This window comes from Pseudomonas rosaeacicularis (assembly GCF_057128745.1).
On sequence record NZ_JBSKHT010000001.1, the window covers coordinates 430,995 to 546,337 of the forward strand.

A 115,343-nucleotide genomic window follows, 5' to 3' on the forward strand; every position below is an offset into this window, starting at 1 on the left:
TGCGAAATTTAATACTTGTGGGGCCGATGGGTGCTGGCAAAAGCACCATCGGTCGCTTGCTGGCCAAAGAGCTTCGACTGCCATTCAAGGATTCCGATAAGGAAATCGAATTGCGCACGGGTGCCAATATTCCGTGGATATTCGATAAAGAAGGGGAAGCCGGCTTTCGTGAACGCGAACAATCGATGATTGCCGAGCTGTGCGCCTGCGACGGCGTGGTATTGGCAACTGGCGGCGGCGCGGTCATGCGTGAAGAAAATCGCCGGGCTCTGCATGCCGGCGGTCGGGTGGTTTACCTGCACGCTTCGGTGGAGCAGCAAGTGGGACGTACTGCCAGAGATCGCAATCGTCCGTTGTTGCGAACTGCTGATCCGGCTCGCGTGCTGCGCGAACTCCTGGCCATCCGGGATCCGCTCTATCGAGAAATCGCCGACGTCATTATCGAAACCGACGAACGACCGCCGCGAATGGTGGTTCTTGACATCCTCGCCCTGTTGGCCGAGCTTCCTCCCCGTTAAAGCGCCGACGGAAATGCGCTATCCTCGGCGACCATAAAAAGCAGGGTCGCCATATGGCCTTGCGCCAATGGCCGAAGGGCACATCTATCGTGCGCACAGACGCCCAAATGAACAGTGTGGGGACACATGCAGACACTTAAAGTCGAGCTTGGCGAGCGCAGCTACCCGATTCATATTGGCGAAGGCCTGCTGGACCAGCCTGAATTGCTCAAGCCGTACATTGCCGGACGGCAGGTTGCCATCGTTTCCAATGCGACAGTCGCGCCGCTGTACATGGAGCGTCTGACGAAGACGCTCGACGGCTACAACATCCTCCCGATCGTGCTTCCCGACGGCGAAGCGTTCAAGAATTGGGAAACCCTGCAACTCATTTTCGACGCCCTGTTGACCGCACGACACGACCGCCGTACCACGATCATCGCGCTTGGTGGTGGTGTGATCGGCGACATGGCCGGTTTCGCTGCAGCTTGTTATCAGCGCGGCGTGGACTTCATCCAGATCCCCACCACCTTGTTGTCCCAAGTCGATTCGTCAGTGGGCGGCAAAACCGGCATCAATCATCCGCTGGGCAAGAACATGGTCGGCGCCTTTTACCAGCCACAGGCCGTGCTGATCGACACCCAGTCGCTCAATACGCTGCCCCCGCGTGAACTGTCCGCCGGGCTTGCCGAGGTCATCAAATACGGGCTGATCTGTGATGAGCCGTTTCTGACCTGGCTGGAAGAGAACGTCGACAAGCTACGCGCTCTTGATCAAGCCACGCTGACCACTGCCATCGAGCGCTCCTGCGCGGCGAAAGCGGCGGTGGTCGGTGCCGATGAGCGCGAGTCCGGGGTGCGTGCCACACTCAATCTGGGTCACACCTTCGGCCACGCCATCGAAACCCACATGGGTTATGGCGTGTGGCTGCATGGCGAGGCGGTTGCTGCGGGTACAGTCATGGCGCTGGAGATGTCCGCGCGTCTGGGCTGGATCACCGAGCAGGAGCGTGATCGCGGAATTCGTCTGTTTCAGCGCGCCGGTTTACCCGTGGTGCCGCCTGAAGAAATGACGCCCGAGCATTTCATCGAACACATGGCGATCGACAAGAAAGTGATCGACGGTCGTTTGCGTCTGGTTCTGCTACGCGGGATGGGCGAAGCGGTGATCACCGACGAATATCCAAAAGAAGTACTACAGGCCACACTGGCTGCGGACTACCGCAGTCTGGTGGATCAGCTCAGAGGTTAATGAAAAATCCATGACTAGTTTGCACGCCGATGAGGCCTTCCTCGGTCATTACCAGTTGAGTCATGACCCCTTTGCTACGCGGGTCCCGGGCTTCAAGTTTTTCCCGGCCCAGCGCAAACCGGTGCTGGGTCAGCTTCACCATCTGGCTCGCTACAGCGAGTTGTTGTTGGTCGTGACCGGGCCCCACGGCAGCGGTAAGACCCTGCTGCGTCAGGCATTGGTCGCCAGCACCAACAAGCAGTCAGTGCAAAGCGTGGTGGTTTCAGCCCGTGGTGCCGGTGATGCGTCGGGCGTATTGCGTCAGGTTGCGCAGGCATTGAACGTCGCCCAGCCCGAGATGCGCGCGATCCTCTCGCAGGTCGTGCAGCTGGCGCTGACCGGGCAAGAAGTCTACATACTTGTGGATGATGCCGAACAACTCGGCGAATCCGCACTCGAAGCGTTGTTGGGATTGGCGGCGGGCACTCCAGAAGGGCGTCCGCATGTCTTCCTGTTCGGCGAGGCCTCGATTATTGATCGCCTGGATCAGCTGTGTGCTGAAACGGGCACCGAAGAAGAACGCTTCCACGTTATCGAGCTTGCTCCATATGCCGAAGACGAAACCCGTGAGTATCTTGCTCAGCGCCTGGACGGTGCCGGGCGGGGTATAGAAGTGTTCAGTGCCACGCAGATTGCCGATATTCACGAGCAATCCGGCGGATGGCCGGGTGCGATTAACCAGGTCGCTCGCGATTCGATGATCGAAGCCATGATCGCCAGCCGCTCAGCGGTCAAGCGTCCAAGTATGGGGTTCAAAATGCCTAAGAAACACGTGTTGGCTTTGGGTGGGGTTGTAGTGGCGGCATTGCTCGCTGCCTGGCTGATTCCCGGCCGTAACAGTGCGCCAACGACAGCACCTGCCAATTCCCAGGCACAACTGCCGTTGGGTCAGGGCCAGGTGCCTGCCCAGCAGTCCAACAACGGCGGACCTGCAATCGAGTTCGCCGGCAACTCCCAGCCCATGCCATTGCCGATGAACGGCTCGCAGCCGGCCACTCGCGCGCCTCTGGCTGAAGCTGCAGGTGCTGGCGAAGGCGATGGAGAAGACGGCGGTGCGATGTCCAATCAGCCGCTGCAACCACCGACCGTAACGACCACTGCGCCACCAACAGGTGTTGCGGCTGGCCCGGCACCAACACCGGCGCCGCGTCCGACTGTTGCCACCAAGCCTGCCGTTGCTCCGGCTGCTCCGGCTGCCAAGCCTGCACCGGCGCCAGCTCAGGTTGCGACTGCCAAGCCAGCACCAAAGCCGGTTGAAAAACCTGCGGCTGCTCCTGCCGCGGGTGGCGCAGGCAGCGGCTGGTACTCCGGTCAGGCTGCGACTCACTACGTCGTTCAGATTCTGGGCACCAGTTCAGAATCCGCAGCGCAGGCCTACGTGAAAGAGCAGGGCGGCGAATACCGTTACTTCAAAAAGACTCTGCAGGGCAAACCGTTGTATGTCGTGACCTACGGCAGTTTCGCAGACCGCAATGCAGCGCTCTCCGCTATCAAGGCCTTGCCAGAGAAGGTTCAGGCTGGTAAACCTTGGCCTCGTACTGTCGGCAGTATCCAACAGGAACTCGCCACAGCTCGCTAATGACGCAGTGACCCTATCCGGGTCGCTCGCTTGGCCCCCTGATTTTCGATTCTACGCAACGGCGTGCTGCTTAATGAGCAGCGCGCCTTGTGGTGTCTGCGTTCCAGACGCCCATTGAACTTCGGGTTCGCTCCAGTCAGACTCGCAAAAAAGCTCTGGCTAGCACGAGATTCGCAATAAAACCTTTCACAAATGCGACATAAATTTGCGGCGTTTCGTCGCCAAATTTGTGAGGTTTTGTGTCGGTGTGTACAATGACCTCCCTTTTGCTCCCGCGAAGCTGGCGTCCGTTCAGCGTGGAAGGTAACTGGTTGAATTGAAAAGAAATTTGCCTCTATAAGGGGCAGCCTGGTGAGAATGTGTCTATGAAAGCAGGTCTGTACCATCCAGAAGAGTTCAAGGATAACTGTGGTTTCGGCCTGATCGCCCACATGCAAGGCGAGCCCAGTCATCACCTGTTGCAGACGGCTATCGAAGCCCTGACCTGCATGACCCACCGTGGTGGGATCAACGCTGACGGCAAGACCGGTGACGGTTGCGGGCTGTTGATGCAAAAACCTGACACCTTCCTGCGCGCCATTGCCCAAGAGCATTTCGGCAGCGAACTGCCGCGTCAGTATTGCGTGGGCATGGTCTTCCTGAACCAGGACGACGCCCGCGCTGAAGCTGCGCGCGAGAACATGAACCGCGAAATCCTCGCTGCTGGCCTGACTTTGATTGGCTGGCGTGAAGTCCCGATCGACACCAGTGTGCTGGGCCGCCTGGCGCTCGAGCGTCTGCCGAAGATCGAGCAAGTGTTCATTGGTGGCGAAGGCCTGAGCGATCAGGAGTTCGCGATCAAACTGTTCAGCGCCCGTCGCCGCTCGTCGGTGTCCAACGCGGCCGACAGTGATCACTACATCTGCAGCTTTTCGCACAAGACCATCATCTATAAAGGCCTGATGATGCCGCGTGATCTCACGGCATTCTTCCCGGACCTGAGCGACGAGCGCCTGCAAACCGCGATCTGCGTGTTCCACCAGCGCTTCTCCACCAATACTTTGCCGAAATGGCCGCTGGCTCAGCCATTCCGCTTCCTCGCCCACAACGGCGAGATCAACACCATCACCGGTAACCGCAACTGGGCTCAGGCCCGTCGCACCAAGTTCGCGAACGAGCTGATTCCTGATCTGGAAGAACTGGGCCCGCTGGTCAACCGCGTGGGTTCGGACTCCTCGAGCATGGACAACATGCTAGAGCTGATGGTCACCGGCGGCATCGACCTGTTCCGTGGCGTGCGCATGCTCGTGCCACCTGCATGGCAAAACGTTGAAACCATGGACCCCGATTTGCGGGCGTTCTATGAATTCAACTCCATGCACATGGAACCGTGGGACGGTCCGGCCGGTATCGTGATGACCGAAGGTCGGCACGCGGTCTGCCTGCTCGACCGTAACGGTTTGCGCCCGGCACGCTGGGTCACCACCAAAAACGGCTACATCACCCTGGCGTCGGAAATCGGCGTATGGAACTACAAGCCCGAAGACGTCATCGCCAAGGGCCGCGTCGGGCCGGGTCAGATCTTCGCTGTGGACACCGAAACCGGCCAGATCCTCGACACCGACGCCATCGACAGCCGCTTGAAGTCGCGCCACCCCTATAAGCAATGGCTGCGCAAGAATGCCCTGCGTATCCAGGCCACTTTGGAAGACAGCGACCACGGTTCGGCGTTTTACAACGTTGAGCAGCTCAAGCAATACATGAAGATGTACCAGGTCACGTTCGAAGAGCGTGATCAGGTGCTGCGTCCATTGGGCGAGCAAGGTCAGGAAGCCGTTGGCTCCATGGGTGACGACACGCCGATGGCCGTGTTGTCGCGCCGTGTGCGCACGCCGTATGACTATTTCCGCCAGCAGTTCGCGCAGGTCACTAACCCGCCGATCGACCCGCTGCGTGAAGCCATCGTCATGTCGCTGGAAATCTGCCTCGGTGCCGAGCGCAATATTTTCCAGGAATCCCCTGAGCACGCTTCCCGCGTGATACTCAGTTCGCCAGTGATTTCGCCTGCCAAGTGGCGCTCGCTGATGACTCTGGATCGTCCGGGCTTTGATCGTCAGATCATCGACCTGAACTACGACGAAGGCATCGGTCTGGAAGCGGCGGTGCGCAACATCGCCGATCAGGCGGAAGAAGCCGTGCGTTCGGGCAAAACCCAGATCGTGCTGACCGACCGCCACATCGCGCCGGGCAAATTGCCGGTGCACGCTTCGCTGGCAACCGGCGCGGTACACCACCGCCTGACCGAGAAAGGCCTGCGTTGCGACAGCAACATCCTGGTCGAGACTGCGACCGCTCGCGATCCGCACCACTTTGCCGTACTGATCGGTTTCGGCGCCTCGGCGGTCTATCCGTTCCTGGCCTACGAAGTGCTGGGCGATCTGATCCGCACCGGCGAAGTGCTGGGCGATCTGTACGAAGTCTTCAAGAACTACCGCAAGGGCATAACCAAAGGCCTGCTCAAGATCCTGTCGAAGATGGGTATCTCCACCATCGCGTCCTATCGCGGTGCACAGCTGTTCGAGGCCATCGGCCTGTCCGAAGAAGTCTGCGACCTGAGCTTCCGTGGCGTGCCGAGCCGCATCAAGGGTGCGCGCTTCGTCGACATCGAAGCCGAGCAGAAAGCCCTGGCGGCCGAAGCCTGGAGCGCGCGCAAGCCGATCCAGCAAGGCGGTCTGCTGAAGTTCGTCTACGGCGGCGAATACCACGCCTACAACCCTGACGTGGTGGCGACGCTGCAAGCCGCCGTACAACAGGGTGACTACAGCAAATTCAAGGAATACACCGCGCTGGTGGACAACCGTCCGGTGTCGATGATTCGTGACCTGTTCAAGGTCAAGGAGCTCGACACGGCACTGTCTATCGACGAGATCGAGCCGCTGGAGATGATCCTCAAGCGCTTTGACTCGGCGGGCATCTCGCTGGGCGCACTGTCACCGGAAGCTCACGAAGCCTTGGCCGAAGCGATGAACCGCCTTGGTGCGCGTTCCAACTCCGGCGAAGGCGGCGAAGACCCTGCGCGCTACGGCACCATCCGCAGCTCCAAGATCAAGCAAATCGCAACCGGTCGTTTTGGCGTAACGCCTGAGTACCTGGTCAACGCCGACGTGCTGCAGATCAAGGTCGCTCAGGGCGCCAAGCCGGGCGAGGGCGGTCAACTGCCAGGCGGCAAGGTCAACGGCCTGATCGCCAAGCTGCGTTATGCAGTGCCGGGCGTGACGCTGATTTCGCCACCGCCGCACCACGACATTTATTCGATCGAAGACTTGTCGCAGCTGATTTTCGACCTCAAACAGGTCAACCCTGAAGCGCTGGTGTCGGTGAAGCTGGTGGCAGAAGCAGGTGTCGGCACGATTGCCGCCGGTGTGGCCAAGGCTTACGCCGACCTGATCACCATTTCCGGCTACGACGGCGGCACCGGTGCATCGCCATTGTCGTCGATCAAGTACGCAGGTTCGCCATGGGAAATCGGCCTGGCCGAAACTCACCAAACCCTGCGTGGCAACGACTTGCGCGGCAAGGTCCGGGTGCAGACCGACGGCGGTCTGAAAACGGGTCTGGACGTGATCAAGGCAGCCATTCTCGGCGCTGAAAGCTTCGGCTTCGGCACCGCGCCAATGATCGCGCTAGGCTGCAAATACCTGCGCATCTGCCACCTGAACAACTGCGCCACCGGCGTTGCGACTCAGAACGAGAAGCTGCGCAAAGACCACTACATCGGCACTGTCGACATGGTGATCAACTTCTTCACCTACGTGGCTGAAGAAACCCGCGAGTGGTTGGCGCGGTTGGGCGTGCGTTCGCTGGAGCAATTGATCGGCCGCACCGACCTGCTGGAAATCCTGCCGGGCGAAACCGCCAAGCAGCAGCATCTAGACCTGACGCCGTTGTTGGGCAGCGACCACATCCCGGCCGACAAACCACAGTTCAGCCAGGTTGACCGCAACCCGCCATTCGACAAAGGTCTGCTCGCCGAGAAGATGGTCGTACTGGCCAAGGCCGCAATCGTCGCCAAAAGCGGCGGCGATTACTCGATGGACATCTGCAACTGCGACCGCTCCATCGGTGCGCGTATTTCCGGTGAGATCGCCAAGCTGCACGGCAACCAGGGCATGAATGACGCCCCAGTGACGTTCCGCTTCACCGGGACCGCAGGTCAGAGCTTCGGCGTGTGGAACGCCGGCGGTCTGAACATGTACCTGGAAGGCGACGCCAACGACTACGTCGGCAAGGGCATGACCGCAGGCAAGCTGGTGATCGTGCCGCCAAAAGGCAGCCCGTTCAAAACCCAGGACACCGCGATCATCGGTAACACCTGTCTGTACGGCGCAACCGGCGGCAAGCTGTTTGCTGCGGGCACGGCCGGCGAGCGTTTCGCGGTGCGTAACTCCGGTGCTCACACCGTTGTGGAAGGCACGGGCGATCACTGCTGCGAATACATGACGGGTGGCTTTGTCTGCGTGCTGGGTAAGACCGGCTACAACTTCGGTTCCGGCATGACCGGTGGTTTCGCCTATGTGCTTGATCAGGACAACACTTTCGTTGACCGGGTCAACCACGAACTGGTTGAAATCCAGCGCATCAGCGGCGAAGCGATGGAGTCGTATCGCAACCACCTGGAACACGTGCTGGCCGAATACGTTGAAGAAACCGATAGCGAATGGGGCCGCAATCTCTGGGAAAACCTGGACGACTACCTGCGCCGCTTCTGGCTGGTCAAGCCGAAGGCCGCAAGCCTCAAATCTTTGCTATCGAGTACCCGCGCTAACCCGCAATAACGGCTTGGCGGCAGCTTCAAGCGGCAAGCTTCAAGCTGCAAGCCACAGCGGTACGCGGTGTCAGGGATAAATATGATTGCTTCAAGCTTGAAGCTTGGGGCTTGCAGCTTAAAGCTGTGTGGTTAGAGGTTCTAGAGAATGGCCGAACGTCTCAGTAACGACTTTCAATTCCTCGATGTCGGGCGCAAAGACCCGAAGAAGAAGCTGTTGCGCCAGCGCAAGAAGGAGTTCGTGGAGATCTACGAACCCTTCAAGCCCCAGCACTCGGCTGATCAGGCCCATCGCTGCCTGGGTTGCGGTAACCCGTATTGCGAATGGAAGTGCCCTGTGCACAACTTCATTCCCAACTGGCTCAAGCTGGTGGCCGAAGGCAACATCCTCGCTGCCGCCGAGCTGTCGCATCAGACCAACACTTTGCCGGAAGTGTGCGGCCGCGTGTGTCCGCAAGACCGTCTGTGTGAAGGCGCTTGCACGCTGAACGATGGTTTCGGCGCCGTGACCATCGGATCGGTCGAGAAGTACATCACCGACACCGCGTTCGCCATGGGCTGGCGTCCGGACATGTCGCGCGTGGTGCCGAACGGCAAGCGCGTGGCAATCATCGGCGCCGGGCCTGCGGGCCTGGGTTGTGCTGACGTGCTGGTGCGTGGCGGCGTCAAGCCGGTGGTATTCGACAAGAACCCGGAAATCGGCGGTCTGCTGACCTTCGGCATCCCTGAGTTCAAGCTCGAAAAGAGCGTGTTGAGCCATCGTCGCGAGGTGTTCACCGACATGGGTATCGAGTTCCGCCTCAATACCGAAATCGGCAAGGACATCAGCGTCGATCAGTTGCTGGAAGAGTTCGATGCCGTGTTCATGGGCATGGGCACTTACACCTACATGAAGGGCGGCTTCCCGGGCGAAGACCTGCCGGGTGTGCACGATGCGCTGGATTTCCTGATCGCCAACGTCAACCGCAACCTGGGCTTTGAAAAGGCACCGGAAGACTTCGTCGACATGAAGGGCAAGAAGGTCGTCGTGCTCGGCGGCGGCGATACGGCGATGGACTGCAACCGCACCTCCATCCGCCAAGGCGCCCGTACCGTGACGTGTGCGTATCGCCGCGACGAAGAAAACATGCCGGGTTCGCGCAAGGAAGTGAAGAACGCCAAGGAAGAGGGCGTGCGCTTCCTCTACAACCGCCAACCGATTGCCATCGTCGGCGAGGACAAGGTCGAAGGCGTGAAAGTGGTCGAGACCCGTCTCGGCGAGCCTGACGCGCGCGGCCGTCGCAGCCCTGAGCCGATTCCGGGCTCCGAAGAGATCATCCCGGCTGATTCGGTGGTTATCGCCTTCGGTTTCCGTCCAAGCCCAGCTTCGTGGTTTGAACAGGTCAGCATCCAGACCGACAGCCAGGGCCGCGTTGTTGCGCCTGAGCAAGGCCAGTTCAAACACCAGACCAGCAACCCGAAAATCTTCGCCGGTGGCGACATGGTTCGCGGTTCTGACCTTGTAGTGACAGCGATCTTCGAAGGCCGCAATGCGGCTGAAGGGATTCTGGATTATCTGGAGGTCTGATCTTGTTGATCGTTCCCACGCAGGAGCGTGGGAACGATTAACAGACCCCCGCCGATCTGCGACAAATCGACCTGATAGATAAAAGGCACGGTACTTACCGTGCCTTTTGCGTTGGTGTCTGAGAAAATGCCCGCACTTTTTTTCCGGATGCTGCCATGACTGCCCTGAAGAACGACCGTTTCCTGCGTGCCCTGCAAAAGCAACCCGTCGACGTTACGCCTGTCTGGATGATGCGTCAGGCCGGGCGCTACTTGCCGGAGTACCGCGCCAGCCGCGCGAAGGCGGGAGACTTCATGAGCCTGTGCATGAACCCGGAATTCGCCTGCGAAGTCACGCTGCAGCCACTTGAGCGCTACCCGCTGGATGCCGCGATCTTGTTTTCCGACATCCTCACTATCCCCGATGCCATGGGCCTGGGCCTGTACTTCGAGACCGGCGAAGGTCCGCGCTTCAAAAAGACCGTCACCACTCTGGCTGAAATTGAAGCCTTACCGATCCCGGACGCTCGTAAGGATCTCGGCTACGTCATGGATGCCGTGAGCACCATTCGCCGTGAGCTCAACGGCCGTGTGCCCCTGATCGGTTTTTCCGGGAGCCCGTGGACGCTGGCTACTTACATGGTCGAAGGCGGTTCGTCCAAGGACCATCGCAAGTCCAAAGCCATGCTCTATGAAAACCCTCAGGCCATGCACTTGTTGCTGGACAAGCTGGCGCAGTCGGTCACTGGCTACCTCAACGGCCAGATCCTGGCGGGCGCTCAGGCCGTGCAGATTTTCGATAGCTGGGGCGGCAGTCTCTCTGACGCGGCGTATCAGGAGTTCTCGCTGGCCTACATGCAGAAGATCGTCAACGGTCTGATCCGCGAGAACGACGGGCGCAAAGTGCCGGTCATCCTGTTCACCAAGGGCGGTGGTCAATGGCTGGAAAGCATGGCCGACACCGGTGCCGACGCGCTGGGCCTGGACTGGACCACCCCAATTGGCGAAGCCCGTCGTCGCGTGGGCAACAAAGTCGCGCTACAAGGCAACATGGACCCTTCCGTCCTCTACGCCAGCCCGCAAGCGATTCGGGCTGAGGTGGCGCGTATCCTCAAGAGCTACGGCAGCGGCACCGGCCACGTCTTCAACCTCGGCCACGGCATCACCCCTGAAGTCGATCCGGCCCACGCCGGCGCCTTCATCGAAGCCGTACACGAACTGTCGGCGCAGTATCACCAGTAAGCGCTGAACTGCAGATGCGAAAACGCCCGGTTATGCCGGGCGTTTTTGTTTGTGCTGGTGGATTTCGAGCACGTTCGGTTCTGCCTGCAGGGCGTAGGAGTCCAGCTTGCTGACGATCAGCCGGGAACCGGTCGTGAATTCAGGCGGCCTTGGCTGTGTCAGGCGTACGGCATTCTCAGTATTGCTGTTGGTTCCCGACAGATCGTCGGCAAACCAGACTCCTACGCCCTTCGGGCAGAATCACAAACGCTATATCAAACCTGCACATTCACCGCCAACGGCGGCACTTTCGCCAGTTTCAGCGCAGCGGCCAGTGCGATAAGCAGCAGCACGCCGATGAAGATGCCGATGCCGTTCCAGCCTGCGTAATGCCAGAACACGCCGCCACCGGTCCCGGCAATGCTTGAGCCGACGTAGTAGCTGAACAGATAAAGCGACGAAGCCTGGCCCTTGGCTTTGATCGCTCGACGGCCAATCCAGCTGCTCGCGACGGAGTGGGCGCCGAAGAAGCCGAACGTGAACATCAGCACGCCAAGGATGACCACTGCCAGCGGCGTGAACATAGTCAGCGCCAGACCCGCCAGCATCAGCACGATCACGGCCCACAGTACGTTACGACGCCCCAGTTGGTCCGCCAGGGCGCCAATCTTCGCCGAACTGTAGATGCCAGACAGGTAAACCACAGAAAACAGGCCTACCACTGCCTGGCTCAGATTGTAGGGATCGGCCAGCAAGCGATAACCGATGTAGTTGAACATCGTCACGAACGCGCCCATCAGCAGGAACCCTTCGAGGAACAACCACGGCAGGCCGGCGTCGCGAAACTGCAGCACGAAGCCTTCCAGCAGGCTGCGACCGTTCAAGGGCCTTGCCTGGAAATTGCGCGAGGGCGGCAGAATCTTCCAGAACACCGTCGCCGCACCCATCGCGATCAACCCCATGATCAACAGCGCTGTGTGCCAACTGACGTAATCGCTCAGCACTCCGGTAATCACCCGTCCGCTCATGCCGCCAATGGCATTGCCACCGATGTACAAGCCCATCGCCAGACCAATGTGCTGCGGATGAATCTCCTCACTCAAGTAGGTCATCGCCACGGCGGCCAAACCGCTAAGGGACAGCCCTATGAACGCGCGAGTCACCAGCACGCCTTCCCAGGTCGGCATCAGGGCGCTGGCGATGGTGAAGATCGCAGCGGAAAACAGCGAGAACACCATCACCGATTTACGGCCAAGACGATCAGAAATTGGGCCAGTAATCAGCAGGCCGATGGCGAGCATGGCGGTTGAAACCGAGAGAATCATGCTGCTTTGCGCGGCATTGATGGAGAACTCACGCGAGAGCACCGGCATCATCGGTTGTACGCAGTAGAGCAATGCAAACGTCGCAAAACCGCCTGAGAACAGCGCCAGTACGGTGCGCATGAAGGCGGGGGTGTCTTTTTCAATGTAGGTGTCGCCCAGCGGGATGGCAGCGCTAACCATGGCAGAAGCCGAGTCTTGTGAAGCGAGGGGTACAGCAGTTTTCACGATGAAACCTCAGGAATGACTGAGCAGCATGGGAAAAGAATATAGCTGGCTAATGATTCTTTCCAATATATTGTTCGACCTGTTTGATAGGTTTCACGACCTAATGGGATCGTCATGGAATTACGTCACTTGCGCTACTTCATCGCGGTTGCCGAGGAGCTGCATTTCGGCCGGGCTGCCGAGTCGCTCGGCATATCCCAACCACCGCTCAGCCAGCAGATCCAGGCGTTGGAGCATGAACTTGGCGCGCGATTATTCGAGCGTACTAACCGCCGGGTTGAATTGAGCCAGGCGGGCAGGTTGTTTCTCGATGAGGCGCGATTGGTTTTGGCGCAAGTGGACAAGGCGGCCGATGTGGCGCGTCGTGCGCAATTGGGCGAGATAGGCGAGTTAAAAATCGGATTCACAGCGTCGGCGCCATTCACCTCCAGCATTCCTCAGGCAATCTTCGCGTTCCGGCAGGCATTCCCGTCGGTCCATTTGGCGTTGCAGGAAATGAGCAGCAAGGAAGTCGCCGAGCGGCTGGAAGAGCAATCGATGCAAGTGGGGATCATGCGCCCGCTGCCGTTGCCCGACTCATTGGTAGCGGTGGAATTGTTGCGCGAGCCGCTGGTAGCGATCATTCGGTCTGATCATCCGCTGGCGGTGGGTAGCGAAAAAGGCCTGTATCTGAAAGCGCTGGCGGCCGAGCCGTTTGTGTTCTTCCCGCGCTCCTACGGCAGCGGGTTGTACGCGCAGCTGCTGGATCTGGCGAGAGAGGCGGGATTCAGTCCGTTGATCACGCAGGAGGCGGGGGAGGCGATGACCATCATCGGTTTGGTCGCCGCAGGCCTGGGCGTGACCGTGTTGCCGGCGTCATACCAGCGCATGCGCATCGACGGCGTGGTGTATCGCACGCTGCTTGATCCTGAGGCCACCTCCGCGGTGTGGCTGGTGCAGCGCAAGGACCAGAAATCGCCGATGGCCAAAGCGTTTATCGACCTGGTGACGCGCAAGGCTGGCTGAGTGCGGCCCTGTAGGAGCGAACTTGTTCGCGAGGCGGCGTGCCAGACAAGCCGCATGTTCCGCCTCGCCAACGAGTGGGCTCCTACAGAGAAGGCTTACTGCACTTTGCTCAGATCACCCTTGAGCGCAACACCGGCCATGATTGCACCCGCGTGGCATTCATACGTGGCTGGGTCCTTACGTTCGACTTTCTTGTAGAAACTGACGATGTTGGTCACCGCATTGGCGCCTGCATTCTTTGCCGCTTCGTTCATCTGCAAAATGGCCGACTGCAACACCCATTCACAGGCGTCAGTGTCGGACTTGTTGAAGGCATTGGTCTTCTTGTTAGTTACAGCGCCCGGCGAGAGCACGGTCACTTTACCTTTGGGCTGAACGCCCGCCAGGTAAAACTTCACGGTCCCGTCGAGCTTTTTTGCAGCGGTCATATCGGCGATGACCTTATCGAACGGCAGGTAAAGCGCGGTATCGCGGGCCTGACTGACAGCCGGCAATACGCTCAAGACGACAGCAGCCGCAGCGGCCCAGGATTTCAATGTCATGCTTTCTCTCCTTGAGAAGTGTGATGGCAATAAAGCGGTAAATAATCAGGACCAGCGACGGAAGATCAACGATGTATTGACGCCGCCGAACGCGAAATTGTTGTTCATGACGAACTCATGGCTCATGCGTCGAGGCTCGCCCCGCAGGTAATCCAGTTCGCCGCAGCGCCCATCGACTTCGTCCAGATTCAACGTATGGATATAGCGATCGCGATTCATCATCTCGATGCTGAACCAGGATTCCAGCGCGCCACAGGCGCCCAGCGTGTGGCCCAGAAAACTCTTCTGCGAACTGATCGGCATCCGCGAGCCGAACAGGCTGTGAGTGGCGAGGGTTTCGGCGATATCGCCTTGTTCGGTGGCGGTGCCGTGACCGTTGACGTAACCGATGGCATCCGGGAGCAGATTCGCATCTTCCAGGGCCAGCTCCATCGCCCGGCGCATCGTCAGTTGTTCGGGCCGTGTCGTATGCACGCCATCGGCGTTGCTGCCGAACCCAACGATCTCCGCATGAATGTGCGCGCCCCGGGCCAGTGCGTGTTCCAGCTCCTCAAGCACCAGCATGCCACCGCCTTCACCAATGACTAGGCCGTCGCGACCGCTGTCGTACGGGCGCGGGCTGGTGTGCGGTGCATCGTTTTTCAGGCTGGTGGCGTACAGCGCGTCGAACACCATCGCTTCGGTTGGGCACAACTCTTCGGCGCCGCCTGCCAGCATCAACGGCAAGCGCCCGAACTTGATTGCTTCATAGGCGTAACCCACGCCTTGGCTGCCGCTGGTGCAAGCGCTGGAAGTGGGAATCAAACGGCCGGTCAGGTTGAAGAAGATGCTGATATTCGCGGCGGTAGTGTGCGGCATCATCCGCACGTAGGAGTTGGCGTTCAGGCCTTCTGCCACTGAGTTGAGCAGCATATTGCCGAAGGCTTTGATTTCATCGGTGCTGCCAGTGGATGAACCGCAGGCCACGCCCATGCGCCCGTCGCGGATGATCGGATCGTTGAGCAGGCCCGCGTCCAGCAACGCCTGTTCGGCGGCGCCCACCGCCAGACGCGAGACGCGCCCCATGCTGCGCAATTGCTTGCGGGTCCAGTGCGATGGCACCACAAAGTCGTCGATGGGCCCGGCCAGACGGGTATTCAACTCGGTGAAGCGGTCCCACTCGTCCATGCGCCGAATGCCGCTGCGGTTGGCATTGAAGCGGCTTTCGATACTGGCCCAGTCGCAGCCCAGCGAGGTAATGCCGGCCATGCCGGTGACGACAACGCGCTTCATCAGCACAGGCCTCCGTTGACCGCCAGCACCTGGCGGGTGATGTACGAAGCTTCCGCCGACATCAGAAAATTCACGGCGCCCGCGACTTCTTCCGGGGTGCCCATGCGTTGCGCGGGAATCATCTTCATCAGTTCCTCCACCGGCACATTCTCGTCCAGCATTGCGGTGTCGATCAGCCCTGGCGCGACGCAGTTGACAGTGATCTTTCGCTTGCCCAGCTCAATGGCCAGTGCCTTGGCTGCGCCAATCACGCCGGCTTTGGAAGCGCTGTAATTGACCTGCCCGCGATTGCCGATCATCCCCGAAACGGAGGTGATGCAGACGATGCGCCCGGCCGCACGACGACGAATCATCGGCATCATCACCGGGTGCAATACGTTGTAGAAGCCATCGAGGTTGGTGCGCATCACGATGTCCCAGTCGTCATCGGTCAGCGCTGGAAAGGCGCCGTCGCGAGTCAGACCGGCGTTGCACACCACGCCGTAATAGGCGCCGTGGGTCTCCACGTCCTCTTCGAGAATCGCCTTGCACGCGGCGCGGTCCGCGACGTCGAATTGCAGCACGCGGGCTTGTCGTCCGAGCGCATGAATCTGGGCCTTCACCGCTTCGGCCTCAGTGCGACCACTGCGGCAATGCAGCACCAGGTCGAACCCGGCTTGCGCGAGACGTAGCGCTATGGCGCGGCCAATGCCACGGCTGGAGCCGGTGACCAGTATTGAGTCAGTCATCTTGGGCTCCTTCGGCCAGATAATGTGCCGATTTCGGCGGGCAATACACGTTCAGACGAGCAATGGCGGTGATGCCCGGGCCGGTAAGTCGGCATTCGAAAACCCCCATCCCGTTGTCGTCCTGCAACGAACGTTCGGCGCGGATGATCAGTTCGCTGCCGACCGGGAAGTGCTCGACATTGCATTCGAATTTTCGCGTGCCGAGCAAGAACCCCAGTCTCACCGGTTCGTCTTTGAGTCGCGCCTGACAGCCCGCAAACGCAGCAACGCTTTGCGCCATCAGCTCAATACCGACCCAGGCGGGCAAACTGCCGTCAGCGCGATTGAACAGACCTCCGGGGCGCACGATCACCCGGGTGCGAACGTGCTCGTCGCCAAATTCGAGAACATCGTTGATGAGGATCATGTCGCCGGCATGGGGCAGCAGATCGGCGGGCGGCCATGGATGTTGCGCGGTAAAAGTCATGGACCGTCTCCGATAATCAGGCTGACGTTATTGCCGCCGAACGCAAACGAGTTGCTCATCATTCGGCGTGGCTTGTCTTGTCGCAATGGGGCGTCGAGACCGGTCCAGTTCAAGGCGGGCAAGTCTGTATCGGCTTGGCCATCCCACACATGAGGCGGCAGCGTCTGGTTAGGATTTTCCGAAGACAACGTCAGCCAGCAGAACGCCGCCTCAAGCGCGCCAGCCGCGCCCAGCGTGTGGCCGCTCATGGGTTTGGTCGATGAGCAGGGTACGCCTTCTGGAAAGATGCCTTGCACGGCCAGGCTTTCCATCGCGTCGTTGTGCTGGGTGGCCGTGCCGTGAAGGTTGAGATAGCCGATGTCTGCGGCCTGCAGCTTTGCTGTGTCGAGCGCCTGCTGCATGGCCTGTTTCGCCCCCCGCCCGGTCGGCTCGGGAGCGGAAATGTGGTGCGCGTCCGAACTTGCTCCGGCGCCGAGCAGGGCAATCGAGTGTTCCTCGCTGGCTTCGCGGGTCATCAGAAACAGCACGGCGGCTTCGCCGATGTTGATGCCGTTGCGGTTGCGCGAAAACGGGTTGCAGCGCTGCGCCGAAACGGCTTCAAGCGAGGTGAATCCATTGAGCGTCAGCTTGCACAGACTGTCCACGCCGCCGCACAACACCGCGTCGCACAAGCCCATGTCGAGCAGGCGACGTGCGCTGATCAACGCCCGGGCGCTGGAGGTGCACGCAGTGGATATCACGTAGGCCGGACCGCTCAGGTTCAGCAGCGCCGCGAGAAAGTTGGCTGGCGCGCTGAGCTCTTGCTGTTGATAGTCATACTCACCGGGGAACTGGTTATCGCGCAAATACGCCGCAATACCTCGACTCGCCTCGTCGATACCCGAGGTACTGGTCCCCAGAATCACCGCGATGCGGTCACGGCCGTAACGCTGGATCGCGCGCTGAATGTCCTCGTCTATCTGCAACTCGGCGGCGAGCAACAGCTGGTTGTTCCGGCTGCTTTGTTGTTCAAGCTCGCGCGGAATCTCCGGCAGCGAGACCTTGACCGAGGCCACCGGCAGACTGCGCTCAGGCACCCAGCCGCTCTCGATGACCATCCCCGAGGTATCGCCTGCCAGCAGCGAGCGCGCCACGCTTGCCCGGTCGTTACCCAGCGAGCAGATCACGCCAAGGGCGTTGAGGTACGCAGTCATTTAGACGCTTTGCCTTCAAGCGGGCTGACCGTGTATTTCACACCGTCCGGCATCGTGATCCGAAAGAAACCTTCGGTTGCGTAATCCACGATCCAGCGATCCTCCAGAGTGCGGCCATTGGCGCGGACCTCAGTGCCTGGATAATCGAAACGCACCTCTTGCTCTGTCGTCAGGGCAAACATCAGCGCCGCGAACAACTCACGGGCCTCTGGATTGGGCGGCAACAGGCCATCGGCTTTCCACGTCTGGTGCGCCAGTTTCTGCCGGGCCAGCGGAATGCCGAGCGGGTCCATCAGCGACCAGCGCAGGTCGTGGTGTTCCTTCTGCACCACCAGCAGCCAGTCCTGTCGTTGCCCGGCCTCTTCACGCAGGACGTGCAACTGTTGCGGCAGCTTGAAGTGTGGGGTTTGCGGTGGCAGTGGCGCATGGTTGACGCAGGCGCTCAGCAGCAGCGAACAGGCCAGCAGCAGGGGACGGATCATGAGGTTTTACCTTCGGCAGGGGCGTGAAGCGGCTTGCGCGCCACGACGTTGATCAGGGTTTCTTCACGGTGCCCGAACGGTTTGGGCTTGATCAGGTTCAAGCGTTCCAGCAGGCCGAAATCCTTGGCACGGCTCCACCAGAGGTAAGGGTAGGAAACGTTCTGCGAACTGAATTCGAAGCCTTCCCTGCGCAACATTTCAAGGTACTGCCCGGCGCTTTTCTGGACGTGCATGGGGTGGCGGAAAAACCAGCGGATGACCCAGGTGTCGATGTACGCCTCGGTCGATTCGGCAAACAGCAGATACCCGCCAGGCTTGAGCACCCGGTCAAACTCGGCCAGTGCCTGTTCCTGTTCCACCAGGTGGTGAAACGTCTGGTGGCAGAACACCATGTCTACGCTGGCGTCCGGCACAGGCAGCGCGGCGCAGTCACCGCCGATCAGTTCGACGTTCAGCCCCCGCCGCTGAGCCTCTTCACCGCTGAGCCTGAGGCTGTGAGGGTCGGCATCAACGCCGAGAATCCGGCTGGGTGCGAAGACGCTGTGCAGGTACTGAAACGACTTGCCCTGACCGCACCCGGCATCCAGCAGCACAGGCTTGGCAGGCAGCGGATCCTGAAACAGTGCGCGCAGATCGTTGATCGCCACCCGCAAAACGTGGTGCTGCCAAGTGTGGCTGCGCAGGAACAGAAAGCCCAGCCGGGTTTCCTCGACATAGCTTTGGCTGAAAAAAGGTTCGCTCATGGGGCTGTACTCGCGCAGATTTGCGACAGCATCCGCAAGCGCCGCTTGGGTTCAGCCACGAACGGATTGCGCTCGTCCCACGCGTATCCGGCAAGGATGGAACTGATCATTCGGCGGATGTCCGGTGTACTGCCCGGATAGAAAATCACCTCCTGGAAACTGCCGTCATACCAGCCTTCGACATACGCGCGGAAGGTATCGACGCCGCGTTTGAGCGGGACTGCAAAATCGGCTTCCCAGTCGACGCGTTCACCTTGCAACTGACGATTCAACACGCCGGCGGCCATGCTCGCCGAGCGCATTGCAATGGTCACGCCGGACGAAAACACCGGGTCTAGAAATTCGGCCGCATTGCCCAGCAGCGCAAATCCCTTGCCGTGCAGGGTTTTGACGTTGGCCGAGTACCCGCCGATGGTCCGCGCGGGGGTGTCCCACTGAGCGTTTTTCAGCACGCGTTTCAGGCTCGGGGTTTGGTCGATGAACGCTTTCAGACAAGCGTCAAGGTCCTGAGGTTTATCGTCGAAGCGCTCAGCAGACGCCACCACGCCGATGGATGTGCGGCCGTTGCTGAACGGGATCGACCAGAACCAGACGTCGCGCATCTCAGGGTGAATCGTGACCAGAATCTTTTCCCGGTCAAACCCCTGATCGTCGATACGGTCTTCGACGTGGGTAAACACCGCTCGCCGAATCGGGAAGTTGGACGGCGCTTCCAGGTCCAGCAAACGCGGGAGTACGCGGCCATAACCGCTGGCGTCCAGCACGAAGCCGGCCTGAATGCTGTATTCGCTGCCGTCCAGTCTGTGCACCTGCAGAACAGGCTGCGGTGCATTGAAGTCAACTGTCGTGATCTCTTCCTGATAGCGGATTTCCACGCCTTGGCGCTCGGCGTCGTCGGCCAGCACTTTGTCGAAATGCGCGCGCTGCACCTGAAATGTGGTGGGTTTGCCGGCGCTGAACGTGTCGCCAAAGTCGAAGGCGCTGTAGTGCTCGCCCCAGGCAAACGCAGCACCATTTTTCAATTGGAAACCCGCCGCCTCAACGGCCTCAAGCATCCCTGCCTCTTCGACGAAATCCAGACAATGGGACAGCAGGCTTTCGCCAATCGAAAACCGCGGGAAAAGTTGGCGCTCGATGATCAGCACATCGTGCCCTTGACGCTTGAGCAGTGCGGCGGCGATGGCCCCGGCAGGACCGGCACCGATCACGATGACCTGCCGACATTCCATTTCAGCTATTGGCACGAGGTTTCCTTGTCTGCGGGTTTCGCGAGTTGTGCGAGTGGTTTGGGCAAAGGACGATGCATGCCCGCCAAGGCAGGCAACAGGGTAGCGATCAGGCTCATGGACATCAGCGCGAAGTACAGCGCAGGCGTGATGATCTGCTGTTGCAGCAGCAGGTTGAGAAAGACGATTTCACTCAGGCCGCGAATGTTCAGCAGCAGGCTTTCCCGCCAGCGGCTGGCGCCTGCAAAGGACGGCGTCGCCCAGCGTAGGCCAAGCCAGTTGCCAAGTACTTTGCTGATGATGGGCAGCGCAATCAGCGTCAGCAGATTCAGCCAGCCCAGGTCTCCCATAGCGCTGTGAACATTGATCTGCACGATGCCGAACGTGAGGATCAGCGGGATTGCCAGGTAATGCTGCAGCGCTTTGAACAGTTGTGGTTTGAATGGCAATGCGAACGGCTGCTTGAGGGCGTTCATGCACAGCAAATAGCCGATGCCGAAGATCAGCGCATTAAGCCTGTAATGCTCGGCGACCATCAGCAGCGTGAAAAACAATGCCCCGTAGAGTCTTGGCCGGCGAATCTTCAGTGCGCGCAGTAGCAGAGGCACGCAGGCGCCCAGCAGTGGCAGCGCCAGACTGCTCACGTTCAGGCTGCCTTGAGCAAGGCCGAAAACGCTCCAGCACGCGAGGTCGATCATGATCGCCGTTTGCACCAGCCGGCGCGTGGCGTCGAGGGGATAGCCGATGTGGTTCAGGTACAGATAGAGCACGGGGATCGCCGTGATCGCGAACACCAGTCCGATCGCCAGCGCACTCAGCCATGATTGTTCGTTGAGGATCCAGACCGCGCAGGCCACGCCGCACAACAGCGGTACGCAAAAGCTCGGGATCGCCACTTTCAGGCTTTGTCGATCCAGACGTACATCGATCACGTCGCTGAGGATGTGCCCGAGCACCACGGAGAAGCTCATGCCGTAAAGGGTTTTCAGCCAGATTGGCGCCACCAGTTGCGCGCCGGTCAGTTGCCAGCTCGGCTCGACCCACAGCAGCATCAGCAGCGGCACGCCGAAGGTTGCCAGCAGCAATTGGCTGACGATGGGGATCAGGTTCACGTACCGGCCCAGTCGTGTGGCCAGGGCGAACAGCATCAGGGCCAGAATCCAGAACGCGAAAATCATCATGCTGCCGGCTCAGCTTTAGCTATACGGCTGGCGCTGGCATGTTTGCCCGCCCACGGCGCCAGGATGAAGCTAAAAGCCAGTCCCAGACTGACCGACAAGCCAAAATTGCTCACCGCTGGCGTGCTGGATACCGCCAACAGCCCGAATGACAACCACGTCGTAGCGGCTGCCAGCAGGGTCCCTAACAGGCTGACTGCCGCGCCGCCGATTTGCTCGCGCATGAGGATGGCGTAATCGACGCTGATGGCCGTCACCAGCAGCAGGCCGAACAGGCTGAACAGTGTCAGCGGTTGGCCCAGCCAGCCGAGACTTGCCAGGCTGCACAGCGCCGCCAGCAAGGGCAGGGCGATGACTTTCAAGGCGCCGCCGAGCCCGAAGGGGAGGATCAGCATGGCCACGATTAACACGCAAGACAGCAGCTTCAGTTCGGCGGCGCTGATTTGCGTGGCAGCGAAGACTTTATTCAGGTCGCCCAGTCGATCCACCAACTGAACACCTTCCAGGCCTTGCGCTTGAACGCGCAGTAGTGCGGCGTCATTCAGGCCCTGCAAGCTGACAATACCGGCCACGCCGTCGGCGGTCGTGCCAAGCCACAAAGGGCGCCAGGGTTCAGCCATGGGACCGGCCAGCGCGCTGTTGATGTCCTGAGTCGGAAGGCTTCGCAGCGTGTCGAGCTCTGCGTTCAGCGCCTCGACCGGCACGCCGAGGTTGATCAACGGTTGCCAGAGTGATGGCAGCGCATCAAGCGCGTTGCGGGTTTCGATTTGGTCTGCAGGGGAGGCCACCAGTTGGTTCAGCGCCAGATAGCCTTGCAGCTTGCCCCGGTTTACCAGTTGATCAAGACGCTGACCGAGCGCGGCCTGGCGTTCCAGCAACTGCTGCTGATCCTTGCCGCGCACCAGGAAAAATTGGCTGGTGGGCTGGTAACCGGTAATGCGCGCGATGGCGCGGGCTTCATCGGTCAGCGACTGTGGCGCGGCGATCCACTGGCGGATATCGTTCTTGCTGGTCAGCTGCCACAAACCCGCCGCACAAAAGACCATCAGCAGCGCCAGCAGTGCGGGGGTCGGCACTTTGCTCACCAGCGCTTCACGCCAGTTCAACAAGCGTTCGGCGATGCGCAGCGGCCATTGCGCCGGGCGTAATTCAACGCCATTGAGCAGCGCAGGCAACAGGCACACGGCAGTGAGGTAAGCACCGAGCAAACCTGCCGCCGAAAACACAGCAATTTGGGTCAGGGCCGGAAACGGCGTCCAGGCCAGCGCGAGATAGCCGATGCAGCTGGTGGCCAGGCTCAGCGTCAAACCGGATAACGTCAGACGCAGCGCCGACCAACTGCGCCAGGGTTTCAGGGTCCAGCTCTTGGACAGGTAGTGCAGCGGGTAATCGACGGCCACGCCGATCAGGCTCGAACCCAGCACCAGCGTCATCACATGCATCTTGCCAAACAGCGCCACGCACGCCACGGCGCCAAACAGCATGCCGACGATGACCGGAACAAAGGCCAGCAAAACTCGCCAGCGCCGGAATGCCAACAGCAGCAACGCCAGAATCCCCAGCGTTGCGCCACCGCCCACCCAAGTGATCTCCCGCGCGGCTTGCTGCTGACCATGGGCTGCGTACAGCAAGCCGCTGGCGGCCAGCAGATGGCCCTCGGCCTTGCCCGCTTCGCCGCGGGCGGCTTCTAGCAGGTCGGCGACCTTGATCGGCAGGTGCATGTCGAAAGCATCGGCCTTGGTGCGGGCCCGCAGCAACACCCAGTTTTTACCGTCCGCATTGGCGATCAACGCGCCACTGCCGATGTCCAGTTGCACTGACCCTCGAGCGGGCTGGCTGTTTTGAATGCGTCCGGTCAGCCCCAGCCAGTCATCTTGGCTCGGCACCAGACTGAACCCGCCGAATGGGTCGAACAGGCTTTTGATGCGTTGCTCGATGAACGCCTGAGGGCGACTGATCAGTTGTTCCCGATCCTCTTTTGCCAGCATCGATAACCGGCCCTGCAACAGTTGCTGGCGCAGCGCGGGCAGATCGGTTTGCAGATTCCACTGGACCTTTTCGAACAGTCCGCTCGCTTGCCATTGGTCACTCAACTGCTGCGCCAGGTCGATCGCCTGTTGCCGATCGACGTGGCCCACCAGCACCAGCATTTCCCGGTTCAGCGGTTCCTGCATGCGTTGTTCTGCGCGCAGCTCCAGAGCATCCGGACTGTTGCCGGGGACCAGATCCATGAGATTGGCTGACAGCGGCGCGCCATTACGCCACTGCCATCCCGCCAGCGCCAATACGGCCAGCAGCAGGATCAGAAACAGGCGCGGCAGCAGGCGTTCACTGCGCAAAGTCGGTGCGCTCCGCGTCGGTCAGCGGTTTCTCAGCGGTGCTGTCGAGCATCTTCAATATCGTGCTGTCGCCTTGGGTTTCGAGCAGTTCGATGCGTTGCACCAAGGCGCCGCCGTCAATGTTGATCTGAGTGAAGACCTGTTTGAGCATCAGCGAACGGGGCACTAGCGTCAGCTTCCAGGCCTGCGCGTCGCCGCTCAAATGCAGCTCGAAATCCCGTTGCAGGCCGCTACTGTCGCCCTGCAAAACGGCGAGAAACAAACGGTTTTGTTCCGCGCCTGCGCTCTTGTTCGGAATCATTTGCCAGCCACCGTTTTCGTCGTTCTCACGGCGTGCGATACCGGCGGCAGTGATGCGGTAATCCTGCTTGAGCGGTGTGTCGAGCAACCACAGCAGCCCGAAATCCTTGGCCAGCACGAAGTTGCCTTTGCTGGTCAGGGGCTGAGGCAAGGCCCGCAGGTGTTTTTCCTGGATGAAGCTGCCGTGAATGATCGTGGGCTTGGCCAGTTGCTCGCTCAGTTGCTGAAGGTCGAAGGCGTGGGCGAATGGCGACAAGGCAATCAGCAGCATCGCGGACAGGGCATTAAACAGCCGGTTCATGACAGCGCCTTCTGCACGATATCGATGAAGACCTTGGGCGACGCCAGCTGCATTTCACGGCTGGCGATTTCCACGGCCACTTGTGTGGTGCTGGCGCGGGTCATGCGCTCGCCGGTGGTGACGTCAGTGATGAGGTAGTCGATCTTCAAGCGGTTTTCCCATTCGACGAGGCTGGCACGCACGTTTAGGCGCTGGCCAAACACTGCGCCGCGTACGTAGCGCAATTGCAGGTCGATGACTGGCCAGGCATAGCCTGAATCACGCATCTGGTTGTAGTCGTGGCCGAGTTTGTCGAGCAGCGCGCAGCGCGCCACTTCGAGGTATTTCACGTAATGACCGTGCCAGACGATGTTCAGCGAATCGACGTCGAAAAACGGCACCAGCACCTCGGTGTCGGCGTGGATGACTCCTTTGCTACGCATGCAGCCTCCAGTGTTGGTCAGCAATGCGTTGCAGACACAGGCGCAGTTCACCTTCCAGCGCGCGGTCTTCGATCACCGGCGGGAAATCCTCACGCAATTGCTCATGCATGGCGGCCAGCGCGGGGGGCAGAGGGCGCGCATCGCAGGCCTGGCTGCGTAGCCAGACGCCCTGGTTGGCGGCGATCAGCGTGGCGGCAGCGACTTGCTCGGTCAGCTCCAGTACCCGAATCGCGTCACGGGCGGCGATGGTGCCCATGCTGACTTTGTCCTGGTTATGGCATTCGGTTGAGCGCGAAAAGACGCTGGCTGGCATGGTGTTTTTCAAGGCTTCGGCGGTCCAGGCACTGGTGCCAATCTGCACAGCCTTGAAGCCGTGATTGATCATCGCGCGGTCAGCGGGCGCGCCGGACAAGTTGCTTGGCAGGCCGTGGTTATAGCGTTCGTCTACCAATAGTGCGAGTTGCCGATCCAGCAGGTCGGCGACGTTGGCCACCAGATTTTTCAGGCTATCCATGGCGAATGCGATGTGGCCGCCGTAGAAGTGCCCACCATGCAAAACCCGCTCGGCTTCAGCGTCGATGATCGGGTTGTCATTGGCGCTGTTCAGCTCGATCTCGATGAAGCTGCGCAGCCAGTTAAGGCTGTCTGCCAGCACGCCCAATACGTGGGGTGCACAACGCAGCGAATAACGATCCTGCAAACGGTGCAGCGGGGCAGTAGGCGCGTTGATCGCCAGATCCTTGCGCAGCCACGCGGCCACTTGCATCTGTCCGGGATGCGGCTTGGCGGCGAACAGGCGCTCGTCGAAGTGTTCCGGATTGCCTTGCAGCGCCACCACGTTCAGCGCGGTGATTCGCGTCGCCAGTTGCAGCAGATAGTGGGCGCGGGAGAACGCGAGACACGCCAGGCCGGTCATCACCGCGGTGCCGTTCATCAAGGCCAAGGCTTCTTTCGGACGCAGCACCAGCGGGTCCCAGCCCAATTGACGGTGCACGTCTGCCGACGGACGGCGTTCGCCGTTGAACATCACTTCGCGTTCGCCGGAAAGGGTCGCTGCCACGTACGACAGCGGGGTCAGATCGCCGCTGGCGCCCACTGAGCCTTCTTCGGGGATCAGCGGCAGAATGTCGTGATCGAGGAAGGCCTGAAGCCGCTCCAGCAGTTCGAAGCGCACCCCGGAAACGCCGTGGCATAACGAGCGCAGACGCGCAGCCAGTACCGCGCGAGTGGCTTGTGCGTCAAGCAGTTTGCCCAGGCCACAGCCGTGGAACGTATACAGATGACGCGGCAGTGCTTCGACGTGCTGCAAGGGCACGGCTACCACACAAGAATCGCCATAGCCGGTGGTCACGCCGTAGATCACGCCTTCCTTGTCCAGCAACGAGTCGAGGAACTGCGCGCCTTTGCTGATGCGCTGGCGATAGGCGTTGTCGCTTTGCAGCGCTGTGGGCCGCTGGCGATTGGATAGCGCCAGCACTTCTTCAATGCTCAACGGATGCTCGCCGAAGATGATCGGCTCAGCGGTTGGGTTCGTCATCGGATTTCCAGAACGGGTAGAAGTTGAACCACTGCTGCGGCGCTTGCAGGCAGTAGTGCGCGAGACGGTCGGCGTAGCGCTGGGTCCATTGCGTAATCACTTGTTGGCGATCGCTGCGGCGCCATTCGATGGCATCGGCGAAGGGCTCGAGAATCACTTGATAGCCCTCGGCGCCTTTCAGGCAAAAAATAAGATTGATCGGGCATTTCAGCAGGCCGGCCAGCAGCCACGGCCCTTGCGGGAAGGCAGCTGAGTGGCCAAGGAAATCGACGCGTGCGTTACGGCCACCATGCAGCGGGATGCGGTCGCCGGCAATCGCCAGCCATTCGCCGCGATCAAGCCGCTGACTCAGTTGCAGCATGATGGCCGGGTCCAGCTCACTGACTTGGATCAGGCGCAGGTTGGTCGCCCCCGCTTCACCCAGTAGACGATTGAAACGCTCAGCGTGTTTCGTGTGGACCAGCACGTTCATGGTCACTTTTTCGCCGAGCTCAGCGAGGGCGCGGCACACTTCGAGGTTGCCCAGGTGCGCGCCGACCAGCATCTGCCCGCGCTCGCCGCGCAACTGGCTGCGCAATTGAGCGGTATCGACGATCTCGATTTGCTCAAGCCCGAGCTTGCCGTTCCACACGTCGAGCTTGTCTAGCAGCGCGTCGGCGAAGGCCATGAATTGCTTGAACACGCGCCAGCGGGTGGGGCGCAAGTCCGGGCGGTTGCTCCAGTCGGCCAGGCGTTGTTGATATTGCCAGGCGCTGCGGCGAGCACTGCCGCCGAACATGAAGAAGTAAAAAACGATGCCGTGCAGCACCGGGCTCAATACTCGCCGCCCCAGCAGCTTGACTGCCCAGGCGGTGAGCTTCATCAGCAGGAAACTGCCGCGTTCTTCATGCTCGGCCCAATGCTGTTTTTGCTCTGCGTCCCTCATGGCAACCACCGCCGCCACAGGATCAGTGGGAAGCGCCCCAACATGCCGAAGAACAGCTTGGTGTGCATTTTGGAAATCAGCGCGTTGTCGTGGAGCAGGCGAAAGTGCGACAGGCCATCCTGAGGGTAGTGAACCTTGGTCGGCAGCCATTGCATCGGCTGGTTGCGCCACGACAGACGCACGAGGATTTCCGGATCGAAATCCATGCGCTTGCCCAAGCTCACGGTGTTGATCAGGTGCAGCACCGGTGTGAGCGGATAAATACGGAAACCGCACATCGAGTCGGGAATCTGCAGCGACAAGCTGTTGATCCAGACCCAGACGTGGGTCAGGTAGCGCGCATACAGACGACCTTTCGGCACGCTGGCGTCGTATTGCGGGTAGCCGCAGATCAGTGATTGCGGATGCTCGCGGGAGGTGTCGAGAAACAGCGCAATGTCGTTCAGGTCGTGCTGGCCATCGGCATCCACTTGCAGCGCGTGGCTAAAACCGAGGCTGGCGGCTTCCCGCAGGCCCGCCATGACCGCGCCGCCTTTGCCCTGGTTGACCGGGAGTTGCACCAGAAACACGTTTTTTTGCTCGGCAAGCGTGTTCAGCACGGCAGCGCAGGCCGGGCTGCTGGCATCGTCGACCAGCACGCACGGCAAGCCTGCGTCCAGCAACTCGCGCACCACGGCAGGCACGGCGAGTTCGTGGTCATAGACCGGGATCACGGCGCAGGGGTTATGCATACGAACGCAATTCCAGTGGAAGCGGACTTGTCCGCGAAGACAGGGGGGCAAACGATAAAAATGTGTTGCGTGTACCGGCCTCTTCGCGGACAGGTCCGCTCCCACGGAGATGGTGGTCAATCATTAGCCGCCTCCAGTAAAATCCGTCCGCTGGAGCAGGGCGAGTCGCCGTTGCGGTATGCGAAATGCAGTTTGCGGCGCTCGTTGTCAAAACGCAGGGTCAGGGTGATGTGATCGCCGGGGCGGACCAGTTGCTGGAATTTCAAAACTTCCATCCCGGCGAATCTTGGCGGCACCGGCAGTAAGCGTTGTGCCAGATGGATGGCCCAATCCACTTGTACGACGCCTGGAAGAATAGGCGTCTTCGGGAAGTGGCCGGTAAAGTGCGCAAGGTCCAGCGGCACTATCAGCTCAATGCGTAATTCATCTTCAACCTGCTGCTGACTCACCCACTCTGGCTCGCGAACACGTGGCGCCATGAGCAACGCATCCACTTGTACCTGAGGCAGTTTGCCTTGTGGGTTCAGCGGCAATTGGCTCAACAAACGCCAGCGGCGGGGCAGGGCCAGCGCTTCGCAGTGGGGAATCAAATGCTCGCGCAGCGCCTGAGTCACGGCGCGGCGACCTAGATTGCGCAACGCATGCACGCCGCTGGCGCTGAGCACCACCAGCGCCCCAAGCGAAGCGCGATTTTCCTGGACCACGCCCATTCGCGCTTCGTTGACCCAGTCATGCAGCGTCAATGCTTGCTCCAGCAGTGGCAGGGAAATGCGCTTCTCTTCCAGCTTGACGATCCTGTCCAGACGCCCCAGCAGTTCAAAGCGGCCATCTGCAGTGAAGCAAGCGGCGTCGGCTGTTTGCTCGATATGACCTGCTGGCAAATAGGGTGATTCGATGCGCAGTGCGCCTTCGCTGTCCTGACTGAGCTTCACGTCTTCGAACGCGCGCCACAGTGGATCGCCGCGACGCCAGGCAATGCCACCGGTTTCCGAACTGCCGAGGATTTCGGTCGGCCATTGACCCAGTCGTGCGTGCAGGGTTTCAGCGGCCTGCGCCGGCAGTGCGCCGCCGGATGAGAATACCCGGCGGACCGCGCGCAGTCCTGGCCAGTCGAGGTTGTCGCCCATACGTTTGAGCAGGGCCGGGCTCGCGACCCAGGCAAACGTGGCATGGTCATGGCTGGCGCGTTGCAGGTCTTCGGGGAACGGCAGCTGTTTGCGGACAAAAGTACGTCCGGCGCACAGCGGCCACAAAACCCGAAAAAGCAGGCCGTAAATATGTTGTGTGGCGACGCTGCCAATGATGCAGGCGCTACCCAGTTCAGCGCCCCACAGCCGCTCCAGCGCGGTGACTTCATTGGCCAGCTGGCGCAGGCGCTTTTCGATCAGTTTGGGCTCGCCGCTGGAGCCGGAGGTGCACAGGCTCAAGACGCAGCGATCAAGGTCCAGCGCGGCGGGCAGTAATGGTTCGCCGTTCAACGTGCCCAGCGGCACGTCTTCAGGTAGGTCGGTCAACCACACATCAACATGGCTTGCCCAACGCTTGCGGGTCTGCCCTTGAAGATCGGCCGGCAGCAGCACGTCAACGCCTGCCCGCCACGCACCAAAGATGGCCACGGCCAGTTCGCCTGCGTCTTCAAGGTGGATGGCCACGCGCTGGACCTTGCGCTCGACCAGACCGGCCGCGACGCTCAGAACCGCTGCGCGAAACTGCGCATGATCCATCGCGGGCAGATGCGTCAGACCGCGTCCGCTGTGGGCTTCGAGCAGCAGGTGCTCAGGATCGATCCAGCTCATGCGTGTCCCCGCACTCGTTGACGAAGCAGCCACTCGCCGGCGAACAGAATGCCCATCAAGCCATAGGCGATGAGGCCGGTGTAGAGCGTCCACCATGTCAGCGGTGCCCAAAGGGTCAACGCGGCAGCGATCAGGCCGTTGAGCAGAAAGAAGCAGCACCAGACCTGCGTGACGTGACGCGTGTAGCGGATCGCACGTTCGGGCAGTTCAGGGTCGGTCAGGCGCGCCAGTCGCTCGACCAGCGGCATGCCGCGCACCAGACTCAAGCCGAACAGACTCAACATGAAGCCGCTGATTAACACCGGATACCAGCGCAGCAGGCGCGGGCTATCGAGCACGCCAAGCAGCAGGCAAAAGCCGATTGCCACCACGGCCATGCCAAGGCTGCCCGGGCGACGCTCACTGGTCAGCACCCGAGCCGTCCACAACGCACCCAGCAACAACGCGAATTGCCACGGCGAGAAATGCTCAAGGCCCAAGTACACGGCAAACGGATACAGCACCCCTGCCAGCACCAGTGCCACGTCAATCAGGCGATTCATGCGGGCGTATTGACCAGCCGGTATACGGCCTCGACCACGTCATTGACGGTGCGCACGGCCTTGAACTCGTCGGCGGCGATTTTCTTGCCGGTCTTGCGTTTGATGTGGTCGATCAGGTCCACAGCATCGATGCTGTCAATCTCCAGATCCTGATATAGATTGGCCTGAAGAGTGACTCGCTCAGGTTCAAGTTCGAACAACTCAACCAGCGCATTGCGCAAGGTTTCGAAGATGTCGTCACGGGTTTGCATGTTCAGTCCTCAGGCCACTTGGCGAGCGCTGACGAACGCCGCAAGGGTGTTCACGCTGGTGAAATGGTTGCGTGTGTCTTTGGCATCGGCATCGATCTTGATGCCGTAGCGTTTTTGAATCGCCAGGCCCAGTTCCAGGGCGTCCACGGAATCCAGGCCCAACCCTTCGCCGAACAGCGTCTGGTCATTGCCGATATCGTGGGTGCTGATGTCTTCGAGGCCCAGGGCGTCGATGATCAACTGCTTAATTTCCAGGTGCAGATCGCTCATCTGAGGCGAGTTCCTTGATGTAGTAGTGATGCAGGTAATCGTTGAGCTTGCGCGATGCCACTGGGGCCGGGCCCAGGGCTGCAAAGGCGCCGGGATCGATATCGGCGCCCACGCGCAGGTGGAAGTGCACACGACGCAAGGGGATGCGGTACCAGGGCTCGGCTTTGGTCAGCGTGGTTGGCGAGACGCGAATAGTGACCGGCGTGATGATTGTCGCGCCGCGCAGTGCGATGGCCGCGCCGCCACGATGGAACGCTGGCGCTTTGCCGGGTTGCGTGCGAGTGCCTTCGGGGAAAATGATCAGCGTCTCCCCCGACTTCAGCGCATGGGCGGCTGTGTCGAGCATGTCCATGCTGCCGTCGTTGCTGATATAGCCGGTGGAGCGCACAGGCCCCCGCGTGAACGGGTTCTGCCAAAGGCTTTGCTTGACCACGCAGTTGGCGTCACGCACCAGACCGATCAGAAACACCACGTCGATCAGTGAAGGGTGATTGGCAATGATCATCTGCCCCGGTCGGCCAAGCTGTTCGGCGCCTTCAACCTTGTAAGTCAGCACGCCGGTACGTGCCATGAACCGGATGAACATCCAGAACAGGCGACTGATGGTGGATCGAGCCCGGCGCTGATGGCTTTGTGCGCTGCCCGGTAACATTGAGAGCAGTGGGAAGATGAAGACGCGCAGGCACAGGCCGCCGAGCCCGAAGAGAGCAAAACTTACCGCAGTGGCCAGCAGACGCCAGTAATAGCCGTCGCGGGTTCTGCTCAATAATTGCGTTGCCAGTTCCATAGCCGACTCTTCCAGGGATGTTGCAATGCGCTCTGCTGTGTCGACAGCGCGCGTAAAAGGTTGAGCGCGTGTGGCCATGCGCTACGCAAGGGCGCTACCGTTTGCTGATCCAGCGAACGCAATGACAACTGCCATTCATCGCCAGGGGTCAACAGCAACCCAAGTGCATAAGGGAACGGGACGTCGTCAATCCAGGGCGCATAGGCGCCGGGAGGATTTTCTTCTGTAATGACCAGCAGCACAGCCGAGGCGCCATCGGCCAGCATCGCCGCCGCTTCAATAACGCCATGCTCCAGCCCGTCGCCTGCGGCTGCCAGCGCTGTCATCTCACTGGTTTCCCCGCGCAGGATCGACCATAAGCCGATGACAGCGTTGTGCACCGACAGACTGAATTGCGTGGGCGACAACGGCTGGTTGGCGGCCAGATCACTGAGGATCTCGAAAGTACGGGGTGTTTCGCCGTGCCGGGACACGAATACCAGCGGCAGCTGCTCGCGCCCATCAGCCAGTGGCCAGCCTACGCTGAACGCCATTCTGGCCAGACGGCTGAGGCGCCGCCGTTGCATGGCGGGCAGAAACGACACGTCAGGTGCCTGATCTGCACTGTCGACCTGCGTCGGATGCTGGCTCCACTGTTGCCAGTCTTCGGCAGTTGCCAGGCCAGGGGCCCATGCTCGCCATTGTGCGATGTTGAACGTGATCACGAGTTATCTTCCCGCCCACTTGGGCATACTTCCAGCTTCGGTATTGAGCCGAAGTGACACCAACCCTGGCGCGGCGCTATCGCCGAGTGGCGCGCATTATCCCGGTAGGGGTACACACTGGCAAACGCAGTTACAAAGAGTGTGTTTACTAACGATATTTCTTACTGACGGGCGCGAAGGTTCAGGCGGACTCATGTAGGGTCGTTCGATGTATAAACGGCGCAAGTGCTGGCCCGGTTGTCAGAATTGTTTCTCAGACTCGCCGTCGTCATGCGCATTGCATAGACTCGATACCATTCATCGGACCGTTCAGCGGTCTATACAGCACACAGCATCAGGGAGGTCGTCCATGCGGCGCGTGGTTTTCAATCAAAAGGGTGGTGTTGGTAAGTCGAGCATCGCCTGCAACCTGGCAGCCGTCAGCGCATATGAAGGTTATCGGACGCTCTTGATCGATCTTGATGCGCAGGCCAACTCTACGCAGTACCTGACCGGATTGACCGGGGACGATATCCCCATGGGAATTGCCGATTTCTTCAAGCAAACCTTGTCTTCCGGACCGTTTGCCAAGAAAAACAAAGTCGATATCTACGAAACCCCGTTCGACAACCTGCACGTTGTGACCGCGACTGCTGAGCTGGCGGACCTGCAGCCCAAGCTTGAGGCCAAGCACAAGATCAACAAGCTGCGTAAATTGCTGGATGAGTTGGACGAAGATTACGAGCGCATCTACATCGATACGCCGCCTGCGCTGAATTTCTATGCGGTTTCGGCATTGATCGCCGCCGACAAAGTGCTAATCCCGTTCGACTGCGACAGTTTTTCGCGTCAGGCGCTGTACGGTCTGCTCAAGGAAATCGAAGAACTGAAAGAAGATCACAATGAGGATTTGGAGGTGGAAGGCATTATCGTCAACCAATTCCAGTCCCGGGCCAGCCTGCCGCAGCAGATTCTGGATGAGTTGATTGCCGAGGGGTTGCCCGTGTTGCCGGTTTATCTCAACAGCTCAGTCAAAATGCGCGAGTCCCACCAGGCGAACACGCCGCTGATTCATCTTGAGCCTCGTCACAAGCTGACGCAGCAATTTATGGAGCTGCATCAGTATCTGGAGAACAACGCTTGAGGCGTCAACGATTGCGGAGCGTCAAACGCGTTCAGGAAGTAACGAGCCGTTACTGATTGCCGCATTCATTTTCCTCGCGACTTTTTGTGCTGCCTTGGCCAGATCCGGAGGGATGCTAATCGTCGCATCCATGTCCGCTGTCACCTGATTCTGGCTTGAAATAAGCCGGTGTTGGTCCTCAGGGCAGTCGCAGCGGACAGTTTGCCCATTCGTAGCCACAGCAACGAACTCATCGATATAGGTGGGGTTGCCCTGATTGATAAAACCGACACGCTGACACACCGCGCACCACACCGGATCCCCCATTCGCGCCAGTCGACGTTCGTCACACACCTGGCGCCCCGAGGCTTTCAACACAAAACCACCGGTGCTCGTTGAATCGCCTTCCCTGACTACGAACGTCATCGCTGCATGCTCCTGGATTGTCTGCCGAGCACAAATCGTAGGCGCAAAACTGGATGTCCATCGGACCGCCAAGCGTTTTCAGACCTGTCTTACAACAACAAGCGAAAAGGCGGTTTCACCGTATTTCGGTGAGCGCGTCAGATACCTTGGCTGCCCAACCAGGCGTTCAGTTGTTGCAACGACATCGCGCCGCTTTGCCGAGCCAATTCGCGGCCATTCTTGAACAGAATCAGGCTGGGGATCGAACGAATCCCCAACTGAGCCGAAAGCTGCTGATTGGCCTCGCTGTCCAGCTTGGCGAGACGGCAGCGACCCGAAAGCTGCACTGCTGCTTGCTCGAAGGTTGGCCCGAAGGATTTGCACGGCCCACACCACTCGGCCCAAACGTCAACCAACAGCGGCAGGTCGCCTTTGATCTGACTGGCGTAGTCGCCCTCGGTCAGCGTGAAAGGTTTGCTCAGCAATACTGGCTGTTTACAGCGACCGCATTTGGGGTGATCGCCCAGCCGATCGGCAGGAATGCGGTTCAGCCCGTTGCACTGCGGGCAGGGGATCATTAGGGACTCAGACATGACATGCGCCTCAAAAAGGGATGCCATAGAGATGGAGACGTCATCGACACTTATCAACAGGCCGCGCACTGTACTGGCCGGTTATACGAGATCTGTCTCTGGCCGCTGCCGAAAGATGCGCCTAGCCTGCATCGATAACGATTGACGGAGAACGGCATGCAAACCCTCGGCGTATTGGGCGGGATGAGTTGGGAGTCCACGGCAACCTATTACAAATGGCTGAACGAGGGCGTGCGCGACAGCCTTGGCGGCCTGCACTCGGCGCCTCTTCTGCTGCACTCGGTGGACTTTGCCTGCATCGCTGCGCTGCAGAAAGCCGGGGAGTGGGAACAAGCCGGCGCACAACTGGCCGATGCCGCACGCGGGCTTGAACGAGCAGGTGCTGGCGCATTACTGCTGGCAACCAACACTATGCACAAAGTCGCGGGTGCCATCGAATCCGCTGTCCGTATTCCGCTGCTGCACATCGGTGATGCGGTGGGCCGGGCGCTGCAAAAGCGCGGCGTCTCGAAGGCTGCATTGTTGGGCACACGCTTCACCATGCAGGAAGACTTCTACAAGCACAGACTCGCCGATCGCTTCGGCATTCAAACCCTCCTGCCGAGCACAGACGCCATGACCGAGATAGATCGGATCATCTTCGCTGAGCTGTGCCGAGGCGAATTTCACCAGCCTGCCCGGGACTTCTATCTCGGTGTGCTGCGGCAATTACGCGATCAAGGCGCTGAAGCCGCGATCCTTGGGTGTACCGAGATTGGGTTGTTGCTGAAGGGCGTGGACAGCCCATTGCCGTTGGTGGACAGCACGCAAGAGCATGTGGGGATGGGTTTGGAGTGGTTGCTTAAAAGCGCCTGATAGTTCTTTTGTTTGAAGAACTATTCGAAAGTACCGCTCGGTCGGATAGTTGCGCGGTTTTACCTCTGACGGTAGCCTTTTTTAGGGGTTACAACTGGCCTTGTAACTTGATCTCGTGGGTCAGGCGCTATCTCTAAAAAGAATGGTCTAAACAATCGCGCTAAGTTGTAGTGCGGCTTTGTTCAAAAGGTTGTTCATACCTGCTCAAAAAAACAGGGAGTTACTCTATGATTGGTAATCTAGTTCAGGGTATTGCCAATGTGGCAGCATCGACAAAAGTTAATAAGCCTACCGCTGCACCCCTGCCTTCGGACGATATTAAAAAAACCGACAACGAAAAGCAGGGCGTCTCCACAGTTTCAACCATTGCTCGCCAATTAGGTGAAAGCGCAGTCCGCGCTGAGGCAAGAGACCGGACTTCAAGCCGCGCCGAGCTTGGCGCACACGCTAGTCGTGTGCTGGATGTGCTCATAGGTCCCAAGTACCAGGCCGCCAAAGCGGTACATGACCGCGAGGTGCCTAATACGAAGAATCCAGAAACGCTACAGCGCGCGATCAATGCCACCGATTACATGACTCGCAAGCTAGCCGCTGACCCTGGTGCTAAAAGCCCCTTTGCAGGACTTTCACATGCCGAGCTTGTATTGATTGCCTACGACGATAAAGGCCCTTACACCGTCAACGAGCGCCGAGCCGCCTGGGAAGGAGTTCAGGAGAAAGAATTCTTCTGGCGCGATCGCGCAGTTTCACAAGGCACTCTGGAGTATTCCAATGCGAAGAAAATGCCAGGTTTTTATACCGATGCGCTGGCTCACTATCGAACGTTGCCCGCTATTGAAAAAGCGCAGTATCCCGCGAATTACGAGTCAGGATTAGAAGCGCGAATCGATGGGCTGGTGGATCGCAAACCGGATGACAGGCAGTACAACCTGTTTGAAATACTTGCAGGTCTGAGCCAAGCGCCGGAAACCAAAAAACCTGGAGACGAGAAGGGAAAAGCATTGGAGCGCGCATCTGCTGCTCCAAAAGACGACTTGCCGAAAACTCCCACCCCGGTCGCGGCACCGAACAGCAGCGTCGTCTCTACGAAGAACAACAGATCTCCAGATGCTTGCCCCAATCCGGCGGACTCTGTGCTGGAGTAGTTGCTGAGCAGCGAGAGCGTCACTTAATCAAACTTATGAGCTATCCGAAAGTACCGCTCGTTCGGGTAGTTGTGCGTTGCGAGCAATGCCGATAACGTCTCCTTATGGGTTTAAGTCTGAAATTTCCCAGTTCAATGGCTTGCTATTAATCCTTGCGGATCTTTATTCGCGTAGCCGTTGATAAAACATCATCGGCGCCGGTTTACTTAATTAAGTATAAATAGAGCTTTTTTATGAATTTAATAAATTATGCAGCAGGTGTTGCGGTCGTGTCCGCACTCAGTACAGTTGGCGTCGCTCAAGCCGGACCGGAAGTGCAAATAACTTTTAAAAATAACTCAGTTTCTGAAGCGGTTTACGACACGCTCGGTAGCAGTGCTTATAGTTACGGGGAAGCTAGCCCGAAGCCGGCTGCAACGGTAAGGGGCGGGGAGTCTAATGTTTCTAAAGTGAGAGGTGGTTTGTCTGTCGATGTCACTTCCGTTGTTTTTCAGTACAGAATTGGCACTAAGACTTGTAAATTTAAAACAAGCTACTTGAAGCTGCCTGGTCGCGGTGTCCCGCCTAAATGGACCAAGAGTTCTGAGCCAGGGGGCGGTGCACGTTGTGATGCAAGGATTACTGCTACCAACGCAGCTACCCATGCCTGGGCAGTGGAGTTTACGATGAGATAAGAGGTTTCGTCTGGCCTGTATGGTGCTTTAGTCATGACTTTTTTTTCGTGTGCTGGCTATTCAGGCTTCCGATTTCGAGCAGGGAGCTTGCATATGATTAGTGGTATTTCATCAAGTAATCCTTTCAAGAACGTCACTCCAAAAAGGACTGGGGAAGGCTTGGCGCTCGTCCCAGTGCCAAGCGGTGAAGATGTTTCCAAGGGCCCACCACAGGCGTCAACTATATCGATACTTGCCAGGCAGTTGGGCGAGAGCGCTGCGCGCGCAGCGTTGAGGGATGGCCAGCTTGATCGACGTCAGCTAGGTATGGAGGCAGAGAGACTATTAAGCCAGATATCGGGAGATATTTATCAGGCAGAAAAAGTCTCTCACAATCAAGAGGTGCCTGAAACCGATGATCCTGCACTTTTGGACAGAGCGAAGAAAGCCACCGAATACGTCGTCCGATCTGACCTGCATGATCGCAATGTAATAAATCCATTCGTCGGCCTATCCCGAGAGCAACTTAACTTGATCGTATACGACGATAAAGGCTCATACACTATCAATGAGAGACGAGCCGCTTGGTATGGCGTAAGTGATATCGAATCAAGATGGAATCACAGGTTAATGCACGAATCAGATATCGAGTCCGCAATGAAAAATGGGCGTACTCCAAATTTTTATGCGGAGGTTGTGGCTCATTACAAATCCTTGCCACTTATAGAGCAGGCACAGTATCCAGAAGATTATGAAGCGAAGCGATTAGTATGGTTTCAGGAAGACAGTAGCCCTCTGGACAAAAAGGAGCCAAAGTTTTTAACGCTGTTTGAGATGCTGGAAATCATGCTCCAACGCAAGAAGCGTGACCCTGCGCCCGATAATGCCGGGTCACCCGGCATCGACGGCGCAATGGGCAATGTTGCTGCGGCAACTGTTAGCTTGCCTGCCGACAAAGCGTAATCAGTAAACCAATAATCACGAAGAACAACTGATCTCCAGATGCTTGCCCCAATCCGGCGGACGTTGTGCATAACTTTCCATCCCGGCCTGCTCCTCGAAGGGATTGCACAGCACTTCATGCAGCCGACGGACCTCTTCGTAGTCGCCCTTTTCGGCGGCTTCGATGGCGCGTTGAGCGAGGTAGTTGCGCAGTATGTAGAGCGGGTTGACCGCATGCATCCGCGCACGTCGCTCTTCCTCGGTGCCTGCGTTCTCGCGGTTGACGCGGGCGATATATGTCTCAGCCCAGGCATCAAAACCCGCTCTGTCGACAAAGTCATCACGCAGGGAGCGCACTGCAATTTCCGCTGCCTCGTCACCTAAGCGGCGGAAGAACAAGGTGTAATCGACGCCACTGTTCTGCATCAGTTGCAGCAGGCGCGTGACGATCGTGCTGTCTTCATCCTCGGCCGTGGTCAGGCCGAGGCGGCGACGCATGAGATCAAGGTAATGCGCCTCATACAGCGGCAGGAACAGGCCGATTGCCTCGCGCAGCGCCTCAACGGTAATGAACGGGGTCAACGCCTGAGCCAAAGCGCTGAGATTCCACTGCCCGATAGGCACCTGATTGCTGAAGGAGTAGCGTCCTTCATGATCGGAGTGGTTGCAGATGAATTTCTGATCGAAGTCGTCCAGGAAGGCAAAGGGGCCGAAATCGAACGTGATGCCCAGAATCGACATGTTGTCGGTGTTCATCACCCCATGGCAGAAGCCGTAAGCCTGCCATTTGGCGATCAGTTCGGCGTTGCGCTCGACGATTTCGTTGAACATCGCCAGATGCGGCTCTTCCGTTTCCAGCGCTTGCGGGTAATGCAGCGCCATAACGTGATTGGCCAGCTGTTTCAGTTCTTCCGGCTGCTTGGTGTAGAAGAAGTACTCAAAGCTGCCGAAGCGAATATGACTCTTCGCCAGGCGCAAGACCGTGGCGGCGCGTTCCTGGGTTTCGCGCCAGACCGGGGTTGTCGAGCCGATGACGCAAGCCGCGCGGCTGCTGGGAATGCCCAGCCCGTGCAGCGCCTCGGACGCCAGAAACTCGCGAATCGAGGAACGCAACACTGCGCGTCCATCGCCCATGCGCGAATAGGGCGTCTGCCCGGCGCCCTTGAGGTGCAAATCCCAATGCTCACCGGCGTCGTTGTACACCTCGCCCAGCAACAGCCCACGACCATCGCCCAGGCGCGGGTTGTACGATCCGAACTGATGACCCGAATACACCATCGCTCGCGGTTCTGCTTCGGCCCACAGCTTGTGTCCGCCGAACAGCTCGGCAAATACCGGGGTTTGCGCTTGTTCCTGGTCCAGATCCAGCAACGCCAAGGCAGCATCGCTGGCCACCACCAGGCGGGGCTCGGCAATCGGTTCCGGCAAAACGGAGGTGGAAAACGCATCGCCGAGGCGGGCGAAGCGGTTGTCGAAGGTCAGTTCGTCGAGGGCTTTCAAGGGATGCCTCCAGCAGAATGTCCTAGCATTCTGCTGGGATTTAGCTCATCAGTCGAGTTTGGCTTCCGGCGGCTCAGGTGCTTCGGGTGGCTCGGGGACATCTTTGGGCGTGGGTGGGACAGTCCCAGGAGCAGCGATGGTTTTCGCTTCCTGCTCGATAGGTACCATCTTGTATTCCTGACCCTGCATGTTCTTGAGATACACCTCCATCTGCCGGAACGAGATGTTGATGTGCTGCTTCTTGAACTCCTTGTTGATGAAGCGGTTGATCTCGTCGAGTACCGGGTTACGGTCGCCCAGATCGCGCACATGCATGCGCAGTTCGTGGTCCAGCGTGCTTTCGCCGAAGTTAAGGAAGTACACAATCGGCGCAGGCTCTTTCAGAACGCGCGGGTTGTCTTGCGCCGCCTTGAGCAGCAGGTTGCGCACCAGATCCAGGTCCGAGCCGTAATCGACGCCCAGTTTCAACGTCACCCGGGTAATGGTGTCAGTCAGCGACCAGTTGATCAGTTGGCCGGTGATGAACGTCTTGTTCGGAACAATGATGTCCTTGCGGTCGAAGTCGGTGATGGTCGTGGCGCGGATGCGGATCTTGCTGACCGTCCCCGACAGGGCGCCGATGGTGATGGTGTCGCCGATACGCACCGGGCGCTCGAACAAAATCATGATGCCCGAGATGAAGTTTGCGAAGATCTCCTGCATCCCGAAACCCAGACCCACCGACAGCGCCGCCACCAGCCACTGCAACTTGTCCCAGCTGACGCCCAAGGCTGACAACGTCGAAACAAACCCGACGCCGGCGATGGTGTACGACAGCAAGGTGGTGGTCGCGTAGGCACTGCCTTGCGCCAGATTCAGGCGCGACAGCACCAGCACTTCCAGCAAGCCCGGCAAGTTGCCCGCCAGCACAAAGGTGATGCCGATGATCACCAGTGCGCCAATCAAGTCGCCCAGGCTGATCGGGACCATGCTCATCGTGGCGCCGGTGCCGCTGGTGTATTCGTACAACGTGATGTTGTCGAGGTACGAAAACACCGTGATCAAATCGGCCCAGACCCAGTACAGCGCGCCGATGAAGCCTGCCAGCAACGCTAAACGAATCAAGCGCAGCGACTGCTGGTTGACCTGCTCGATGTCAAGCGTCGGTTCTTCGATAAGCGCGCCTTCGCCATCGCCCGACTCCTTCGCCGCCTGGCGTTTGCTCAAGGCGCGTTGGTAGGCCAAGCGCCGGGCGGCAACGCTGAGACCGCGCACGAACGCGGCTTCGATCACCAGCCACAACATCACCAGATACAGCGTGTCGATCAGTCGATCGCTGAGTTTCAGCGCGGTGTAGTAGTAGCCGAAACACACCGCCAGAAACAGCGCGACCGGCAGCGCTGTAAACGCCAGGCCCAGTGCGCGGCGGAACAGTGAAGCGTTGTGGTGAGTCGGGCTGGTCAGCAACAGACGCGCCAGCAACCAGGTCATCAGTGCGTAACAGGTCAGGACGACCGCGATACCGATGACATCGTCGGCCAACGCCGCGGGTTCGTGTTCGGCAACAGCAACCACGGTCACCAACGCCAGGACGACCAGGCCCAGGCGGCGGATCCAGCCGCGCAGAAATTCGACTTGGGGCTTTTCCCAGCGGAAATGCAGTTGCGCCACGCCGCCCGGCGCAAGGATGCGGTAAGCGGTATAGAACACCAGCCAGGCCAAGGCGACCTGCAGCAGCGCCGAGCCTAGATTGACGTTCTGCCCGCGCGCGTCGATTTGCAGCGCGTACGCACACAGCGCCAACGCCAGCGAAAGGGGCGTCGCCAACAACACATTGATGAAGATCGCCAGCGGCGTGTGCCACTGCCGGTCGCGCTTGAAGTGGCCGATGTCGGCGTGCAGGCGATTGAGCTTGTCGTACAGCGCTTTGCGTTTCCACATCAGCACGCCGATGACCAGCAGCAGCGGCAGGAAGATATAGGGGCGTTGGGTCAGTCCGTCCGACAGTTCACTGATGCTCGATGTCCACGGCAAGGTGGTGATCTGCTTGGTCAGGCGTGCCGGGACACGCTCGAACCATTCGACATCCAGCGGCTTGTTGCTGGGTATCCAGAACATCTGTTCGTCCAGCGTCTCGCGCAGGCTGAGCGCGGTGCTGACCAGTTGTTTCTGATTGAGCTGCAGGGTGATGGATTCATTGAGCAGCGAACTCAGCTCGCGATTCAGGCGCTCCAGCAGGTCGCTGCGGGTGGTGGCCAGGTCAAGCAGGGTTTTGCGCAGCGCCGGGGTGACGTCTTCGGGTTTTTGCGTCGCCAGCAGCGTTTCAACGTAAGCGTTGGGACTGCTCATTTGCTCGCGTTGCTGATTGACCTCGAACTGGTAGAGACGGATATCGGCGATTTCGTCAGCCAGCCCACTGTCGAGCTTGAGGTGGGGCAGGGCCTGTTTCTGTTTATAGAGAATCTTGCTCAGCAGCAGACTGCCGCTGAGCACATTGATTTGTTCATCCAGCGCCTGATCGGTCTGGGTGACCGCATCCAGCTGCGTCTTGGTCTTGAGGTTTTGCTGGGTCAGCTCGTTGAGCCGATCGGTGCCGCGCAACAGATAATCGGACAGCTTTAAATTGGCCGCACTTTCAGTCGCCAGCAGGCTGCTGCCGCCAGCTTTCTGCGCCTCGATTGAAAGCTGGGTGACGGTTTCCTGGGACTGCGCACGACGCTTGTCGTTGATCAGGGTTTGCAGGTCCTGAATTTCCTGTTCTTGGCGAGTGACCTTCTCGGTCAGTAAATCCCGTTGGCTGCCGCCCAGGTCTTGCAGCTGGCTGTTACCGGCAAGCTCCTGACGGCGCAGGGCCATGAGCGAGTTAAGGGACGCAAGCTCAGCGTTCAACTGATTGCGTTGGTCGGCGCTGATGGTTTTCCCAGCGTCCTTGCCCGACTTGAGCATGGCGTTGATCTGTTGGATACGCGTCTGGCTGGCGCTGATTTCGGCCTGCGCGCGTTCTGGGCGCGTCTGGGCGGTGATGGTCAGGCTGTTGGCGTCGTTCAAGGCGCTTTGCAGGTCAGACTGCTGGGTGCTGCGCTGGCTGAGCATTTGTTCCAGCGCCGGGACGTCAAGATTGGCGTAACGCTGCGACACAGGCATCAAGCGGATGCCTTTGAGCCGGGTCAGTTCTTTCTGATTTTCGACGGTTTGCTTGGGTGCATCGGCCAACTGGCGCTTGAGGTCTTCGAGTTTTTTCTGATTGTCTTTTTGTGCAGTCAGAAAGGTCAGCGTCTGTTCGAGCACTTGTTGCAGCGCTTTCTGATCAGCGTCCGCCAGCTTGCGATCACCGATCTTGTCCAGGCTTTGCTGGACTGAGTCGCTGGTGGGTGGAGGAGTGTCGGCAGCCAAAACCGGGAAAGAGGAAAGGCAAAACCCAAGCAGGGCCGAGGCAACAAAAGTACGCAGCGAGAACATAGACACCGGGTCGAGCACGTGGAATAGCGGGCAGTTTAAAGGAACAACCCGGGACCCGGGCGGCTTCCTTCCGGGAATCTGACGCCCACTTTGAGGATCTTGTTCCCGTCCATAACCGCGACAGTCCAAATAGTTCCATTCCATTGAATCTGGTCGCCGACGATTGGAGCGCCCCGATTTTTCTGAATGATGAATTGGCTCAGCGGCATATTCGAATCAAGACCGTCGAGTTTCAAACCATACAGTGCCGCGACAGCCCCGAGCTGAGCGTCTCCCTCAAGCACGAAGTCACCAAAGAAGCGCAGATCCAGACCGCGTTGCGGTGCCTGACTGAACAGTTTGCCGAGGGCTGGAAGGTTGTGTTCGTGGCCGATAACGCACAGCAGATCGCCAACCTCCAACACCGTACTACCCGACGGATGGAGCAGTTGCTCACCCCGAAACAATGCCGCAATCCGGGTGCCCTCAGGCATTTTCAGTTCTCGAAGGGCTGCCCCGATGCACCATTTTTCAGCGCCGAGGCGATAAACGAACAGCTCCCACTCGCTGGTGACGTGTACTTCGAGGGCGGCTCGGGAGATCGGTGCGGGTTCGGGCGGGACGGTGACTTTCAACAACTTGGCCACCCACGGCAGGCTTGTGCCTTGCACCAGCAGCGACACCAGCACGATGAAGAATGCCAAATTGAAATACAGCTGGGCCTGGGGCAAACCGGCCATCAACGGGAACACTGCCAGAATGATAGGGACCGCCCCGCGCAGGCCGACCCAGGCGATGAAGGCCTTTTCCCGAGTGTGAAACACTTTGAACGGCAGCAGACCTGCCAGCACCGACAAAGGCCGCGCTACCAGAATCATCCACAGCGCCAAGCCCAAGGCAGGAAGGGCGATCGGCAGCAAGTCATGGGGGGTTACCAGCAGACCCAAGACCAGAAACATTCCGATCTGCGCCAGCCAGGCCATGCCGTCGAGCATATGCAAGATGCCGTGGCGGCTGCGGATCGGCTTGTTACCCAAGACCAGACCGCACAGATAAACCGCAAGGAAACCGCTGCCGTGAATGGCGTTGGTCAGTGCGAAAACGAACAGCCCGCCCGCGACCACCAGAATCGGGTACAGGCCGTTGGCCAGATGAATGCGATTAACCATTTGCAGCATCAGCCAGCCACCGCCAAGCCCGATGATTGCGCCGATGCCGAACTCTTGAATCAGATGCCCCAGCAGCGCCCAGTGCAGACCGGTTTCGCCGCTTGAAATCATGCCGATCAGAGTGACGGTCAAGAACACGGCCATGGGGTCGTTGCTACCGGATTCGATTTCCAGGCTGGCCGTTACCCGTTCGTTCAGGCCTTTGCCGCCCAACAGCGAGAACACTGCGGCGGCATCAGTGGAGCCGACGATGGCGCCGATCAGCAGGCCCTGGATGATGTTCAGATTGAACAACCAGGCGGCCATCATGCCGGTCAGGCCGGTGGTGATCAGGACGCCGACAGTGGCCAGCGACAAGGCTGGCCAGAGCGCGACCCGAAAGCTCGCCACCCGCGTTCGCAAACCGCCATCGAGCAGGATGACGGCGAGGGCGAGGTTGCCGACCAGGTAGGCGGTGGGGTAGTTGTCGAAGATGATGCCGCCGCCGTCCACGCCTGCGGTCATGCCAACGGCGAGGATGATCACCAGAATCGGAATGCCGAGCCGCGAGGACAGGGAGCTGACCAGAATACTCGCAGCCACCAGCAACGCGCCGATCAGGAACAGGCTGTTGATGGTCGTGGCATCCAAGGGCGGTACTCCAGGCGAAAATCGAAAAGAGAAAGCATACACGGTCTGACCATGCAGTCAGCGTGCCAATCGATTTAACCTGTTGAATTGGTTGGCTGTCAAAGCTTTGTCGGAACGGAGCAAGGTTTGGCGCAGGGCATGGTTCGTAGGTGCGCGGTATGGCTCACGGTAGCGAGCCCGATCAGCGAACCGCCGATCAAAGCGATCCTCTTTGGGCTACCGCCGTTCTGCCTATTACCTAGAACCAGCTGTCCTCCATCGACAAGCAGATGTCGTCGCGGTTTTCTAGAATCGCCAGTTCGTGATGACAGCCTGGTACTTCCCACGTAAGAAAGTATCGAGCTGCCTGCAGTTTGCCTTGATAGAAGCTGGCGTCAGACTCGTTACCTTTCGCCAGCCCTTCTTGTGCGCAAATGGCTTGTTCCAGCCAGCGCCAGCCGATGATCGTATGGCCGAACACTTTCAGGTACAGCGCCGAGTTTGCGAGCGAGCTGTTGACCTTGCCTTGAGCGAGATCCGTCAGCAGGCCGATAGTGACGGTTTGCAGGCGAGCGACCAGTTGCTCCAGCGGTTGGCGCAAGGTTGTCAGCGATTCATGCGCCTGTGCTCGCTCGCAGGTGTGCGCGATCAGACGAATCAATTGCTTGAGACCGGCGCCGCCGTTTTGCGCCAGTTTTCGCCCCAGCAGATCGAGTGACTGAATGCCGTGAGTGCCTTCGTGAATCGGGTTGAGCCGATTGTCGCGGTAGTACTGCTCAACCGGGTATTCACGGGTATAGCCATGGCCGCCGAGGATCTGAATCGCCAACTCATTGGCCTTCAGGCAAAACTCCGAAGGCCAGGATTTGACGATCGGTGTCAGCAGGTCGAGCAGTTCTTGAGCTTGTTTGCGGGTTTCTTCGGTGTCTCCGGTCTGCGTGTCATCGAACAGCCGGGCGGCATACAGCCCCAGGTCAAATGCGCCTTCGACGTAGGATTTCTGTGTCAGTAGCATGCGTTTCACGTCGGCGTGTTGAATGATCGAGACCGGCGAGCTGTCGGGACTTTTGTTGTCGGGCAGCCGGCCCTGCGGGCGGTCGCGTGCGTATTCGAGTGAATACAGGTACCCGGCGTAACCCAGCATCACGGCGCCCATGCCGACGCCAATCCGCGCCTCGTTCATCATCTGGAACATGTAGCTCAAACCGTGATGCGGCTTTCCTACCAGATACCCCACGCATTGGCCGTTGTCGCCGAAGTTGAGCGCGGTCGAAGTCGTCCCCCGCCAGCCCATCTTGTGGAACAGCCCCGCCAGCAGCACATCGTTGCGAGCCCCTAAGCTGCCGTCTTCATTGACCAGAAACTTGGGCACGATGAACAGCGAAATACCCTTCACGCCGCCGGGTGCATCCGGCAGCTTGGCGAGGACCATGTGCACGATGTTTTCCGACAGCGAGTGATCGCCGCCGGAGATGAAAATCTTGTTACCGCGCAGACGATAAGTCCCGTCGGCTAAGGGTTCGGCGCGAGTCCGTATGTCTGAAAGCGAGGAGCCGGCGTGAGGTTCGGTCAGCGCCATGGTGCCGAAGAATCGGCCCTCGATCATCGGCTGCAAAAAACGCTGTTTCTGGTCCACGCTGCCGAAGCTTTCGATCAGGTTGGCAGCGCCCATGGTCAGGAACGGGTAGGCCGTCGAGCCTGCGTTGGCTGCCTGAAAATGCGCGAAACACGCTTGTGACAGTAGGGTGGGCAACTGCATGCCGCCGTCTTCGAAACTGCGCGCCGCATTGAGAAAGCCCGCCTGGAGGAATGCGTCGACCGCTGGTTTTACTTCCGGAATCAGGATCGCCTCGCCATTTTCATAGCGCGGCTCGTTTTCATCAGCTTTGCGGTTGTGCGGCGCGAAGTACTTTTCGGCGATGGTGCGCGCCGTTCCAATGGCTGCATCGAACGTCTCCCGAGTGTGCTCGCTGAAACGCTCGCGTTGAGTCAGGGCTTCGGCGTCCAGCACTTCGTACAACTCAAAAGCCAGATTGCGCGAACTGAGCAGCGTCTCGGACATGGCGGCGTACCTTTTGTTATGGATAGCCGGAAGTCTATGGGGGGTGGCGCGTAGGTAGAAGGATGATTGATGCGGGTGATGGAGGGGTAGAACGCGGTAGGAATCTTCCGCCGATAACTTGTAGGAGTGAGCTTGCTCGCGATTGCGTCAAGCCAGCCACCTTTGCGTGAGACTGATCCAGCATGATCGCGAGCAAGCTCACTCCTACAGGGGAGTTGCCGGGTAATCGAATTGTGTTTTATCCGATCGTCATCAAACTTGCATTACCACCGGCGGCGGCTGTGTTAACGCTCAATGCACGTTCGATCACCAGGCGTTCCAGGGCAATGCTGGTTTCGCCTTTGGACAGGCCGTGAACACCAATGATCGCGCCGGCGCGTTTGGCGACCTCCTCGCAGATCGAGCGCAGTTGATCCGAGTCGCCGTGATGCAGAACAGCGTCGATGACCAGCTCGTCTTTGTTCCAGTCGGCAACCAGCTTGATGCGCGACTGGACTTCTTTGGGCAGGCGATTGCGCAGCGGTTTGCTCAGGTCGTTTTCCGGCCAGATTGCGGTACTGCCGACTGCCATGACGGCGGCCAGTTGCGTCAGCAAATCGGACTCATCCTCGGCCAGACACAGCACATGTTCGCGCGGCAGGATGCTGTAGCTGTTGCGTTCCCCGGTCGGGCCGATCAGCAGGCGTGTGACACCGCTTTGCGACTGTTCGGCAAACTGGCTGCACAGCGCCTGGAGTTCGGCGTGCTGATTGCTGCCGGCCCAGTCTTTCAGCGCTGCGAGCGGTTTGCTCATCGATTCGCGCAACCGTGTGTCCGGTGCGGTCAATGCGTCACCGCGCAAGAATGACTTTTCGATGGCGTCCACCGGGCGGGTCGACAGCAAACGGTACAGGTACAGCGGACCGCCCGCTTTCGGGCCGGTGCCCGACAGGCCTTCACCGCCGAACGGCTGCACGCCTACCACTGCGCCTACGATGTTGCGATTGATGTACATGTTGCCCGCGTTAACGTTGTCCACCACCTTGGCAATCGTCTCGTCGATACGGGTATGTACGCCGAGGGTCAGCCCGTAGCCGGAGGCATTGATCTGGCCGATGAGTTGGTCGATCTCTTTACGCTTGTAACGCACCACGTGTAGCACGGGTCCGAAAATTTCCCGTTGCAGTTCGTCAAAGCTGTCGAGCTCGATCAGGGTCGGCATCACATAGGTGCCGCGCTTGATTTCATCGTTGTCGGCGATAGCAACCTGATATACCGCACGGCCTTTGTCGCGCATGGCTTGAATGTGTTTCTCGATGCCGGCTTTGGCTTCGGCGTCGATAACGGGGCCGATGTCCACCGACAGGCGTTCAGGATTACCCAAGCGGCTTTCAGCCATCGCGCCCTTGAGCATTTCGATGACTCGATCAGCGGAGTCTTCCTGCAGGCAGAGCACTCGCAGTGCCGAGCAGCGTTGGCCCGCACTGTCGAAGGCCGACGAAACGACGTCAATCACCACTTGTTCGGTGAGTGCAGAAGAGTCAACGATCATTGCGTTCTGGCCGCCGGTTTCGGCAATCAGCGGAATGGGCCGGCCTTGGGCGTCAAGGCGTCCGGCGATATTGCGCTGTAGAAGGCGCGCAACCTCTGTGGAGCCGGTGAACATCACGCCTTTCACGCGATCGTCACCGACCAGGCGCGCGCCGACTGTTTCCCCACGGCCTGGCAGTAATTGAACGACGCCTTCCGGGATCCCGGCTTCAAGCAGCAAGCGAACGGCCTGCGCTGCAATCAGCGGCGTCTGCTCGGCAGGTTTGGCAAGAACCGGGTTACCTGCGGCCAGTGCAGCGGCGACCTGGCCACTGAAAATAGCCAGCGGGAAGTTCCAGGGGCTGATACACACGACAGGGCCCAGTGGGCGGTGCGCATCATTGGTGAAGTCGTTGCGCGCCTGAACCGCGTAGTAGCGCAGGAAGTCCACGGCCTCGCGCACTTCGGCGATGGCATTGGCGAAGGTCTTGCCCGCTTCGCGAGCCAGCAGGCCCATGAGTGGCTGAATTTCGGCCTCCATCAAGTCAGCGGCGCGCTCGAGGATGGCGGCACGTTCGGCCGGCGGCGTGGCTTGCCAGATAGGGCCTGCGCTGACCGCGCTGAGCAGGGCGCTATCAACGTCTTCCAGGCTCGCCTCCTGAACATGACCCACCACGTCACGAAGATCAGACGGATTGAGTACGGGCACTGATATTCCGGCGCTTACCGGGCTGCCAAGCATCGGGCCGGCTTTCCAGTCGTTATGCGCAGTCGCCAACAAGGCGGAGGAAAGCGACGCCAGGCGATGCTCGTTGGCCAGATCGATGCCCGCAGAATTCGCGCGGTCTGAGCCGTACAAGTCACGAGGCAAAGGAATGCGCGGATGTGGCAGGCCGAAGCCGCCTTCCTGGGTGGCCATGCGCTCGATGCTGCTGACCGGATCGGCCACCAGCGCCTGAATGGAGATCGACTGATCGGCAATCTGATTCACGAACGAGGTGTTGGCGCCGTTTTCCAGCAGGCGCCGCACCAGATAAGCCAGCAGCGTTTCGTGGGTGCCGACCGGGGCATAGACGCGGCACGGTCGGTTCAGCTTGCCATCCGACACCTTGCCAACAACCTGCTCGTACAGCGGCTCGCCCATGCCATGCAGGCACTGGAACTCGTATTGACCGGGGTAATAATTCTGACCGGCAATGTGGTAGATCGCCGACAGGGTGTGGGCGTTGTGCGTCGCAAACTGCGGATAAATGACTTCAGGCGCCGCCAGTAGTTTGCGGGCACAGGCGATGTAGGAAACGTCGGTGTAGACCTTGCGACTGTAAACCGGATAACCCTCAAGACCTTCAACCTGGGCGCGCTTGATCTCGCTGTCCCAGTAAGCGCCTTTTACCAGACGGATCATCAGGCGATGACGGCTGCGACGAGCGAGGTCAATAACGTAGTCGATCACGTAAGGGCAGCGTTTCTGGTACGCCTGAATCACAAAACCAATGCCGTTCCAGCCGGTGAGCTGCGGCTCGAAGCAAAGGCGCTCAAGCAGATCGAGGGACAGTTCAAGACGGTCGGCTTCTTCGGCGTCAATGTTCAGACCGATGTCGTACTGCTTGGCGAGCAGGGTCAGCGAGAGCAGGCGCGGATACAGCTCTTCCATGACGCGCTCGTACTGCGCGCGACTGTAGCGCGGGTGCAAAGCGGACAGCTTGATCGAAATGCCCGGGCCTTCGTAGATGCCGCGACCGTGGGAGGCCTTGCCAATGGAGTGAATAGCCTGCTCATAGGACGCAAGGTACTTTTGTGCGTCGTGCTCGGTAAGTGCTGCTTCGCCGAGCATGTCGTAGGAATAACGAAAGCCTTTGGCTTCAAAGCGGCTGGCATTGGCCAAGGCTTCGGCAATGGTTTCGCCCGTGACGAACTGCTCGCCCATCAGGCGCATCGCCATGTCGACGCCCTTGCGGATCATGGGCTCGCCGCTTTTACCGATGATGCGGCTCAAGGAAGACGTGAGGCCGGCTTCGTTGTGGGTGCTGACCAGTTTGCCGGTCAACAGCAGCCCCCAGGTGGCGGCGTTAACGAACAGCGAAGGGCTATTGCCCAAGTGTGGATGCCAATTGCCAGTGCTGATCTTGTCGCGGATCAGCGCGTCACGGGTACCTTTGTCGGGAATGCGCAACAACGCTTCGGCAAGGCACATCAGTGCTACGCCTTCTTGAGAGGAAAGGGAAAATTCTTGCAGCAGCCCCTGAACGATGCCGGCGCGTCCGCCTGCGCTTTTCTGATTGCGCAGCTTTTCGGCAATGGAGGACGCCAGCTTGTTGGTCGCTTCAGCCATCGCGGCGGGGAGGCGGGCCTGCTCCAGCAGCATTGGAACCACTTCGGGTTCAGGGCGGCGATACGCCGAAGTGATCGCGGCGCGCAGTACGGATTGAGGAAGGATGCTTTCGGCAAAATCAAGGAAGGCCTGGTGCGTCGCGTCTGAGGGCAGGTCGCCTTGTTCCTCGGCGTTATGGCTACTTGAGCCGTTGAGCTCAGTCAGTGTTACACCACTCTCGAGCTTTTCCAGGTAATTGAAGATCGCCTGTTTGATCAGCCAGTGCGGAGTCCTGTCGATGGACTGCGCTGCTGCTTTCAATCGCTCGCGGGTCGGGTCGTCAAGTTTGACACCCAGAGTGGTGGTCGCCATGTTTTTTCCTCATGTTGGCCACGATTCTGTGGCATCAGCTGCCGCAAAGATTAGCCCTGCTCATAGTCGGGTGCAACCGGGTGCAACCTGTTTTTTCCGGATATTTTTGCGGCGGGTCAGAAATGCCGAAGTGCCTGCACGGTAGGGGTGCTGCTTGCCGTTGGCGAAGAATATTTGCCCTAAAACGGCGCAGGAAAAGTGTGTAGTTACACTTTTTCAAGGCGTGGGTGCAACTGATCGGAGTATCAGGGGTTGCACCTGCTTTGGCTTGTTGATTAGGATGCGCCCCTTATTTTCGGGCATTGGCCTGACGCTGCAACAGCGCTGATTTCCTGAAGATTTTTCGTCTGAATACGAGGCGATCGAGCGGTAAACAAGCCGTGACATCCAACCTCCTGCTGCCCGTCGGGCTACATAAAAACAAGCAAAGGCGTACGCAATGAGTGTCAGCAACCCCACATTGATCACCTTCGTCATTTATATCGCCGCAATGGTCCTGATCGGGCTAATGGCCTATCGGTCGACCAACAATCTTTCTGATTACATTCTGGGCGGCCGCAGCCTCGGCAGCGTCGTTACGGCATTGTCAGCGGGTGCTTCGGACATGAGCGGCTGGCTTCTGATGGGGCTGCCTGGCGCCATCTACATGTCAGGTCTCTCTGAAAGCTGGATCGCGATAGGCCTGATCGTCGGCGCTTATCTCAACTGGCTATTCGTTGCAGGTCGTTTGCGAGTGCAGACCGAACACAACGGCGATGCACTGACCCTTCCGGATTACTTCTCCAGCCGATTCGAAGACACCAGCGGCCTGCTGCGAGTGATCTCGGCAATCGTGATTCTGGTGTTTTTCACCATCTACTGCGCGTCCGGCATCGTCGCGGGAGCCCGATTGTTTGAAAGCACCTTCGGCATGTCGTACGAAACGGCGCTGTGGGCTGGTGCCGCTGCGACCATTGCCTACACGTTCATCGGCGGCTTCCTCGCGGTCAGCTGGACCGACACCGTACAAGCCACGCTGATGATTTTCGCGCTGATTCTGACTCCGATCATCGTGCTGCTGGCGACTGGCGGGGTCGACACTACCTTCCTGGCCATCGAGGCTAACGATCCCACCAACTTCGATATGCTCAAGAACACCAGCTTCATCGGCATCATTTCTTTGATGGGTTGGGGTTTGGGTTATTTTGGTCAGCCGCACATTCTGGCGCGCTTCATGGCTGCTGACTCGGTCAAATCGATTGCCAAGGCACGCCGTATTTCCATGGCCTGGATGATCCTCTGCCTGGGTGGCACCGTTGCTGTCGGCTTCTTCGGCATCGCTTACTTCTCGGCACACCCGGACCTTGCGGCTCCTGTCACCGAGAACCATGAACGGGTCTTCATCGAGCTGGCCAAGATCCTCTTCAACCCATGGATTGCCGGTGTATTGCTGTCAGCGATTCTCGCGGCGGTGATGAGCACACTGAGCTGTCAGTTGCTGGTGTGCTCCAGCGCGCTGACCGAAGATTTCTACAAAGCATTCCTGCGCAAATCAGCCTCGCAGCTGGAGTTGGTGTGGGTCGGTCGCGCCATGGTGTTGCTTGTTGCGTTGATCGCAATCGCCCTGGCGGCTAATCCGGAAAACCGAGTGCTGGGCCTTGTGAGTTATGCGTGGGCAGGTTTTGGCGCGGCGTTTGGTCCGGTCGTGCTGATTTCGGTGCTGTGGAAGGGTATGACGCGCAACGGTGCGTTGGCGGGGATTCTGGTGGGCGCGATCACGGTTGTGGTGTGGAAGCACTTTGAGGTGTTGGGATTGTACGAAATCATCCCGGGCTTCATTTTCGCCAGTATCGCCATCGTCCTGTTCAGCTTGATCGGCAAACCTGCGTCAGCCGCGATGCACGCGCGCTTTGACGCAGCGGAAAAAGAGTACAAAGCGGCTTAAACGGTCGGCGCTGCATAAAGAAGGCCCGTGTCTCGCAAGAGCGCGGGCCTTCTTGCGTCAGGTTTTGTTGTGATCGATGTCCAGATTGAAGAACGTCGCTTTGCCCCCTTCACTGGTGTACCCCGTGTGATCCTGGGTGTAGACGCCGGCTTTGAAATAAAGGGGCTTGACGCTCCAGGTGGCGCTGATCCGTTCGTGCCAGTTCATGTCCTTGGCCGTTACGTTCAGCATGCCGCCAGGGCTCAGGCGAATGATGTAGTTGAAGGTCTCATTGAGCGGCACGTCTTCAGCCACGGTGATGACGCGACTTGTTTTGTCGTTGGGGTGAAACCGTACCTTGGCAACGATGTTCCCGGAATGGGTCGCCTCCTTGAATTGATACTCGACCTTGAGCAGCGGCTGAGTGCTTTCGTAGGCATGGATCTGACCGATCACGATCTTGCCCGACGAGGGCACTTGATTGACCTGCAGCTTGGCGTTCAAGAAGTTGTCGGCGTCCGGGTAGAACCAGTTGTGCAGTTCTCCGTTGGACCAGGTTTCCCGAAGCTCGCTTCGAGGGTAGATCGCGTTTTCAGTCTTGCTACCGGTTACTGGCGACCAGAACACAATCGAAGACGATCCGGATTTGAAATATTTGCCGTCATAGCCTTTCACCAGTTGCTGCGTTTCAATCGTCGCGGGGGGCGAGCCCACAGGAATGCTCAGATTCCAGGATCCCAAATCAATCATTAGTTATCGCGTCCGGTATGTCTCATTGCCAGCAACAGTGGCTGGCGCAAGGGTTTGAAGGGTGCTCCTTATACGATTCGCTCAGGGTTTTGTTAACGCAATTTCGCCGGCTGAATGAAGTCATAGTGCCCACCCTTTTGCCGATACGCCCCGCTGTCGGTCTCTCTAAGGCGATGACCGTTAGTCGGTTGATGTCGCTTTAATTGATGGCATAACAATGGCGCTCTTCTTTTTTTTGCAGAGACGACTAGAGTGAAACCGTTCGGAACATGGGCGGAGCCCGTTACCCGCAGTAGCAGTCAATGAGTAGCAGCATGGAATGCGCGCAATCCCAGCCAGTGTCTGGCAAGTCAGTTTTGTTGGTCGTCGATGACTACCCAGAGAATCTGGTCACCATGCGTGCAGTCCTGGAGCGACAGGACTGGGAAATCGTAACGGCCAGTTCGGGAATGGAAGCCTTGAGTCTGCTTCTGGATATCGAGGTGGACCTGGTCTTGCTCGACGTGCAAATGCCGGGTATGGACGGCTTTGAAGTGGCGCGCCTGATGCGCGGAAGCCAACGCACTCGGCTGACGCCCATTATTTTTCTCACCGCCAATGAGCAATCGCGCGACGCCGTCCACAGGGGGTACGCCAGTGGTGCGGTGGATTATCTGTTCAAACCGTTTGATCCCAATGTACTCAAGCCCAAGGTGCAGGCGCTGCTTGAGCATCAGGCTAATCGTCGTGCGTTGCAGAAACTCAGTCGCGAGCTTGAATCGGCGCGGGCCTTCAACGCTTCGGTGCTGGCCAACGTTGCAGAAGGCATTCTGGTGGTTGATGAGTCGGGGCTGATCAGCTTCGCCAATCCGGCCATTTGCCGGCTGTTGGGCATGACCGACGGGGAATTGCGTGGCTCCCAGCTGATCGATTACCTGGAGGAGCCCTGCTTCAGTGAGTGGACCGGCTCCGGGTTCTATCATCACTATCGGCGGGCGGAAACCTATCGGGTGCATGACGCAATCATGCGCTCGGCCGAAGGACGTCAGGTGCCGGTGGCGCTGTCATGTGCCCCCTTGCCCGGCGAACAGAAGGCCATGGTGTTGAGCATTCTGGACATGTCCGTGGTGCGAGACTTGTACAGTCAACTGGAAAAGCAGGCAGTCACCGACGCTTTGACCGGTTTGCTCAACCGCCGTGGTTTTTACCAGACTGTCGAAGGCATGTTGTTACGTCGGGAGCACCCCGAGAAGTACCTGGTAGTGCTTTATATGGATCTGGACGGCTTCAAACACGTCAACGATTCGCTGGGACATGACGCCGGCGATCAGGTTTTGCTGTGGGTTGCCGAGCAGTTGAAGGACAGCTTGCGCACCTACGATGTGCTGGCGCGCATGGGCGGCGATGAGTTCGTGGTGGTCATCGACGGTCTGGACTATCCGGAGCATGCGGCCAAGGTGGCTGAGAAACTGATCGAGCGCATCTCGGTTCGTCGGCAGATCGACGGTATGGAGGCCACGCTGGGCGCGAGTATCGGCATTGCAGTGTATCCGGACTGCGGCCTGAACCTTGATGCGTTGCTGCGCGCGGCAGACATCGCGATGTACGAAGCCAAGCGTGCAGGACGCCAGCAGTACCGCTTTTATGATCAGGACATGAATGGGCGCGCGCGATCTCGGCTGATGCTTGAAGAAAGCGTGCGTACGGCCATCGAAGGCAAGGATTTCACATTGGTCTATCAACCGCAGGTGCGCGTTGCCGATGGCAGCATTCGAGGTTTTGAGGCGTTGCTACGTTGGCAGCACCCGTCTGCGGGCGATGTGCCGCCGGGGGTGTTTATCCCGTTGCTGGAGGAGACACGCCTGATCAATAAGCTCGGCGGCTGGATTTTTGAACAGGGCGCTGCGCAGCGTAAGCGTTGGAGTGAGGTGTTCCCGGACGATCTGGTGATGAGTGTCAGCGTCAGTCCTGCGCAGTTCAGCATGCCTAATCTGGCGGCAGAGTTGCAGCGAGCCATTCACATTCATGGTCTGCACCCGCGCCAACTCGAAATTGAAATCACTGAGCCGGCCCTGGTCCACAACCTGGCTCACAGCCGCAAGCAATTGCAAAGCCTGCACGACATTGGTGTGCGGGTGTCTCTGGATGATTTCGGCTCGGGGGAATGCTCGCTCACTCACTTGCGCAATCTGGATCTGGACACGCTGAAGCTGGACCGACACTTTATTGCAGGGCTCATGGGGTCTGCGCGTGAAATGGCGGTGGCGCGCAGCATTATCGACCTCTGCTTGAAGCTGGATATAGAAGTGATCGCAGAAGGGGTTGAAACCGTCGAGCAGTACCGTTGGCTGGTTGAAAACGGTTGTCAGGTCATTCAAGGGTTTTTGCTGGGGCGACCCATGACGGCGCAGGCTGCTTTGTGCTTTCTGGAGCCTGTGACCATGCCGATCGATCCCTTGCAGATCAGCAGGGATTAACCCTGTAAACTCCGCGTTTTGCCGCCGCTTGAAGTGAACATGAGCTCACCGATCGTTATTCCGCTGAAGTACTTGCAGGCCTATCCCCCAGGCCTGCAAGAGCAAGTGCGGCAGCTGATTGCCAAAGACAAGCTGGGCGCGTATCTGGAGCAGCGCTATCCAGGCCGTCATGAGGTTCAGAGCGACAAAGCGCTGTATGCATACGCGCTGTCGCTCAAGCAGGAGCACCTGCGCAATGCGCCCAACATCGACAAAGTGCTGTTCGACAATCGTCTGGACCTCACTCATCGCGCACTCGGGCTACACACCACCGTGTCACGCGTGCAGGGCGGTAAGCTCAAGGCGAAAAAAGAGATTCGCGTCGCCGCGCTGTTCAAGGAGGCAGCGCCCGAGTTCTTGAAAATGATCGTCGTGCACGAGCTGGCGCACTTCAAAGAATCCGACCACAACAAAGCCTTCTACAACCTGTGCGAACACATGCAGCCGGGGTATCACCAAGTGGAGTTTGATCTGCGGGTGTATTTGACTTGGCGGGATATGCAGGCTGGACGCTAGGCTGTCAGGGGAGTGCTTCGGCGGTTCACGTGACCGGAGGACTCATTGATCCAGACAATCTCGTTGACTTCATTTGCAACTTCTTTAGAATTCGGTCTGTCTAGCTGGCACGTTCAATACCTCAGCAATTAGAGCTGCGCTATCCGTGCCCTAGGCAATTCCTTGCGCAGCACGCTCCTCTCTTCGTTCTACCCCTGCCAAATCAACAGCCCATCCCTTTCCCAGCGATCAATCATTTCCCGATTGTCTTTAGCGTATCCGCTTGAAAGCCAATGCACCGGCAGTTGCCCTTTCGCCATTGGTTTGTTGAGCTCTATCGGCAGGATGATAGGGCGATCCCGAAGCGTCTCCAAGCTCATGATCACGACCGAGGTCTCTGGACGAGAGGCTGACCTGAAGATTTTCTCTGGTCTGCAAATCAAACCGTGCAAACCACAAAGATGATCGTATCTGAGGCCGTGATCGAAGATCATTTTTTCCAGGACCGAAATGGTTGTTACCAGCTCCAGATCCTTGCAGCCGAGCACGTTCAGCATATCGATCGGGAATCGACCTATTGAAAGAATTGCTCTCATTCTTTCTGTCGGAATCGGGCCTGCAAGACCTGTTTCACTAATCCATGCAACTAGCGCTGCCGTCAGTGGCTCACGGGTCATTTACTACTTCTCGCACACAGCAAAAAGCGCCGAGTTTACGCATCCGTAATCGAGACGCGAAGCGAGGATTTTCGGTTAAGCCCAAGGTAGATGTCTTCTCGGACATGTCGTACAGCTTCGATCTGTCAGGGCTTACAATCCTGCGAATCTTGTTAACAGGACCCACATAAATGGACGTCAGCAAAACCAAATCCAGCTTCTACCGCCGCTTGTATGTGGCCTATTTGATCGACAGTGGAATCGCCAGCAGCGTGCCGGCGTTGACCGAGATCACAGGCATGCCCCGGCGTACCGCACAAGACACTATTGCGGCGCTGGCGGATCTGGATATCGTGTGTGAGTTCGAGCAACTGGATGGGGCGCGCAACCACGCGGGCGGTTACCGGATTCGTGAATGGGGGGCCATCGACAAGGAGTGGATTGCCGCCCATCTCACGCAGATCAAATCGGTGCTGGGTTATCCCTGACACCGGGCATTGCCGTTTTCAATCCAGGTCGCGGCGCATGCCGATGTGTTCAATGCCGTCTTCCACGTACACATCGCCCACTGAGTTGAAACCGTAACGGCTGTAATACCCCTGCAGATGAGCCTGGGCCGACAGATAGATGGGTTGATCGGGCCATTTGCGCTCTGCGTGGTCGATGGCCTGCACCATCAGCTCATGGCCCATGCCTTTGTTGCGCATCGATGGGGCGGTGACGACACGGCCGATGGTCACGTCGCCATTCTGTTGGATCGGATCGAGCAAGCGCAGATACGCCACGAGCTGCTCATTTTGCCACGCCATCAAATGGCAGGTGTCCCCCAGTAAGTCCTGTCCGTCGACGTCCTGATACCAGCACTTTTGCTCCACCACGAACACTTGCGCCCGAAGTTGAAGAATGGCGTACAACTGCTCTTTGTTGAGTTCGGTGTGATGTTTGCAAATCCAGTTGATCGACATGACGCGTGCTCGTAAAAGAAATCCATGTCGGATACTAAACGCTTAATGAGGCGATCCCAACTCAATGATCGGGCATGTGCCTTGGCGGCAGGAATACAGGCTCGGTTTTTGATCCGCTTTCTTGAACTGCGGCACAGACATTACATTCTTATACGTTGTGCAAAGGGCAGAATGAGTCTTCAATGAAGGCGACTTGCCACATAGGTTGGTCAGCGCTGCATGTAGCACTCGGGGTTGCAAAAAATAACGGGCTGTCAGTTTGCCAAAGGATCTTGAGCATGCCGCGTCTGCTTCGAGCCATGGGGTTTTTGGGCGTGATCTGGGTGGCCAACACTGCGGCGGCAGACACCTTACGCATGGCAGGCGATGCCTGGGCCCCCTATGCCGATACCTCGTTACTCAACGGCGGCCTGGCCACCGATCTGATCAACACCGCCTTGAGCCGCGCAGGCTACTCCACCGAATACGAACAGGTTCCGTGGGCTCGTGCCGTGCACGGGTTGAACGAAGGGCGCTACGACATATTGATCAACGCGTGGTACAGCGATGATCGCACCCGCATCGGCCAGTTTTCTGCTGCCTATCTGACCAATCGCTTGCGCTTCATCAAGCGCAAGGATTTCGATGTCGATTACCAGAGCCTTGCACAACTGCACCCGCATACCATCGCGGTTGTGCGTGGTTACGCTTACTCGCCCGCGTTCGATAATGATCTGGAATTGAAAAAGGTGCCGGTTGCCAGTTTTTCCACAGCTGTACGCATGCTGGCTGCTGGCCGCGTGGAGTTAACGGTTGAGGATGAATACGCCGCACGCTACGCGCTGAGCCGTGAGTCCCAGGATGTGCAAGGCAGCGTGGAGTTTTTGCCTACATCATTGGCCGAAAATACCCTGCACATTCTGGTCAGCCTGAAGAACCCCGAGCACGAACAGATCGTCACCCGCTTCGATCAGGAAATCGCTGCCATGAAAGCCGATGGCAGCTACGACAAGCTCTTCAAGCTGCACGGTTTGTAAGGTCGGTGGGTTCATCGGCAGGCGCCTTGATCAAATGCGCAGCCAGGGTGCGCAGCGGCCCGAGCTGACGGCAGATAAGCGCCAATTGCGTCTGCACCAGCCGTTGACCTTCGTCGAGGTCTTCGGGCATCTGCTCCAGCTCCGCCGCCAGGGCCTCCTCGGCATCACTCTGAATCGCCACCGGTTGCCGGGTTGCCAGGCTTTGCGCAATCTCATCGATACTGCTGGCCAGGTTGGCGCCCGCGCCCTCAATCAGCTGCTCGCGCACCTCGGCAGGCAACGAGGTTTCCCGATGCGCGCCTAGCCCTGACAGATAGCTGAGCAGCGTGTGCGACAACACCAGAAAGCGAAACCCCACGTCGGCTTCCTTCCGGAAATGCCCCGGCTCCATCAGCATGTTTGCCAGCGTTGTCGACAGCGCCGCGTCCGCGTTGTGCGCGTTGCGCCGTGCGAGGCGATAAGCCAGGTCATCGCGCTTGCCCTGCGCGTATTGCTCCATGATCTGTCGCAAGTAAATGCTGTTGCAGGTCAGCGTATTGGCCAGCACCTTGTTCAGGCGTCGGCCTTGCCAGTCCGGCAGGAACAAAAACACCGCCAGGCCCGCGATCAAGCTGCCCAGCAGGGTGTCCAGCAGACGCGGCAGAAACAGGCCGTAGCCGTCGCCCACCTGATTGAAGCAGAACAGAATCATCACCGTGATTGCTGCTGTCGACAGCGTATAGCGCGTGGTGCGATTGACGAAGAACACCACCCCGGCAATGACAGCGCACATCGATTGCAGAATCGGCGCGGTCACCACGTCGAACAGCACCCAGCCAATGGTCAGGCCGATGGCCGTGCCAATGATTCGCTGTCCCAGTTTGCGCCGTGTCGCGCCGTAGCTTGGCTGACAGACGAACACCGTGGTGAGGATGATCCAGTAACCCTGCGACGGATGGATCAGATGCACGGTGAGGTAACCCACCACCAAGGCCAGCGGCAGGCGTAGCGCGTGACGAAACAGCAGCGATGTTGGAGTCAGTTGCAGGCGCAGGCGATTCCACACGTCTTTAAAGTTGCGCGGCGAGCGGTCCAGCAAACTGCTGTCAGTGGCGTCTGCCAGCGCGTCAGGATTGCTGGCGTCGCTGAGCAATCGGTCGAGGGTGGCGAGGTTGTTGGCCAGCGCGCGCAACGAGCGCAGCAAGCCACGCCATGCCGGGTTGCTCTGAATGCGCAGGTGTTCCAGCGATGCGCGCAAATCATTGAGTGCGTGAGCAAAGCTGTCGTCGTAAATGAACGGCTGACGCAACTGGATAGACACCGACAGATCGCGACAGGCCGTGCCTTGCTGACGCAGCAGGCGTTGACAGCGAAACAACACGTCGCTGTGGAAAAAGGCATCGGCCAGCGAGTTATAAGGGTAGTGCGAGGAGCTGGCGCGCTCATGGATGTCTTGCGCCAGGAAGTACAGCTTCAGGTAGCGGCTGACTTTCGAGCCCGGTCGGCCGCTGCCGACGCGGTTCAGGATGATTTCCTTGGCGGAGTTCAGCGCCGCCACGACCTTGCCGTTTTGCTTGGCGAGGTCCAGCCGACGCGCCTCCACGTCCAGCGTTCGAATCGGTTCGAACAGCTCGGACTTAATCTTCAGGTACATACCCAGCTCGCGGAACAACCTGGCCAGCGCTTGCTGCACCGGCTGGTTGGAGAACAGCATTTGCCAGAGCACCGAGAGCAAGCCGTACCACGCTGCGCCAGCCACCAGCAGCATCGGTTCGTGCCAGAAGTCAGTGACCTCGCCGCCGCGCTGGTCGACACCGATCATTGTGTAGACCGAGAGAATCAAGGTGCCGTAGGCAATCGCGCCATAGCGTTCGCCGAGCGCGCCGAGCATGGTCAGGCCAAAAGCTGCCACGGCCATGGAGCAGACAAAAAGGACGGGGTAGGGGAAAAGCAGTTCCACTGACAGCGCGGCGACGCTGAAACACACCAGCGTCACGGCCAGCGCATTGAGGCGGCCCTGCCAGCTGTCGTCGGTTTCAGACAGTGCGCAGGCGATAATCCCGAGAAACAGCGGAATCAGCTGTTTCATTTCGCCTTGGTACCAGCACAGCGCCATGCTGCCGGTCAGGGCGATAAACACCCGCACGCTATAGCTGAACTTGTCCAGCGCCCACAGGCGGCGGAAGGTATTACGCAACGACTTGGATTTCGATGCCATATGAACGCTGACTGCCTTGTTCGCGATATATCAATTGTCACTGACGAATATGTACAGCGATCAACGAGGGCTGTACATCGGGCAGGTGAAATTTATTCCGTAATAGCAGGCCTTCGCAGAACTTCTGTAGGAGCGAATTTATTCGCGAGACGCCAGTAAATCCGACGCATGTTTGTTGGCCATGGCAACGTATCGCGAATAAATTCGCTCCTACAGAGTGTTGTCGTCAGACGAACTGCGCAGCTGTGAACCCCGAGGCCCAGGCCCATTGGAAGTTAAAACCGCCCAGATGGCCGCTGACGTCCAGCACTTCGCCCACAAAGTACAAGCCCGGTGACTTCAGCGACTCCATGGTTTTGGACGAGACCTCTCGCGTGTCGATGCCGCCCAGCGTGACTTCAGCCGTGCGATAGCCTTCGGTGCCCGCCGGAACCACCTGCCAGCTCGCCAGTTTTGCTGCGATGTCGGCAAGCTCGGCATGGGTGTACTGCTTCATCGGCTTGGACGCAAACCAGTGCTCGGCGATCAGATTAGCCATCTTCTTGGTGAAGATTTCACCCAGCAGGGTTTTCAGCTCACTGTTGGGGCGCTCGGCTTGCTGCTCGGCCAGCCAACTCGGCACGTCGTGGTCCGGCATCAGATCGATTTCCACCGCGTCGCCCGGCAACCAGAACGAAGAAATCTGCAGGATCGCCGGCCCGCTGAGGCCCCGATGGGTGAACAGGATGTTTTCCCGGAAGCTGGTGTCATTGCAGCTGACCAGGCAATCCACCGACGTGCCCGACAGCTCAGTGCACAAGTCTTTGAGCTGATCGGTGATCGTGAACGGCACCAGGCCTGCGCGCGTAGGCAGCAGCGTGTGGCCGAACTGCTTGCCCACTTGATAACCGAAGCCGGTAGCGCCCAAGGTCGGGATCGACAGGCCGCCGGTGGCGATGACCAGCGATTGGCAATTGATGTCGCCCAGCGTGGTTTGCAGCTGATAGCCGGTGTCGACTTTTTCGATCTGCTGCACGGCGGTGTCCATGTGCAGCTTCACGCCAGCCTGTTTGCACTCCTCCAGCAGCAGCTCAAGGATGTCGCTGGACTTGTTGTCGCAGAACAGCTGACCGAGTTTTTTCTCGTGGTACGGCACGCCGTGCTTGGCCACCAGCTCGATGAAATCCCACTGGGTGTAGCGCGCCAGCGCGGATTTGCAGAAGTGCGGATTCTGGGACAGGAAGTTGCCCGGCTCGCTGTACATGTTGGTGAAGTTACAGCGCCCACCACCGGACATGAGGATCTTCTTGCCCGGCTTGTTCGCGTGATCGATCAACATCACCTTGCGCCCACGATTGGCGGCAGTGAAGGCGCATAACAAACCTGCGGCGCCAGCGCCGATGATCACAACGTCAGTAACGGGCAAAGCGGATTCCTCGGGGTGTTCAAGCTGTATTGAAGTCGGATTACGATCTGTAGGAGCTGCCGAGGGACGAAGGCTGCGATTCGGTACACCTGACACACCGCGATCGCAGCCTTCGTAACCTCGGCAGCTCCTACAAGGGGTGCGCGGGTTTTAGAGAATCCGCACGCGCAACGATTTGCCCTTGATCTTGCCGTTGTTCAAGCGCTCCAGCGCCTGTTTGGCCATGCTGCGCTCGACGGCGACGTAGGCTTGGAAATCGAAAATCGCGATCTTGCCGACCTGAGTTCCTGGAATGCCCGCTTCACCGGTCAACGCGCCGAGGATATCGCCTGGGCGCAATTTGTCCTTGCGACCCGAGCCGATGCACAGGGTGGTCATCGGTGGCAGCAGCTTGCCGCCTTCGGTGCGAGTCAGGTTGTCGTATTGCTGCCAGTTCAGCGGCGCTTTCTGCAATTCTTCAACAGCGCGAGCGCGCTGGCTTTCCGAAGGTGCAACGAGACTGACGGCGATGCCGGTCTCGCCCGCACGACCGGTACGGCCGACGCGGTGGATGTGGATTTCCGAATCACGCGCCAGTTCGACGTTGAGCACCATGTCCAGGCCATCGATGTCCAGACCACGCGCCGCAACATCAGTGGCGACCAGCACCGAGGTACTGCGGTTGGCGAACATCGCCAGCACTTGATCGCGATCACGTTGTTCCAGATCGCCATGCAGACCGACTGCCGACATGCCTTTGGCGATCAGGTGATCGACCACTTCCTGAACCTGCTGCTTGGTGAAGCAGAAAGCCACACAGGATTGCGGGCGGAAGTGATCGAGCACTTTCACCACCGCTTCTAGACGCTGTTCCGGGGAGATTTCGTAGAAGATCTGCTCGATCTGGCTGTCGGCGTGCAGCGCCTCGACCTTGACGGTCTGCGGGTCGCGCATGAATTTGGACGACAGCTGCTTGATGCCCACCGGGTAAGTGGCCGAGAACAGCAGGGTCTGACGGCGGGTCGGCGTCTGCTCGATGATGTCGGCGATCGAATCGTAGAAACCCATGTCGAGCATGCGGTCGGCTTCGTCGAGGATCAGCGTGTTCAAGCCATCCAGCACCAGTGAACCCTTGCGCAGGTGCTGCTGAATGCGGCCCGGGGTGCCGACGATGATGTGCGCGCCGTGCTCCAGCGAGCCAATCTGTGGGCCGAACGAGACGCCGCCGCACAGGGTCAGGACTTTGATGTTGTCTTCGGAGCGCGCCAGACGGCGGATTTCCTTGGCGACCTGGTCAGCCAGCTCGCGCGTGGGGCAAAGCACCAGCGCCTGGCAGCCGAAGAAGCGCGGATTGATGGGGTTGAGCAGGCCGATACCGAAGGCTGCGGTTTTGCCGCTGCCGGTCTTGGCCTGAGCGATCAGGTCCATGCCCTTGAGAATCACCGGCAGGCTCTGCGCCTGAATCGGCGTCATCTGGGCATAACCGAGAGACTCCAGGTTAGCCAGCATGGCGGCGGAAAGGGGCAAGGTGTTGAACGCGGTGTTAGTCACAAGAGTGAGCCTGCAAAACAAAATGTCGCGCAGTGTATCAGGTCAGTGCCCCTGCCTTGGGGGCGCTGGCGATAAATGGCAGTACTTGGGGACACAAACCCTGTAGGAGCGAATTTATTCGCGAAACGTCGGCATGGTCGACGAGCGTCTGTCGCCGGCCCCGATCTCTCGCGAATAAATTCGCTCCTACAGGTTTTCGATCACGCTTCGATCTCGGGCTCCGGCTGTGGTTTACGCGGCGGATTTTCCGGTGTGATCCTCGGCGACAGCTGCAGGAAGATCGTTGCAGCGAGCATGGCCAGCACGCCAACGCACAGGAACGTCAACTGAAACGCACCCAGCACGCTGCTGACTTCTCCGGTTGCTACGTCATCGGTAAACCCGCCCAGCAACGCTGCGGCGCAGGCTACGCCAAGACTCAAGGACAACTGCGCCACCACCGACAACAGGCTGTTGCCGCTGGCGGCGTTGGCGTCGTCCAGATCAATCAGCGTGACGGCATTCATCGCTGAAAACTGCAGCGAATTGACGCCACCCAGCAACGCCAGATGAATCAACAGCATCCAGTACGGCGTCTCGGCACTGATCAGCGCCATGCTCGCCAGCAAAATACCCAGCAGCAGCGTGTTGCCCGTCAGCACGATGCGGTAGCCGAGGCGCTCGATGGCTTTGGTTGCCAGCGGCTTGGCGAACATGGCCGCCAGCGCCAGCGGGATCATGCTCATCCCGGCGTGGGACGGCGAATAGCCCAGCGCGACTTGTAGCATCAGCGGCACCAGAAACGGCAACGCGCCGCTGCCCAGTCGGGCGAACAGGTTGCCCATGATGCCCACGGCAAAACTGCGGGTCTTGAACAGCGACGCCGAGAACAACGGCGATTCCACGTGACTGGCGCGTAACCAATACGCCGCCAGACACGCCATGCCGCCAAACAACAACATCACCACGCGCAGGTGCGGTAAATGCAGCTCGCCCAGGCCTTCTAGGGCGATGGTGATCAACACCATCGATGCGCCGAACAGCAAAAAGCCCACCATATCGAAGCGCGTACGCCCGCCACCCTGCAAATCCGGGATAAATTTGCGCACGGCGAAGCAGCCCAGAATCCCGACCGGGATGTTGATCAGGAAGATCCAGTGCCAGCTCAGGTATTCCACCAGCCAGCCACCCACTGTCGGCCCCATCAATGGCCCGAGCAGCGCAGGCATGGTGATGAAGCTCAAGGTGCGGACCAGCTCGGTTCGTGGGTAGGCGCGCAAGACGATCAAGCGCCCGACCGGCATCATCAGCGCACCGCCCAGCCCCTGAATCACTCGCGCGCCGACCAGCATGCTCAACGAGTTGGCCAGCGCGCAGAGCAGTGAGCCGAAGCTGAACAGGAGGATGGCGCTGAAGAAAATGCGCTTGATGCCAAAGCGGTCGGAGATCCAGCCGGAGGCCGGGATCAGCAGGGCGATGGTCAGCATGTAGGCGATGATCACTGACTGCATGCGCAGCGGGTCTTCGGACAACGAGCTGGCCATGGAGGGCAGGGCAGTGTTGAGAATCGTGCCGTCCAGGCTTTGCATGAAGAAAGCGATGGCAATGACCCAAGGCATCCAGCGCAGGGTTTTGGCGTCCAGCTGCGGGGTTGTGGTCGGCATGTGGGGCGTGTGTCCTTTGTTGGTTTCTTATGGTTTTTTGCAATTCGTGCTGATCGGCCGAATTCCGTGGGAGCGAATGCTGGGGGCCAGACGCCGGATGTGCGGCGGATGTACTGACCTCTTCGCGGACAGGTCCGCTCCCACGGGATAGTGTTCGGCCCGACTAAAGCGTCAACGTCAGCTTGCTGATCAGCGCCCCCGGCAGCAGGTTAGAACTGGTATCGCGCTGACTATAGGTACTCGTCGACAGAATCAGTTCCCTCTCTGTGGTCAACGCTTCCAGTGCGCCGCCCAACAGGCTGAACACACTGTCGTCAAAACGCATGGTGCTGAGCGGCGCGATGATCTTGCCGTCCTCGACCCAGAACGTCGCGAAGCGCGTCAGACCAGTCATGCGCCCGGCGCTGCGGTCCGAGAAGTTGAGGTACCACAAGTTGCTGATGTACAGGCCGGTGCCCAACGTTTGCAGCACTTCGTCCAGCCCCAGCGAGCCGCCCTTCATGCTCAGCGCGCTTGGCGACTCACCCCAGCCTGCGCCGTTGGCCGTCAAACCGTATTCCGCCGCGCTGCGTGAGCCGACGAGTTGATCCCTAGCCGCGCCTTCGACCACCAGCGACAGATCCGACCGCGGATACCCCTCGCCCGAAAATGCCGGTGACAACGAACCGCTCACTTGCTCATCCATGCTCACCAACGGGCTCAGCGAAAGGTCGCCGCTGTACAAGCGTTGCAGCGGGCTGCTCTTGTCTGCCAGCGACTGCGCGGAAAACCCGCCCCAACCCAGCATGCCGATGATTTCCTCTACCGCCGCAGGGGCCAGATACGCGCGGTACTGCCCCGGCGCCAGCGTGCGAGCGGGGCGTCCGAGAAACGCCAACTGCTCACGGGCCAGATTGAAGCGGCGAGCAAATCCCTCATCGCTCCAGTCGTGCCCGGCGTAATTGGCTTTGACCGCCTGCCCGTTCTCGTGGAACAGGCTCCAGTCGAAATTGAAGCTGTTGGCCTGATGCCAGCCGAACGCGCCATTGGAACTGGCAAAACCGCGATACAGCGGGCCCGCCGCGTAGATGCCGACCAGATCCAGCCCTTCGCCCAGTTGTGCGATCTGCTGCACCACATGGTCGCTGTCTGGAAGCGGCTGGTCTTGAACGTTGGTGCTCTGCCAGTCGTTTTCGTTGAGCAACAGATAGGGATCTTTCGGCAGCAGCGTCAGGGTTTCGCGCAGTTGATGCAGGGCTTCGGACAGCCGCTGACGATCCACATCGCTGTCGCCTGAGAGGGTCAGGCTCAGGTTGGCGTGGCGGCCATCGTCAATCAGTTTGAAATTCACGCTGGCCTGCTGCACACGGCCGGCTTGACGCACTTTGGCGTGATTGAAGCGTATGAAATCCGATTCCTCGGCGTTGTAGCTGAGGGTGAAGCGTTCCTGATGGGTGATTGCGCCGTGCAGCGATTCGACCAGCGCCTTGAACTGAGTGTGATGAGACATCAGGCGTCACCTCCGAAAACATCGACATTGGAGAACACGCAGGCGGGTGATGCATGCCCCACGCGCACGACCTGATTGGGTTCGCCCTTGCCGCAGTTCGGCGTGCCGAGGACCTTGAACGTGCTCGGGTCGCCCACTGCACTGAGGTTGCGCCAGAACTGCGCCGAGATTGCGCGGTAGTTGGGGTTCTTCACCACGCCTTTGAGTTCGCCATTTTCGATCAGTTGACCCCACTCGCAGCCGAACTGGAATTTGTTGCGGGCATCGTCGATGGACCATGAACTGTTGGTGCTCATCAAAATGCCGTGCTCGATGCCGCCGATCAACTGCGCCATAGACTTGTCGCCTGGCTCGATGTTGAGGTTAGCCATGCGGTCGATGGGCGCGCGGTTCCAGCTGCACGCCCGGCTGTTGGCAACGCCGTCCATGCCGGCACGAAATTGCGACAATGCGCCGCCCAGTGGCCGGACCAGCACGCCGTCCTTGATCAGAAATTGCTTGGTGGCTTCGGTGCCGTCGTCGTCATAGCCGTAGCTCGCCAGTTGCTCGGGAATGTCCGGGTCGAAGGTCACGTTCAGCAGGTTCGAACCGTACTGCAGCGTGCCGAAGTCGCTGGCTTTGACGAAGCTGGTGCCAGCGTAATTGCGCTCATCGCCGAGAATGCGGTCCAGCTCCAGCGGGTGGCCGATGGATTCGTGGATCTGCAGGATCATCTGATCGGGTGTCAACAGCAGGTCCCGCGGACCGGAAGGCGTATTGGGGGCCATGATCAATTGCAGCGCCTGATCCGCGATTTTTGTCGCAGCGCCGACAAGGCCGCAGGTGGCGATGACTTCTGCGCCTCCTTGCTGCCCGAAATTCTCACGGCCCAGGCTGCGGGACTGGCTGTCGTGGCCGTCGAACGCGGTCACGCTAAGGTCCGGGAACACGTAGCGCTGGGCCTGACGAATCTCGGCGCCAGCGCTGTTGAGGTAGATCTGCTCGACGTTTTCCAGGCCCAGGCTGACTTGCCAGTTCACCAGCCGATCATCCTTGGGCACTGCAGCCGATTCGGCGCTGAGCAGGGCGTAGCAATCACTGAGCGAAGGGAAGGCGCTGGACATGTTGGGCGAAAGATAATCGGCACGACTGCTGGAGACGCGCTGCTCGCTGAGATTGAGCAGCGCGTGAGGCGCCAACAGCCGCGCCTGGGTTTCGGCCTGTACCAGCGCCGCTTGCAGGCCGCGCTGTGAAATGTCGTTAGTGGCGGCGTAGGTTTCGACGCCATTGATCCGCACGGTCAGCATCGCGCCTTCATCGGTGCTCAGGTGCGGCGGCGCGGCGACGTTCTTGCGCACCGATAAATGCTGGCTGGTTTGTTTAACGTAACGCAGGGAGAAAAACTGGGCACTGCTCTGCAGCGCGGCAAACCGCTGCTTGAGTTGAGCGGAAAAATCGAACATGCAGAAAGGCTCCTTTTGAGGGCGTTCAGGCTGAACAAAAACTCGAAGCAATATGCGGGCCGGGGAGGCGCAGGAGGTAGAACGATTGCAGGGGCTCTAGATTAGGCCTGCGGGAGGGTAGCGGCAAGCTTCAAGCGGGGGTGAGACGAAGGGGCGCAGGTACACGGACCTTGTAGGAGCGTGGCTTGTCCCGCGATCTGCCGGGAACCGGCAGCAAACCCTGCAGACGCGGTGTACCTCATATACCGCGTTTGCCGAATCTACGACGGGTTCCCCGCCGATCGCGGGACAAGCCACGCTCCTACAGGGGGCTGCGTTTTTTACTGCGCCGTCCGGCTTACTTCTCGCACTGGCTTGCTGCGTGCAGGCTTGTCGCCGGCCACGAAGTAATCTGCTGTGCTGCGTGGCAGTGGTGCGCGGCCGCGGATCTTGTCGGCGATTTTCTCGGCGATCATGATCGTTGGTGCGTTGAGATTGCCGGTGGTGATCAACGGCATGATCGACGCATCTACCACGCGCAGACCCTGCATGCCGTGCACACGACCTTCGCCATCGACCACGGCCATTTCATCGGTGCCCATCTTGCACGAGCACGACGGGTGATACGCGGTTTCGGCATGCTCGCGAACGAACTGATCCAGTTGCTCATCAGTCTGCACTTCGATGCCCGGGCTGATTTCGCGGCCACGGTATTTGTCCAGCGCCGGCTGCTGCATGATCTCGCGGGTCAGGCGGATGCCGTCGCGAAACTCCTGCCAATCCTGCTCGCTGGCCATGTAGTTGAAAAGAATGCTCGGGTACTCGCGCGGATTCTTAGATTTGACCTGCACACGGCCACGGCTCGGCGAACGCATGGAGCCCACGTGGGCCTGGAAACCGTGTTCCTGAACGCCCTTGCTGCCGTTGTAGTTAATCGCCACCGGCAGGAAGTGGTATTGAATGTTCGGCCACTCGAACTCTTCGCGCGAACGAATAAAACCGCCGGCCTCAAACTGATTGCTGGCGCCGATGCCTTTGCCCAGGAACATCCATTCAGCGCCGATCTGCGGTTGGTTCCACCACAGCAACGATGGATACAGCGAGACCGGCTCGGTGCACGCGTATTGCAGGTACATTTCCAGGTGATCCTGCAAGTTTTCGCCGATGCCCGGCAGGTCGTGAACCACCGGGATATCCAGCTTTTTCAGGACTTCGGCGGGACCGACACCGGAGCGCTGCAAAATCTGCGGCGAGGCGATGGCGCCGCCGCACAGCAGCACTTCCTTGCGCGCACGGGCTTCAATGCGCGCGTCGCTGTCGCCGACCAGATAAGCCACGCCGACTGCGCGCTTGCCGTCGAACAGGATGCGGTCGGTCAAAGCGTGAGTGACGATGGTCAGGGTCGAGCGCTTCTTGGCGTCATCCAGGTATCCGCGTGCAGTGCTGGCGCGACGGCCGAACGGCGTGACGGTGCGGTCCATCGGGCCGAAGCCCTCTTGTTGATAACCGTTGAGGTCGTCGGTGCGCGGATAACCGGCTTGTACGCCTGCTTCAACCATCGCGGCGAACAGCGGGTTGTTGCCTGCTTTGGGTGTTGTCACGCTGACCGGACCATCTCCGCCGTGGTAATCATTGGCGCCGATATCGCGGGTTTCCGCTTTGCGAAAGTACGGCAGGCAATCCAGATAGCTCCAGTCTTCGAGGCCCGGATTTTTTGCCCAGCCGTCGTAGTCCATCGCGTTGCCGCGGATGTAGCACATGCCGTTGATCAGCGACGAGCCACCCAGGCCCTTGCCGCGGCCGCACTCCATACGACGATTGTTCATGTGTGGCTCTGGGTCGGTTTCATACGCCCAGTTGTAGCGACGACCTTGCAGCGGGAACGCGAGCGCGGCTGGCATTTGCGTACGGAAATCCGCGCGATAGTCCGGGCCGCCAGCTTCAAGCAACAGCACGGTGACGCCTGCGTCCTCGGTGAGACGGGCTGCCAAGGTATTACCGGCCGAACCTGCGCCGATGATGATGTAGTCGAATTCTTGGGACATTAAATGTTCCCTCTTTGAAAGGTGATCGTGAGGCGAAGCGGGACCTGTAGGCGCGAACTTGTTCGCGAGGCGGCATGTCTGGCACACCGCGTAAAGCTCTCGCCAACAAGTTGGCTCCTACAGTGGATGGCGCCGGGGTTCAGAACACCGAAGCGTATTCACCCAACTCAACCTGCACGGACTTGATCCGGGTGTACTGCGCCAGCGAGCTGATGCCGTTTTCGCGGCCCACGCCTGATTGCTTGTAACCGCCGACCGGCATTTCTGCCGCCGATTCGCCCCAGGCATTGATCCAGCAGATGCCGGCTTCGAGCTGGTGAATCACACGGTGTGCGCGGTTCAGGTCTTTAGTCACGACGCCTGCTGCCAGACCCATGTCGGTGTCATTGGCGCGGCGGATGACTTCTTCTTCGCTGTCGTAGCTGAGGATGCTCATGACCGGGCCGAAGATTTCCTCTTTGACGATGGTCATCTGGTCGGTGCAATCAGTGAAAACCGTGGCCGCAACGAATGCGCCTTTGGCGAATTCACCTTCGGTCAGGCGTTCGCCGCCGATCAACAGGCGGGCGCCTTCTTCCTTGCCCTTGGCGATATAACCCAGCACGTTTTCCATGTGGGCAAAGCTCACCAGCGGGCCGAAATTGGTGTTTTCGTCTTCCGGGTTACCGATGCGAATGCGCTTCACGCGCTCGACAATCTTGGCCTCGAACGCTGCTTTCAAAGCGCTCGGGATGAACACCCGGGTGCCGTTGGTGCAGACCTGACCGGAGCTGTAGAAGTTGGCCATCATTGCGATGTCGGCGGCGCGATCCAGGTCGGCGTCGTCAAAAATGATCAGCGGTGACTTGCCGCCCAGTTCCATGGTCACTTCCTTGAGCGAAGAACTCGACGCGCTGGCCATGACTTTCTTGCCGGTGCTGACGCCGCCCGTGAACGAGATTTTCTCGATGCGCGGATGCTCGGTCAGCCAGCTGCCGACTTCGCTGCCAGCGCCGGTCAGCACGTTGAACACGCCATCAGGCAGGCCGGCTTCGGTGTAGATTTCGGCCAGCTTCAGGGTGGTCAGAGAGGTGACTTCGCTCGGCTTGAAGATCATCGCGTTGCCCGCAGCCAGTGCTGGCGCGGATTTCCACAGAGCGATCTGGATCGGGTAGTTCCACGCGCCGATGCCGACGGTAACGCCCAGCGGCTCGCGGCGGGTGTAGACGAAAGACGAAGTGCGCAGCGGGATCTGCTCGCCTTCGATAGCGGGCACCAGGCCTGCGTAGTACTCCAGCACATCGGCGCCGGTGACGATGTCGACGTACTTGGTTTCAGAAAATGCTTTACCGGTGTCCAGGGTTTCCAGCGCGGCCAGCTCATCGTTGCGTTCACGCAGGATGTCGACGGCACGGCGCAGGATGCGCGAGCGCTGCATAGCCGTCATTGCGGCCCAGACTTTCTGGCCTTTCTCGGCGCTGATGACTGCGCGTTCGACGTCGTCTTGGGTCGCGCGCTGGACGTTGGCCAGCACTTCGCCGTTGGCCGGGTTGATAGCTTCGAAGGTGGCATCGCTGCTGGCGTCGACGTAACCACCGTCAATGTAGAGTTTTTGCAGTTCGAAACGGGCCATAAAATCCTCAAATATCTTTGTGTGAGCTGTGACCGATCGCGGCTTGCGCGTCGGTCATTTCAGCGGTGGGCGTGAGCGCGTCAGTGCGCTGCTTTCGCCAGCTGGAAATCCATGTATTCGTAGGCAATCTGCTGCGCTTGCTCGGTGTCGAAAGCATCGCCGGACAGAGCGCCGCGCAACCACAAACCGTCGATCAGTGCCGCCATGCCGCGAGCAGCATTGCGCGCTTCGTCTAGCGTCAGTACGCGGCGGAACTGACAGCACAGGTTCGAATAGAGGCGGTGATCGTTGATGCGCTGCAAACGGTGCAGCGAGGGTTGGTGCATGCTGGTTGCCCAGAAAGCCAGCCAGGTTTTCATTGCCGGGCCATTGACCTGGCTGGCGTCAAAGTTGCCTTCGATGATGACCTTCAAGTGGGCGCGCGGGCTGTCATCGGTGAGCGCCTGTCGGCGTTCGGAGACATTGATGATCAATGCGTTCATCAAGTGACGCATCGTCGCGGCGATCAGGCCGTTCTTGTCTTGAAAGTAGTGGCTGATGATGCCGTTCGAAACGCCGGCCAGCTTAGCAATCAGCGCGATACTGGCGTCGCCCATGCCCACCTGATCGACCGCCTCGAGGGTGGCGTGGATCAGCTGTTGACGACGAATGGGTTGCATACCGACCTTGGGCATCAGTGGGGCTCCTTGGCTCGCCGGGGAATGATCGCAGTGACTGAAAAGCGACATACACCCTAACAATTTTTAATTGAACGTTCAATCAACAAAAACCTGGGGGCGATGAACTGTAGCTGAAAGCTTCAGGCTTTAAGCGTCAAGAAAGAACAGATCAGCGCCGACGGATGCGATATGGAACCGGATATATCTGTAGGAGCGAACTTGTTCGCGAAGCGTTAGGACGGATAAAAGACAGCCCACGCCTCGCCAACAAGTTGGCTCTTACAGAACGTATCAACCGAGGTTTTTGCCGAGTAGCGCGTGATACAGCTCGCTGTCGCCGAGTATCCCGACCACGCGGTTATCTTCCTGCAGCACCAGCTTGTGACCGGTCTGGTAACGGATCTGAAGAGCATCACGCATGCCGATGTCGGAATGCACGACGGTCGGACGGCGATCAAGGGTGTCCATGGCCTGACCCGGCGCCCAGTTCTGCAAATCGAATTGCGCGCCGTTCTGGCGTGCGCCGGTGATGGTGTTACCTTCGGCGAGATCCAGCCAGGAATCGCCGCCCGGATCCAGACACACCGAGCCGTTCACGCGGGTGCAGTTGTCGACGGTGCGCATCAGGCTGCGACCGCACAGCACGTTGAGCGGATTGGTGTGGGCCACGAACGTACGAACATAGTCGTCCGCCGGGTTAAGCACGATCTCTTCCGGCACGCTGTACTGAATGATTCGGCCGTCTTTCATGATCGCGATACGGCTGCCGAGTTTCAGCGCTTCGTCGAGGTCGTGGCTTACGAAGACGATGGTCTTGGCGAGCTTCTTCTGCAGGTCCAGCAGTTCATCCTGCAGGCCTTGGCGGATCAGCGGGTCGAGGGCAGAAAACGGTTCGTCCATCAGCAGAATGTCGGCGTCCATCGCCAACGCACGGGCCAGGCCCACACGCTGTTGCATGCCGCCGGACAGTTCGTCGGGCTTCTTGTTGCGCCATTGCGTCAGGCCCACCAGCTCGAGTTTTTCGTCCACCAGCTTGCGCCGCTCTTTCTCGGGGCGACCCTGCATTTCCAGGCCGAAACTGATGTTTTCGCGCACGGTCAGCCAGGGCATCAATGCAAACTTCTGGAAAACCATGGCGATGCGTTTGGTGCGCATCATTTTCAGTTCGGCGGGGGTGCAGTTGGCAATGTTGATCTGCGAGCCTTCGTGCTCGACGAACAGCGAACCGCGGCTGACGGTATTGAGGCCGTTGATGCAGCGCAGCAAGCTGGATTTACCCGAACCGGACAGGCCCATCAAGACGCAGATTTCGCCCTTTTCAACGCTTAGCGAGGCTTTTTCTACACCTACGATCTGGCCGGTTTTCTTCAGAATCTGTTCGCGGTTCAGGCCTTGATCCAGCAGCTTGAGCGCTTCGCGAGGGTCCTTGGAGAAGATAACGTCGACGTTTTCGAAATTGATAATGCTCATGCGTCCCCCTTGACCTGTGCGTCAGGTTGTTTGCAGATACGGTCGAGCATGATCGCCAGCAATACGATCGCCAGGCCCGCTTCGAAGCCCAGGGCGATATCAGCAGTGTTCAGTGCGTTGACCACAGGTTTACCCAAGCCGTCTGCACCCACCAGTGCCGCGATCACAACCATCGACAACGACAACATGATGCATTGGGTGATACCGGCCGCGATGCTCGGCATGGCGTGGGGCAGTTCTATGCGCGACAGCAGTTGACCACGCGAACAACCGAATGCCTTGCCCGCATCGAGCAGTTCATGGGGCACGTCGCGGATGCCCAGATACGTCAGGCGGATCGGCGCGGCAATCGCGAATACCACCGTCGAAATCAGACCGGGCACGACACCCAGACCAAACAGGGTCAGGGTAGGAATCAGGTAAACAAAAGTAGGAACGGTCTGCATCAAGTCCAGGACCGGACGCATGATCGTGTAGAACATCGGCTTGTGCGCGGCAATGATGCCCAGTGGCACGCCGATCACCACGCAGACAGCGGTGGCGAACAACACCTGCGCCAGGGTCTCCATGGTTTCAACCCAGTAGCCCAGGTTCAGGATCAGCAGAAAGGAAACGATGACGAATACCGTCAGGCCCCACTTGCGCTGGATGAAGTGAGCGAGCAGAGCAATCAGGCCGATCAATACAAAGGGGTTGAACCAGGTCAAGCCGAAGGTCAGGCCGTGAATCATGGTTTCCAGAGACGACGCGATTGCGTCGAACGTGCTGGCGCCGTGTTGGGTCAGCCATTCGACGAAGGCCGCGATGTACTGGCCCAGGGGGATTTTGTGATCAGTCAGCATGGTATCGATTGTCCGCATACGGGAGGAAATTTAGGACAACAGGCGGGACTGGCCCGCCTGCCTGCCGGTTACTTCGTCAACTGGGCTTTAGCGGCCTCCAGGCCTGGTTTACCGTCCACGGTGGTCACGCCAGCCAGCCAGGTGTCGAGCACCTGCGGGTTCTTCTTGATCCACGCCTTGGCGGCGACATCAGCCTTCATTTTGTCGTCCAGCACGTTGCCCATCAGCGAGCTTTCCATCGGCAGGGTGAACGACAGGTTTTTCAGCAGTTGGCCGACGTTGCTGCACTCTTGGGTATAGCCCTTGCGGGTGTTGGTGTAGATCGTCGCCTGACCGAAGTTCGGACCGAAGTAGTCGTCGCCGCCGGTGAGGTACTGAATCTTGAAACGGGTGTTCATCGGGTGCGGTTCCCAGCCGAGGAAGACCACGTCAGTACTGCGCTTGGACGCGCGATCGACCTGCGACAGCATGCCTGCTTCGCTGGACTCGACGACCTTGAAGCCTGCGTCTTTCAGGCCAAAGGCGTTCTTGTCGATCATGCTTTGAATCAGGCGGTTGCCGTCGTTGCCAGGCTCGATGCCGTAGATCTTGCCGTCAAGTTCCTTTTTGAATTTGGCAATGTCAGCGAAGTCATGAAGGCCTTTGTCGTACAGCGCTTGAGGAACGGCCAGGGTGTATTTGGCGTTTTCAAGGTTGGCCCGCACAGTTTCAACGGTGCCCGCGTCACGATAGGCCTTGATGTCGTTTTCCATGGTTGGCATCCAGTTGCCGAGGAAAACGTCCATGTTCTTGCCGTCGGCCAGGGACTTGTAGGTCACAGGCACGGAAATCATGGTGGTTTTGGTTTTGTAGCCCAGGGACTGGAGAACTGCGCTGGTGACGGCGGTGGTGACGGTGATGTCGGTCCAGCCTACATCGGAAAAATTGACGGTCGCGCATTGGGCGGGTTCTGCCGCCTGAGCCAGCAGTGGCAGACTCAGCGCAACGCCCAGCAACAACTTTTGTGAACCTTTCATGGTTGGACTCCTTAGGTGTTTTTTTGGGTATCCGCTGCTCATTGTCAGCCAGGCGGACGCCTTTTTTGGTGTTGGCGAGTCAAGTTGCGCAACGCTCTATCACTGCGTGTGGCGATCGAGTCGGGACTGATCATGTAACAGGGAAAAACAAACGCCTACAGGGGGCGTCGTAACCAGTACATAGAGGGTCGCATCCAGTGTCAGTGACGTCGCTTACAGATTTTTTATCAGCTGCGTACACGCTTTTCGGCTGTGGATGCGGCCAAAAGCGGCCAAAACTGTCACGAATCCGCAAGCATAGTGTGCTGCGCCATTCAGCTCGCCAAAGCGACGTTAGTGGGCATGAGTGAGTCGGTGTGAGACGTCGTCCTCCCAGGTAAAAGCCTGATGATGCGGCCCATCTGGACGGACAGCAGCTTGAGCGTATCAGCTCCGTCACCGGCCGTTTGGCGCGCCGGAAGTCTTGCTTTCGGAGGTGTGCGGTTCATGGCTATCAGCGTGTTCGACCTGTTCAAGATCGGTATCGGCCCCTCAAGTTCTCACACCGTCGGCCCCATGCGCGCTGCGGCGCTGTTCGTGCAAGGTTTGCGCGAACGCGGTCAGTTGGAACAGGTAACCCGCCTGGAAGTTCGTCTGTACGGCTCGCTCTCTGCAACCGGCATCGGCCACGGCAGCGATAACGCCGTGATTATGGGCTTGATGGGCGAATGGCCGGATGCGATTGATCCGTCGGTGATCGGCGTGCGTATTGCCGAACTCAAAGAAACCGACCTCCTACAGTTGAATGGTAATCGGCCAATCCCGTTCGTATGGCAGCGCGACATGCAACTGATCGATGAAAACCTGCCATTTCATCCCAACGCCATGACCCTGATCGCTCACGACCTGAGTGGCGAATTCCATCGCGACACCTATTACTCGGTCGGCGGCGGATTCGTGGTCGATCAGGCGCAAGCGGCGAGCGGTGTGCTGGACATGGACAGCACGGTGCTGCCCTACGACTTCTCCAGCGCTGATGAATTACTGATGTTGTGCGAGACCCATGGTCTGCGCGTCTCTGAGTTGATGTTGGCCAATGAAAAGGTCTGGCGCAGCGAAGAAGAGATTCGCGCCGGGCTCATGACGCTGTGGCGTGCGATGCAGGATTGCGTCGAGCAGGGCTTGAAGCACGAAGGTATTTTGCCAGGCGGCTTGAATGTGCGCCGCCGGGCTGCGCGCCTGCATCGCAGTTTGCAAGAGTTGGGCAAGCCCAACGTGATCGGCTCGACCTTGAGCGCAATGGAATGGGTCAATCTGTTCGCTCTGGCCGTCAATGAAGAAAACGCTGCGGGCGGCCGCATGGTCACGGCTCCGACCAACGGCGCGGCGGGGATTATCCCTGCCGTGTTGCATTACTTCGTCAAATTCAGCGACGAGGTCAGTGAAGCCAACGTGGTCGATTACTTCTTGGGTGCGGCGGCCATTGGGATTCTGTGCAAAAAGAACGCATCTATTTCCGGCGCCGAGGTCGGTTGCCAGGGTGAAGTTGGTTCCGCCTGCGCCATGGCGGCGGCGGGGCTGGCTGACATCCTCGGCGCCACACCCGCGCAGTTGTGCAACGCGGCAGAGATCGGGCTGGAACATAACCTGGGGCTGACGTGTGACCCCGTGGGCGGGCTGGTTCAGGTGCCTTGCATCGAACGCAACGCGATTGCCGCAGTGAAGGCGATCAACGCAGCGCAGATGGCTTTGCGCGGCGATGGTCAGCACTTTATCTCGCTGGACCGGGTGATCCGCACCATGCGCGACACCGGCGCCGACATGCACGACAAATACAAAGAGACCTCGCGGGGTGGGTTGGCGGTGAGTGCGGTGGAGTGCTGACTAAGTAGCCCTGTTGGAGCTACGCTTGCCCGCGAAGCTGATATCCCGGATTACCTGACACACCGTGTCGTCAGCTTCGCGGGCAAGCCTCGCTCCAACACTTTTACGCGGGCCGCTGCGCACTTTTTGCTCACCGCTCGATCACTTCGCAACTTTTTAGCGCGTGCCCACCGTCCACATGGCGCAACGCCATGTAAACCGGGCGATACACCGCTTACCGTCGGTCACCTGTGCTTGTGGTGACATGATGTTTCTTACGGCCGTTCAGGCCTCCTCCAAAGTGCTACCGAATTGCTCACCGCTCCTTTAACGGCGTGGCTTGGCGGCCCAAAGGTCGTAAATCGAATGGTCGTGTCGCTGCCGAATAGACGCATCACGACGTCGCAATCAGGGTTTATTGAATGGTCATTCAAGTTTAGGCATGGCATTTGCGTTGCAATGCCTAAGCTCTCCACTCAAATGAGAGCAAACAACAAGAGCCTCGTGTGGGGGCCATCAATCGCTTTCGTGAGGAGATACCGTGATGACATCGTTCAACTCAGGGGCCCAACCCCAGAACCGTGCGCCGCAATCCATCGGCTTTCTGCTGCTGGACAATTTCACGCTGATCTCCCTCGCGTCGGCGGTTGAGCCACTGCGCATGGCCAACCAGCTGTCCGGTCGAGAGCTTTATCGCTGGACCACGCTGACCGCCGATGGCGGCCAGGTCTGGGCCAGCGACGGTCTGCAAATCACCCCTGATGCCTCCATGCACAAGGCGCCCGTGCTGGACACCGTCATCGTCTGCGGCGGCGTGGGCATTCAACGCACCGTGACCCGCGAACACGTGAGCTGGCTGCAAAGCCAGGCGCGTCAATCCCGTCGTCTGGGCGCAGTCTGCACCGGCAGTTGGGCTTTGGCTTGCGCCGGTTTGCTAGACGGTTTTGATTGCAGCGTGCACTGGGAATGTCTGGCCGCGATGCAGGAAGCGTTTCCCCGCGTGGCTATGAGTACGCGCCTGTTTACCCTCGACCGTAACCGTTTCACCAGCTCCGGTGGCACCGCGCCGTTGGACATGATGCTGCACCTGATCAGCCGCGATCATGGGCGTGAGCTGTCCGCCGCGATCTCGGAAATGTTCGTCTACGAGCGCATTCGTAATGAGCAGGATCATCAGCGTGTGCCGCTCAAGCACATGCTCGGCACCAACCAGCCGAAGTTGCAGGAAATCGTCGCCCTGATGGAGGCCAATCTAGAAGAGCCCATCGATCTGGATGAGCTGGCGGTATACGTCGCGGTGTCCCGGCGTCAGTTGGAAAGACTGTTCCAGAAATACCTGCATTGCTCGCCGTCGCGCTACTACCTCAAGCTGCGGCTGATTCGTGCGCGTCAGTTGCTCAAGCAGACGCCGATGTCGATCATCGAAGTGGCATCGGTGTGTGGCTTCGTTTCCACCCCGCACTTCTCCAAGTGCTACCGCGAATACTTCGGAATTCCGCCACGCGATGAGCGTGTAGGTTCTAACACGGCCCAGCAAGTGGCGATGATGCCGATACCGCAAGCGATGGTGCTGGCGCCGTTGTCTGGCCCGCTGTCTGCGTTGAGCCAGGCGCGCAATGAGTCGACCTTTGCGAGCGTGCGGTTGTAAGCGCTGTACCCGCGAGGGTCCAAATGTGGGAGCGGACCTGTCCGCGAAAGCAATTTGCCCGCCGCCGAAGCCGCGTCGGGCATGTCGGCCTCTTCGCGGACAGGTCCGCTCCCACGTTTCTTGATTGTCAGCCCGATTAAGTGATCAGGCGCTACGGCTTTGTTTATAAGTCGCCAGCGCCGGCAACAACTGCTGATCAATCGCCTGGCGCACAGCCGGCAGAATCGTCGCGCTGCCCATCAGCATCTTCTCCACCAATTGTCGTAACGCGCGGGCGCGGTCGTCGTTCAGGCCGCACACGGCTTGGGCGCAAGCTTGTTCGGCGGTGGCGCTTGACGGGGTTTCGAACCCAATCGCTCTCAGTTGGCTGATCAAGTCTTCCTGGTCGATCAGGTCCGCATGCATCATGACGCTCGCTCCTTAATTGGCTTTGGCCTGATTCTGGTATCGCCCATCAACCTCGGCAAGCGCTCTTGTCGTGAATGGCTGGTATTCCTATGAACAGGTCGTTTTCGGTTAAATAAGCATCGGCTTGTGCTCGGCCTATGAGTGGTCTGCCAAAGACCGCCCGTTTTGCTAAACTGCGCGGCCTTCCAGGAGCTGCCATGAATTACCGTCACGCCTTCCACGCCGGCAACCACGCCGATGTCTTCAAGCATATCGTCCTAACTCGCATCCTCGCGTTGATGTCGCGTAAAGAGCAGCCGTTCGCTTACCTCGACACGCATGCGGGGATTGGGCTGTATGACCTGCAGGGCGATCAGGCCACGCGCACCGGTGAATGGATCGAAGGGATTGGCCGTTTGTGGGACGCAACCGATGTGCCCGAGCTGGCGTCCGGCTACATGGACGTCATCAAGCACATGAACCGCAAGACCGGCGAGCTGCGTTATTACCCAGGCTCCCCTGAGTTGGCGCGCCGCTCCACCCGCGAACGAGACCGCGTGCTGCTCAACGAGAAGCACCCGGAAGACGGCGCCCTGCTCAAAGACAACATGAAATTCGACCGTCGCGTCGCGGTGCATCTGGGCGAAGGCTGGCACGTGCCACGGGCGTTGCTGCCGGTGCATGAAAAGCGCGCCGTCATGTTGATTGATCCGCCATTTGAACAGCTCGACGAGATGAAGCGCTGCTCGGTCGCGCTCAAAGAAGCCATCAGCCGCATGCGCCAGACCGTCGCCGCGATCTGGTACCCGATCAAGGACCAACGTTTGCTCAAGCGGTTCTATCAGGATCTGGCTGAAACCGGCGCGCCGAAACTGCTGCGCGTTGAGTTGCTGGTGCATCCACTGGACACGCCGAACAGTCTGAACGGCTCAGGCCTGGCCATCGCCAATCCGCCGTGGGGCCTGGAAGAAGAACTGCGCGAGCTTCTTCCGTGGTTGGCGAAGACGCTGGGGCAAACCCAGGGCGACTGGAAGATGGATTGGTTGATTGCCGAATCCTGATCGATCCTGACGAGGCGGGATTGCGTTGGCGGTGTGTCAGCGAAAACGCTTCGCAGCCTTCCGCGGCTCGTCAGCTCCTACGGATTTTGCAAAAACACCGCCGATTCTGTAGGAGCTGACGAGCAACGCGAGGCTGCGAAGCGGTCTTTCTGGCACACCTCCATCGCGGGCAAGCGCGCTCCTACAGCAGATCAACTCATATCACGAAGCCGGATTCAAACTCGGCGGCATGCACACCCCAGTCCCGGCAATCCCGCAATACCCCTCCGGATTCTTCGCCAGATACTGCTGGTGATACGCCTCGGCGAAGTACACCGTTGGCGCTTGTTCGATTTCGGTAGTGATTTCGCCCATGCCGGCTTTGGTCAGTTCGGCCTGGAAGACTTGACCGCTGGCTTTGGCGGCGTCCAGTTGCGCGGGTGAGGTGGCGTAGATCACCGAACGGTATTGAGTGCCGATGTCGTTGCCTTGGCGCATGCCCTGTGTTGGGTTGTGCAGCTCCCAGAACATCGCCAGCAGCTCTTCGTAGCTGACTTTCTCCGGTTCAAACACGACCAGCACCACTTCGCTGTGGCCCGTCAGCCCTGAGCAGACCTCTTCGTAGGTCGGGTTTGGCGTGAAGCCCCCGGCATAGCCCACCACCGTGCTGACCACGCCTTCCTTCTGCCAGAAACGCCGCTCGGCACCCCAGAAACAACCCAGTCCGAATATCGCGAAATCCACATTGGTAACGAATGGACCCAACAGCGGGCTGCCGTTGACGAAGTGGTGCTCAGGGAGTTGCACGTGGGTTTCGCGCCCCGGCAATGCCTGTTCAGCGGTAGGTAATACGTTTTTGTTCACAAGAATTTCCGAGCGCAAGACCATGAGCTCAATCCTCTCTGGGTTCGGGACAACCGAGGGGTGTTGTCAGTAAGAAGGGGTATATGGGGTCAGAAGTGGCTGATGCAAATGTGGGACGACGGGTGTGATGCTGGACGATACACCTCGACCTCACCTTCGCGGGTAAACCTCGCTTCAACAGAGGATCACAACGTTTGTCGGCGGCGACAGGGTGTCAGGCGACAGGTCCGCGTGGGTAGCGCCTGAGTTTCTCGATCAGCTCTTCGCCGGGGATCGGCTTGTCGAACAGATAACCCTGGCCGACATCGCATCGATGGCGTCGCAGGAAGGCCAGCTGTGCGGCGGTCTCGATGCCTTCGGCAACCACTGTCAGCTTGAGGTTATGCGCCATCGCGATGACGGCCGAGGTGATCTCCATGTCGTCCTGATCATCCGGAATGTCCCGGATAAAACTGCGGTCGATCTTGATCACGTCGATGGGGAATTTTTTTAGGTAACTGAACGATGAGTACCCCGTGCCGAAGTCATCCATTGCCAGCGTCAGGCCGAGGGTTTTCAGCGATTCGAGCTGCAATCGCGTGTCCTCGGTGGCTTCCAGCAACAGGCCTTCGGTCAGCTCCAGTTCAAGCAGCGAAGCGTCTAGCTCTTCCTCCTTGAGGATATTGGCGATGGACGCCACCAGCTCCGGGTCGGAAAACTGCTTGGGCGAGACGTTGATCGCCACGTGCAGCTTGCCGTAGCCCGCAGCGGTCAGTTGCTTGCTCATGCGGCAGGACTGGCGCGCAACCCATTTGCCAATCGGAATGATCAAGCCGGTCTCTTCGGCGACGCTGATGAACTGGTCCGGCCGAATCATGCCTTTCTCAGGGTGATTCCAGCGCAGTAACGCTTCCATGCCCAGCAGGCGACCGGTGCGCAGGCACAGCTTGGGCTGATAGAAGACTTCCAGCTCGTTCTGCGTCAAAGCACGACGCAGGTTGTTCTCCACGAACAGCTTGTAACTGGCTTCGGCGTTGAGCGCCTCGGTGAACACCTGAACCTGATGCTTGCCGTTGGCCTTGGCCTTGTGCAGCGCCAGGCCTGCGTTCTTCATCAGCGTCTGCGGATCACGGCCGTGCAGCGGCGCGCAGGCAAGGCCCACGGAGCCGGTTACGCTGATCAGCTGGTTATCGACGAACATCGGCTTGTCCAGCGTCGTCAGCACTTGGCTGGCGATGCGTTGGCCTTCTTCGGGGCCGGTGTCATCAAGCAGCACCGCGAACTCGTTACTGGCGAAGCGCGCGAGAATACCGGTCGGGCTCAGGCTATTACGCAGACGACGCGCGAGGCTGATCAGCAGCTTGTCGCCCGTCTGGTGGCCGAGGCTGTCGTTGATCCGTTTGAAGTTATCGATGTCCACCAGCAGCAGGCTGATGGGGGTTTCGACGTCTCGGGCGAAGTGCTCGTCGAGGGTGCGAATGAACGCCGGTCGATTGCCCAGATTGGTGAGGTTGTCGGTGTAGGCCAGACGCTCGATGCGTTGCTGCGAGAGCTTGGCCTGAGTGATGTCTTCGTAGATGCCGATGTAATGAGTCAGCTCGCGGTCGTCGCCAAAGACTTTCGAGATCGACAACTGACCCCAATACGGTTCGAGATTCTTGCGACGGCTCTTGAATTCGCCCTGCCAGCTGTTGCCGCTGACCAGGCCGGAATTGGCATCGAGCAGCAGCGCGTTGAGGTTTTCCAGTGCCGGCAGTTCGGACAGCTTATGCCCGTGAACTTCATCGGCGGAGTACTGGGTGATTTCGGTGAAGCTTGGGTTGACGTATTCGACCACGCCGTTGCAGTTGACCAGCAAGAACGCGTTGGCGCTTTGCTCGACGGCGCGCTGGAACAAATGCAGCGCGTGGGTGGCGGTGCGACGGTTGTGGTTGTTGATGACTTGGGCGAACTGATCGGCCAGTTCCCCGGCAAACGCTATTTCATCGGACTGCCATTCGCGCGGCGTGCCGGTTTGTTCAAGGCACAGGACGCCGACGACCTGGCCGTCGATACGTACGCTGGCGTCGAGAATGGCGTTGATGTCACGCGGGCGCAGGCTTTCGGCCAGCTCGCGGGTGCGCGGGTCATGCTCGACATCGCTGGCATCGATTGCTCGACTGGTATGCAGCGCTTCGAGATAGCTGGGGAAGCGACTGATGTCGATGGGACCTGGTTTGCGGTGCTCGCAGGCGCCACGGCGGTACTCGGCGATCGGCTCGAGCACCTTTCCATTGAGATTCCAGATACTGGCGCAGGAAATATCGTAGATCTCGCAGGCGCTTTGGGTGATGAGTTCCGCTGCTTCCTGCAAGGAATTGGTCGAGCTGTAGCGGTGGCGTGCCAGTCGCAGAATCAGGCTTTGCTGGGCGCGGACGCGTTCCAGGTGCTGAAGCTGCTCGTGCTGGGCGCGTTGATTGAGCTCAAGGGCGATCTGCAGCCGGGTGTTCTGGGTTTCCAGATCCGGGCTCAGGCTCAGGTCGCTGTCTTCAAGGACGTCGTCAACGACCATCAAGTACCCGCGCAGAAGGTGGCGATTGTGCTGTTTGTAACCCTCGCCCAGTTCCATTATTCCCAGCGCACCACGACTGGTATGCAAGGTATAGCGGATCAGGTAATACGGGCTGCTTGCCAGCTGCATTTGCACGGCATCGTGCAACTGATAGCGAACCTCGGGTTCCATGAGGCTGGCATAAGGCGATGCGACCAAAGCGCAGAGCTCGACAGCCGGCATGCCAAACTGCTTTTCACAACTGGGGTCCAGGTACAGCAGCGCCCAATTGGCTTCATTCAGCCGCTCGAAACGCAGCATGCCGAGCCGCGAGGGCACCGGCAATTGCGTCACTACCTCGGCTGCCGGTCTACCGGCAGCATCAGGCTGGCTTTTCATGAAGGACTCACTTCCAGAGTACTGATCGCGCGCGGACAAAGAGCCCGTCGTTAAGTCGCGTGTGGCAAGGTTGCATCATGCGGCGCGGACTGACAAGTGAGCGCGATGGCTTAGTGCTATAAATCTGTCGGCAAATGAGGCAGTAACTGGAGGTTGCTGGTCGGATTTATCGGGAATACGTGCTAAGTGGTTGTTATTAGCCCAGTTGGCAGCCTATTGGATCCAAGTCGTCTTTTTTTGCCGTAAATAATGGAAGAAAAATCTGGGCAAAAAAAGCCCCGCCAGTGAGCGGGGTTGAGGTACGAGCGTGGCAGCCCGAAAAACGGGTCCAGCTTCAAGGGGACGGATTTATTTACGGTGAAACGCTGTAAACAAGATCAGTCCCCTCTAAAACGTCTTACAGCAGAATCGTACGGATATCCGCCAGCAGATCGCTTAGACGCTTGGTGAAGCGAGCCGCAGCGGCGCCGTTGATCACGCGGTGATCGTAGGACAGCGACAGTGGCAGCATCAGTTTTGGCTGGAACGCTTTGCCGTCCCAGACTGGCTGCATGGTCGCCTTGGACACACCCAGGATCGCCACTTCCGGCGCGTTGACGATCGGCGTGAAGCCGGTGCCGCCAATGTGGCCCAAGCTGGAAATAGTGAAGCAAGCGCCTTGCATCTCGTTGGCCGACAGCTTCTTGGTGCGCGCTTTCTCGGCCAATACAGCGGCTTCGGCAGCGAGTTGCAGCAAGCTCTTCTTGTCGACGTCCTTGATCACAGGGACCAGCAGACCGTCCGGGGTGTCCACCGCAAAACCGATATTCACGTATTTCTTGCGGATGATCGCTTTGCCGCTTGGCGCCAGCGAGGCGTTGAAGTCCGGCAGTTCCTTGAGCAGGAAAGCGCAGGATTTAAGCAGCAACGGCAGGATGGTCAGCTTCACGCCAGCCTTCTCGGCAACAGCTTTCTGCGCGACGCGGAAAGCTTCCAGGTCGGTAATGTCGGCCTGGTCGAATTGCGTGACGTGCGGAATGTTCAGCCAGCTGCGGTGCAGGCCAGTGGCGCCCAGTTGCATCAGGCGGGTCATCGGTACTTCTTCGATTTCACCGAAACGGCTGAAATCGACTTCAGGAATCGGCTGAATGCCCATGCCGCCGGTAGCGCCGCCAGCTGCTGGCGCTTCCTTGGCCTTGTTCATCATGGCTTTTACGTAAACCTGCACGTCTTCTTTCAGCACGCGGCCGTGTGGGCCGGTTGCCGAAACAGCGCTTAGCTCAACGCCGAACTCGCGAGCCAACTGACGAACCGCCGGGCCTGCGTGAACCTTGGCGCCGTCTTTGGCTGGAGCGGCTGCTGGTGCAGGCGCAGCTTCAGCTTTCGCAGCCGGTGCGGATTCTGCTTTTGCAGCAGGCGCAGCAGCGGCAGCCGCAGCAGGTGCATCTGCCTTGGCCGGCGCTGGAGCAGCGGCAGGTGCAGCGCCCGCGACTTTCAGTTTCAGGATCAAATCGCCGGTGCCGACTTCGTCTTCCAGCTTGACGCTGATGCTTTCGACGACGCCTGCGGCAGGCGATGGGATTTCCATACTGGCTTTGTCGGACTCAAGGGTGATCAACGATTGATCAGCCTCAACGGTATCGCCAACTTTGATCAGCAGCTCAATGATCTTGGCTTTACCCGACGAACCGATGTCCGGAACGTGGATGTCTTGCGAAGTCTCGGCAACAGGCGCTGCAGGTGCGGCGGGCGCAGCGGGCTCAGCTTCAGCGGCCGGTTTCTCGGCAGCAGGCTTTTCAGCGGCGGCAGGCGCGGCAGCAGGCGCAGCTTCGGCCGCAGGCGCATCGCCCTCGACTTCCAGCTCAAACAGTTCGTCGCCTTCTTTCAGGCGGTCGCCCAGTTTGACCTTCATGCTTTTGATCACGCCGGCTTTCGGAGCAGGGATTTCCATGCTCGCCTTGTCGGATTCCAGCGTCAGGATGCTCTGGTCGGCTTCGATGCGATCGCCTTCCTTGACCATCAACTCAATGACTTCACCTTCACCGTTGCCGATGTCGGGTACGCGAATTAGCTCACTCACAATGTCTCTCCTTCGGAGAACCTGTTCTTTCTCGATTGCGCCGGCTTCAGTTGCGACGAAAACAACGTCGGATGCTCATTTACAAACGTAAATTCCGCATCCTCGGCTGTTTTCGCGCAATCCGTCAGCGCTCTAAACGATCTTGAAGCAGACTCTTAACAGTCCAGTGGGTTGCGTTTTTCAGGGTCGATGCCGAACTTGACGATGGCCTCGGCCACCACTTTAGGTTCGATATCGCCGCGATCGGCCAAGGCTTCCAGCGCTGCCAGCACGACGAAGTGACGATCCACCTCGAAGAAGTGACGCAGCTTCTTGCGGCTGTCGCTGCGGCCGAAACCGTCAGTGCCCAGCACCTTGTATTCCTTGGTCGGAACCCACTGACGAATCTGGTCAGCGAACAGTTTCATGTAGTCGGTCGAAGCGATGACCGGACCTTTACGGCCGCCCAGGCACTCTTCAACGTAGCTCAGTTGTGGCTTCTGGCCCGGCTTCATGCGGTTGCTGCGCTCGACGGCCAAGCCATCGCGACGCAGTTCGTTGAAGCTGGTAACGCTCCACACGTCAGCGCCGATGTTGAACTCTTCGCGCAGGATCTTCGCCGCTTCGCGGACTTCGCGCAGGATGGTGCCCGAACCCAGGAGCTGGACGTGATGCGCGGCTTCCTTGGTGTCTTCTTCCAGCAAGTACATGCCCTTGATGATGCCTTCCTCGGAACCGGCCGGCATCGCTGGCTGGACGTAGGATTCGTTCATCACGGTCAGGTAGTAGAAAACGTCCTGCTGTTCTTCAAACATGCGGCGCATGCCGTCCTGAATGATCACAGCGAGTTCGTAACCGTAAGTCGGGTCGAAGGTGCGGCAGTTCGGGATGGTCGAGGCCAGGATGTGGCTGTGACCGTCTTCGTGCTGCAGACCTTCGCCGTTCAGCGTGGTACGACCGGCGGTGCCACCGATCAGGAAGCCACGGGTGCGGCTGTCGCCTGCTGCCCAGGCCAGATCGCCAATACGCTGGAAACCGAACATCGAGTAGAAGATGTAGAACGGAATCATCGGCTGGTTGTGGCTGCTGTACGACGTGCCAGCCGCGATGAAGGAGGACATGGCGCCTGCTTCGTTGATGCCTTCCTCGAGGATCTGACCTTTCTTGTCCTCGCGGTAGAACATCACCTGTTCTTTATCGACTGGCTCGTAGAGCTGGCCGACGGAAGAGTAGATGCCCAACTGGCGGAACATGCCTTCCATACCGAAAGTACGGGCTTCGTCCGGGATAATCGGAACGATGCGCTGACCGACTTCTTTGTCCTTGACCAGCTGCGCCAGGATGCGGACGAAGGCCATGGTGGTGGAAATTTCGCGATCGCCGGAACCGTCGAGGATGGCCTTGAGGGTTTCCAGTGGCGGGGTCGGCAGGCTGAAGCTCTGTGCGCGACGCTGAGGAACGAAGCCACCCAATGCTGCACGGCGCTCGGCCAGGTAGCGTGCTTCGGCGCTGCCTTCTTCAGGTTTGAAGAACGGCAGGTTTTCAAGCTGGTCGTCTTTGACCGGAATGTCGAAGCGGTCACGGAAGTGACGCAGGCTGTCGACATCGACTTTCTTGGTGTTGTGCGCAGTGTTTTTAGCTTCACCGGCGCCGGTGCCATAACCCTTGATGGTCTTGGCCAGAACCACGGTCGGCTGACCTTTGTGGTTAACCGCGTGGTGGTAGGCCGCGTACATTTTGTACGGGTCGTGACCGCCACGGTTGAGTTTCCAGATTTCGTCGTCGGACAGATCGGCAACCATCGCCTTGAGTTCTGGCGAGTTGAAGAAGTGTTCACGCACGAACGCGCCGTCTTTGGCTTTGTAGTTCTGGTACTCGCCGTCGATGACTTCATCCATACGACGTTGCAGGATGCCGTCGACGTCTTTGGCCAGCAGCGGGTCCCAGAAACGGCCCCAGATGACTTTGGTCACGTTCCACTGAGCACCACGGAACACGCCTTCGAGTTCCTGGATGATCTTGGCGTTGCCACGAACCGGACCGTCGAGACGTTGAAGGTTGCAGTTGACCACGAAGATCAGGTTGTCCAGCTTCTCGCGGCCGGCCAAGGCGATTGCGCCCAGGGATTCCGGCTCGTCGGTCTCGCCGTCGCCCAGGAAACACCAGACTTTCTGCTTACCTTCCGGGATGTAGCCACGGTGCTCCAGGTACTTCATGAAGCGCGCCTGGTAGATCGCCTGGATTGGACCCAGACCCATGGAAACGGTCGGGAACTGCCAGAAGTCTTTCATCAGCCACGGGTGTGGATAAGAAGACAGGCCTTTGCCGTCGACTTCCTGACGGAAATTGTTCATTTGCTCTTCGGTGATGCGGCCTTCCATGAACGCACGGGCGTAGACGCCTGGCGATGCGTGACCCTGGAAGTAAATCAGGTCGCCGCCGTGTTCATCGGTCGGAGCCTGGAAGAAATAGTTGAAGCCGATGTCGTACAGGGTCGCACTGGAAGCGAAGCTGGAGATGTGACCGCCCAGATCCGGATCGCCGATGTTGGTTTTGACAACCATTGCCAAGGCGTTCCAACGCACCAACGAGCGAATGCGGCGTTCCATGAACAGGTCGCCAGGCATGCGTGCTTCGTGGGTGACGGGGATGGTGTTGCGGTAAGGCGTGGTGATGGCATATGGCAGCTGCGAACCACTTCGTGTGGCCAGCTCACCCATACGGGTCATCAGGTAGTGAGCACGGTCTTCGCCTTCTTTGTCGAGAACCGATTCCAGGGCGTCCAGCCATTCCTGGGTTTCGACGGGATCGAGGTCTTGCATGGCTTGCTCCAGGGCGGAAAGGCTTCCAGAATCGGTTGCCTGAGTTTGTTGCGACTGGCCTTGTGGGCAGACGACGTAAATTCTTGGATGACCGGTGTTGTACCCGGTCGTGTAGTTTTACTACAAATCGTGAGCCATTTCAGCTTTCCAACTTGTATATACAGTAGTAAAACTACAGTTTTGCGAGCTTTTAGCTCATGTCAGTTTGTGAGATAAAACGTTTATTTTGGTTAATAATTAAACGTATTACCCCTATAAGCGAAGCTGGCTGCCAGCAAATAAAGATTGCCAGCAATTTTTTACCTTTGTTCGACAGTTCTTTCCACAGTGAGTCTGCAATTTCACGGCGGGTAGTCTTTTGAACGCCGATCAGGATAGACCATGAGCCTACCTTTGCTGGCTGAACTGCCGGCCATCCTTCTGCCGTTGGTCACTGGCGCGCAACAATCGTTTCGCGCATCCCTCACTTCACTGCCGGACGGCCAAGAGACCGCTTTCGACGCCTGGCCCGCTGCGCGTCTTAGCGCTTTTGACCGGGTCTGCGCCTCCAGCGACTTCGTTGCCCTGCAGGTAGCTCGTGATCCCCAAATGCTGTTGGAGCTTGCCGAAAGCGGCGAGCTGGAGCGAAGTTTCAAGGCGGGAGAGCTGCGCCAGCAGATTGCTCTGGCGGTGTCCGTGGCGAGCAGTGAAGACGAACTGGGGCGTAATCTACGTCGTCAGCGTACACGCCAGCAAGTGCGAATTGTCTGGCGCGACCTGACCCGCCAAGCGGATCTGGTGGAAACCTGCCGTGACCTTTCCGACATGGCAGATGGCTGTATCGACCTTGCTTATCAATGGTTGTACGAGCGTCATTGCCAGCAGTTCGGCACACCGATCGGCCGTCGCAGCGGCACACCGCAACAGATGGTCATCCTCGGTATGGGCAAGCTGGGGGCGGTAGAGCTCAATCTTTCATCCGATATCGACCTGATCTTCGCCTACCCCGAAGGCGGCGAAACCCAAGGCGTGAAGCGTGCGCTGGATAATCAGGAATTCTTCATCCGGCTGGGTCAGCGTTTGATCAAAGCGCTGGACCCTGTGACGGTCGACGGTTTCGTCTTTCGCGTCGACATGCGCCTACGGCCTTACGGTTCATCCGGGGCGCTGGTGCTCAGCTTCAATGCGCTGGAGCAGTATTACCAGGATCAGGGGCGTGACTGGGAGCGCTACGCCATGATCAAGGCCCGCGTGGTCGGCGGTGATCAGCGCCAGGGCGAGGAACTGCTGGAAATGCTGCGCCCGTTCGTCTACCGCCGTTATCTGGATTTCTCGGCCATCGAAGCGTTGCGCACGATGAAGCAGTTGATCCAGCAGGAAGTCCGGCGCAAAGGGATGGCCGAGAACATCAAGCTGGGCTCCGGCGGGATTCGGGAAGTGGAATTCATTGCCCAGGCGTTTCAGTTGATCCATGGCGGGCGCGACCTCAGCCTGCAGCAACGGCCGTTGCTCAAAGTCCTGCGCACACTGGAAGGTCAGGGTTATTTGCCCGCCGCGGTGACTGATGAGCTGCGCGAGGGCTATGAATTTCTGCGTTATACCGAGCACGCCATCCAGGCTATTGGCGACCGCCAGACGCAGATGTTGCCCGATGGCGATCAGGATCAGGCGCGCATTGCGTTCATGATGGGCTTCCCCGACTGGGCCAGCTTTCACAGCAAATTAATGTACTGGCGCGGGCGAGTGGACTGGCACTTCCGTCAGGTCATTGCTGACCCGGATGAAGAGCAAGGTCAGGAGGACACTGACGTGCCGGTCGGCGGCGAGTGGTTGCCGTTGTGGGAAGAATCACAAAACGAAGAAAGCGCCTGCCGTCAGTTGCTGGAGGGCGGATTCGCCGATGCCAATAAAGCGCTGAAGCATCTGGCTGATCTGCGTAACAGTTCCCAGCTGCGCTCGATGCAGCGTCTGGGCCGTGAGCGGCTCGATGCTTTTATCCCGCGTCTGCTGGCCCAGGCGGTCGAGCATGACAATCCGGATCTGGTGTTGGAGCGAGTGTTGCCGCTGGTGGAAGCGGTGGCCCGACGTTCGGCCTACCTGGTTCTGCTGACGGAGAACCCGGACGCGTTGCGGCGTTTGCTGACGTTGTGTGCGGCCAGCCCCTGGATTGCCGAGCAAATCGCCAAATTCCCACTGTTGCTCGACGAATTGCTCAACGAAGGTCGTTTGTTCAGCCCGCCTCAGGCGCCGGAGCTTGCGGCGGAATTACGTGAGCGGCTGACACGGATTCCCGAGGATGATCTTGAACAGCAGATGGAAGCGCTGCGCCATTTCAAACTGGCCCATCGATTGCGCGTTGCAGCCTCGGAAATCACCGGCAGCCTGCCCTTGATGAAGGTCAGCGACTACTTGACCTGGCTGGCCGAAGCGATTCTTGAGCAAGTGTTGGCTCTGGCGTGGCGGCACACGGTAGCGAGGCATGGCGCGCCGCGACGTCCGGACGGTACGTTGTGCGATCCCGGATTTGTGATCGTCGGTTACGGCAAGGTTGGCGGCATTGAGTTGGGACATGGTTCGGATCTTGATTTGGTGTTCATCCACGACGGTGATCCGCAGGCTGAAACCGACGGACCGAAGCCCATCGACGGTGCGCAGTTTTTCACCCGGCTGGGTCAGCGCATCATTCACCTGCTGACCACTCAGACCAACTCCGGTCAGCTGTATGAAGTCGACATGCGCCTGCGTCCGTCCGGTGCGTCGGGGTTGCTGGTCAGTTCGCTTGGGGCGTTCTCGCGGTATCAGGAGAATGAGGCCTGGACATGGGAGCATCAGGCGCTCGTGCGCGCTCGTGTGTTGGTCGGCAGTCGTGATGTCGGGGCAGGTTTCGAGGGCGTGCGTGCGTCGGTGCTGGCCAAAGATCGCGATCTGGTGGTGTTGCGTCAGGAGGTCAGCGAGATGCGCGCCAAGATGCGCGACAACCTCGGGAGCCGGATCACGACTGCCGGAAAAGGCGCCAACGCCTTCGAAGCCAGTGCGCCCTTCGACCTCAAGCAGGACGCCGGAGGTATCGTCGATATTGAATTTATGGTGCAATACGCGGCCTTGGCGTGGTCCAGGAAACATTCTGAATTGCTGCGTTACACCGATAACATCCGGATTCTTGAAGGTCTGGAGCTGGTCGGATTGATTCCTGCCGCTGACGCCAGTTTGTTGCGCGAAGTCTATAAGGCTTACCGCTCAGCCGCTCACCGTCAGGCCCTGCAGAACGATCCCGGCGTGGTTCGCGGTGATCAGTTTCAGGCAGAGCGGCGTGAAGTGATGCGAATTTGGGGTGAGTTGGGGTTAAGTTGACCTGCCGGTGGAATGAAGGCACCCACGATGGCCTCTTCGCGGACAGGTCCGCTGCCACGGTCATGCATCGTCTTTGTGGGAGCGGACCTGTCCGCGAATGCATCCGGTGAAGATCATGGATTTGATCGGTATAGCCGTTCTTATATAAAGCTATGACAGGGAGGCGTCAGGTTGTGTGCAAGCTTCACGCAGCCTGATGAGCCTCCCTGCTCGTTTCTGGTCGTTTTTGGATTGAGCATGAGAATTCTGATCGTTGGGCCCAGCTGGGTCGGTGACATGGTGATGGCGCAAACGCTGTTCCAGTGCCTGAAACAGCGCCACCCGCAATGCGAAATCGATGTACTGGCGCCCGAGTGGAGCCGACCGATCCTTGAGCGCATGCCCGAGGTGCGCAAGGCTTTGAGCTTCCCGCTCGGCCACGGCGCGCTGGAGCTGGCGACCCGCAGGCGTATCGGCAAATCCCTCAAGGGCCAGTACGACCAGGCTATCTTGCTGCCCAACTCTTTGAAATCGGCGCTGGTGCCGTTCTTTGCCAGCATCCCCAAGCGTACCGGCTGGCGTGGCGAATTCCGCTATGGCCTGCTCAATGACGTGCGCACCCTCGACAAGCAGCGCTACCCGCTGATGATCGAGCGCTTCATGGCGCTGGCCTTCGACAAAGATGTCGAGCTGCCGCGCCCTTATCCAAAACCCAGCCTGCAAATCGAAACCGCCAGCCGCGATGCTGCGTTGGCCAAATTCGGTCTGGCGTTGGATCGCCCGGTGTTGGCGCTGTGCCCTGGCGCTGAGTTTGGCGAATCCAAACGCTGGCCCGCCGAGCACTACGCCAAAGTGGCGGAGACCAAGATTCGCGAAGGCTGGCAGGTGTGGTTGTTTGGCTCCAAAAACGATCATCCGGTGGGCGAAAGCATTCGTGAGCGATTGATCCCCGGGCTGCGTGAAGAGTCGGTCAACCTCAGTGGCGAAACCTCGCTGGCCGAGGCGATCGATCTGCTCTCGTGCGCGGATTCCGTGGTCTCCAACGATTCGGGCCTGATGCACGTTGCCGCAGCTTTGAATCGCCCCCTCGTGGCGGTTTACGGTTCGACCTCGCCGGGCTTCACGCCGCCACTGGCCGATCACGTCGAGATCGTGCAACTGGGCATAGAATGCAGCCCTTGCTTTGATCGCACTTGCCGTTTCGGCCATTACAACTGCTTGCGCCTGCTTGAGCCTGCCCCAGTGGTCGAGGCCTTGAGCCGTCTGGGCAGCACCCCGGTCGAGGTCGCCTGACTTGCGGGTATTGCTGATCAAAACGTCGTCCCTCGGGGACGTGATTCACGCCCTGCCAGCGTTGACCGACGCCGCGCGGGCATTTCCCGGTATCCAGTTCGACTGGGTGGTGGAGGAAGGCTTCGCCGAGATTCCGACCTGGCATCCTGCCGTTTCTAATGTGATCCCAGTGGCGATTCGGCGCTGGCGCAAAAATCTCTGGCAGACCTTCAAAAGCGGTGAGTGGCGCGGCTTCAAACAGCGTCTGCGTGACACGCCTTACGACTTGGTTATTGACGCTCAAGGCCTGCTGAAAAGCGCCTGGCTCACCCGTTACGTGAAAGCGCCGATTGTCGGGCTGGACAAGGATTCTGCCCGAGAGCCGTTGGCCGCACGGTTTTATGATCGGCCTTATCCGGTTGCCCGCGGGCAGCACGCTGTCGAGCGCTTACGGCAGCTCTTCGCACAAGCGCTGGGCTATCAAGTCCCGGCTGGGCTGGGCGATTACGGCCTGGACCGCAGTCGCTTGCTGGACGCTACAAACGGCGCACCCTTTGTGCTTTTCTTGCATGGCACGACATGGGCGACCAAACATTGGCCCGAGTTGTACTGGCGCCAATTGGCCGAGCGCATGATCGATCAGGGGCTGCAAGTGCAGTTGCCTTGGGGCAATCCGGCCGAAAAAGCCCGCGCCGAACGCATTGCCCAAGGGCTGGAAAATGCCATTGTGCTGCCCAAACTGAATCTCGCCGGCGTCGCCAAAGTACTGGCCAGCGCCCAAGCGTGCGTCGCTGTGGACACCGGACTCGGGCATCTGGCGGCAGCGCTGGATGTACCAACGCTTTCGCTGTTCGGTCCGACCAATCCGGGGCTGACCGGCGCCTATGGCAAATCGCAAGTTCACTTGGCAGGCGACTATCCGGCCTGCGCGCCGTGCCTGCAGAAAAAATGCACCTATCGACCGACGCCTGAAGATCAGCGTCAGTTCGACCTCGAACGCGAGTGGCCCCTGTGCTTCACTCGCCTGAATCCCGAGCGGGTGGCGGGCCAACTGGTCACGCTTGCGCTGGCAAAGGAACACGACTGATGCAACTGGCCTTTGTGCTGTACAAATATTTTCCGTTCGGCGGCTTGCAGCGCGACTTCATGCGCATTGCGCTCGAATGTCAGCAGCGCGGCCACACCATTCGCGTCTACACCCTGATCTGGGAAGGCGACGTGCCGCCGGGCTTCGAGGTGCTGGTGGCGCCGGTCAAGGCGATCTTCAATCATCGTCGCAATGAGAAGCTGACGGACTGGATGAATGCGGATCTGGCCAAGCGTCCGGTGGACCGACTGATCGGCTTCAACAAAATGCCCGGCCTGGACGTTTATTACGCCGCCGACGGCTGCTACGAAGACAAGGCGCAGAATCTGCGTCACTCGCTGTACAAGCATTGGGGCCGCTATCTCCACTTCGCCGAATACGAGCGCGCGGTGTTCGCCAAAGACGCGAAAACCGAAGTGCTGATGATCTCCGAAGTGCAGCAGCCGCTGTTCATCAAGCATTACCACACGCCCCTTGAGCGCTTTCATTTGCTGCCTCCGGGTATTTCCCAGGACCGTCGGGCGCCGGACAACGCCGCCGAGATTCGCGCTGAATTCCGCCGCGAGTTCAAACTGGCGGACGATGATCTGCTGCTGGTGCAGATCGGCTCGGGCTTCAAGACCAAGGGCGTGGACCGCAGCCTCAAGGCGCTGGCTGCTTTGCCTGCTGACGTGAAAAAACGCACCCGACTGTTTGTAATCGGCCAGGACGACCCCAAAGTATTCCAGCTGCAAAGCAGTGCGCTGGGGTTGGGTGATCACGTCACGTTCATGAAAGGCCGCAGCGATATCCCGCGTTTTCTGCTGGGCGCCGACCTGTTGATCCACCCGGCGTACAACGAAAACACCGGTACCGTCTTGCTCGAAGCGCTGGTGGCCGGGCTGCCTGTGCTGGTCAGCGCGGTGTGCGGTTACGCTCATTACATTGCTGAAGCCGACAGCGGCCTGGTGCTGGACGAGCCTTTCGAGCAGGCTCAGCTCAACGAATACCTGACGCGCATGCTCAAGGACGATTCTGCACGCAGTATTTGGGGCCGAAACGGGTTGGCGTTCGCCGACACGGCCGATCTTTACAGCATGCCGCAGCACGCTGCGGATGTGATTCTGGCGGAGCACCACGGATGAAATTGATCCTCGCTGAACCGTTCAAAACCCTCTGGGCCAGCTGCGATGCGTTCGAGGCCGTCGAGGCGCTGGACGGTCAGGTTTATCGCGAACTCGAAGGCCGGCGCACGTTGCGCACGGAAGTCGACGGGCGCGGCTATTTCGTCAAGATCCATCGCGGCATCGGCTGGGGAGAAGTCGCAAAAAACCTGCTCACCGCCAAACTGCCGGTACTCGGCGCCGGGCAGGAGTGGGACGCTATCAACCGTCTGCATGAGGCGGGCGTCGCGACCATGACCGCCGTTGCTTATGGCGAGCGCGGCAGCAACCCTGCCGCCCAGCACTCCTTCATCATCACCGAAGAGCTGGCACCGACCGAAAGCCTGGAAGACGTCAGCATCAACTGGCGCAATGAGCCGCCTGAGCCGCGGCTCAAGCGCGCCTTCATTGCCGAAGTGGCGAAGATGGTCGGGACCATGCACCGCGCAGGCGTCAATCATCGCGATTGCTACATCTGCCACTTCCTGCTGCACACCGACACGCCCGTGACGCCGGATGATTTCAGGCTCTCGGTGATCGACCTGCATCGCGCGCAAGTACGCCCGGTGATCACCCAACGCTGGCGTAACAAGGATCTGGCCGCGCTGTACTTCTCGGCGTTGGACATCGGCTTGACGCAGCGCGACAAGCTGCGTTTCCTCAAGGATTATTTTCAGCAGCCGCTGCGCCAGATCATTGCGCAGGAGTCCGCGTTGCTCAGTTGGCTGGAAGCTCGGGCCGAGAAGCTGTACCAGCGCAAGGTGCGCTACGGGGATGCGCTCTGATGCCGGGTTGGAAGCTTGAACCGGCTTATGCTTCGCTGGCTGAAGACTTCGGCAGCCTCGAAGCAGTCTTCACGCTTGAGGGCGAGCAACTGACGCGCGACCCTTTGTCCGAAGTGATTCGAGTGCAGCGCGACGGCGTGAATTACTACGTCAAACGCTACGTGGGCGCGGGCAAAGGCTTGCGTCGCTATCTGGGGCGGCCCCGCGTGAAGTCCGAATGGCAGAATCTCAAACGCTTCGCCAAGTGGGGCATTCCTACCGCCGAAGTGGTCGCCTGGGGCCTGGAGCGCAATGGTGCTGCCTACGACCGTGGCGCGCTGATCACCCGCGAGTTGCCCCGCACTGAAGACTTGTCCGCGTTGGCACTGACTCACGATGCGCGTTTGACCGACCGTTCCTGGGTCGACAATGTCAGCCGTCAAGTCGCGCGCTACACCCGCACGATGCACGACCATCACTTCACCCATAACGATCTGAAGTGGCGCAACCTGTTGGTCGATGATCAAGCGAAACTGTTCTTCATCGACTGTCCCAACGGTGCGTTCTGGGTCAGCTTTATGCTGCGTTACCGGATCACCAAGGACCTGGCGTGTCTGGACAAGGTCGCCAAATACCACCTGTCAGCGACCCAGCGACTGCGGTTCTACCTGCAATATCGTGGGCGCGAACGCTTGAACGATTCGGACAAAAAACGCATCCGTCATATCGTCAGCTTTTTCGAGGGGCGCGAATGAGTGTTTTCATTGCAGACGCAGACCGGCCCTTGCTCGAACGCCACGGCTTGGCTGATTTTGATTCGTTGTGGGAAGTCGAGCTCGATGCCGTCGATGAGCCCAATACCGGCCGCGGCGGCTGGAGCAGCGTGTTTCGTCTGGAGCTGGAGGGCTCGGGTTATTACCTCAAGCGCCAAAGCAATTATCTGACCCGCACCTTGCACCATCCGCTGGGCGAGCCGTCGTTCTCGCGGGAATTTCGCAATATCAGTCTGTACCAGAAGCTTGGCATTCCAGCGCTGCACGCCGTGTTTTACGGGGACAAAAAGGTCGACGGCGAACGCCGGGCGATCCTGATGACCCGGGCGCTGGACGGCTGGACTGATCTGGACACGCTGTTGCAGGAATGGGCCGAGCTGTCGGCGACGCAACGGCTGGCTATTCTGCAGGCGTGTGGCGAACTGGCGCGCACGCTTCATCAGGCGGGTCAGGTGCATGGCTGCTTTTATCCCAAGCATATTTTCTTGCGGGCGCGCGCTCAGGTTTATCTGGCCCAGCTGATCGATCTGGAAAAGACCCGCAAATCTCTGTTCGGTCAGCGTGATCGGGTCAAGGATCTGGAGCCCTTGCTGCGCCGAGCGCCGGTCTGGAACGAGGCCGAAATCCGCGAAATGCTCGGCGCCTATCTGCAAGCCGACAGCAATGGCCCGCAGGTCGATGCCTGGTGGCAGCGGCTGGCCAGGCGCGGCAGTCATAAGCGCGACCGATGAGCTGTGCAGTCATGAATAAAGAGGGCGCCGATGCGTTTGTCTGACCTGAAAGACGCCGGGCGTACACCGACGTTACCGCTCAATATTGCTCTGGCCGATGCTGCCGGACCTGCTGAGTTGCAGTTGCTCACCCTGCTGCGAGTCTTGCCGGGTCAGCGTTATGTCGGCGCAGGTATCTGGCGCGGTCGTCCGGTGCTGGCAAAGCTGCTGGTTGGACAAAAAGCCCCACGGCACTTTCAGCGCGAATTGGCCGGTGTGCGTTTGCTCGCTCAGCAAGGCCTGACCACGCCGCTGCTGTTGGCCGACGGCCTGCAAGAAGGCGAGGGTGGCTGGTTACTGTTCGAACTGTTGGAAAACGCCCAAAGCCTCGGCGATGCCTGGGCGGATGTAGCTGATTTGCCGCCGCTGGCCGACGAGCAGCAAGCGGTGCTGGGCGAAGCGTTGGCAGCCATCGGCCAGTTGCACAGCAAGGGTTTGTGGCAGGAAGACCTGCACCTGGACAACCTCCTGCGTCATGGCGGCAAGTTGTACCTGATCGATGGCGCAGGCATTCGCGCCGAGCATGCAGGCAAGTCGCTGTCGCGGCAGAAAGTCCTGGAAAATCTCGGCGTGTTCTTCGCCCAATTGCCGAAAAGCCTTGAGCCGTTCACCGAGGAGCTTTCGGTTCATTACCTGCTGAGTAATGGCGAGCATGGCTTGCCGATGGAGGCGCTGCAAAAGCAGATCGATAAAGTGCGCGCTTGGCGCCTGAAAGATTTTCTGATCAAAGTCGGACGTGACTGCAGCCTGTTCAGCGTCAACGACAGCGTCAGTGAGTTGCGGGCGATTCGCCGCGAAGAAGAATCGGCCATGAATTCTGTGCTCGATCGTGCCGATGCATTGGTTGATCAAGGGCATCTGTACAAGACCGGCGGCGCGGCCAGTGTGGCGAAGGTCGAGGTTGCGGGTCGTGCGCTGGTGATCAAGCGCTACAACGTCAAAAACTTTGCTCATTGGCTCAAGCGTTTCTGGCGTCCGAGTCGCGCATGGCATTCCTGGCGCGAAGGTAATCGTCTGGCGTTTCTCGGGATCGCCACGCCCAAGCCGCTGGCCATGCTGGAGCAGCGGTTTCTCGGATTGCGGCGCAAGGCTTATCTGGTGACCGAATACCTGCCCGGCCCTGACATCATCGAACGCTTCGCGCCTTACGTGGAGTCTGCCGAGATACCCGAAGCAGAGATGCAAGCGCTGGATCTACTGTTCGCGCAATTGATACGCGAGCGCATCAGTCACGGCGATCTAAAAGGCCATAACGTGTTCTGGCAGCAGGATCGCTGGGCGCTGATCGATCTAGACGCCATGTGTCAGCACAGCTCCCAGGCCTCGTTTGCGGAGGCCTTTGCCAGGGACCGCGCGCGGTTCATGCGCAACTGGCCCGCTGATACAGCTCTGCACCGGATGCTGGATGAGCGGATTCCGAGGGTGCCTCGTAGCGCGGACTGAGTCGGTATTCGTTTCTCCGCGTTGGAACGATCATATCCCTGAGGTCGGGCGCAAACCCGTGGGAGCAGACCTGTCCGCGAAGGGGCTGATATGGCCAATACATTTCTGGCGCCTGACGCTCAGTCTTCGCGGACAGGTCCGCTCCCACCTTCGGCAGAGGCGGATCGCGAGAGCGGCACATACGCTGAGCGAACTTGTTCGCGAGGGCCTTTGATTCTATCCGCAGGCCGCAGGAGTCTGGCTTGCCGATGATCTGCCTGGAACCGGCAGCCGCTGCGGTGAGCTCTGTGTGTCCTACCGATCACGTCGCCAGTGTTACGACCGGTCCCCAGCCGATCGCCTGCGAGCAGGGCTCCTACGCCTGCGGCAGAAGCAGATCCTCAGTGCGTTCGAGATTCGGGTTCATTCTTGGGAATGTCCGTATTACGCCTTCATTGCACCCGACCAAATCCAGTCGCGTTACGCTATAATCCCGCCCTTTAGCTGCCCGCCGCCCCGGCGCGAGGCACACTTTTTTATCAGGCGCACGCCGCCTGCATGCAGACTAAAGAGGCTAGACCCTAGTGGCATTGACGATCCTTGGCCTGTCCGGCGCCCTTAGCCATGATCCTTCCGCGGCCCTGTATATCGACGGCAAGCTGGTCGCCGCCGCCGAAGAAGAGCGTTTCGTTCGCGACAAGCATGCAAAGAACCGCATGCCCTACGAGTCGGCAAAATTCTGTCTTGAACAAGCTGGCATCAAGCCATCTGATGTCGACGTCGTCGCCATTCCTTTTGCGCCCATCAGCCTGTTCGGCGAAGCCCGCTGGAAATACGCCAAGCGTTACTGGTACGCCCCGGACCGCGCACTCGACGCGATCCTGATGGGCAACCGTCGCTACAAACGCTATCGCAACAAAATCGTCTGGTGCCTTGAGCAACTGGGTTTCGATCCGAAAAAGATCAAAATCGAGCCGGTCGAGCATCACTTGGCCCACGCTTCCAGCGCCTATCACTGCTCCGGTTTCCAAGAGAAAACCGCCATTCTGGGCATCGATGGCAAAGGCGAATACGCCACCACGTTCTTCGGCTACGGCGAGAACGGCAAGATCCACAAAATCAAAGAATTCTTCGATCCCGACTCACTCGGCGGCTTGTACGGCGCGATCACCGAGTTTCTTGGTTTTGACATGCTCGATGGCGAATTCAAAGTCATGGGTATGGCGCCTTATGGCGATGCCAGCAAGTACGACTTCTCGCGTCTGGCCACGTTCGAAAACGGCGAATTGGTGATCAACACCGAGTACGCCAACGTGATCGGCCTGCGCCGCTACAAAGAGAAGGGCAAAGGCTTTTACTTCTCGCCCAAGCTGATCGAGTGGCTGGGTCCTAAGCGTGAAGGCGATGTCGCCGATGAACCCTACATCCACTACGCCGCCAGCATTCAAGCGCTGTTTGAAAAGCTGGCGCTGGAGATGATGGATTACTACTTGGGCGACATTCTCAAGGAAACCGGCAAGATCGCATTTGCCGGCGGCTGTGCGCTGAACGTCAAGCTGAACCAGCGGATCATCGCGCGTCCTGAAGTCAAAGAACTGTTCGTGCAGCCTGCGTCGGGTGATGCTGGCACTGCGGTTGGCGCTGCTGCGTACGTGTCCCACGCCCGCGGCGTGCCGGTCGAAAAGATGGAACACGTCTACCTCGGCCCTTCGTACAGCAACGAAGACGTCATCGCGGCCTGCGCCCGTCACCCAAGCAAACCGGTGTGGCGCCAGATCGAAAACACCCCACAGCAGATCGCCAAAATCATGGTCGATGGAAACCCGGTTGCCTGGTTCCAGGGCCGCATGGAGTTCGGGCCGCGCGCTTTGGGTGGTCGTTCGATCATCGGTTGCCCGAGCATCCCCGGGGTGGCTGATCGCATCAACCACCAGATCAAGTTCCGCGAGCGCTGGAGGCCTTTCTGCCCGTCGATGCTCGATACCGTTGCCTCGCAAATGATCAAGATCGACCACCCGGCCCCGTTCATGACCTTCACGTTTGAAGTGGCCGAAGAGTGGAAAACCCGCGTGCCGGAAGTCGTTCACGAAGACGGTACTTCCCGCGCCCAGGTGCTCAAGCGCGAATACAACCCGCGCTACTACGACATGATGAAAGCGCTCGAAGACCTGACGGGTAATGGCGTCTCGCTAAACACCTCGCTCAACCGTCGTGGCGAGCCAATGATCTGCTCGCCGACGGATGCGCTGAACATGTTTTTCGGCTCGGACCTGCAATACCTGATCATGGAAGACATCCTGGTGATCAAAGACGGCGCGGAAACCTATGACACGCTCGGCTGAGCGTCATGTGCTGCAGTTCTGTCACGGTTATGACGGGCCGTTTCTCGACTGCGCCCGTCAATACGCCAGCCTGTTCGCGGGCAAGGGCTATCGGGTCACGACGGTCTTTCTGACCGGCGTGGCCGACAAGGAAGTGGCCGCAGGCTGTGCGTCTGACGAAGTGCTGTTCATGGAGTACAGCTCCAAGGCGATTCGTGGCCTCAAGTTGGGTGCGATACTCGAATTGCGCAAGATCGCGGCGTCCCGGGACTTCTCTTTCTGCATCGCCCATCGCTTCAAGCCGGTCTACATCGCGCTCTTGGCAACTCGCCTGCCAGTGATCGGCGTGCACCATGCCTTCGGCGACTATCAGCGTCGTAGCCGCAAACTGTTTGCGCACCTGGCTCGCTGGCGCTTGAGCCTGCTGGGCGTTTCCGACGCGGTGCGCGACGACATGCGCAAAAGCCTGCCCAAGTGGCCCACCGGCCGCATTCAAACGTTATACAACCGCATCGATGTCGATCAGTTGCAAGCCAGTCTTCTGTCGCGAGAGGAGGCCCGTGAAGAACTGGGCCTTTCGCCGGATGCCTGGATTGTCGGCAATGTCGGTCGCCTGCATCCGGACAAGGACCAGGCCACATTGCTGCGCGGTTTTGCCCAGGCTCTGCCAAACCTGCCGGAGAACAGTCAGCTGGTGATCCTCGGCAAAGGGCGTCTGGAGCAAGACCTCAAAGAGCTGGCCATGGAGCTGGGCATCGGCGCAAAAGTGCTGCTGCTGGGACAAATCCCCCAGGCCAGCCGCTACTTCAAGGCGTTCGACGTATTCGCGCTGAGCTCCGACCATGAGCCCTTCGGGATGGTGCTCCTTGAAGCCATGGCCGCGGGCGTTCCGTTGGCCGCGACATCCTGCGGCGGCGCGAAGGAAGTGGTCGAAGGCGTCGGCGTTCTGTTTCCGCTGGGTGATGATGCGCGTCTGGCTCAGGGCTTGACGCACTTGTCGACGCTCGATGCTGAACAGCGCCAGGCATGCGCTGATCTCATGCTCCAACGCCTGCGCGAGCGGTTCTCCGACGCGGCGGTGCAGGACGTGTTCTGGCGTTTGCCCCAGGTCACCGACTTGACTGCGGAGTCTTGATGCTCAATCGATTTCAAAGCGTTCGTGAACGTGGCTGGACGCAAATCGATGCGCAAACCTACCAGCACACTTGGCAGCGCTATGGCGGCAGTGTCGCCACTCATCCCCAAGTGGTTGAGCGCCTGGCTGATTTTTCGGACATCCCGGTGCGCTATCTGGCGTGGGAGCAGGGCGGGGATGTTAAGGCCGCCATTGCGACTTGGGGTCGTTCGCTGGCGTTGTCCAAAGACGTGCTTAAGAGTCATGGTAAAAAAGGGCTGTTTGACCTGGGTAACGCCGAGTTGATTCTGCCGATTGCAGCCGATGCTCAGGTGCCGCTGCGCCACCGAGGCCGTTATTTGTCTGCGCTCAACCAAGGGGGTGTATCGACCTTGAAGCCGCAGACCGAATCCCTGGCGATGGCGCGAACCCCTGAAGAGCTGTCCAAGAAGTTTCGCTACAACCAGCGCCGTGAATTGCGACTGCTGGAAGAGGCGGGCGGCGTTGTGCGTCCGGTCAGTGACTTTTCCAGTGCTGAACTGGCCGCGATGTACTGCGATCTTTTCTCGCGGCGCTGGGGATTCGCTGCAACGGGGGCTGAGCGTATGGCCGAAGTCGTCGAGTTGCTGCGCGATCTGTTGATGGGGTCGGTGATCTTCCTCAACGACACGGCCATCGCCATTCAATTGGTGTACCGCGTCGAGGCGCCGGAGTGGATCAGCGTCGAATACGTCAATGGCGGCGTCGATCCGCAGACCCGAGATTTCAGCCCCGGCAGCGTGCTGAGTTTTCTCAACACTCAAAGCGCCTGGGAGCAGGCCCGGGCATTGGGCAAGCCACTGCGGTTTTCCTTCGGTCGCGCGGATCGCGAGTACAAGGATCGCTGGTGCAACCCCGTTCCGGTGTTTCAGGTTTGAGCCGCAAGCAAGAGCTACTCAAGCGCCACCGTCGCAACAAGCGAATGGTGTTGCTGGTCGGTCTGTTGCTGCTGATCGTTATTGGCGTGCTGGTCGCCTGGTGGTTGCCGCTTGTCCTGGCGGTGCTGGCCTGGGTCGCGCACGAAGCCTGGTTCTCTGATCACTTGTTCTATTCGCCTTCTGACGATTATCAATACCGGTTCCCCGCCGACAGCCAGGTCAGCGGCGTAAGGCTGGACGGTGGAACCCTGAAGCTGGATCAACCGATGTCGCTGTCTGGCGACGAAACCCTGGTGTTGTCGTTACGCATCAAAAGTACCTGGCTGGGGCGCTTCTTCGATCCGGACATCGAGCTCGAAGGTCTGGAAGTACGCGACCGGCAGGCGTTCGAGCGCGGTGTGGACGGTTTGCGCTATTTGAACCTGACCGGGCTGGGAGAGCCCTTGGCGACGGGCAATTTGCAGATCCGTGCCCGATTCTGTCGTGTCGTCGGCGAACCTGAGTTGTGGTCTTTGCGCCACGCCGACGCGCGTCGTCAGCGGGTCATGGTGATTGCTCCCCACGCAGACGATGCCGAGCTCGCTGCGTTTGGCCTGTATTCCCAAGCAGACGAAAGCTGGATTGTCACGCTCACTGCGGGCGAGATTGAAGCCGAGCATTACCAGAAAATGGGCATGAGTGCGGCGGACGCTGCGAGGATCAAGGGGCGTCTGCGTGCCTGGGACAGCATTGCCGTTCCGCGTTGGGGCGGGGTGCCGGAATCCCAGTGTTTCCAGTTGGGCTATTTCTGCCTTCAGTTGCCGGCAATGCAGGCCGCGCCGGGTCAGCCGATTGCTTCTCGTGAGGCTGAGCTGAGCGATACCCGGATGTTCCGACAATTCAACCCGACGAGCCTGCCGGGCGACATTGATGGCGCACCGACCTGGAACAACCTGATCGCCGATTTGCGCGCATTGTTGCTTCAGGCACGACCCGAAGTGTTGGTCATGCCGCACCCGACCATCGATCCCCACCCGGACCATATTTGTTCAACGGCTGCGGTGATGCAGGCGCTGGAAGGACTGGCCTGGCAGCCAAGTGTGATTCTGGGTTATGCCAATCATCTGCATGACAACGACCGCTGGCCGATGGGCTGCGCCTACAGTGGCGTCGCTTTGCCTCCGGTGTTCGATCCAGCTCACGAATTGACCCCCTATTGCATCCAATTGCCCACCAACGTGCAGCGGGACAAAGCAATGGCTTTGGGTATGATGCACGACCTGCAACCCCGCGCCCCGCTCAAACGACGTGTGCGACGCTGGCTGCAGAAGCTGCTCGCCGGCAGACGATGGCCGGCAGAGGGCGAAAACGAATTTTTCAGAAAGTCAGTGCGTCGGCATGAGTTGTTCTGGCGCCAGGACCGTTGAGCCAAGAATAAAGTGAGCGAGCTGTCACACGCCGCGGTGTTCCGCGAATGCCTGGGGCAAATACCGGTGGTGCCAAGGAAATCGATGAAAGTTTTATTCCTGGTCCAGAAAGAGCAACGTGCCATTCTGGACCGCCTGTACGAAGGCGTGGCTGCTAGCTGCGAATGTGATTTGCGCTGGCTGACCTCTGAGCAACAGCGCAATCTGCGTGGCTATTTCCGTCGTGAAGTCGACGTGACGCGCTACGACCGCATCGTATTTTTTCTGCGCTTCAAGCAGGAGCTGCGTCAGGCCAGCTTCATTCGTACGATCCCCAATCTGGTGATCCTCGAACACGACGCCTATCAGAACTATATTCCCTGCAAATACACCGGCAAATTCAGCAGTCACTACCGCAAGCTGCCTTGGGTGCGCGTGATCAGCTCGGGTTTCATGGTCAGTGAGCGCCTGCGTAGCGAGGGCTTGGACTCGGTCTTCGTGCCCAAGGGCTACGATCAAACCTTGCTGGCCGATCATGGGCGCGAGCGCGATATCGAGTTGGCGTTTGTTGGTAGCACCAACAGCGTGGCCTACAGCGGTCGCAAGCAGTTGCTTGATGAACTGGGGCGTGTCGAAACGCTTATTGTGACGCGCACAAAGTCCGGCGAAGAGTATTGCGAGACCCTCAACCGTATCCGTTTTTTCGTCAGCGCTGACGTCGGTATGGGCGAGTACATGATCAAGAATTTCGAGGCTATGGCCTGTGGTTGCGTGTTGCTGACGTTTGATCAGGGCGAAGCCGAAAATGCCGCGCTGGGCTTTGAGGACATGGGCAACGTTGTGCTTTACAAGGACATTCCTCAGTTGCAGAAAAAACTGTCGGTTTTGCGCGATGACCCTGAATTGGCGGCGCGTATTGCCGTGGAGGGTAGAAATCTGGCAACGTCGCAGTTCACGTTCGCTGCAATCGGCGGACGGATCGTGAAGGCTCTGGAACCTGATCTGCGTGAACCTGCGCCTCTGAGTCTGATTGAGCGGCTGCGTGCTGCGACAGGCTTCTGATGAAACAGGTATTGGCCGGACTGTGGAATCAGGCGGTATGGCAGATTATGAATTGAATACAAGGACAGCGCCCCGCGAGGGCGACAGGGTTCTACGGTTTTTTCTCTCGGGGTGTGCATTGGCTTTACCACTGATAAACCCTCCCCACATCAATGTCGTGACGCTAGCGTCAAGGCAAGGCGTGCGATGAGCATCATCAATGTGATGTGGTCCAGCGGTGCGCCCTTTTCCTCGGTTCACAAGGTCCATCAGCAAATTATCTCGCAGCTTGACCCCGCCACCGATATCAAGACGTGGTTCCTGCAAGGCGAAGCCAGCGGCTGCGCTGAGCCTGTGCCCCAAGTGCGAGAGTGGAAACTGTCCTCGCGGTTGCTCAAAGAGCGCCACGTCTGGCGGTTGTTGAAGCCAGTGCTTCAATTTCGCATGAGGAAGGCTTTGATCCAGAGTCAGGCCAAAGTGGTTCTGCTCGACGGGCTGGGCGTCGCGAGAGTGCTGTTGCCGATCCTCAAAGATATGCCGGAGATTCGTGTGGTCGTGGTGTTTCACGGCGCCACCAAAATGCGCGACCATCACCGGCTGATGTTTCAGCGATTCCCCGCCGAACGCATGACGCTGGCGGCGGTGTCCCTGACCCTGGCGGCTTCGCTGCAAAACACCCTGCAGATCCCGGTTATAGGCCTGCGCAGTGCGTTAGAGCCTGAATCGTTCTGCTTGCGCCTTCTGGCGCGCAAACAGGCCAGACGCGTGCTCGATCTGCCCGCTGGAAACATGCGCATCCTCGGTGCCGTCGGGCGCCTGGTGACGGACAAGGGTTTTGATTATCTGCTGGATGCATTCTCTCAGTCGCTGGTGCGGCATCCCGATCTGAATCTGGTCATCATCGGCGAAGGTCCTGATCGTGGCGTTCTGGAGCGCAAGATCAAACAGCTGAAGTTGGGCGATAAAGTGTTTCTGCCGGGGCACAAGCCTGGTTTGGCGAGGCTGTACCGCGGCTTTGACTGGGTGGTGATACCGTCGCGCGAGGAAGGGCTGGGGCTGGTGTTGCAGGAGGCGGTTATTGCTGGCGTTCCGGTACTGGTCAGCGATCTGGACGTGTTTCGCGAGCAACTGGGTGATGCGGGGCATTACGTGCCAGTTGCCGATGTTCCGGCGTGGGTTGCGGCGATTGAGCAATTCACGGCCCAAGAGGGCGACGATGTCTCGACCTCCCAGCACCGCGCGCTGGCTCCCGAAAAAGCCTGGGAGCAGTTTCGCAACGACTCCCGGGCGTTGCTCACTTCTCATCCTTGAAAGGTGGCGCTCAAGACGCCAGCAAGGCCTTCTCCAGGTCTTGCAGCGGAAACTCCTGACCGAGATTCTCCCGTTCGATATACCGCGCGAAATGCTGAACGTTACGCTTCTTCAGGCGCTCTGAGAGGGGCGCCTTGAAAAAGCGCATGTCAGCAACGTCGATCAGTCCCAGCTTGTCCTCGGGCGTCACGACAATGTTGCCCAAGTGCAGCGAGCGGAAATAAATACCCGAACGATGCAGGCTGCGGATCAAGTCGATCAACGCGGGAAGCGCTTGTGACCAGGAAAACCCGGGCTTGGCAGCGATTTGACGCAGCGTCTCACCCGGCAGCGGGCGATACAGCACAGCGGTCATTCCCTGCTGCTCCAGTGTGTAGAAGTGCGTGACCTTCAGAGTGGGGACCCCCAGCTTTTGCAACTGGGTCGCGTTGTCGATGAAGCGTTTGGAATAGGGGCGCAACAGCGCTGATGAAAACCAGCGCTTGCGACGAAATAGTTTAAGGATCTTGCCGTCCTGCAACATGTACACTTTCGCGCCATAGCTGTCGGCCTCCAGCACTTTGGCGCCGACGATCATTTGATTTAAAGCGGCTTTCGAAAGCCGAAAACATTGCATCAGTAGAAAGCCTTGTGAAAAGTTACGAGCTGTTTGACGGGCAATGATGCCCAAAAGTTAACGCTTTCACCATGCCGGGCAAGACTGGTCCTAAATTTTAGGGAGACAGGATGTACTCGAAACGCTGGGCACAGGTCCTGCTATCTGCGGGATTATTATGGTTTCTGCTCGCCATCGCTTTCGCTCCGGCCAACAAAATCTACCAGCAGGGCCTGGTTGCGCTGCTTTGGGTGCCTTGCATCGCACTGGCCTGGTCGGCGCGGGCGCGTCTGGGTGAAGCATGGCGCGGGCAACGAACTTTGTTCGTGCTGTTGTCATTGCTGGCGATATGGGCGGCGGTCAGCCTGGCCTGGAGTCATGCCATCGAGCCTTCGCGTGAAATCAAGCGAATCCTGTATATCGCCTTCTTTGTCCTGTTTTTCCCAATCCTGGCCGATGCGAAACCGGAGCAGGTCATACGCCTGATGCAGTGGGGCGGCGTAGGGCTGGGCCTCGCAGCGCTGGTGTCGATCATCAAGTTCTTCGGTTTCGAGCACAACGCGTGGCACGCTCGTGCCCAAGGCATCGGCGAGCTAAGCCATCCGATTCTGGGCGCGTACGTCATTGGTGTGTCGGTAATCTGGACGCTGCTTTGGCCACCTCGCTCGCGGCCTTTGCAGGCTGTTTGGGTGCTGGTGTTGTTGGTGAGTTCGGCGTTTGTAGTGATGTCGCAAAGCCGCGGCGCCGTGCTCGCGCTGTTCTTTACGGTCGTGGCGCTGCCTGTGTGGTGGCGGCACCGACGCGCTTTTTACCTTTCGGCTGCAGCGGTCATGGTGGCTGTCATCGGTTTCATTGTGCTCGAACCGTTGATGATGGCGCGCGGTTCGTCCTACCGTCCCGAGATATTCACCGCCGTAATGAAGATGATCGAGTTGCATCCGCTTGCAGGCCTTGGCTTGGGCTCGGAATACAACGTGGTCGTTGCCGACGGTATGCGTTTCGATCACTCCCACAATCTGTTTACTCATATCGCCATCGAACTGGGAGTGCCCGGCATGTTGCTGTGGGTGGCCATCTGGCTGACAGTGCTCTGGCAAGCCTGGCGGGTTCGTGAGACTGATCTGGGTCGAGGCCTGATCGGCATTTGGCTATTTTCGACCTTGGCCATGCAGTTCGACGCCGCCAGCCTGACCGGTTCGCCCCGCGCCGAATGGTTCATCAGCTGGCTACCTATCGGCCTGGCCTGCCTGCTGACATGGGCGCGAAGGGAAGTCGCCCCGGCTGTGATAAAATCCCGCGTTCCACTCAATCAGTGAGCTTTACGATGAGCGATACACCGTCCAGTAGCGGACAAAGCTCCAGCATGACAATCTATTTTCGACTGCTGAACTACGTGAAACCCTACGTCGGGATCTTCATTCTCAGCATCGTCGGCTTCGTCATCTTCGCCTCTACCCAGCCGATGCTGGCCGGCATTCTCAAGTATTTTGTCGATGGCTTGAGTAACCCCGAAGCCGTGCTGTTCCCCAATGTGCCTTATCTGCGCGATTTGCAACTGCTGCAGGCCGTGCCGCTGCTGATCATATTGATCGCGGCGTGGCAGGGGCTGGGTTCGTATCTGGGTAACTATTTCCTGGCCAAGGTTTCCCTCGGTCTGGTTCACGATCTGCGCATAGAGCTATTCAACAAGCTGTTGGTGTTGCCCAACCGCTATTTCGATACACATAGCTCCGGGCATCTGATTTCCCGCATCACCTTCAACGTGACCATGGTCACCGGCGCGGCCACTGACGCCATCAAGGTTGTCATCCGCGAAGGCCTGACGGTCGTGTTCCTGTTCATGTATCTGCTGTGGATGAACTGGCAGCTAACGTTGGTCATGCTCGCAATCCTGCCCGTGATCGCCGTAATGGTCGGCAGTGCCAGCAAGAAATTCCGTAAGCAGAGCAAGAAGATTCAGGTGGCGATGGGCGACGTGACGCATGTCGCGTCCGAGACCATTCAGGGCTACAGGGTTGTTCGCAGCTTCGGCGGCGAAACCTACGAGCAAGAGCGTTTCGCCAAAGCCAGCACCCACAACACCGACAAACAGCTGCAAATGACCAAGACCGGCGCGGTCTACACGCCGATGTTGCAACTGGTCATCTACACCGCCATGGCGGCACTGATGTTCTTGGTCCTGTATCTGCGCGGCGATTCGACGGCGGGCGATCTGGTGGCGTACATCACTGCCGCCGGCCTGCTGCCCAAGCCGATTCGTCAGTTGTCGGAAGTCAGCTCGACCATCCAGAAGGGCGTGGCGGGTGCCGAAAGCATCTTCGAACAGCTGGATGTCGTGCCTGAGTTGGACGAGGGCACTGTTGAACTGGATCGCGTCACCGGTACCCTGGACGTGCGCAATCTCAGCTTCACCTACCCAGGCACTGAGCGTCAGGTGCTGAACGACATCAGCTTCAGCGCAGCCCCTGGGCAGATGATTGCCCTGGTCGGGCGCTCAGGCAGCGGCAAGTCGACGCTGGCCAATCTGATCCCACGCTTTTACCACCACGAGACCGGCAACGTTCTGCTCGACGGCGTAGACATCGAAGATTACCGCCTGCGTAACCTGCGTAAGCACATCGCTCAGGTGAATCAGAACGTCACGCTGTTCAACGACAGTGTTGCCAACAACATCGCTTATGGCGACCTGGCCGGCGCACCTCGTGCGGACATCGAAGCCGCAGCGGCTGATGCTTACGCCAAGGAGTTCATCGAGCAGTTGCCTGAAGGTTTTGATACTCAGGTGGGCGAGAACGGTGTTTTGTTGTCGGGCGGCCAACGCCAGCGTCTTGCAATCGCTCGGGCGCTACTCAAGAACGCCCCTTTGCTGATCCTGGACGAAGCGACCTCGGCGCTGGACACCGAATCGGAGCGCCACATTCAGGCGGCGCTGGACCACGTGATGAAGGGCCGCACTACGCTGGTGATTGCACACCGTCTGTCGACCATCGAGCGTGCCGATCTGATTCTGGTCATGGATCAGGGACGCATTGTCGAACGGGGCACGCACAGCGAGTTGCTTGCGCAGAACGGCTACTACGCACGTCTCCACGCTATGGGGCTGGACGAGCCTGCGCCTGTTGGGGCGATCTGACCCGGCCCCGGTGGCTGAAACGCATAAAATCTGTAGGGGCGAATTCATTCGAGAGACGGTAAGTAAGCCGATGGGGCTATGTCGTCTGTATTGCCTTCTCGCGAATGAATGCGCTCCTACAGATAGCGTCCAGCTTTGAACCCCCTCGAGTTTCCCTCAGTACCTCAAGCGCCCCAAACCCTGTGCTAAGATTCCGCCCCTGTTCATTTAGCTACGGGTTGTTCGATGAAGTTGTCCATGCCGCGTTTCGATCAGGCACAGGTTTTGGTGGTGGGCGATGTCATGCTCGACCGCTATTGGCATGGCGGTACCTCACGTATCTCGCCTGAGGCCCCGGTGCCGGTGGTCAAGGTCGACCAGATCGAAGACCGTCCAGGCGGCGCTGCCAACGTTGCGTTGAACATCGCAGCCCTTGGCGCCAGAGCCTCGCTGGTAGGTGTGACCGGCCAGGACGAAGCCGCCGAAAGCCTCAGCAACAGCCTGAAGGCAGCAGGCGTCACGGCCCGCTTCCAGCGTGTCGCGCACCAGCCCACCATCGTCAAACTGCGCGTCATGAGTCGCCATCAACAGTTGTTGCGCATCGACTTTGAAGAGCCGTTTGCCACGGACGCCGAGGCGCTGAGTAAAGAGGTCGATGCGCTGCTCGATGGCGTCAAAGTGCTGGTGCTCTCCGATTACGGCAAGGGCGCCCTGAAAAACCATCAAGTACTGATCAACTCTGCCCGTGATCGCGGGATTCCTGTTCTCGCTGATCCAAAAGGCAAAGACTTCGCGATTTATCGCGGCGCCACTGTCATCACCCCCAACCTGAGCGAATTCGAAGCCATCGTCGGCCATTGTGTCGATGAGGCAGAGTTGGTCGCCAAAGGTGCGCAGCTGATGAGTTCGCTCGAGCTCGGCGCTTTGCTGGTGACGCGAGGCGAGCACGGCATGACCTTGTTGCGCCCTGACCAACCGGCGCTGCACCTGCCTGCCCGAGCCCGTGAAGTGTTCGACGTGACCGGCGCTGGCGATACGGTGATTTCCACGTTGGCTGCGGCTTTGGCGGCTGGCGAAGAGTTGCCGCACGCGGTAGCGCTGGCCAATCTGGCTGCTGGCATCGTGGTTGGCAAACTGGGTACTGCTGCGATCAGTGCACCTGAACTGCGTCGCGCCATTCAGCGTGCCGAGGGTTCTGAGCGCGGCGTGTTGACCCTGGACCAACTGGTGCTGGCCATCGACGACGCTCGGGCCCATAACGAAAAAATCGTATTTACCAACGGCTGCTTCGACATCCTCCACGCCGGGCATGTGACCTATCTTGAACAAGCCCGCGCACAAGGCGACCGTTTGATCGTTGCCGTTAACGACGATGCCTCGGTCAGCCGATTGAAAGGTCCGGGCCGTCCGATCAACAGCGTCGATCGCCGTATGGCGGTGTTGGCAGGCCTGGGCGCAGTGGACTGGGTCATCAGTTTCCCCGAAGGCACGCCAGAGAACCTGCTGGCTCATGTGAAACCTGATGTGCTGGTCAAAGGCGGCGACTACGCAATTGATCAGGTGGTCGGCGCCAGCATCGTGCAGGCGTATGGCGGAGAGGTGAAGGTGTTGGGTCTGGTAGCCAACAGCTCAACCACCGCCATCGTCGAGAAAATCCGCGGTCAGTAATGTGCATTCCTGTAGGAGCGCGCTTGCTCGCGATGGCAGTTTGTCTGTGACGAGATTGTCGACTGACACACCTGAATTGCGGGCAAGCGCGCTTCTACACAGGGATTACGATTTATGCAGCGTCTTGCGCGCCATCCGCAGCAATTGCTTGGCGCCCACTTTCAATCGACGCTTGATGCCTGGCTTCTTCTTCGGAGTCATGCCCTGCTGCGCAAGCCAGTCTTTCCAGCGAATGCGTTCCTCATGCACCACCCAGCCTTCCTGAGCGGCAAAGCTTTCAGCCAGGTACAACCCTCGCGTGCTGGCAGGCGTCAGCTTGTCCCGTTTGAGCGTGTACAGCTCAGGCAGCGGTGAGCCGTTTTCCAGTGGCATCAAGTAAAGATCAGGTTTGCTGCGATTGAGCCGCGCCACCAGCTCGTCGTTTTCCAGGCTTTCATCAACGTGAAACAAGCTCAGCGGCCGCGCTTCCTTTGGCACTTCCAGGCGCATGTCATAGATCAGCTGCAACGATGCGGTGGGCAAATGCACGTAGGCGCGGGGGCGCTCGATCAGGGTCATGCTGCCGCAGCGCACCGGACGCGCAGCCCCTGAAAGCGGGCTCAAGCGAAACGGCAGCGCTTCACGGTAATGCAGCGCAGCGGCGTAGGGCGCTGGCAGCCAGGTATCTTTGAAACGCCCACTCAACCAGCCTTGGGGCGTTTCGATCAGGCATTCTTCGGCGACTTCCTGAATGGCTGTGTGCAACGGTAAATTCAACTCATGCGCAGGGACGTAGCCAGAAATCAGCTTAAGCACCACATCGCCCCGGTCTCGCCGACGCTGACGTACCAACACCCAGTAATCCCGATTTTGCCAGTTGAGCGTCAGCCGCACTGACACGCCAAGGTTCGCAAGCTCTGTGGAGAAGCGCTCAGGGTTCTCCACTTCGATCTTGCGACGACGTTGCAGGGTTTGGGAAAAGTTGAGCGGCATCCCGACGCTCTGGTAACTCAGGCTTTCGGGAGTGGCTTCGACGAACAGCGGCAGGGTCTTGAAGTTACTGGGGTTCTTTCGAATCAGCGTTCGCGGCATATCGGCTCCTTCTTACGTTGGGGTCGGCCGCCTGCATCAGGTCTGGCGTCGGATCACCGCAGCGGCAGTCGCTACGTTATGGGCCAGATGCAGCGGATTAATGGTGCCGACGATAGCACCGGTGACGCCGGGATGTTTGAAAAGCAATTCAAAGCTGGCTTCTACAGGATCGACACCGGCGCTCAGGCAAACGTGCCCGCTGGCGAGCGCTTTTTTGATCAGCACGCCTTTGCCGTGAGCC

General features: G+C 59.1%; 88 protein-coding genes (2 of these 88 cut by a window edge). 36 read left to right on the forward strand and 52 right to left on the reverse strand.

Annotation, left to right across the window (positions count from 1 at the left end):
• The 6 genes from aroK to hemE form a co-directional block, all read left to right on the forward strand.
• Window positions 1-518, forward strand: the 3' portion of a protein-coding gene (gene aroK / locus ACWKWM_RS02050) for a shikimate kinase AroK (RefSeq protein WP_483844500.1). 1 nt of this gene lie to the left of the window's left edge; only the last 518 of its 519 coding nucleotides appear in the window; the start codon is cut by the window's left edge — 2 of its three bases fall inside, at window positions 1-2; the stop codon is at window positions 516-518.
• Between the two features lie 126 nt (window positions 519-644).
• Window positions 645-1,748: a 3-dehydroquinate synthase gene (gene aroB / locus ACWKWM_RS02055; RefSeq protein WP_483844501.1), complete on the forward strand. Its 1,104-nt coding sequence runs from the start codon at window positions 645-647 to the stop codon at window positions 1,746-1,748.
• Window positions 1,749-1,758: 10 nt separating this feature from the next.
• Window positions 1,759-3,366 (forward strand): AAA family ATPase, encoded by a 1,608-nt coding sequence (locus tag ACWKWM_RS02060; protein WP_483844502.1) that lies wholly within the window; start codon window positions 1,759-1,761, stop codon window positions 3,364-3,366.
• Window positions 3,367-3,731: 365 nt separating this feature from the next.
• Window positions 3,732-8,180: a glutamate synthase large subunit gene (gltB, locus tag ACWKWM_RS02065; RefSeq protein ID WP_483844503.1), complete on the forward strand. Its 4,449-nt coding sequence runs from the start codon at window positions 3,732-3,734 to the stop codon at window positions 8,178-8,180.
• A 138-nt stretch (window positions 8,181-8,318) separates the two neighbouring features.
• Window positions 8,319-9,737, forward strand: a complete 1,419-nt coding sequence (locus ACWKWM_RS02070; protein ID WP_483844504.1) for an FAD-dependent oxidoreductase — start codon at window positions 8,319-8,321, stop codon at window positions 9,735-9,737.
• A gap of 155 nt (window positions 9,738-9,892) precedes the next feature.
• Window positions 9,893-10,957, forward strand: coding sequence for a uroporphyrinogen decarboxylase (hemE, locus tag ACWKWM_RS02075; protein ID WP_483844505.1), 1,065 nt, complete (start codon window positions 9,893-9,895; stop codon window positions 10,955-10,957).
• A 254-nt stretch (window positions 10,958-11,211) separates the two neighbouring features.
• On the opposite strand, the gene ACWKWM_RS02080 is transcribed toward hemE, so the two are convergent.
• A complete protein-coding gene (locus ACWKWM_RS02080) occupies window positions 11,212-12,486 on the reverse strand; it encodes an MFS transporter (RefSeq protein WP_483844506.1) in 1,275 nt (424 codons plus the stop codon).
• Between the two features lie 114 nt (window positions 12,487-12,600).
• On the opposite strand from ACWKWM_RS02080, the gene ACWKWM_RS02085 reads away from it, so the two are divergent.
• Entirely contained in the window at window positions 12,601-13,491 is an 891-nt protein-coding gene (locus ACWKWM_RS02085; RefSeq protein ID WP_483844507.1) for a LysR family transcriptional regulator, read from the forward strand.
• 95 nt (window positions 13,492-13,586) lie between these two features.
• Here ACWKWM_RS02085 and ACWKWM_RS02090 read toward each other — a convergent pair whose 3' ends face one another.
• From ACWKWM_RS02090 to ACWKWM_RS02190, 21 genes are all read right to left on the reverse strand, one after another.
• Window positions 13,587-14,033 carry an excinuclease gene (locus ACWKWM_RS02090; RefSeq protein ID WP_483844508.1) on the reverse strand — a complete coding sequence of 149 codons (447 nt, stop codon included), beginning with the start codon at window positions 14,031-14,033 and terminating at the stop codon, window positions 13,587-13,589.
• Between the two features lie 45 nt (window positions 14,034-14,078).
• The gene (locus tag ACWKWM_RS02095; protein ID WP_483844509.1) at window positions 14,079-15,305 is read right to left on the reverse strand and encodes a beta-ketoacyl-ACP synthase; all 1,227 of its coding nucleotides are present in this window, start codon (window positions 15,303-15,305) and stop codon (window positions 14,079-14,081) included.
• Window positions 15,305-16,033: a 3-oxoacyl-ACP reductase FabG gene (gene fabG, locus ACWKWM_RS02100; RefSeq protein ID WP_483844510.1), complete on the reverse strand. Its 729-nt coding sequence runs from the start codon at window positions 16,031-16,033 to the stop codon at window positions 15,305-15,307. Before fabG ends, ACWKWM_RS02095 begins: the two co-directional genes overlap by 1 nt.
• Window positions 16,026-16,499, reverse strand: a complete 474-nt coding sequence (locus ACWKWM_RS02105) for a hotdog family protein (protein ID WP_483844511.1) — start codon at window positions 16,497-16,499, stop codon at window positions 16,026-16,028. The genes fabG and ACWKWM_RS02105 overlap by 8 nt, the downstream gene beginning before the upstream one ends.
• Window positions 16,496-17,692, reverse strand: coding sequence for a beta-ketoacyl-[acyl-carrier-protein] synthase family protein (locus ACWKWM_RS02110; RefSeq protein WP_483844512.1), 1,197 nt, complete (start codon window positions 17,690-17,692; stop codon window positions 16,496-16,498). Before ACWKWM_RS02110 ends, ACWKWM_RS02105 begins: the two co-directional genes overlap by 4 nt.
• On the reverse strand, window positions 17,689-18,174 hold the full coding sequence (locus ACWKWM_RS02115; protein WP_483844513.1) for a DUF3261 domain-containing protein: 486 nt from the start codon (window positions 18,172-18,174) through the stop codon (window positions 17,689-17,691). The genes ACWKWM_RS02110 and ACWKWM_RS02115 overlap by 4 nt, the downstream gene beginning before the upstream one ends.
• Complete coding sequence (locus ACWKWM_RS02120; RefSeq protein WP_483844514.1) at window positions 18,171-18,917, reverse strand: class I SAM-dependent methyltransferase; 747 nt, start codon at window positions 18,915-18,917, stop codon at window positions 18,171-18,173. Before ACWKWM_RS02120 ends, ACWKWM_RS02115 begins: the two co-directional genes overlap by 4 nt.
• Window positions 18,914-20,161, reverse strand: coding sequence for an NAD(P)/FAD-dependent oxidoreductase (locus ACWKWM_RS02125; RefSeq protein WP_483844515.1), 1,248 nt, complete (start codon window positions 20,159-20,161; stop codon window positions 18,914-18,916). Before ACWKWM_RS02125 ends, ACWKWM_RS02120 begins: the two co-directional genes overlap by 4 nt.
• Window positions 20,152-21,324, reverse strand: coding sequence for a cation:proton antiporter (locus ACWKWM_RS02130; protein ID WP_483844516.1), 1,173 nt, complete (start codon window positions 21,322-21,324; stop codon window positions 20,152-20,154). Before ACWKWM_RS02130 ends, ACWKWM_RS02125 begins: the two co-directional genes overlap by 10 nt.
• Entirely contained in the window at window positions 21,321-23,660 is a 2,340-nt protein-coding gene (locus ACWKWM_RS02135) for an MMPL family transporter (protein WP_483844517.1), read from the reverse strand. The genes ACWKWM_RS02130 and ACWKWM_RS02135 overlap by 4 nt, the downstream gene beginning before the upstream one ends.
• Entirely contained in the window at window positions 23,650-24,261 is a 612-nt protein-coding gene (locus ACWKWM_RS02140) for an outer membrane lipoprotein carrier protein LolA (RefSeq protein WP_483844518.1), read from the reverse strand. The genes ACWKWM_RS02135 and ACWKWM_RS02140 overlap by 11 nt, the downstream gene beginning before the upstream one ends.
• On the reverse strand, window positions 24,258-24,683 hold the full coding sequence (locus ACWKWM_RS02145) for an acyl-CoA thioesterase (RefSeq protein WP_483844519.1): 426 nt from the start codon (window positions 24,681-24,683) through the stop codon (window positions 24,258-24,260). The genes ACWKWM_RS02140 and ACWKWM_RS02145 overlap by 4 nt, the downstream gene beginning before the upstream one ends.
• Window positions 24,676-26,220 carry an HAL/PAL/TAL family ammonia-lyase gene (locus ACWKWM_RS02150; RefSeq protein WP_483844520.1) on the reverse strand — a complete coding sequence of 515 codons (1,545 nt, stop codon included), beginning with the start codon at window positions 26,218-26,220 and terminating at the stop codon, window positions 24,676-24,678. Before ACWKWM_RS02150 ends, ACWKWM_RS02145 begins: the two co-directional genes overlap by 8 nt.
• Complete coding sequence (locus tag ACWKWM_RS02155; protein ID WP_483844521.1) at window positions 26,201-27,145, reverse strand: LpxL/LpxP family acyltransferase; 945 nt, start codon at window positions 27,143-27,145, stop codon at window positions 26,201-26,203. Before ACWKWM_RS02155 ends, ACWKWM_RS02150 begins: the two co-directional genes overlap by 20 nt.
• The gene (locus tag ACWKWM_RS02160; protein WP_483844522.1) at window positions 27,142-27,876 is read right to left on the reverse strand and encodes a glycosyltransferase family 2 protein; all 735 of its coding nucleotides are present in this window, start codon (window positions 27,874-27,876) and stop codon (window positions 27,142-27,144) included. The genes ACWKWM_RS02155 and ACWKWM_RS02160 overlap by 4 nt, the downstream gene beginning before the upstream one ends.
• A gap of 116 nt (window positions 27,877-27,992) precedes the next feature.
• Window positions 27,993-29,672, reverse strand: a complete 1,680-nt coding sequence (locus ACWKWM_RS02165) for an ApeI family dehydratase (RefSeq protein WP_483844523.1) — start codon at window positions 29,670-29,672, stop codon at window positions 27,993-27,995.
• Complete coding sequence (locus ACWKWM_RS02170; RefSeq protein WP_483844524.1) at window positions 29,669-30,214, reverse strand: COG4648 family protein; 546 nt, start codon at window positions 30,212-30,214, stop codon at window positions 29,669-29,671. The genes ACWKWM_RS02165 and ACWKWM_RS02170 overlap by 4 nt, the downstream gene beginning before the upstream one ends.
• Window positions 30,211-30,465 (reverse strand): acyl carrier protein, encoded by a 255-nt coding sequence (locus ACWKWM_RS02175; protein ID WP_483844525.1) that lies wholly within the window; start codon window positions 30,463-30,465, stop codon window positions 30,211-30,213. Before ACWKWM_RS02175 ends, ACWKWM_RS02170 begins: the two co-directional genes overlap by 4 nt.
• Before the next feature lie 9 nt (window positions 30,466-30,474).
• Window positions 30,475-30,735 (reverse strand): phosphopantetheine-binding protein, encoded by a 261-nt coding sequence (locus ACWKWM_RS02180; RefSeq protein WP_483834803.1) that lies wholly within the window; start codon window positions 30,733-30,735, stop codon window positions 30,475-30,477.
• A complete protein-coding gene (locus ACWKWM_RS02185; RefSeq protein WP_483844526.1) occupies window positions 30,710-31,522 on the reverse strand; it encodes a lysophospholipid acyltransferase family protein in 813 nt (270 codons plus the stop codon). The genes ACWKWM_RS02180 and ACWKWM_RS02185 overlap by 26 nt, the downstream gene beginning before the upstream one ends.
• Complete coding sequence (locus ACWKWM_RS02190; protein WP_483844527.1) at window positions 31,498-32,226, reverse strand: beta-ketoacyl synthase chain length factor; 729 nt, start codon at window positions 32,224-32,226, stop codon at window positions 31,498-31,500. The genes ACWKWM_RS02185 and ACWKWM_RS02190 overlap by 25 nt, the downstream gene beginning before the upstream one ends.
• 349 nt (window positions 32,227-32,575) lie before the next feature.
• On the opposite strand from ACWKWM_RS02190, the gene ACWKWM_RS02195 reads away from it, so the two are divergent.
• Window positions 32,576-33,349, forward strand: coding sequence for a ParA family protein (locus ACWKWM_RS02195; RefSeq protein ID WP_483834800.1), 774 nt, complete (start codon window positions 32,576-32,578; stop codon window positions 33,347-33,349).
• Between the two features lie 21 nt (window positions 33,350-33,370).
• On the opposite strand, the gene ACWKWM_RS02200 is transcribed toward ACWKWM_RS02195, so the two are convergent.
• Entirely contained in the window at window positions 33,371-33,754 is a 384-nt protein-coding gene (locus ACWKWM_RS02200) for a PAAR domain-containing protein (RefSeq protein ID WP_483844528.1), read from the reverse strand.
• Window positions 33,755-33,891: 137 nt separating this feature from the next.
• A complete protein-coding gene (gene trxC, locus ACWKWM_RS02205) occupies window positions 33,892-34,326 on the reverse strand; it encodes a thioredoxin TrxC (protein WP_483844529.1) in 435 nt (144 codons plus the stop codon).
• A gap of 156 nt (window positions 34,327-34,482) precedes the next feature.
• On the opposite strand from trxC, the gene ACWKWM_RS02210 reads away from it, so the two are divergent.
• From ACWKWM_RS02210 to ACWKWM_RS02220, 3 genes are all read left to right on the forward strand, one after another.
• Window positions 34,483-35,181 (forward strand): aspartate/glutamate racemase family protein, encoded by a 699-nt coding sequence (locus tag ACWKWM_RS02210; protein ID WP_483844530.1) that lies wholly within the window; start codon window positions 34,483-34,485, stop codon window positions 35,179-35,181.
• Window positions 35,182-35,408: 227 nt separating this feature from the next.
• Complete coding sequence (locus ACWKWM_RS02215; RefSeq protein ID WP_483844531.1) at window positions 35,409-36,326, forward strand: hypothetical protein; 918 nt, start codon at window positions 35,409-35,411, stop codon at window positions 36,324-36,326.
• A 767-nt stretch (window positions 36,327-37,093) separates the two neighbouring features.
• Entirely contained in the window at window positions 37,094-37,942 is an 849-nt protein-coding gene (locus tag ACWKWM_RS02220; RefSeq protein WP_483844532.1) for a hypothetical protein, read from the forward strand.
• A 15-nt stretch (window positions 37,943-37,957) separates the two neighbouring features.
• Here ACWKWM_RS02220 and selO read toward each other — a convergent pair whose 3' ends face one another.
• The 5 genes from selO to putA form a co-directional block, all read right to left on the reverse strand.
• On the reverse strand, window positions 37,958-39,421 hold the full coding sequence (selO, locus tag ACWKWM_RS02225; RefSeq protein WP_483844533.1) for a protein adenylyltransferase SelO: 1,464 nt from the start codon (window positions 39,419-39,421) through the stop codon (window positions 37,958-37,960).
• 48 nt (window positions 39,422-39,469) lie between these two features.
• Window positions 39,470-42,859: a mechanosensitive channel MscK gene (gene mscK / locus ACWKWM_RS02230; RefSeq protein WP_483844534.1), complete on the reverse strand. Its 3,390-nt coding sequence runs from the start codon at window positions 42,857-42,859 to the stop codon at window positions 39,470-39,472.
• A gap of 35 nt (window positions 42,860-42,894) precedes the next feature.
• On the reverse strand, window positions 42,895-44,637 hold the full coding sequence (locus ACWKWM_RS02235; protein ID WP_483844535.1) for a potassium/proton antiporter: 1,743 nt from the start codon (window positions 44,635-44,637) through the stop codon (window positions 42,895-42,897).
• Window positions 44,638-44,875: 238 nt separating this feature from the next.
• Window positions 44,876-46,678, reverse strand: coding sequence for an acyl-CoA dehydrogenase (locus ACWKWM_RS02240; protein WP_483844536.1), 1,803 nt, complete (start codon window positions 46,676-46,678; stop codon window positions 44,876-44,878).
• Window positions 46,679-46,916: 238 nt separating this feature from the next.
• The gene (putA, locus tag ACWKWM_RS02245; RefSeq protein ID WP_483844537.1) at window positions 46,917-50,870 is read right to left on the reverse strand and encodes a trifunctional transcriptional regulator/proline dehydrogenase/L-glutamate gamma-semialdehyde dehydrogenase; all 3,954 of its coding nucleotides are present in this window, start codon (window positions 50,868-50,870) and stop codon (window positions 46,917-46,919) included.
• A gap of 439 nt (window positions 50,871-51,309) precedes the next feature.
• Here putA and putP point away from each other — a divergent pair, with 439 nt between their 5' ends.
• On the forward strand, window positions 51,310-52,794 hold the full coding sequence (gene putP, locus ACWKWM_RS02250) for a sodium/proline symporter PutP (RefSeq protein ID WP_483844538.1): 1,485 nt from the start codon (window positions 51,310-51,312) through the stop codon (window positions 52,792-52,794).
• Between the two features lie 57 nt (window positions 52,795-52,851).
• Here the strand turns inward: putP and ACWKWM_RS02255 are convergent, their stop codons facing one another.
• Window positions 52,852-53,523, reverse strand: a complete 672-nt coding sequence (locus ACWKWM_RS02255) for a polysaccharide lyase family 7 protein (RefSeq protein ID WP_483844539.1) — start codon at window positions 53,521-53,523, stop codon at window positions 52,852-52,854.
• A 314-nt stretch (window positions 53,524-53,837) separates the two neighbouring features.
• On the opposite strand from ACWKWM_RS02255, the gene ACWKWM_RS02260 reads away from it, so the two are divergent.
• Both ACWKWM_RS02260 and ACWKWM_RS02265 read left to right on the forward strand, forming a co-directional pair.
• Window positions 53,838-55,979: a putative bifunctional diguanylate cyclase/phosphodiesterase gene (locus ACWKWM_RS02260; RefSeq protein ID WP_483844601.1), complete on the forward strand. Its 2,142-nt coding sequence runs from the start codon at window positions 53,838-53,840 to the stop codon at window positions 55,977-55,979.
• A 39-nt stretch (window positions 55,980-56,018) separates the two neighbouring features.
• Window positions 56,019-56,534 (forward strand): YgjP-like metallopeptidase domain-containing protein, encoded by a 516-nt coding sequence (locus ACWKWM_RS02265; protein WP_483844540.1) that lies wholly within the window; start codon window positions 56,019-56,021, stop codon window positions 56,532-56,534.
• Window positions 56,535-56,722: 188 nt separating this feature from the next.
• On the opposite strand, the gene ACWKWM_RS02270 is transcribed toward ACWKWM_RS02265, so the two are convergent.
• On the reverse strand, window positions 56,723-57,190 hold the full coding sequence (locus tag ACWKWM_RS02270; protein WP_483844541.1) for a MuF-C-terminal domain-containing protein: 468 nt from the start codon (window positions 57,188-57,190) through the stop codon (window positions 56,723-56,725).
• Between the two features lie 170 nt (window positions 57,191-57,360).
• Between ACWKWM_RS02270 and ACWKWM_RS02275 the strand changes: the two genes are divergently transcribed.
• Window positions 57,361-57,657, forward strand: coding sequence for a winged helix-turn-helix domain-containing protein (locus ACWKWM_RS02275; RefSeq protein ID WP_483844542.1), 297 nt, complete (start codon window positions 57,361-57,363; stop codon window positions 57,655-57,657).
• A gap of 18 nt (window positions 57,658-57,675) precedes the next feature.
• On the opposite strand, the gene ACWKWM_RS02280 is transcribed toward ACWKWM_RS02275, so the two are convergent.
• Window positions 57,676-58,134: a GNAT family N-acetyltransferase gene (locus tag ACWKWM_RS02280; RefSeq protein ID WP_483844543.1), complete on the reverse strand. Its 459-nt coding sequence runs from the start codon at window positions 58,132-58,134 to the stop codon at window positions 57,676-57,678.
• Window positions 58,135-58,412: 278 nt separating this feature from the next.
• Between ACWKWM_RS02280 and ACWKWM_RS02285 the strand changes: the two genes are divergently transcribed.
• Complete coding sequence (locus ACWKWM_RS02285; protein ID WP_483844544.1) at window positions 58,413-59,150, forward strand: substrate-binding periplasmic protein; 738 nt, start codon at window positions 58,413-58,415, stop codon at window positions 59,148-59,150.
• Here ACWKWM_RS02285 and yccS read toward each other — a convergent pair.
• The 12 genes from yccS to ACWKWM_RS02345 all read right to left on the reverse strand — a co-directional run bounded on the left by yccS (window position 59,131) and on the right by ACWKWM_RS02345 (window position 76,479).
• Window positions 59,131-61,347, reverse strand: coding sequence for a YccS family putative transporter (gene yccS, locus ACWKWM_RS02290; protein ID WP_483844545.1), 2,217 nt, complete (start codon window positions 61,345-61,347; stop codon window positions 59,131-59,133). The two genes, ACWKWM_RS02285 and yccS, sit on opposite strands and share 20 nt — an antisense overlap.
• A 226-nt stretch (window positions 61,348-61,573) precedes the next feature.
• Window positions 61,574-62,752 (reverse strand): BaiN/RdsA family NAD(P)/FAD-dependent oxidoreductase, encoded by a 1,179-nt coding sequence (locus ACWKWM_RS02295; RefSeq protein ID WP_483844546.1) that lies wholly within the window; start codon window positions 62,750-62,752, stop codon window positions 61,574-61,576.
• Window positions 62,753-62,902: 150 nt separating this feature from the next.
• Window positions 62,903-64,282, reverse strand: a complete 1,380-nt coding sequence (gene dbpA / locus ACWKWM_RS02300) for an ATP-dependent RNA helicase DbpA (RefSeq protein ID WP_483844547.1) — start codon at window positions 64,280-64,282, stop codon at window positions 62,903-62,905.
• A gap of 200 nt (window positions 64,283-64,482) precedes the next feature.
• Complete coding sequence (gene mdtD, locus ACWKWM_RS02305) at window positions 64,483-65,925, reverse strand: multidrug transporter subunit MdtD (RefSeq protein ID WP_483844548.1); 1,443 nt, start codon at window positions 65,923-65,925, stop codon at window positions 64,483-64,485.
• A gap of 163 nt (window positions 65,926-66,088) precedes the next feature.
• Window positions 66,089-67,414 (reverse strand): TldD/PmbA family protein, encoded by a 1,326-nt coding sequence (locus ACWKWM_RS02310; RefSeq protein ID WP_483844549.1) that lies wholly within the window; start codon window positions 67,412-67,414, stop codon window positions 66,089-66,091.
• Complete coding sequence (locus ACWKWM_RS02315) at window positions 67,414-68,856, reverse strand: TldD/PmbA family protein (protein ID WP_483844550.1); 1,443 nt, start codon at window positions 68,854-68,856, stop codon at window positions 67,414-67,416. The genes ACWKWM_RS02310 and ACWKWM_RS02315 overlap by 1 nt, the downstream gene beginning before the upstream one ends.
• A gap of 320 nt (window positions 68,857-69,176) precedes the next feature.
• On the reverse strand, window positions 69,177-70,880 hold the full coding sequence (betA, locus tag ACWKWM_RS02320; protein WP_483844551.1) for a choline dehydrogenase: 1,704 nt from the start codon (window positions 70,878-70,880) through the stop codon (window positions 69,177-69,179).
• Window positions 70,881-71,019: 139 nt separating this feature from the next.
• On the reverse strand, window positions 71,020-72,492 hold the full coding sequence (betB, locus tag ACWKWM_RS02325; RefSeq protein WP_483844552.1) for a betaine-aldehyde dehydrogenase: 1,473 nt from the start codon (window positions 72,490-72,492) through the stop codon (window positions 71,020-71,022).
• Window positions 72,493-72,572: 80 nt separating this feature from the next.
• The gene (gene betI, locus ACWKWM_RS02330; protein WP_483844553.1) at window positions 72,573-73,166 is read right to left on the reverse strand and encodes a transcriptional regulator BetI; all 594 of its coding nucleotides are present in this window, start codon (window positions 73,164-73,166) and stop codon (window positions 72,573-72,575) included.
• 276 nt (window positions 73,167-73,442) lie between these two features.
• Window positions 73,443-74,621: a choline ABC transporter ATP-binding protein gene (gene choV / locus ACWKWM_RS02335; RefSeq protein ID WP_483834772.1), complete on the reverse strand. Its 1,179-nt coding sequence runs from the start codon at window positions 74,619-74,621 to the stop codon at window positions 73,443-73,445.
• The gene (choW, locus tag ACWKWM_RS02340; RefSeq protein WP_483844554.1) at window positions 74,618-75,463 is read right to left on the reverse strand and encodes a choline ABC transporter permease subunit; all 846 of its coding nucleotides are present in this window, start codon (window positions 75,461-75,463) and stop codon (window positions 74,618-74,620) included. The genes choV and choW overlap by 4 nt, the downstream gene beginning before the upstream one ends.
• 68 nt (window positions 75,464-75,531) lie before the next feature.
• Window positions 75,532-76,479, reverse strand: coding sequence for a choline ABC transporter substrate-binding protein (locus tag ACWKWM_RS02345; RefSeq protein WP_483844555.1), 948 nt, complete (start codon window positions 76,477-76,479; stop codon window positions 75,532-75,534).
• 486 nt (window positions 76,480-76,965) lie between these two features.
• Between ACWKWM_RS02345 and ACWKWM_RS02350 the strand changes: the two genes are divergently transcribed.
• Both ACWKWM_RS02350 and gbdR read left to right on the forward strand, forming a co-directional pair.
• Complete coding sequence (locus ACWKWM_RS02350; protein WP_483844556.1) at window positions 76,966-78,342, forward strand: L-serine ammonia-lyase; 1,377 nt, start codon at window positions 76,966-76,968, stop codon at window positions 78,340-78,342.
• A 523-nt stretch (window positions 78,343-78,865) separates the two neighbouring features.
• Complete coding sequence (gene gbdR, locus ACWKWM_RS02355) at window positions 78,866-79,969, forward strand: choline metabolism transcriptional regulator GbdR (RefSeq protein ID WP_483834768.1); 1,104 nt, start codon at window positions 78,866-78,868, stop codon at window positions 79,967-79,969.
• Window positions 79,970-80,113: 144 nt separating this feature from the next.
• On the opposite strand, the gene ACWKWM_RS02360 is transcribed toward gbdR, so the two are convergent.
• Complete coding sequence (locus ACWKWM_RS02360) at window positions 80,114-80,377, reverse strand: hypothetical protein (protein WP_483844557.1); 264 nt, start codon at window positions 80,375-80,377, stop codon at window positions 80,114-80,116.
• Window positions 80,378-80,574: 197 nt separating this feature from the next.
• On the opposite strand from ACWKWM_RS02360, the gene ACWKWM_RS02365 reads away from it, so the two are divergent.
• On the forward strand, window positions 80,575-81,417 hold the full coding sequence (locus tag ACWKWM_RS02365) for a 23S rRNA (adenine(2030)-N(6))-methyltransferase RlmJ (protein WP_483844558.1): 843 nt from the start codon (window positions 80,575-80,577) through the stop codon (window positions 81,415-81,417).
• Between the two features lie 201 nt (window positions 81,418-81,618).
• Here the strand turns inward: ACWKWM_RS02365 and msrA are convergent, their stop codons facing one another.
• The 4 genes from msrA to aceE all read right to left on the reverse strand — a co-directional run bounded on the left by msrA (window position 81,619) and on the right by aceE (window position 90,028).
• The gene (gene msrA / locus ACWKWM_RS02370) at window positions 81,619-82,284 is read right to left on the reverse strand and encodes a peptide-methionine (S)-S-oxide reductase MsrA (RefSeq protein ID WP_483844559.1); all 666 of its coding nucleotides are present in this window, start codon (window positions 82,282-82,284) and stop codon (window positions 81,619-81,621) included.
• A gap of 190 nt (window positions 82,285-82,474) precedes the next feature.
• Window positions 82,475-85,168, reverse strand: a complete 2,694-nt coding sequence (locus ACWKWM_RS02375; protein WP_483844560.1) for a putative bifunctional diguanylate cyclase/phosphodiesterase — start codon at window positions 85,166-85,168, stop codon at window positions 82,475-82,477.
• 397 nt (window positions 85,169-85,565) lie between these two features.
• Window positions 85,566-87,227, reverse strand: a complete 1,662-nt coding sequence (gene aceF / locus ACWKWM_RS02380) for a dihydrolipoyllysine-residue acetyltransferase (RefSeq protein ID WP_483844561.1) — start codon at window positions 87,225-87,227, stop codon at window positions 85,566-85,568.
• A 155-nt stretch (window positions 87,228-87,382) separates the two neighbouring features.
• Window positions 87,383-90,028, reverse strand: coding sequence for a pyruvate dehydrogenase (acetyl-transferring), homodimeric type (aceE, locus tag ACWKWM_RS02385; RefSeq protein WP_483844562.1), 2,646 nt, complete (start codon window positions 90,026-90,028; stop codon window positions 87,383-87,385).
• Between the two features lie 381 nt (window positions 90,029-90,409).
• On the opposite strand from aceE, the gene glnE reads away from it, so the two are divergent.
• From glnE to ACWKWM_RS02455, 14 genes are all read left to right on the forward strand, one after another.
• Window positions 90,410-93,358 carry a bifunctional [glutamate--ammonia ligase]-adenylyl-L-tyrosine phosphorylase/[glutamate--ammonia-ligase] adenylyltransferase gene (gene glnE, locus ACWKWM_RS02390; RefSeq protein ID WP_483844563.1) on the forward strand — a complete coding sequence of 983 codons (2,949 nt, stop codon included), beginning with the start codon at window positions 90,410-90,412 and terminating at the stop codon, window positions 93,356-93,358.
• Between the two features lie 237 nt (window positions 93,359-93,595).
• Window positions 93,596-94,630: a lipopolysaccharide heptosyltransferase II gene (waaF, locus tag ACWKWM_RS02395; protein ID WP_483844564.1), complete on the forward strand. Its 1,035-nt coding sequence runs from the start codon at window positions 93,596-93,598 to the stop codon at window positions 94,628-94,630.
• A 1-nt stretch (window position 94,631) separates the two neighbouring features.
• Window positions 94,632-95,696, forward strand: a complete 1,065-nt coding sequence (waaC, locus tag ACWKWM_RS02400) for a lipopolysaccharide heptosyltransferase I (protein WP_483844565.1) — start codon at window positions 94,632-94,634, stop codon at window positions 95,694-95,696.
• On the forward strand, window positions 95,696-96,820 hold the full coding sequence (locus tag ACWKWM_RS02405; protein WP_483844566.1) for a glycosyltransferase family 4 protein: 1,125 nt from the start codon (window positions 95,696-95,698) through the stop codon (window positions 96,818-96,820). Before waaC ends, ACWKWM_RS02405 begins: the two co-directional genes overlap by 1 nt.
• A complete protein-coding gene (gene rfaP, locus ACWKWM_RS02410) occupies window positions 96,817-97,623 on the forward strand; it encodes a lipopolysaccharide core heptose(I) kinase RfaP (protein WP_483844567.1) in 807 nt (268 codons plus the stop codon). Before ACWKWM_RS02405 ends, rfaP begins: the two co-directional genes overlap by 4 nt.
• Window positions 97,623-98,357: a lipopolysaccharide kinase InaA family protein gene (locus ACWKWM_RS02415; protein WP_483844568.1), complete on the forward strand. Its 735-nt coding sequence runs from the start codon at window positions 97,623-97,625 to the stop codon at window positions 98,355-98,357. Before rfaP ends, ACWKWM_RS02415 begins: the two co-directional genes overlap by 1 nt.
• Window positions 98,354-99,106: a lipopolysaccharide kinase InaA family protein gene (locus ACWKWM_RS02420; protein WP_483844569.1), complete on the forward strand. Its 753-nt coding sequence runs from the start codon at window positions 98,354-98,356 to the stop codon at window positions 99,104-99,106. Before ACWKWM_RS02415 ends, ACWKWM_RS02420 begins: the two co-directional genes overlap by 4 nt.
• 30 nt (window positions 99,107-99,136) lie before the next feature.
• Window positions 99,137-100,588 carry a lipopolysaccharide kinase InaA family protein gene (locus ACWKWM_RS02425; RefSeq protein WP_483844570.1) on the forward strand — a complete coding sequence of 484 codons (1,452 nt, stop codon included), beginning with the start codon at window positions 99,137-99,139 and terminating at the stop codon, window positions 100,586-100,588.
• A gap of 563 nt (window positions 100,589-101,151) precedes the next feature.
• Window positions 101,152-102,909, forward strand: a complete 1,758-nt coding sequence (locus tag ACWKWM_RS02430) for a carbamoyltransferase family protein (protein ID WP_483844571.1) — start codon at window positions 101,152-101,154, stop codon at window positions 102,907-102,909.
• Window positions 102,893-104,023 (forward strand): glycosyltransferase, encoded by a 1,131-nt coding sequence (locus ACWKWM_RS02435; protein ID WP_483844572.1) that lies wholly within the window; start codon window positions 102,893-102,895, stop codon window positions 104,021-104,023. The genes ACWKWM_RS02430 and ACWKWM_RS02435 overlap by 17 nt, the downstream gene beginning before the upstream one ends.
• Window positions 104,023-104,919, forward strand: a complete 897-nt coding sequence (locus tag ACWKWM_RS02440) for an antimicrobial resistance protein Mig-14 (RefSeq protein ID WP_483844573.1) — start codon at window positions 104,023-104,025, stop codon at window positions 104,917-104,919. Before ACWKWM_RS02435 ends, ACWKWM_RS02440 begins: the two co-directional genes overlap by 1 nt.
• Entirely contained in the window at window positions 104,916-106,325 is a 1,410-nt protein-coding gene (locus tag ACWKWM_RS02445; protein WP_483844602.1) for a PIG-L deacetylase family protein, read from the forward strand. The genes ACWKWM_RS02440 and ACWKWM_RS02445 overlap by 4 nt, the downstream gene beginning before the upstream one ends.
• Window positions 106,326-106,409: 84 nt before the next feature.
• Entirely contained in the window at window positions 106,410-107,366 is a 957-nt protein-coding gene (locus ACWKWM_RS02450; protein ID WP_483844574.1) for a glycosyltransferase family protein, read from the forward strand.
• 186 nt (window positions 107,367-107,552) lie between these two features.
• Entirely contained in the window at window positions 107,553-108,656 is a 1,104-nt protein-coding gene (locus ACWKWM_RS02455; RefSeq protein ID WP_483844575.1) for a glycosyltransferase, read from the forward strand.
• Between the two features lie 10 nt (window positions 108,657-108,666).
• On the opposite strand, the gene ACWKWM_RS02460 is transcribed toward ACWKWM_RS02455, so the two are convergent.
• Window positions 108,667-109,272, reverse strand: coding sequence for a BUD32 family EKC/KEOPS complex subunit (locus ACWKWM_RS02460; RefSeq protein WP_483844576.1), 606 nt, complete (start codon window positions 109,270-109,272; stop codon window positions 108,667-108,669).
• Between the two features lie 110 nt (window positions 109,273-109,382).
• On the opposite strand from ACWKWM_RS02460, the gene ACWKWM_RS02465 reads away from it, so the two are divergent.
• The 3 genes from ACWKWM_RS02465 to hldE all read left to right on the forward strand — a co-directional run bounded on the left by ACWKWM_RS02465 (window position 109,383) and on the right by hldE (window position 114,031).
• A complete protein-coding gene (locus tag ACWKWM_RS02465) occupies window positions 109,383-110,567 on the forward strand; it encodes an O-antigen ligase family protein (RefSeq protein WP_483844577.1) in 1,185 nt (394 codons plus the stop codon).
• Between the two features lie 8 nt (window positions 110,568-110,575).
• The gene (gene msbA, locus ACWKWM_RS02470) at window positions 110,576-112,384 is read left to right on the forward strand and encodes a lipid A export permease/ATP-binding protein MsbA (RefSeq protein WP_483844578.1); all 1,809 of its coding nucleotides are present in this window, start codon (window positions 110,576-110,578) and stop codon (window positions 112,382-112,384) included.
• A 225-nt stretch (window positions 112,385-112,609) separates the two neighbouring features.
• Window positions 112,610-114,031 (forward strand): bifunctional D-glycero-beta-D-manno-heptose-7-phosphate kinase/D-glycero-beta-D-manno-heptose 1-phosphate adenylyltransferase HldE, encoded by a 1,422-nt coding sequence (gene hldE / locus ACWKWM_RS02475; RefSeq protein ID WP_483844579.1) that lies wholly within the window; start codon window positions 112,610-112,612, stop codon window positions 114,029-114,031.
• A 105-nt stretch (window positions 114,032-114,136) separates the two neighbouring features.
• On the opposite strand, the gene ACWKWM_RS02480 is transcribed toward hldE, so the two are convergent.
• Both ACWKWM_RS02480 and ACWKWM_RS02485 read right to left on the reverse strand, forming a co-directional pair.
• On the reverse strand, window positions 114,137-115,102 hold the full coding sequence (locus ACWKWM_RS02480) for a metal ABC transporter ATPase (RefSeq protein WP_483844580.1): 966 nt from the start codon (window positions 115,100-115,102) through the stop codon (window positions 114,137-114,139).
• Between the two features lie 36 nt (window positions 115,103-115,138).
• Window positions 115,139-115,343: the 3' portion of an aldo/keto reductase gene (locus tag ACWKWM_RS02485; RefSeq protein WP_483844581.1), read on the reverse strand. 605 nt of this gene lie beyond the right edge of the window; 205 of the gene's 810 nt are visible here — the last part of the coding sequence; the start codon falls outside the window, past its right edge — the gene reads right to left on this strand; the stop codon is at window positions 115,139-115,141.

Bases quoted from the DNA above. Each gene is read 5' to 3' on its own strand.
- aroB (WP_483844501.1), top strand. From the start codon at position 645: ATGCAGACACTTAAAGTCGAGCTTGGCGAGCGCAGCTACCCGATTCAT.
- ACWKWM_RS02060 (WP_483844502.1), top strand. From the start codon at position 1,759: ATGACTAGTTTGCACGCCGATGAGGCCTTCCTCGGTCATTACCAGTTG.
- gltB (WP_483844503.1), top strand. From the start codon at position 3,732: ATGAAAGCAGGTCTGTACCATCCAGAAGAGTTCAAGGATAACTGTGGT.
- ACWKWM_RS02070 (WP_483844504.1), top strand. From the start codon at position 8,319: ATGGCCGAACGTCTCAGTAACGACTTTCAATTCCTCGATGTCGGGCGC.
- hemE (WP_483844505.1), top strand. From the start codon at position 9,893: ATGACTGCCCTGAAGAACGACCGTTTCCTGCGTGCCCTGCAAAAGCAA.
- ACWKWM_RS02085 (WP_483844507.1), top strand. From the start codon at position 12,601: ATGGAATTACGTCACTTGCGCTACTTCATCGCGGTTGCCGAGGAGCTG.
- ACWKWM_RS02090 (WP_483844508.1), bottom strand. From the start codon at position 14,033: ATGACATTGAAATCCTGGGCCGCTGCGGCTGCTGTCGTCTTGAGCGTA.
- ACWKWM_RS02095 (WP_483844509.1), bottom strand. From the start codon at position 15,305: ATGAAGCGCGTTGTCGTCACCGGCATGGCCGGCATTACCTCGCTGGGC.
- fabG (WP_483844510.1), bottom strand. From the start codon at position 16,033: ATGACTGACTCAATACTGGTCACCGGCTCCAGCCGTGGCATTGGCCGC.
- ACWKWM_RS02105 (WP_483844511.1), bottom strand. From the start codon at position 16,499: ATGACTTTTACCGCGCAACATCCATGGCCGCCCGCCGATCTGCTGCCC.
- ACWKWM_RS02110 (WP_483844512.1), bottom strand. From the start codon at position 17,692: ATGACTGCGTACCTCAACGCCCTTGGCGTGATCTGCTCGCTGGGTAAC.
- ACWKWM_RS02115 (WP_483844513.1), bottom strand. From the start codon at position 18,174: ATGATCCGTCCCCTGCTGCTGGCCTGTTCGCTGCTGCTGAGCGCCTGC.
- ACWKWM_RS02120 (WP_483844514.1), bottom strand. From the start codon at position 18,917: ATGAGCGAACCTTTTTTCAGCCAAAGCTATGTCGAGGAAACCCGGCTG.
- ACWKWM_RS02130 (WP_483844516.1), bottom strand. From the start codon at position 21,324: ATGATGATTTTCGCGTTCTGGATTCTGGCCCTGATGCTGTTCGCCCTG.
- ACWKWM_RS02140 (WP_483844518.1), bottom strand. From the start codon at position 24,261: ATGAACCGGCTGTTTAATGCCCTGTCCGCGATGCTGCTGATTGCCTTG.
- ACWKWM_RS02145 (WP_483844519.1), bottom strand. From the start codon at position 24,683: ATGCGTAGCAAAGGAGTCATCCACGCCGACACCGAGGTGCTGGTGCCG.
- ACWKWM_RS02150 (WP_483844520.1), bottom strand. From the start codon at position 26,220: ATGACGAACCCAACCGCTGAGCCGATCATCTTCGGCGAGCATCCGTTG.
- ACWKWM_RS02155 (WP_483844521.1), bottom strand. From the start codon at position 27,145: ATGAGGGACGCAGAGCAAAAACAGCATTGGGCCGAGCATGAAGAACGC.
- ACWKWM_RS02160 (WP_483844522.1), bottom strand. From the start codon at position 27,876: ATGCATAACCCCTGCGCCGTGATCCCGGTCTATGACCACGAACTCGCC.
- ACWKWM_RS02165 (WP_483844523.1), bottom strand. From the start codon at position 29,672: ATGAGCTGGATCGATCCTGAGCACCTGCTGCTCGAAGCCCACAGCGGA.
- ACWKWM_RS02170 (WP_483844524.1), bottom strand. From the start codon at position 30,214: ATGAATCGCCTGATTGACGTGGCACTGGTGCTGGCAGGGGTGCTGTAT.
- ACWKWM_RS02175 (WP_483844525.1), bottom strand. From the start codon at position 30,465: ATGCAAACCCGTGACGACATCTTCGAAACCTTGCGCAATGCGCTGGTT.
- ACWKWM_RS02180 (WP_483834803.1), bottom strand. From the start codon at position 30,735: ATGAGCGATCTGCACCTGGAAATTAAGCAGTTGATCATCGACGCCCTG.
- ACWKWM_RS02185 (WP_483844526.1), bottom strand. From the start codon at position 31,522: ATGGAACTGGCAACGCAATTATTGAGCAGAACCCGCGACGGCTATTAC.
- ACWKWM_RS02195 (WP_483834800.1), top strand. From the start codon at position 32,576: ATGCGGCGCGTGGTTTTCAATCAAAAGGGTGGTGTTGGTAAGTCGAGC.
- ACWKWM_RS02200 (WP_483844528.1), bottom strand. From the start codon at position 33,754: ATGACGTTCGTAGTCAGGGAAGGCGATTCAACGAGCACCGGTGGTTTT.
- trxC (WP_483844529.1), bottom strand. From the start codon at position 34,326: ATGTCTGAGTCCCTAATGATCCCCTGCCCGCAGTGCAACGGGCTGAAC.
- ACWKWM_RS02210 (WP_483844530.1), top strand. From the start codon at position 34,483: ATGCAAACCCTCGGCGTATTGGGCGGGATGAGTTGGGAGTCCACGGCA.
- ACWKWM_RS02215 (WP_483844531.1), top strand. From the start codon at position 35,409: ATGATTGGTAATCTAGTTCAGGGTATTGCCAATGTGGCAGCATCGACA.
- ACWKWM_RS02220 (WP_483844532.1), top strand. From the start codon at position 37,094: ATGATTAGTGGTATTTCATCAAGTAATCCTTTCAAGAACGTCACTCCA.
- mscK (WP_483844534.1), bottom strand. From the start codon at position 42,859: ATGTTCTCGCTGCGTACTTTTGTTGCCTCGGCCCTGCTTGGGTTTTGC.
- ACWKWM_RS02240 (WP_483844536.1), bottom strand. From the start codon at position 46,678: ATGTCCGAGACGCTGCTCAGTTCGCGCAATCTGGCTTTTGAGTTGTAC.
- putA (WP_483844537.1), bottom strand. From the start codon at position 50,870: ATGGCGACCACCACTCTGGGTGTCAAACTTGACGACCCGACCCGCGAG.
- putP (WP_483844538.1), top strand. From the start codon at position 51,310: ATGAGTGTCAGCAACCCCACATTGATCACCTTCGTCATTTATATCGCC.
- ACWKWM_RS02255 (WP_483844539.1), bottom strand. From the start codon at position 53,523: ATGATTGATTTGGGATCCTGGAATCTGAGCATTCCTGTGGGCTCGCCC.
- ACWKWM_RS02260 (WP_483844601.1), top strand. From the start codon at position 53,838: ATGGAATGCGCGCAATCCCAGCCAGTGTCTGGCAAGTCAGTTTTGTTG.
- ACWKWM_RS02265 (WP_483844540.1), top strand. From the start codon at position 56,019: ATGAGCTCACCGATCGTTATTCCGCTGAAGTACTTGCAGGCCTATCCC.
- ACWKWM_RS02270 (WP_483844541.1), bottom strand. From the start codon at position 57,190: ATGACCCGTGAGCCACTGACGGCAGCGCTAGTTGCATGGATTAGTGAA.
- ACWKWM_RS02275 (WP_483844542.1), top strand. From the start codon at position 57,361: ATGGACGTCAGCAAAACCAAATCCAGCTTCTACCGCCGCTTGTATGTG.
- ACWKWM_RS02280 (WP_483844543.1), bottom strand. From the start codon at position 58,134: ATGTCGATCAACTGGATTTGCAAACATCACACCGAACTCAACAAAGAG.
- ACWKWM_RS02285 (WP_483844544.1), top strand. From the start codon at position 58,413: ATGCCGCGTCTGCTTCGAGCCATGGGGTTTTTGGGCGTGATCTGGGTG.
- yccS (WP_483844545.1), bottom strand. From the start codon at position 61,347: ATGGCATCGAAATCCAAGTCGTTGCGTAATACCTTCCGCCGCCTGTGG.
- mdtD (WP_483844548.1), bottom strand. From the start codon at position 65,925: ATGCCGACCACAACCCCGCAGCTGGACGCCAAAACCCTGCGCTGGATG.
- ACWKWM_RS02310 (WP_483844549.1), bottom strand. From the start codon at position 67,414: ATGTCTCATCACACTCAGTTCAAGGCGCTGGTCGAATCGCTGCACGGC.
- ACWKWM_RS02315 (WP_483844550.1), bottom strand. From the start codon at position 68,856: ATGTTCGATTTTTCCGCTCAACTCAAGCAGCGGTTTGCCGCGCTGCAG.
- betA (WP_483844551.1), bottom strand. From the start codon at position 70,880: ATGTCCCAAGAATTCGACTACATCATCATCGGCGCAGGTTCGGCCGGT.
- betB (WP_483844552.1), bottom strand. From the start codon at position 72,492: ATGGCCCGTTTCGAACTGCAAAAACTCTACATTGACGGTGGTTACGTC.
- betI (WP_483844553.1), bottom strand. From the start codon at position 73,166: ATGCCCAAGGTCGGTATGCAACCCATTCGTCGTCAACAGCTGATCCAC.
- choV (WP_483834772.1), bottom strand. From the start codon at position 74,621: ATGAGCATTATCAATTTCGAAAACGTCGACGTTATCTTCTCCAAGGAC.
- choW (WP_483844554.1), bottom strand. From the start codon at position 75,463: ATGCTGACTGATCACAAAATCCCCCTGGGCCAGTACATCGCGGCCTTC.
- ACWKWM_RS02345 (WP_483844555.1), bottom strand. From the start codon at position 76,479: ATGAAAGGTTCACAAAAGTTGTTGCTGGGCGTTGCGCTGAGTCTGCCA.
- ACWKWM_RS02350 (WP_483844556.1), top strand. From the start codon at position 76,966: ATGGCTATCAGCGTGTTCGACCTGTTCAAGATCGGTATCGGCCCCTCA.
- gbdR (WP_483834768.1), top strand. From the start codon at position 78,866: ATGACATCGTTCAACTCAGGGGCCCAACCCCAGAACCGTGCGCCGCAA.
- ACWKWM_RS02360 (WP_483844557.1), bottom strand. From the start codon at position 80,377: ATGATGCATGCGGACCTGATCGACCAGGAAGACTTGATCAGCCAACTG.
- ACWKWM_RS02365 (WP_483844558.1), top strand. From the start codon at position 80,575: ATGAATTACCGTCACGCCTTCCACGCCGGCAACCACGCCGATGTCTTC.
- msrA (WP_483844559.1), bottom strand. From the start codon at position 82,284: ATGGTCTTGCGCTCGGAAATTCTTGTGAACAAAAACGTATTACCTACC.
- ACWKWM_RS02375 (WP_483844560.1), bottom strand. From the start codon at position 85,168: ATGAAAAGCCAGCCTGATGCTGCCGGTAGACCGGCAGCCGAGGTAGTG.
- aceE (WP_483844562.1), bottom strand. From the start codon at position 90,028: ATGCAAGACCTCGATCCCGTCGAAACCCAGGAATGGCTGGACGCCCTG.
- glnE (WP_483844563.1), top strand. From the start codon at position 90,410: ATGAGCCTACCTTTGCTGGCTGAACTGCCGGCCATCCTTCTGCCGTTG.
- waaF (WP_483844564.1), top strand. From the start codon at position 93,596: ATGAGAATTCTGATCGTTGGGCCCAGCTGGGTCGGTGACATGGTGATG.
- ACWKWM_RS02405 (WP_483844566.1), top strand. From the start codon at position 95,696: ATGCAACTGGCCTTTGTGCTGTACAAATATTTTCCGTTCGGCGGCTTG.
- rfaP (WP_483844567.1), top strand. From the start codon at position 96,817: ATGAAATTGATCCTCGCTGAACCGTTCAAAACCCTCTGGGCCAGCTGC.
- ACWKWM_RS02415 (WP_483844568.1), top strand. From the start codon at position 97,623: ATGCCGGGTTGGAAGCTTGAACCGGCTTATGCTTCGCTGGCTGAAGAC.
- ACWKWM_RS02420 (WP_483844569.1), top strand. From the start codon at position 98,354: ATGAGTGTTTTCATTGCAGACGCAGACCGGCCCTTGCTCGAACGCCAC.
- ACWKWM_RS02425 (WP_483844570.1), top strand. From the start codon at position 99,137: ATGCGTTTGTCTGACCTGAAAGACGCCGGGCGTACACCGACGTTACCG.
- ACWKWM_RS02435 (WP_483844572.1), top strand. From the start codon at position 102,893: ATGACACGCTCGGCTGAGCGTCATGTGCTGCAGTTCTGTCACGGTTAT.
- ACWKWM_RS02440 (WP_483844573.1), top strand. From the start codon at position 104,023: ATGCTCAATCGATTTCAAAGCGTTCGTGAACGTGGCTGGACGCAAATC.
- ACWKWM_RS02450 (WP_483844574.1), top strand. From the start codon at position 106,410: ATGAAAGTTTTATTCCTGGTCCAGAAAGAGCAACGTGCCATTCTGGAC.
- ACWKWM_RS02455 (WP_483844575.1), top strand. From the start codon at position 107,553: ATGAGCATCATCAATGTGATGTGGTCCAGCGGTGCGCCCTTTTCCTCG.
- ACWKWM_RS02460 (WP_483844576.1), bottom strand. From the start codon at position 109,272: ATGCAATGTTTTCGGCTTTCGAAAGCCGCTTTAAATCAAATGATCGTC.
- ACWKWM_RS02465 (WP_483844577.1), top strand. From the start codon at position 109,383: ATGTACTCGAAACGCTGGGCACAGGTCCTGCTATCTGCGGGATTATTA.
- msbA (WP_483844578.1), top strand. From the start codon at position 110,576: ATGAGCGATACACCGTCCAGTAGCGGACAAAGCTCCAGCATGACAATC.
- hldE (WP_483844579.1), top strand. From the start codon at position 112,610: ATGAAGTTGTCCATGCCGCGTTTCGATCAGGCACAGGTTTTGGTGGTG.
- ACWKWM_RS02480 (WP_483844580.1), bottom strand. From the start codon at position 115,102: ATGCCGCGAACGCTGATTCGAAAGAACCCCAGTAACTTCAAGACCCTG.